This window comes from Variovorax sp. HW608, assembly GCF_900090195.1.
Lineage (GTDB): Bacteria > Pseudomonadota > Gammaproteobacteria > Burkholderiales > Burkholderiaceae_C > Variovorax.
In genome coordinates this window covers 1,446,123-1,559,698 of sequence record NZ_LT607803.1, presented here as the reverse complement: position 1 = coordinate 1,559,698, position 113,576 = coordinate 1,446,123, and the positions used below count along the sequence as shown (strand labels likewise).

Here is a 113,576-nt window from a genome sequence, read left to right as displayed (position 1 = left end):
GAGGTGTACCTGTTCGTCGCAGCGGTTTATTTCGGATTTGCGTCCGTGATTGGGTGGCTGGGACACCGCATCGAACATCGCGTGCGTATCGATCGGAGCTGAGCTTGAACATCGAACTCTTGCAGGTCTCTGCGTTCACGAAAACGGCCGGGCTCGGCAACGCCGCGGGCATCTGCGAATTCGAAATATGGCCTGACGATGACACCCTGTCTCGCCTTGCAAGGGCGGTGTCGCTGCCGGTGACTGCGTGCATCGTCCGGCGAGCAGACCAATTCGAGCTACGCTGGTTCTCACGGTCCGGGACCCCAGTGCGATCGATGTGCGGGCACGGCACGCTGGCCGCAGCGTTTGCGGTGTCATTGAGTGATCCGGGCTTAGCTGGCTTCACGTTCCAGACCCCTGGAGGTCCAGTGCCGGTGCGCAAGCGAGGCGACGTCTTCTACCTCGAGTTGCCACGGTGGGACGCCGTGCCCTTGGTGCCTTGGCCAGATCTGACCTCTGCTTTGAAGCTTACGCCGGTGGAACTGCTGGACGCGGGGCGCGATGTCATCGCAGTCTACGGCTCGGAAGAGGAGGTTCGAAGCCTGGAGCCCGATATGGCGCAACTCTTGGCGCTGGGGCACCGGGGCTTCATTGCCACCGCCCGGGGGCATCAGCACGACTGTGTCTCGCGCTTCTTCTGCCCATCCTTCGGGCTGGGCGTGGACGAGGATCCCGCCACGGGGTCGGCACATTGCGCGATCGCGCCCCTGTGGGCGCAACGCCTGGGCAAGTCGGTCCTTCGCGCTTATCAGGCCTCCGGCGCCGGCGGGGAGTTGATGTGCGAGGTGCGAGACCACAGCGTCGTGATCGGGGCCAGCGCGGCTCTGCAGGCACGACGACTGGTGTCGGTGCCATGACGACGGACTTGAAGCAAAGCATGCGCTTCTTCGATCAGAACGCGACTTGCGAGGCACTTCCGTTCAAGTCCCTGATCGAGAGCTTGCGGTCGACGTTTCGAGGCGGGTGCAGCGTGCCCGATCGGCATGTGCACAGCATCAAGGGGCTCACGGGGCAGGGCACGTCCCTCATCATGCCCGCCTGGAATGGGCAATATTTCGGCGTCAAGACGGTCAACGTGTTTCCCGGCAACGCCTCGTTGAGCAGGCCTGCATTGCATTCCACCTACCAGTTGTTCGACGCGAATACAGGCGTTCCCATTGCCCAGATGGATGGCGATGTGATCACCGCCCGTAGAACGGCGGCAGCGTCAGCGCTGGCAGCGTCCTACCTGGCCCGCGCTACCGCAAAGAGGCTGTTGGTCGTGGGCGCAGGGCGCGTCGCCAGTCTGCTTCCGGAAGCCTACCTCGAGGTGTTCGACCTGGACGAGATTGCCGTGTGGAGCCGAGACCGGTCCAAATTGGCGGCGATGGTCCAAACGCTTCGCTGCAAGGGGTTGAATGTCATCGAGGCGGGTGACTTGGCCGAGGGCGTCCGTCGCGCTGACATCGTCAGCTGCGCCACGCTCGCAACGATCCCCATCGTTCAAGGCGCGTGGCTTCGACCGGGGAGCCATTTGGATCTCATCGGCAGCTTCACGCCGGAAATGCGAGAAGCGGACGATGACGCGTTCACCTGTGCCCACGTGTTCGTGGACACGGAGGAAGCGCTGAAGAAGAGTGGCGATCTCTTGGGACCATTTGCGACTGGTGCGCTTGCAAGATCCGACATTCGCGGGACACTGCGCGAGCTGTGTCTCGGCATTCGGCCTTGGCGATCAGACGTAGGCGTTCGGACCATCTTCAAGTCTGTTGGAACGGCGCTTGAGGATCTAGCAGCTGCAATACAGGTCTACGAACATTGTGATTCGTTGCCTGATGAATAGCCCGAATTCGAAGAAGGCGCTAGCAGGCCATCCGTCGGCGAAAACCTCTGACAAAGGCTGATCTTGGAGCTCGTCCACCAGGGCGAGGCCTGGGTCGTTTCGAGCATGAATTGGGGAATTCGCGCGACAAGGAATCCGAAATTCTCACGGCGCCAGCGCCGACATATGACGAATGCGTTTGCATGCAAGAGAACTAGAGTCCGCCATGGAGCGCCAAGTTCGCTCGGTATCGAAATAAAAAACGACTAAGCTAGCGGACCTGTTCTTTTAGAAAGAAGTCCCTATGGCTCAGACTTACGCACAGATTCAGAAGCAAATCGCGACGTTGCAGCAGAAGGCCGATGTCATTCGCGCGAAGGAAGTCGGTGGTGTCATCGATCGCATCAAGGTTGCGATCGCCCATTACGAATTGTCACCTGAGCAACTGTTCGGCGGCAGGAGCTCGACGAAGAAGACCGCCAGCAGAGGCGTGGCCAAGAAAGGCGGACGAATTTCTTACAGCGATGGCAACGGAAACACCTGGGGCGGCTGGGGCAAGCGGCCGACCTGGCTGCGTGAAGCGCTCGCTGCGGGCAAACGCCTGGAAGACTTTCAGGTCGGCACGCCGGTCGCGAACAACGCAACGAAAGCTGCAAAGAATCCGTCGAAGAAGACGGGCCAAAAGCGTCGGCCATCAACCGTGCTATATCGCGACGGCGCGGGTAAGTCCTGGACCGGTCGCGGCCCTCGACCGCGATGGCTGAAGGAAGCCATCGCTGGCGGTAAGTCATTGGAAGATCTGCGGGCCTCCTGATAACACTGGAGCCCCAGTCCTACGCCGAACTTGGCGAGCGATGGAGATGGTTCAACTCCGATGCGCGCGAGGCGGTGTCACCTACAGCGAAGTCTCGGCTTCATTGGAGTAGCCAGAGACGAATGGCTTGCGCATGCTCGTCTTCGGATCGAAGACGTGCCGCGAAATTCGTCCGATATTCCCTCCATAGACATGGACGCTGATCGACACGCGATCCTCGAACTTGTTCGAAACCCGGTGGGTATCGCCGACTCGCGGTGAGAGGCTCTCGACAGTTCCTGGATTGAGGTCTTGGGTTCCGAGCGACTGCATGGGCTGCCCCGGAAGGCCGACCTCAAAAGACTCGGCGCGCTCTCCGCCTCTCAACATGCCAATGAGGGCCCAGACCGTGTGATTGTGAATCGGGGTTTTCTGGCCAGGACCCCATACAAAACTGACAACAGAAAACCGGTCGTCCGGATCGGCATGAAGCAAGTATTGCTGATAGTACTGCGGATCCGGCTGCGCGTACCGGTCTGGCAGCCAATCGTCGCGGCCGATAAGTTCAGCAAGGAGCTGGCGTCCCTTGCTCAAAACTTGGGTCTCGTCGCCGGAGGATTCGTCGACAAGCCGCGTGAAGTCACGCACGAAGTGATCAAAACGGGGGGATGGAACCTGCATTGTGTGTCTCCGAGTGGCAGATGTCGCGCCAGAGGCCCCAGTCCTCTCCAAGGGACTTGGTTACGACGTGGGCTCTCGATCAATTGTCGTTTCATGCACGTTCATAAGCAATTGAGACTACTTTCAACATATGGGGCTGTTCTGCCCGTCATCGCGCTTGACTTCCATGCCCACGCCCGAGCCGATGGGCTGACCGAGCGCGAGGCGGAACGCTGTCGCGAGAAAATCTAGCGAGATGCAGATTTGAGGCTGGCGTGGTATTTGCGCGTCTCCTGCCAGAAAGCATGGGCGACGGGCGAAAGGCGACTCTCATTCAAGCACACCAGCCCAATGCGTCTTGAAGTGCCAGGGGCAAGAGGGCGAAAGACGGTACCTTCGTATTGATCTGGGAGCGCCAGCTTTGCGAGGACGGAAATGCCTTTTCCACTCGCGACCAGTTCCAGTATCGACATCAGCTGAAGCAGTTCGTAGTTGACTCGCGGGCGCAGTCCGTGCCTGGAGAACAGTTTGGTAACCAGGGCTTGCGACCCTGCTCGGGTCAGGATGAATGGATCGGCTGTCATCTCGTTGAGTGGAACCGTATCCAGTTTGGCCAGTGGATGGCCGGACGGCAAAACAGCCACGAGTTCGTCAATGGCGAGGGTCTGCGAATCGAAGTCCGCCTTTGGGAGCGTCACGGCTGCGAGTTCCAGGCGGCGCTCGATCAGATCTCGTGACGTTTGCTCATCCGGTTTTTCAGTGACCATCACCTCAACACCCGGATAGCGTGCCCTGAACCGCTCCAGCAGCGGAGGAAGGACCCTGATCGTGGCGCTTGCACCGAACGATCCCAGGCGTAGCAACCCGGTCTTGAGTTCTGCCCCGGCCAGCGCCGTGGCCTGTACCAGCTGAAGAGACGCGAAGACATCTCGCACGTGCGGAAGAACATGTTCCCCCGTGTAGGTAAGAGCGACCCCTGGCGCGTTCCGATCGACCAACTCCGTTCCGAGTGCGGTCTCCAACGCGCGCAGCGCGTGACTGGTCGCGGAGGGCGACATGCCGAGCTTCGCGCCAGCGCCCGCAATGCCGTCGGAAGAGACGAGTGCCAGTAGAAGTTCGAGCTGCCGGAGAGTGGGTGTGGCCATGCCGCCTTCCTTGAATGTGATTTCAACTGCTTTCGTTCTTAATGAATATTACTGCCGGTTCGGCGCTGCATGCAAGTCGAGGATCGGATGGTAGGGGCGGGTACCGAGCCGGCGTGCGGAGGCCCTGATGATCTCTTTCTAGTTGAGCTGAAATTCAATTGTTTTTGAATTTGATGAAACATACGATGCAAGGGAGTTTGCGGCTTCGAGGCAAAGAATCAACTGGCTCCATACCAGGCTTCTTCGCGCCGCCATTTGATCCTCTGCAAGGAGACAGACAGATGTCTACACAGGCAATACAGGACTTCTACCCGCCAGCGTTTGCTCATTGCTACGGCTGCGGCCCGAGCAATCAGCATGGCCATCATCTGAAGAGCCATCTCGTTGGCAATGAGACGGTTGCGAGATTCACGCCCGATGCCAGGTACAGCGGTGGAGTCCCGGACCACGTCTACGGGGGGTTGATCGCGTCGCTTCTCGACTGCCACGGGGCTGCTTCCGCCGCTGCGTATGCATACCAGAAGGAAGGACGGGAAATCGGCGATGGTGCGGAGCCGATCCGCTTCGTGACGGCGTCGCTGAAGGTCGACTTCAAGCGACCCACCCCGCTCGGCGTCGAACTTCTCGTGAGGGGAAGGCTTCGCTCGCTGGAGGGAAGAAAGGCATGGATCGATCTGGTGCTCACGGCCGGCGAATTCACATGTGCAACAGGGGAAATGCTGGCCATTCGGCTGCCTGAGCGCCCCGGCGCTTGATCCAGTTCCCGGCCTGACGCCTTCATGCACGGTGACTTGCGTGGCAATGCCTGAATCCGCAGATCTCGGAAGGGATTGACGCCTTCGCTCATCGTGTGCCCCTCGCCCACTCTCAAGGCCATGGGCTACTTATCGCCAATGACACGCCAAGTGAAGGAACCCCTGTATGTTGGATCGCACTGTGATAACCGACACCAAATTCGACTTCGACACCGTGGTGGACCGCACCCGCAGCAACTCCATCAAATGGGGTGCGCCGTGCGCATCGCTCACGCCGGGGCAGGCCGCCGCCAACCCGTTGCCCATGTGGATCGCGGACATGGACTTCAAGTCGCCACCCGCGGTGATCGCCGCGCTGCACGAAGCCGTGTCCCATGGCGTGTATGGCTATCCCATTGGCGCGACCAAGGGCTATCTGGATGCAGTCACTGCATGGCAGCGTGATCGCTTCGGCTGGGACGCGTCCAACGAATGGGTCGTGCCGATCGCCAGCGTCATCGCCGCGCTCAAGACCATTGTTCAGGCGTTTTCGCGACCCGGCGATTCGGTGTTGATTCAGCCTCCGGTATATGTGCATTTTCACAACGACGTGCACATCAACGGTCGTCATGTGGTCACCGCGCCGCTGCGATTCGATGGCAGCCGCTATCGCTTCGACGCCAGGCAGTTCGAATCTGCGATTCGTGATGACACCAAGATCTTCATCCTCTGCAATCCGCACAACCCCACGGGGAATGTGTGGAGCGAGGAAGAATTGCGCACTATGGGCGAGATCTGCCTGCGTCATGGCATCCTGGTGATTGCCGACGAAATCCATTGCGACTTCGTCTTCGCCAAGGGCTGCAAGCACACGCCGTTCGCGTCCCTTGATCCGCGTCTTGCGCACAACAGCATCACCTGCACGTCGGCCAGCAAGACCTTCAACCTCGCAGGCCTTCAATGCGGCAACATGTTCATTCCCGACAAGGCCAAGCGCGCCGAGATCGTGCGTGTTCTCGATCGCAACTACAACACGCGCGTGAACCTGCTCGGCATGGTTGCCACCGAGGCCGCATTCACGAACGGCGGCCCCTGGGTGGATGCGATGGTGGACTACGTCGCGGCCAACCAGCGGCACTTCGCGCGCTGCATCAATGGACTTGGCGGTGGAGTGAAGGCCATTGAGATGGACTCGCTCTACCTTGCCTGGATGGACTGCCGTGAGCTCGGCATGACGCCTGCAGAGCTGGAGGACTTCATGCTGGTGAAGGGCCGCGTGTGGCTGGACAAGGGCCCCAAGTTCGGCCCGGAAGGACATGGATTCATGCGTGCCAACTTGGGATGCTCACGCAAGATGGTGGACCAAGCCATCGAGAGCATGACTGCAGCGCTCGCCAGGGGCTGAGCGCGATTCCGGCAGGCGAATACCTGGAACAGTCGCCTCAACCGCCACAGGAAGATTGCGTCGGCGTCGCATCGACTGAACAACGTTCGATCTTCTTTTCGTGCATCTCTATGTTGAAGAGATTCTCAATTGATGCTGAACGGTGTGGAGTTTAAATTTCATCCGACCGAACACAGGAGCAGGAAACACATGGAGTCGTCTAGTCCTTTCCGCAAATGCAGGCCACTGACACGCCTTCTCAATCGCCGAGCCGTCGGATGTTCAGGAGGTGGTGCGGCATGAGCGCCGTTCAGAAGGCGGCTCTTGCCGGAATCAAGGTTCTGGACCTTTCCCGCATCCTGGCGGGACCCACCGCGGCCCAGGTGCTGGGCGACCTGGGGGCGGATGTTGTCAAGGTCGAGAGGCCTGGCGAAGGGGACGACACGCGCAAGTGGGGACCCCCCTATGTGTTGGGAGCCTCGGGGAAGGAAACGAAGGAAAGTGCCTACTACCTCTCGGCGAATCGGAACAAGCGCTCGATCGCGATCGACATCAGTTCGCAATCGGGCCAGGACCTGGTGCACCAGTTGATCGCACAGGCCGATGTGCTCCTCGAAAACTACAAGGTCGGCGGTCTTTCCAAGTACGGATTGGCCTACGAGCAGATCAAGTCCCGCTATCCCCGGCTCATCTATTGCTCGGTGACGGGTTTCGGCCAGACCGGCCCCTACGCGAGCAGGCCTGGGTACGACTTCCTGATCCAGGGCATGGGGGGCATCATGAGCCTGACCGGCGAGCCCCAAGGCGAACCCATGAAAGTCGGGGTCGGCATCGCGGACGTCATGACCGGCATGTACGCGACTGTCGGCATTCTCGCCGCGTTGCGGCATCGCGAGAAGACCGGCGAAGGGCAGCACATCGACGTCTCCCTTCTCGACACGCAGATCTCCTGGCTCGTCAACGCGGCAACCAACTACCTGAGCGACAGGCAGCTACCGGAGCGGCTGGGTAACGGCCATCCGAACATCGTCCCCTACCAGGTGTTCTCCACCGCGGATGCGCCAATGATCCTTGCGGTGGGGAACGACTCCCAGTTTCGCCGCTTCTGCGAAGTGGCGGGCGTATCGCATCTGGCATCGGACGAGCGGTATGCGACCAATCCGATGCGAATCCGCAACCGGGTTGCGCTGTGTGAACTGGTCGACGAAGCACTCAAGAAGCGAGTTCGCTCGGAATGGCTGCGTGAGCTTGATGCCGTCGGGGTCCCCTGCGGACCGGTGAACAACTTGGAAGAAGTGTTCGCGGACCCGCATGTGAAAGCGCGTGGAGCGGAGTTGAGCATGCCCTGCGAGTGGGCGGATGGCGGCGAGATCCGCCTTCTGGCGAACCCTCTTCGGATGTCCGCGACGCCCCCGAGCTACAGACGTCCACCCCCCCGGCTTGACGAGCATGCCGCCGAAGTGCTGGCCGATTGGCTTGAAAAGCGTGAAACGACCTAGGAGAACTCAATGTACGACCTCACCCCTGAACAACTGAAGCTGCAAGCACAAGCGCGTGAGCTTGCGCAGACTGTATTTGCCCCCGCCGCTGCAAATACGGATCAAACCGAACAGTACCCCTGGGACAACGTAGCGCAGCTGCGCGATGCGGGCTTCATGGGCATGACATTGCCCAAGCGCTTGGGCGGCCGCGGCCTGTCCTATCTGGACACGGTGATCGTCATCGAGGAGATGGCCAAGGCCTGCGCCACGATGGGGCGTATCACGGTGGAAGCCAACATGGGTGCCATCGGCGCCATCGCGAAGTACGGTTCGGAGGAACAGTTGAAGCTGGCGGCCAGCCTGGTCCTTGCGGGCGACAAGCCTGCGATCTGTATCTCGGAGCCCAATGCCGGCAGCGCCGCCAGCGAGATGACGACACGTGCCGACAGGAAAGGCGACCACTACATCCTCAACGGCGAGAAGTACTGGATCACCGGTGGCGGCGTTTCGAAGCTGCACCTGATCTTCGCTCGCGTGTTCGAGGACGGCGTTGAGCAAGGCATTGGCGCCTTCATCTGCGTACGGGACGACAACGGACCAGCAGAACTCGTTGTGGGCCGGCGCTTGTATGCCATGGGGGTTCGCGGCATTCCGGAAACTCACATTGAGTTTCGCGACCTAAAGATCCACAAATCGATGATGGTCAGCCTGCCGGGGGGCCTGAAGCGCGGCTTCGCCGCACTCATGACCGCCTACAACGCGCAGCGTGTCGGTGCAGGCACCGTGGCTCTGGGCATCGCACAGGGTGCTTTCGAGGAAGGCATGGCCTACCTCAAGTCCCGGCACCAGTTCGGCCGCCCCATCGCTGAATTCCAAGGTCTGCAGTGGATGCTGGCCGACATGTCCACCCAACTCGAGGCCGCGCGGCTGTTGCTGCGTTCTGCCGCCGCCAGCGGCGCGGAGTTCCCGGACATCGACAAAGCTGCACGGGCCAAGATTTTCGCGGCGGAAACGGCCAACAAGGTCACGAACGACGCACTCCAGTTCTACGGCTCATCCGGCTACGGGCGGCACAACCCGATGGAGCGCCATGTGCGTGATGCCCGGATGTTCACCATCGCTGGCGGCACAGCGCAGATTCTTCGCACGCAGGTCGCTTCCAAGCTGCTCGAGATGAAGCTGCCTCAGACGCGCGACGGCTATCTCAAGGCTGCGCAGGGCAGCCCGGCCTGAAGCATTTCGCCCATCCCGCACCACCAACTCAAGGAAAACTCCATGCTCAACAACTGGATCGAACAACTCAAGAACCTTCGCGGCTCCGCCGGTGCGCTGGCCAAAGCGAATCCCAAGCTGATTGCCGGCTTCCAGGGATTGAATGCTGCCCAGAACGGCGCGGGCGCGCTCGATGCGAAAACTCGGGAGCTGATCGCACTTGCGGTTGCGGTCACCACCCGATGCGACGGGTGCATTGCTTCCCACGCGAACGCGGCACGCACCGCCGGCGCTACCGAAGCGGAGCTTAGCGACGCGTTGGGCACCGCGATCGCGCTGAATGCGGGGGCGGCCTACGTCTATTCGGTGCGGGCGATGGAGGCATTCGGCCAGTTCGAGGCCAAGTGACCGAACGTGTGTGCCGGTCGAGCGATGCATTCCCAGAGTGCGGATTCAGCTCGCCGCTGCCTGCGGACAGAGTCCGCCAGAAATTTCTTCACAACTATTCCCAGGAGACAAGATATGTTCAAGAACTTGGCGTTGTGCGCTGCCGCCGCAGCCGCTTTCGTTGCCTTGCCGGCCCATGCCGGCAAGACGCTGGACACGATCAAGCAGCGCGGCCAGGTCGTCTGCGGCGTGAATACCGGCCTGGTGGGGCTCTCGCAGGCGGATAGCAACGGCCGCTGGAGCGGGCTGGATGTCGATGTGTGTCGGGCCATCACCGCTGCAGTGCTGGATGACCCGAACAAGGTGAAGTGGGTGCCGCTGACCGCGCCGCAGCGCTTCACCGCGCTGCAGTCCGGCGAGGTCGACATCCTGACGCGCAACGTCACATGGACGCTGTCGCGCGACGCGTCGCTCGGCCTGCAGTTCACGGGTGCGACCTACTACGACGGCCAGGGCTTCATGGTGCCAGCGAAGGCGAATATCAAGAGCGCCAAGCAGCTCAAGGGCGCCACGGTGTGCGTCGAGTCCGGCACGACCAGCGAGAAGAACCTGACCGACTTCTCCCGCGCCCATAACCTGAACATCAAGCCGATCGTGTTCCAGGATCTGTCCGCGTCCACCGCCGCCTACTTCTCCGGACGGTGCACCGCATACACCAGCGATGCCACGGTGCTCGCTTCCGTCCGCCTGAAGGAAGCCAAGGATCCAAAGGAGCACGTGATTCTGTCGGATCTGATCTCGAAGGAGCCGCTCAGCCCGGCGGTGCGGCGCGGGGATGACGAGTGGTTCGCGATTGCGAAATGGGTCGTGTTCGGCCTGATCGAAGCGGAGGAGTACGGGATCACGCAGAAGAACGTCGACAGCATGCTTGCCACGAGCAACGACCCTGCCGTGATGCGCATCCTCGGCAAGTCCGAGGACACCGGCAAGCTGCTCGGCCTCGACAAGGACTGGATGCTCAGGGCGATCAAGGCGGTGGGCAACTACGGCGAGATCTTCGAGCGCAATCTCGGGCCGAGCACGGCGCTGAACCTGTCGCGCGGGCTCAACAACCTGTGGAGCAACGGCGGCATCCTGTACGCCCCGCCGATCCGCTGAGCCGGCGACCCCAACGAAGGACGAAGCCATGGTCGGCCGAGCCCCAGCAAGACGCCGCGACTGGTCGTGGCGCAGCCAGGCCTTTCGCGGCCTGGTCTACCAGGTCCTGACCGTGACGCTGCTCGGCGTCGGCGTCTGGTATCTCTCGCACAACACGCTGGCCAACATGGCCGCACGCGGCATCCAGAGCGGATTCGACTTTCTGCGGCAAGTCGCCGGCTTCGACATCGGCGAGTCGCTGATGCCGTATGACTCGCTTGATCCCTACTGGAAGGCGTTCGTCGTCGGCATCCTCAATACGCTGCGGGTTGCTGTGATCGGCATCGTGCTCGCCACGGTGCTCGGTACGCTGCTCGGCGTGGGCCGTTTCTCGCACAACGCAATCGTGCGTGGCTTCTGCTACGGCTACGTCGAGCTCTTTCGCAATGTGCCGGTGCTGCTGCAGTTGCTCATGTGGTATTTGCTCGTCACCGAGTGGCTGCCGTCGCCCGACGCGGCGCTCGGGCTCGGTCCGTTCCGACTGAGCAAAGAGGGGCTGTCGTTCCCGGTGCCCGTGTGGGAGGCCGGCCACGCCTTCGCCGCCGCGGGGGCGGTCGCGGGGCTTCTTGCGGCTTGGCTGTATCGCCGGTGGGCTCGCCGCGATTTCGATGCCACCGGCCGCCCGCATCGCCCGGCTCCAATGTCGCTCGCGATTGTCATCGGCGCCACTGTGCTCGGCTGGCTCGCCGGCGGCGCGCCGACCGGGTGGAGCATTCCGGCGCTGGACGGCTTCCAGCTGCAAGGCGGCGCGTCGGCCACGCCCGAGTTCCTCGGGCTGCTGGTTGGCCTGGTGCTCTACACGTCGGCCTTCATCGCGGAGGTGGTTCGCGCCGGCATCGCGTCGGTCTCGCACGGGCAGATCGAGGCCGCCGGCTGCCTCGGGCTGTCTAAGCGGCAGGCCATGCGGCTGGTGATCCTGCCTCAGGCGTTGCGCGTGATCATTCCACCGATCACCAGCCAGTACCTGAACCTCACCAAGAACTCATCGCTCGCGGTGGCGATCGGCTACCCCGACGTGGTGTCCATCGCCAACACGTCGCTCAACCAGACCGGCCGGGCCGTCGAGTGCATCGCAATCGTCATGGCGGTGTACCTGTGCACGTCGCTATCGACGTCGGGCTTCATGAACTGGTACAACCGCCGCGCGGCGGTCAAGGAGCGCTAGCGTGGCTGCCATCGTCAGTGACACCTTTCATTCGATTGGGCCACGGGAAGCGCCGGTCAAGACCGAGGGGCTGGTGCCGTGGATCCGCGTCAACCTGTTCGGCAACCTCTGGAGCTCGCTCGCCACGGTGGCCGCGCTGCTGCTGCTCGGCTACGCCGCCACCCGATTGGTCGGATGGGGCCTGGTCAACGCGGTCTTCGCACCCGATGCCGAGCTCTGCCAGGCCGCACGCGGCCAAGGCGCCTGCTGGGGCGTGGTCAGCGAAAAATTCCGCTTCATCGTCTTCGGCCGCTATCCCCATGAGGAGCATTGGCGGCCGCTGCTGGCCACCGTGCTGCTGATCGCGCTGCTGGTGACCAGTTGCATCCGCTGGTTCTGGAGGCCGTGGCTCGCCGCGCTGTGGGTGGTCGTCGTGCCATTGTTCTTCCTGCTGATGCGCGGCGATGCCTTCGCTCTGGCCTACGTGCCCACCGACTTGTGGGGCGGTCTGCCGCTCACCGTCATGCTGGCCACCTTCGGCATCGTGCTCGCGTTTCCGCTGGCCATCGTGGTGGCGCTCGGCCGGCGCTCCAACCTGCCGGCGATCCGTTCGCTGTGCATCGTCTACGTCGAGATGGTGCGCGGTGTCCCCCTGATCTCGGTGCTGTTCATGGCATCGTTCATGTTCCCGTTGTTCATGCCGGCGGGCAAGTCGCCCGACGTCCTGATCCGGGTGCTTGTGGGGATCACGCTGTTCTCGGCTGCCTACCTGGCTGAGGTGGTGCGCGGCGGGTTGCAGGCCCTGCCCAAAGGACAGATCGAGGCGGCGCAGACGCTCGGCCTGTCGTACTGGCAGACGCAGCGCAAGATCGTGCTGCCGCAGGCCCTGGCGCTCGTGGTGCCGGGCATCGTGAACAGCTTCATCGGGATCTTCAAGGACACGTCACTCGTGACCATCGTGTCGCTGTACGAGTTGACGGGCGCGATGAACCTGGCACTCAACTCGGACGCCAGCTGGCGGCCTTTCAAGATCGAGGCCTACCTGTTCATCGTCCTCATCTATTTCATCTTCTGCTTCTCCATGTCGCGATACAGCCTGTGGATCGAGAAGCAGGTCGGCCGCAGCAAGGTACGTTAATCCATGAACGAATCGATCATCAGCTTCGAAAAGGTCAACAAGTGGTACGGCAACAGCTTCCACGTGTTGCGCGACATCGACCTCCAGGTGCGCACCGGTGAGCGCATCGTCATATGCGGCCCGTCGGGGTCGGGCAAGAGCACGCTGATCCGGTGCATCAACCGCCTCGAGGAGCACCAGGAGGGCACCATCCGCGTCGATGGTCTCGAGCTGTCGGACGATATCAAGGCTATCGAGAAGGTGCGCAAGCAGGTGGGCATGGTGTTCCAGCAGTTCAACCTGTTCCCGCACCTCACCGTGCTCGAAAACCTCACGCTGTCGCCAATGTGGGTCATGAAGATGCCCAGGGCCGAGGCTGAGGAGCGCGCGATGCAGCAGCTCAAGCGCGTGCGCATCGCCGAACAGTGCGACAAGTATCCGCTTCAGCTATCGGGAGGCCAGCAGCAGCGCGTGGCGATCGCCCGCGCGCTGTGCCTGAAGCCCAGGATCCTGCTGTTCGACGAACCGACCTCCGCGCTCGACCCCGAGATGATCAAGGAAGTGCTCGACGTGATGACCGAACTGGCCAGCCAGGGCATCACGATGCTGTGCGTCACGCACGAGATGGGTTTCGCCAAGGCCGTGGCGGACCGTGTGATCTTCATGGACCAGGGCCAAATCGTCGAGCAGAACACGCCGCACGAGTTCTTCGGCAATCCGCGTAACGAGCGCAGTCGAGACTTCCTGTCGAAGATCCTCGGACACTGAGGCGCTGCAGGGCGGCGGCATCGGGGATCGTTTCCGGCTACTCGGTTGCGTGGCCTGGACGGTTTTGCGCACCCGCCGGCGGCCACGTTCAATATTGAAGAAAAACTCAATTGAACGTGATTCTGGTGAAATCTAAGCTGGGCGACTCGGGCGCTGCACAAGGCGCAGCGCCTCTAGTTCGGAGACAAGCTGCTCGAGATGAAGCCGCCTTAGACGCGCGACGCCTATCTCAGGCTGCGCAGGGCAGCCTGGCCTGAAGCAGATCCCCGAGCGCAGACCGACAAACAAAGGAAAAAAACCATGAAGCGTAGGGATGCAGTGCTCACATTGGCGGCAACCGCACTAGCGCCGTTTTCGCATGCCCAGGCAAAGTACCCAGCACAGCTGGTGAAGCTGGTCGCCCCGTTTCCCCCAGGAGGAACGGTCGACATCTTGTCCCGGGCGTTGGCCGACGCGCTCGGGCGTGAGCTGGGGCAGGCTGTGATCGTGGACAACCGCGGAGGCGCAGGGGGCACCATCGGCGCTGACTTTGTCTCCAAGGCGTCGCCAGATGGCTACACGGTGCTCTTCGGTGCCGTCCACCACGCCATCGCCCAGTCGGTCTACCCCAAGCTGGGCTATGACATTCGCAAGATGGTTCCCATCGGTTTGCTTGGACGAGTCAATCATGCCGTCATCGTCACGAACTCGCTGCCAGCAAAGAATGTGCAGGAGCTGGTGAACCTTCTGAAGGCATCCCCCGAGAAGTACAGCTATGCCACGCCTGGTCCGGGCACGATGCAGCACCTCATGACCGAGCTTTTCAAGAGCGTCACCGGCACGAGCATGACGCATATCCCGTACCGGGGCTCTGGCCCCGCGATGGTGGACTTGATCGCAGGCAACACACAGGTCATGTTCGAAACCATGCCCTCCGCCCTGCAACACATACGGGCGGGCAGCGTGCGAGCAATTGCCGTGACCGGGAGTCAACGCGCAGGCTACTTGCCAACGGTTCCGACGATTGCGGAAAGCGGTACACCCAACTATGACGCGACCAGCTGGTACGGTCTATTCGCACCCGCCGGGACGCCCGCGCCCGTCGTCGACCGCTTGAACCAAGCCATCAATGCTGCATTCGGGAACAAGAAGTTCCGTGAGCAGTGGATAGGTTTGGGCGCCGATCCGGGCGGCGGTGCGCCGGAGCAGCTGGCCAAGCTGACTGCTTCCGAAGTCGACCGCTGGGCTGCCGTGGCGAAGAAGGCAAACATCGCGGTGTAGTGCCGCTGCGGCAGCACGTCGAGTGCTCGGAAGTCCCCCCGTGTTGTGCGCGCCGGCGCCTTCCTCCACATCTCTCCGCACGCTTCACCCTGATGCCATCCGCTGTTTGGCCACGGCGTTGCGTGCCTGCATTCGCTCTGAAACACACCTTGGAGACGCAAGAATGAAAGTCACGAAGATCGAAGTACTGGAAGCCGAGCTTTCTGGTCAGAACGGCATTGCCTCTTGGTACCATGTATTCGCCAGGGTTCACACCGACGAAGGGGTGAGCGGACTAGGTGAAGTCGGGATGGCGTATGGCACCGGCGCCCAGGCCGCAGGGCCGATGGTGCTGGCATTGGGCCAGCGCTTCGTCCTGGGCCACGATCCGTTCTCCACGGAGACGATCTGGGAGCGCATGTTGCGCAAGTCCTTCTGGGCGGAAGGCGGGGGCCCTGTCGTTTTCGGAGCCATGAGCGCGATCGACGCAGCGCTTTGGGACATCAAGGGCAGAGCGCTGGGTCAACCGGTGCACCGGCTGCTTGGTGCAGACACGCCGCAGCCGCTGCGCTGCTATGCGAGCCAACTTCAGTTCGATTGGGGCAAGGAAGTGGTGAACCTCGTCGAACCAGCGCGGTATCGCGAAGCTGCCGTGCGGGCGCGAGAGGAGGGCTACGACTGCGTCAAGGTCGATCCGTTGATGGTCGCCGACGACGGCAGCCGCGCAGCAAGACTGCGTGGCATCCTGACGCCGGAACAGCGTCGCCAGGTGCGAGCTCGAATGGAAGCCGTCCGTGATGGCCTGGGGCCGGACGCCGACATCATCCTCGAGCTGCATTCCTTCACCTCTTCCGCCGGTGCGCTTCAGACTGCCGAGGTTCTGCAGGACCTGGGGATTCTCTTCATGGAAGAGCCTACCCACTACAACGGCGCGCACGCCCACAACCGTGTCGCTCGCAAGTCGCCGGTACCCATCGCCGCCGGCGAGCGAATGTACACGCGCTGGGGCTTCCTGCCTTACTTGGAAGCGGAGTCGTTGGACATGATCCAGCCGGACGTCGGTCTGGTGGGCGGCATCAGCGAAGCCTGCAAGATCGCGCACCTGGCCCACACCTTCGATGTGGGCGTTCAGGCGCACGTGTGCGGATCTCCGCTGGCCACGGCAATCGCGCTGCAGTTCGAAGCTGCGATCCCCAACTTCGAGATTCACGAGCACCACACCTATGCGCTGAAGGCCTGCAATCGTGATCTGTTCGTGGAGGACCTTCAACCGCATGGGGGGCGCTTCGATGTTCCGACAGCTCCGGGCCTGGGCATGACGTTCTCACCCGAAGCGGAGAAGCGCATGACCAAGACCTACGTCGAACTGGCCGGTTGACGGGTTCCCCGCCCGCCCACCGTTCTCATTCCGACAACTTAGGACATCATGAAATCTCTGCTCGCTACGATTCTGACGGCCTGTGCGGCAACTGCTGTCCTGGCGCAGGACGCCTATCCAACCAGGCCAGTCACCGCATTAGTGGGCTATTTGCCTGGGGGTGCGGCCGACCTCGTCATGCGCAGGCTGGCCGCCATCATGACGCCCAAGTTTCCCGCCGGCCTGATCGTCGACAACAAGCCAGGCGTCGGTGGGAGCCTGGCCGTTTCAACGCTCGCGAAGGCAAAGCCTGACGGCTATCAGTTTGCATTCGTTCCGAACTCCAATCTGGCGCTGTCACCTCAGGTCAACCAGCTGTCCTACAAGTCGCCTGACGATGTCGTTCCCGTGATCAACATCGTCAGCTTCTCCCCGGTGATGCTGGTGCCGACCGACTCGCCTTACAAGACGCTGCTGGATCTGATCCAGGTTGCACGAAAGTCACCGGAAAGCCTCAGCGTTGGTTTCCCGGGCGTGACCACCCTGAGCCACCTCAATCTGTTGGAGCTGCAGCGTGCGGCGGACGTCAAGTTCATCAACGTGGCCCAGAAGGGGTGGGGTGAAGGAGGGTCGCAGTTGCTCGGCGGCCATATCACGGCAGCGATCGCGCAGCCTATCGAAGCCGTGCCATACCTGAAGGCTGGGAAGATGCGCGCCATTGGCTCCTTCAGCGAAACCCGTCAATCCGGGCTGCCAGATGTGCCGACGATGAAAGAGCAGGGCGAGCCGGTGGATTTTGGGGTGCGGTATCTCCTTATCGTGCCCAAGGGGACGCCAGCAAGCGTGGTGAAGTACATCCACGATGCAGCAAAGGCCGCGATGGAGACCCCTGAATTCATGAAGTTCGCCGCGGACAACGCTCTGGACATTGCCTACCAGGATGGAAATTCCGCACAGGAGGCCGCCTGGGCCGACTATCGCAAGTACACACCCGTTCTCAAACAGAATGGCCTGCTGAAGTAGGCGTGGCTTCCGTGTGTGCCCTCCGGACGCGATTCTCCGATGGAGGCGATCTGGACAGATAGATCCGGATCGCGCGTCCAACACCATTCACTCAGAGCAGAAATGAAGATCCTGATCCCCGAACTCATTCACCCTCGGGCGCTGGAACGACTGCGCGCGGCACATGAGGTCGTGTTCGACCCCACGTTGTTCGCGCGGCAATCGGAGCTCCTGGCCGCGGCTCAGGATGCGCATGCTCTCATCGTCCGCAACCGCACACAGGTGAGGGATGACCTCCTTGACGCCCTCAGCAAGTGTCGTGCGGTCGGGCGACTCGGCGTCGGCTTGGACAATATCGACGTCCCGGGCTGTCGGGCCCGTGGCATTGAGATCGTTCCGGCAGTCGGCGCGAACGCACGGTCGGTCGCCGAGTACGTCGTCACATGCGCCATGCTGCTGCTGCGCTACTCCCACTACAGCGTGGGCAGCTCACTCGCCGATGGACGATGGGTTCGCCCCGCGAGACCCGAAGGGCACGAAGTCGCTGGACGGACGCTGGGCCTGATTGGTTTCGGGTCCATCGGGCAACTGACGGGGCGCCTGGCCAGCCGCCTCGATATGCGCGTCGTGGCCCATGACCCTTCGCTCCGGGCCGATGCCCCGATTGACTTCGAGTGCCAAATGCTGCCGCTGGACACGTTGCTCGCCACCAGCGATGTGATAAGTCTGCACATCCCACTGATGCCCGAGACCCGTGGGCTGATCAACGCTGAGCGGCTCGCATTGATGCAGCCTGGCGCGGTACTGATCAACGCCGCGCGCGGAGGCATCGTGGACGAGGCCGCGCTTGCGCATGCTCTATTGGAAGGGCGCCTTCGCGCAGCAGCCCTGGACGTGTTCGAAGACGAGCCGTTGCCGAGCGGCTCGGTACTCGCAGGCGTGCCCAACTTGCTGCTGACGCCGCATGTGGCGGGCGTCACTGCCGACTCGGAACTGCGCGTCGGCGAACTGGTCGCTGAACGCATTCTCACGTTGCTGAAGACGGCTGGTTGACTGGCTGCAAGTATTGAAGGACTCATGAGAGAGCATGCGACGCAAACCATGAAGAATGCAACCGACAAGACGATGCAGACGCACAGTGCCCATTGGGGCGTCTTTCAGGTCGGGACGGATCCCAGTGGCGCCCTCCATGTTCAACCCCATCCGGCCGACCCTGACCCCAACCCGCTGATCGACAATTTCCGCAACGCCTTGTCGCACCGCGCCCGCATCGCAACACCTATGGTGCGCAAAGGATGGCTGGAGAACGGGCCCGGCGCGGATGATCGCCGCGGCCGAGATGAATTCGTGGCGCTGAGTTGGGAGAAGGTGCTGGATCTCCTGGCGGGCGAACTGCGCCGTGTGAAAGAGGCTTTCGGGCCAGGCGCTGTTTTTGGCGGCTCATATGGCTGGTCCAGCGCCGGACGATTTCATCATGCACAGAGCCAAGTTCATCGGTTCCTGAACATCGCCCTGGGCGGATATGTACGCTCGGTCAACAACTACAGTGCTGGCGCGTCCATGGTCATCCTGCCGCATGTCGTTGGACAGATGGAGCAGATCGCCCGGCGGAGCGTCTCCTGGGACCAGATCGCCGAACATACAGAAGTGGTGTTGGCCTTTGGTGGCCTTGCGCTGAAGAACTCGCGCGTCGCTTCCGGCGGCGTCAGCCAGCATGTGGAGCGCGGATGCATCGCGATCGCCGCTACACGGGGTTGCCGGTTCGTCGGCATCACACCTCAGCGAAGCGACATGCCAGAGGAATCGCGCAGCGAATGGCTTTGCGTTACGCCGGGTACCGATACGGCGCTGATGTTGGCCTTGGCGCACACGCTGGTGAGTACGGGGCGACATGACCGCGCATTCGTTGAAAGATATTGCGACGGCTGGGAAAGGTTCTCAGACTATCTGCTCGGCCGCACCGACGGCATTCCGAAGTCGGCTGCTTGGGCTGCCCCCATCTGCGGTATTTCAGAGAACGCGCTCCTCGAACTGGCTCGCTCCCTGCCTGGCAAACGGGTGCTTGTCACAGTCTCCCATTCTCTGCAACGCGCCGAGCATGGGGAGCAACCGGTATGGATGGGCCTGGTGCTTGCAGCTCTCCTCGGGCAGATCGGCCTGCCCGGCGGAGGCTATGGCTATGCACTGGGAACGCTGGCGCACTACGGTCGACGCAACAACGCCGTTCCCGTCGGGTCGCTTCCCCAGGGACGCAATGGTGTGAGCGAATTCATCCCGGTTGCCCGCGTGTCCGACATGCTGCTGCACCCCGGGGAACCGTTCGACTACAACGGCCGACGGCTTACCTATCCGAACATTCGCCTGGCCTACTGGGCCGGCGGCAACCCGTTCCACCACCATCAGGATCTGGAGCGCCTGACGCAGGCGCTGCGCAGGCTGGAAACCTTCGTCGTTCACGAAGTCGTCTGGACCGCGACCGCGCGTCATGCGGACATGGTTCTTCCTTGCACCATGACGCTGGAACGCGATGACATAGGCGCAGGCCAGACCGATCCGCTCATGGTGGCGATGCGCCGAGTCTGTCCGCCTCATGGGATGGCACGTGATGACTACGACATCTTCTGCGACCTATCAAGACGGCTCGGAGCGCTCGACCTCTTCAGCGAAGGGCGAGATACGATCGGATGGCTGCGTTATCTGTATGAACCCACACGTGCGGCTCTGCTCGAGCACGGATTGCACGCGCCGTCATTTGAAGAGTTCTGGGCAGCAGGGGAACTGAAGCTTCCTCAGCTGCCCGACGATGGGGGAATGCTGCGGGCTTTTCGTGAAGATCCAGACGCATCTGCACTCCCAACGCCCAGCGGTCGCATTCAGCTCAGCAGCACGGTCATTGGAGCCTTCGGCTACGAGGACTGTCCTGCGCATCCTGCCTGGATTCCGCCGAAACATGGCCCTGCGGCGCAGCATCCTCTATGGCTCATCTCGAACCAACCCGCGGCCCGGCTGCACAGTCAACTCGACTTTGGGATGCACAGCCAGAGTACCAAACGACAAGGCCGAGAGGTCTGCACGATGCATCCAGCTGCAGCGGCGTCGCGCGGTATCGGTGAGGGCAGCTTCGTTCGGGTCTTCAATGGACGCGGGTCCTTCCTTGCTGTTGCGCGACTCTGCGCGGAGATGCACGAGGCCGTGGTTCAGGTCGCTACCGGTGCTTGGCTGGATCTGCATACGGGCCCCGATGGTCACCCGATGTGCGCGCATGGCAATCCGAACATTCTGACGTTTGACGAAGGCACTTCGCGACTGGCGCAGGGGTGCAGCGGGCAACTCTGCGCGGTCAATGTCGAGCGGTTTGTCGGCCAGCTTCCTCCGATCCGTGCATACGATCCACCCGTCGAGGATTGAGCGGATTTGCGGCGTCCTGCAAGATCCTGCGCCAGCCCGGCTGCCTTCGGGCTGCTCGGATTGGGGGAGCGTCGGCTTGGCGGCGCCTCCGCGCTAGGACGCGGCCGACCTCAACGGCGTCTTCACATCTCCCGTCCCTTTCGGTTCGGCTGTTACATCTCGACGCCGCGTTACGTGTCCCAGCACAGTGGACTGCCCGAGCGACACGCCCTTGGTGTAGGTCTTGCTCATGAAGTCGATGAAGTTGTCACGGAACTGGCGCGTGTGCGCATGCGCCAGTTCGTCGGCCTTGGCGACGTCCCGCGCTCGGATCGCCTCGAGCATCTCGTCGTGCTCGTCCGTCAACAGGTAGCCCTCGCTGGTCCGTTCGAGGAAATTGAAGTGCATGTGCATCATGCGCCGTCCCTGGTCGAGCAGGCGCTCGTAGAACCCCGCGAGATATGGGTTTTGCCCCGCATGCGCAATGGCCATGTGGAAGTCCTTGTTGGCAGCCGACATGGCCAAGTGATTGCCCGTCTTGACGGCTGTCTCGAATCGCCGCTGCTGGCGCGCAATGATCTTCAGGTCCTCTTCGGTCCGACATTCGGCAGCCAAGCGCGTATTCATGCGCTGAGCGATGTCCAGTGCGTCAACGTATTTCGGAAACGCCGAAAGCTCCAGCGGAGCAACGATCGTGCTGCGATTGGGCAGGGTCACGACCAAGTCCTCGCCGGCCAAGCGGATGAGGGCCTCGCGCACGGGCGAGCGTGACATCTCGAAGCGCTCCGCCAAGGTCGTTTCATCGAGCAGCTGACCGGGCGGCTGCTCGAGGGACAGGATTTCCGTCCTCAGCGCGTCGTAGACGCTCTTCCAGCCCGTGCCCTTGGCACGCTTGACCTCTTCTTCCAGTTCCATTTCTTGCCTCTTCGGGTTCCGAATCAAACATACCCGTGCGGGCAGTGTGTCGACATAGTGTATTCCCTATGCATCTTGCCGACATTGTGCCGACATACTTTCGTGTCGGCAGCGTGCCGACACAAGCTCGGGGCGCCAGCCGGCGCAAGCAAATTCGTTAAAGGAGATAGAGATGTCATTGAAGCTAACGAACCTCGCAGCACGGCTGTTCGCAGTCGTCGCCATTGGCGCCGCCGCCGTGGCCGCCACGGCCCAGACCCCTGCCCAGGGCTATTGGCAAGGGGTTCAGAAGGCCGGCGTGCTGCGCTGCGGTGCCGCTGTCGCGCCGCCGTACGTCATGCGGGACCCCGCAACAGGTGAGTACTCGGGATTCTTCGCGGACCTTTGCCGGCAGTTCGCGGACACCCTCAAGGTCAAGCCGCAGTTCGTGGATACGAACTGGGACAACATCGTTGCCGGCCTGCAGTCGGGAAAGTGGGACATGTCGCTCGCGTTGAACCGTACGCCGGCGCGTGCGATGGCCGTGAATTTCTCGATCCCGGCCATGCAGTACTCGATCTCGCTGGCATACAACAAGACCAACCCCAAGGTCCAGGCCAATCCGCGGAGCGTGGCTGACATCGACAAGCCCGAGATCACGCTGGCCGTCATGTCCGGAACGGCAGCGGACAAGGCTATTTCGGCAGCAATCAAGAAGGCCAAGTTGCTGCGCCTGCCCAGCGCCGACGAGACGCGCCTGGCCGTGATCTCCAAGCGCGCGGACCTGGTCGTCGACGCCGCCGACACCAACCTTCTCTTCGTCCAGTCCAACCCCGATTGGGCGGTGGCGTACAACCCGTCGCCGGCGCTGGCTTCCCAAGGGGTCGCGTTCGGCTTGCCGTTGCAAATGGCCGCCTCCGACGTCGCGGTCGTGAACATCTTCCTGGAGGAAAAGGTCGCCACGGGAGAGGTCGATGCGTTGATCCACAAGTCGGTCGATCAAGTGCTCAAGAGCGTTGCAAAGAAGTAGGGGACTGCCATGCAAGCAATAGCGCCCGACACGAGCGTCAATCGGCGTTCAGCCCTGCAAAGTCAGACCTCCGGAACTCCCGCTCGCCAGCACGGGGACTCGACCATGGTGCCCAGCGCGACTCAGCCGCTCGTGAAGGTGGCCGGCCTGCACAAGAGCTACGGGCCGCAGATCCAGGTGCTCAAGGGCCTGGACATCGAAATGAAACCCGGCGAGCGCCTGGTGGTGATCGGCCCGAGCGGAGGTGGCAAGAGCACCCTGCTTCGCGTCATGATGGGCCTCGAACAGATCGACAAGGGTTGCGTCATGTTCGACGGCAAGCCCTACATCAGCGTCAAAGAGGGCCAGCACAAGACCCTGATCGACACCGCGGTGCGCCGAGAGATTGGCATGGTGTTCCAACACTACACCTTGTTTCCGCACCTGAATGTTGTGGAGAACTTGATCCTCGCGCCCTGCAAGGTGCGCGGCGAGGGCAAGCGGCAGGCCACTGAACGTGCTGAAGGCCTGCTCGCGCGCTTTGGGCTGAGCGCCAAAACGCGCGTCTACCCGAGCCAACTGTCCGGTGGGCAAAAGCAGCGCGTGGCAATCGCTCGTGCGCTCATGCTTGAGCCGAAGCTGATGCTTTTCGACGAGGTCACTTCCGCCCTTGACCCGGAGCTGGTGGCCGAAGTGGAGCAGGTGATCATGCAGCTTGCCGGCCAAAACATGCCGATGATGATCGTGACCCACGACATGTGGTTCGCGAAGCACATTGCCTCTCGAGTCGTGTTCTGCGCCGGCGGGGTGGTCGTGGAGGATGGCCCTCCCGAACAAGTCCTGGGATCGCCGCTGTGCGCGCGGACGAAGGAGTTCATCGACCGGGTTTTTCACATCCGTCAGTGAGGCGCGCATGTCATACGCATTCGACTTCCACTCGATCACGCAAAACCTCGGGCCGCTGCTCGAAGGACTCGTCACGACCATTGAACTGACGCTCGCCGCCAACGTGGTGGGTCTCACGTTGGGGTTCTTGATCGCGATGCTCACGCTCAGCCGCTGGAAGGCGCTTCGTTTGCCGGCCACCTTGTTCGTCGAATTCTTTCGGTGCACGCCGGCAATCGTTCAGGTGATCTGGATCTTCTATTGCGTGCCGATCCTGTTTGACGTGTACTTCGACGCGGTCGCGATGGGCATACTCGCGCTGGGCCTGAACCTCGCCGCTTTCAACGCGGAGGCCTATCGCGCTGCAATCCAAGCCGTTCCGCGTGAGCAACTGGATGCGGGCGTTGCCCTTGGGCTCAATCCGCTGCAGCGCGTCTTGTACATCGTGCTTCCCAGCGCCGTGCGCACTTCGGTGCCAGTGCTCATCACAAACGGCATCGGTACCTTCCAGCAAAGCGCATTGGTTGCACTCGTCGCTGTTCAGGAACTGATGTACGTCGGCAAGTCCCTGGCGACTGAGTCGTACCGACCGATCGAGACCTTCACCGTCGTGGCGCTGGTCTATTTCGCGGTCTCCTTTCCGGTGTCGCAGCTCGTCGAGTACTTCGAGCGGCGTCGCGGTGCGGCTGGAATTTGAAGGAGTCTCGCCATGAAAACCGATTTCACCATGCTGCTGGGATTCAAGGCGGCCCTGTTCCAGGGCTTGCTGACAACGCTGAAGCTGACGCTGATCTGCATTGTCCTGGGTTGCGTACTTGGTTTCTTCGTCGGGTTGGCGCGGGGCTCAGGCAGCCGCTGGCTGCGCGGTACCACCCGACTCTATGTCGAGTTCTTCCGCGGCACCCCGGTCATCGTGCAGCTGTTCTGGATCTTCTTCTGCCTCCCCCTTGTGCTCGGCGTAGAGCTGTCGAACCTCACTTCTGCCGTGATCGCCCTTACCTTGTACATGGGCGCCATTACAAGCGAGACGTTTCGCGCGTCCCTCAGGAGCGTGGGGCGAGAGCAGCTCGATGCGTGCGTAGCCCTGGGCCTTCCGAAGCGGATTCAGGTTGCCAATGTCATCTTGCCCCAAGCACTACTGAGATCCATTCCGACGCTGCTTTCGAATTGCGTCAGCCTCTTCAAGGAGAGCGCGCTCGTCTCCGCAGTCGGAATGGCCGACCTGATGTTCGTCGGCCAGAACATTTCCAACAACACAGCCCGCCCGATCGAGGTTCTGACGGCTGTTGCGCTGATCTATTTTGCTATCGCGTTCCCTCTCACTCGCGCTGTGACGGGCGTGGAAAGGCGGCTGCTTTCGAAGCTCGCTGCCTGACCTGCTCCAACTTTCAACCATTTCGTCTAGGAGATCATCATCATGAAAATGACCGGCGTCATGCCTGCCCTCGTCACCCCGTTCGACGCGAACGGAAAGATCGACTTCAAGAGCTTCGAGAAGCTGCTGAACAAGCTGCGCGCCGATGGCGTGAAAGGCTGGGTGCCATGCGGCTCCACCGGCGAATACAACGCGCTGACCGCGGACGAGCGCGCCTCGGTCCTTAAGTTCGTCGCCGAGTTCGCCAACAAGGACGAGCTGCTGATTGCCGGCACTAACGCCGGCTCCACCTGGGAAGTCATCGAACACACCCGGTGTGCCCGCGAACTCGGCTACAAGACCGTCCTCCTGTCCGCTCCCTTCTACGCGACCCCGGCTGTCGATGAGCTCATTCGACACTATCAGTCGGTGCTCGATGCTGTGGATGTCGAGATCGTTCTCTACAACTATCCGCCCAAGGTCGGGGTCGAGGTTGGCCTGCCGGTGCTGGAAGCGTTCAAGGACAACCCCCGGGTCATCGGCATCAAGGAATCCAGCGGCAACCTCCTGCGCGCGATCGACATCCGCGCACGCTTCGGCGATCGCTACCAGGTCACGAACGGATCCGATGACCAGACGTTGGACTTCTTCCTGTGGGGCGCCACCTCCTGGATCTGCGGTCCGGCCAACTGCATGGCCAAGGCATGCGTGGACCTGGTGAACACGATCGAATCCGGCGACTGGCTTGCCGCGCGCGACAAGATGCAGGTCATCTACGGGGCCATGTCGAGCTTGGAAAGCGGAAAGTTCGTCCAGAAGGTGAAGTACGGCTGCGAACTCGCTGGCACGCCCGTGGGTCTCGCTCGTCAGCCCTTGCTCGAGCTCACGGCCGAGGAGAAGGCGGCCTTCCGTAAAGCCATGGAACCCGTGATCGGTTGATTGCCGTGGCCTCCAGCGGACTCAATTCGGTCACCGTTGTCGGCGCGGGGATTGTCGGCACGGCGGTAGCACTTGAACTCCAGCGCCGCGGAGGCCGGGTGACGCTCGTTGATCGGGACGAGCCTGGCAGGGGCGCGTCATTCGGCAACATGGCGAGTATCGCGGTGACCGAATTCATGCCTTCGTCGCGGCCTTCGATGTGGTCGCGCCTGCCGGGCTGGATCCTTGACGCCGAAGGACCGGTCCGGCTCAAGCCGTCCTACTTGCCGCAGCTAACGCCTTGGTTCCTGCGTTTCATTGCTGCGAGTACACCACGGCGTGTGAAGGAACTGGAGGCCGCAGGCGCTGTTCTGTGCAAGCGCGTCTACGAAGACCTGCTGCCAATGTTGCAGGAGGCAGGAGTTACTGAAATGCTCAGCGAGGAAGGCTGTCTCAGCCTCTACGCTGACGACGCGGAATTCAGGGCCGACCGCGAACATCTGGAGGTCATCGAGCGCTTCGGCTTCGAGACACGCATCCTCGAAGGCGAGGCAATCCAGGGTCTGGAGCCGGCGATCAGTCGCCAGATTCGCCGGGCCGTTCTGTTTCCGCAGAACCGGTCCATCAGCAGCCCCTATGACCTCGTCTGCGCGCTGCTTCGCCGGTTCAAGGAACTTGGCGGGAAGGTCGAGCAAGGAGATGTCGGCGGGTTCGAACGCGCCAGCTCCTCGCTTGCCGCGATCAGGCTCAAGGATGGCCGTCGCCTCGAGGCACGCTCGGCGGTCATCTGTGCCGGCGCGTACACCGGCAGGCTGTCCAGGATGCTCGGTGAATCGATCCCGATGGAAACCGAGCGCGGCTACCACACGCAGATCATGGCCTCCGGAGTCAGCATGCGGCACTCGATCATCTGGCCTGCAAAAGCGTTCATGGTCACACCCACCGCCGGCGGGATTCGCGTCGGAGGCACCGTGGAGATGGCCGGACTCGATGCGCCGCCCGACTACCGGCGTGCGCGCGTGCTGGTCAAGCGGGCGCAAGAGGCGTTGCCCGGCTTGCGAGTCGAGCAGCATTCCGAATGGATGGGCCATCGCCCGGCCTTGCCGGACACCGTGCCGGTGATCGGACCGTCTGCAACGACGCCAGGCGTCTTCTACGCGGCAGGTCATGGCCACTTGGGTCTGACCTATGCCGCGACGACCGCGCGGCTGATCGGCGACCTGGTCAACAAGATTGCGCCACCGATCGACATGTCGCCCTACCGGGCCGATCGCTTCTGAGGAGCAAACCATGTCTGATGCATCAGGTCCTGTTGCGACGTCCGATCAGCCCGTGGCCATCATCACCGCGGCCGGCCGGGGGATCGGCGCGGCGATTGCTCACGAGCTTCATGGGCGCGGCTATCGTCTCGCTCTCATGTCTCCATCCGGCAATGCCGAGCGCCTCGCCACGGAGCTGGGTGCGATCGGCTTGACCGGCAGCGTAGAGGACAAAAGTCACCTGGCACAACTCGTCGCGATGACATTGGACGCCTACGGCCGCATCGATGCGGTGGTCAACCACACGGGCCATCCGCCCAAGGGTGACCTGCTCGAGATTGCGGACGAGGACTGGCAGGTCGGCAACGATCTGGTGTTCCTTCCGGTGATCCGCATGGCCCGGCTCGTCACGCCTTGCATGCTGAGTCAGCGCAAGGGCGCATTCCTCAATATCACCACGTTCGCCGCCTTGGAGCCTTCGCTCAAGTTCCCGGTCTCATGTGCATACCGAGCCGCTGTGGCGAGCTTCACGAAGCTCTACGCTGATCGCTATGCGCCCGAGAACATCCGGATGAATGCGCTGCTGCCCGGATACACGGACAGTCTCAACCACGCTGCCGAGACTGCTGATTCGATTCCGATGAAGCGAATCGGGTCCGTGGTTGAAGTCGCCAAGACCGCAGCCTTCCTCCTTTCGGATGACGCGGCCTACATCACTGGACAGAACATCCGCGTCGACGGCGGAATCACTCGACATCTCTAGCCTTCAAACATCATGAGAAACGAACTCTTCATCAATGGTGAATGGACCCTGCCTGCCAAGCGCGGCACCTTCGACGTTATCAATCCCGCGACCGAGGAGGTGATTCACCATGCCCCGGCAGGCACCGCCGAGGATGTCGATGCAGCAGTACGGGCCGCGCGCGCTGCATTCGACCATGGCCCGTGGCGACGGACGACCGGCAGGGACCGCGCGGTCTTTCTCAGGAGCTTTGCGCGGATCATCCGCGAGCGACTCGATGAGCTGTCCGAGATGGAAGTACTGGACAACGGCAAGCCTCTGCCTGAAGCAAAGTGGGACATCGGGGACGCGGCTGGCTGTTTCGAGTACTACGCGGGACTGGCCGAGGAACTGGACACACAGCCGAGCGAGCCTGTCACCCTGAGCGATGACCGATTCACGTCGAAGGTTGTGCGCGAGCCCACAGGGGTGGCGGGCGCCATCATCCCTTGGAACTACCCCTTGCTGATGGCTGCCTGGAAGGTTGCGCCCGCACTGGCTGCCGGATGCACCATGGTCTTGAAGCCATCGGAGCTGACGCCGCTCACCGCTCTCGAGCTGGGTGCGATCGCCCAGGAGATCGGCCTGCCTCCGGGGGTGCTCAATATTGTCACGGGACTCGGGCCGCAGGCTGGGCAACCCTTGTGCGACCACCCTGGTGTGGACAAGCTGGCGTTCACTGGCTCCGTGCCCACGGGCGCAAAGATCATGGCTGCCGCGGCGCGCGACATCAAGAACGTGAGCCTCGAACTTGGCGGCAAGTCTCCCTTCATCGTTTTCGAAGACTCCGACATTGAGCAGGCCGTCGAATGGATCCTCTTCGGGATATTCTGGAACCAGGGGCAGGTCTGCTCGGCGACGTCCCGCGTGCTCGTCGCGCGGTCAATTTACCCGCGGCTTCTGGACCGATTGGTCGAAGAAGCGCGCAAGATCCGAATCGGTGACGGCATGAAGGAGGGCACGCTCCTTGGGCCTTTGGTCTCGAAGGGTCAGTACGAGAAGGTGCTCGCTGCGATCGCGCAGGCGGAGCGCGAAGGCGCAAGGATCGCATCCGGTGGCGCCCGCGCGCAAGACATGGAATCCGGCTACTTCGTGGAGCCAACCATTCTGGTCGATGTGCCACTCGAAAGCTCCGCCTGGAAAGAGGAGATCTTCGGACCCGTGGTGTGCGTTCGCGCTTTCACATCGGAAAGCGAGGCCGTTCAACTGGCCAATGACAGTCCATTCGGGCTGGCGGGTGCAGTGATGTCCAAGGACGAACGCCGCGCCGAAAGAGTCGCGGCGGCGCTGCGTGCCGGGATCGTATGGATCAACTGCTCCCAGCCCACTTTCACGGAGGCACCCTGGGGCGGCTACAAGCATTCCGGGATCGGGCGTGAACTGGGCCGCTGGGGTCTGGACAACTACCTGGAAACGAAGCAGATCACCCGCTACGTCACCGACAAGCCGTGGGCTTGGTACATCAAGTAGGAGCTCATGATGGAACCCCTTCGCTGGACCCATTCGCTCGAGCTCTTGCTGGTCCACTGCCAGGGCGAGATCGGCAAAGTGATCGTCAATGGCGCGCCGGAGATTCCCGGGGCCACCATGCTCGAGAAGATGAACTACATCAACGAGCGCGACGACAGCTTGCGACGATTCGTCACGTTGGAGCCTCGTGCAAGCGTGAACATGTCGGTCAACTTGCTGCTGCCTTCGACGCGCGACGACGCTGATGCCGGCTTCATCGTTCTGCAGTCCGACCGGGCTCATCCCATGTCCGGGAGCAACTGCATCTGTGTGGTGACGGCGCTGCTCGAATCGGGGCGTGTGAAGATGACGGAGCCGGAAACGACGGTTCGACTCGATACCCCTGCTGGCCTCATTACGGTGAAGGCTCGTTGTGAGAACGGTCGTTGTGAGTCGGTCAGCTTGGACAACGTGCCGGCCTTCGTGGAAGCGCTGGACAAGGCCATCAGCACGCCGAAGTGGGGCGACATTAGCATCGACGTCGCGTTCGGAGGGGTCTACTACGCCATCGTGGACGTGAAGCAACTCGGTCTGTCGATCGCTCCGGAAAATGCGAGAGCGCTTGCCGAAGCAGGCATCGAAATCAAGCAGTTGGTCGCCGACCAGGTTCGAGTCAGTCACCCCGAACTCCCAAGCGTGAATCGGATCGCCTACGTGATGTTCCGCGATCAGGATGACGACGGCAGCGTGCGTACCTGTACAACCCTGCTTCCCGGACGCGTAGACCGCTCGCCGTGTGGCACGGGAAGTTCGGCGAACCTCGCAGTGCTTCACGCCAGAGGGCTCGTCAAGCCCGGCGATAGCCGGCGCTCGCGTTCCATCATTGGCGGCGAATTCGTGGCCACCGTGGTTGGCGAAACCAAAGTCGCAGGGCGCCCCGCCATCTATCCCCGGATCACGGGCCAGGCATGGATCTATGGCGTCGAGCGTCTCCGGATGGACGCGTTGGACCCGATGGCGAAAGGCTTTGTGCTTTCGGATTCATGGGGTCCGTACGTCAACGCGCTCTGATCAGAAGCTGTCGCGGGCGCTTCAGCTGATACTAAGTTGCGTTCAAAGATATAGAAGTTATCCAATCGAAACCGGTCATCGATCGGGTTCTCTCGTGATCTGATTCGAGCGCCACCAGCCCTGTCGTGAGGGCGCGTTCGACGGCGTCGAGGTTGGCGAAGACATGGTTGGCAAAGCAGTCCTCGCGAATCGCCTCCCACAGATGCTCGGCCGGGTTGAGTTCGGGGCTGTACGGAGGCAGGTAGATCAGTCGCATGTGATCCGGGACCGCGAGTTGACCTGCCAGATGCCAGCCCGCCTGGTCCATGACCATCACGATGAATTCCTCGACATGGCGCTGGGCGACCTCGGCCAGGAATAGCGACATGGTCTCGGCGTTCACCCAGGGCAGCACGAGGCTGTCCATCACGCCGTCGTGTGGGCTGACGGCACTGAAGGCATAGATGTACTTGCGCTCCAGGCGAGCGCCGACGACAGGTCGAATGCGGTGTGGCGCCCAGCAGCGACGCGGCGTGCCCAGCAATCCGAATCGCCCCTCGTCCTGGAACATCAGCCGCACCGCGCGACCTTGTTCAGCCTGGCGCACGACCTCTTGGCGTACCTGGCGGCGGAGTTTTTTTAAAGGCGGCCTGTGCCGCGACGTCCGCCTTGGGATGCCGGGGCCGGGGCACGACCTTGCGCCAGCCGTGACGGTCGAGCAGCCGATAGATCGTCGAGGGCGCCACCGCCTTGCCGAGTTGCTTCTGGTAGGCCTGCTGGATCTCAGCTACCGTCAACATCCCGCCTGCCTGTGCGCGTTCGACGAAGGGTGCCAGCAACTCCTGCTCCTGTTCGGCGCTCAAATGCTGGTGGTGTCTGCCACCGCGGCCTCGAAGATCGAAGATGGCATCACCTTCCTTGGCCCATCGAGAGTGCATCACATGCACGGTGGTGGTTGACCAACCCAGCAACTGTGCAATCTGCGCGGCCGAGCTGCCCAGCGTGGCCCTGATCAGCACGCACTGGATGCGCTGGTACTGCGCATGGCTGTCGGCTTGCTTGAGCCGTTCTGCCAAGCGCATCACGGTCGCCTTATCCCCAACGATCAGACTCTTCATCCACGACTCCTTGAAGTACGTGGACAGACATGATATCTAATCTATTGAACGCAAATTGGTATGAGAGGAGGGCGGTTGGTCGGAGCAGACAGTCAAGTTTGCTGCATTCCGATCAAAGAACCGTGGAAGTTTCGGGTCCGATGCCCATAGAGTCCGTGAATCGTCCTTCCAAACCAACATCTTCCAGCAGGTTTGACTATGAGAGTACTTGTTCTCGGCGGCGGCGTCATCGGCATCACCACGGCCTACTACCTCGCCCGCGCAGGAGCCGAGGTTACGGTGCTCGACCGCCAAGAAGGCTTGGGGCAGGAGACCAGCTTCGGCAACGCTGGCCAGGTCTCGCCGGGCTATTCGACGCCTTGGGCCGCGCCTGGTATCCCGCTGAAGGCGCTGAAATGGATGCTACAGCCCGAGCACGCGCCACTGGCCATCCGCCCCGACGGCACACTCTTTCAACTGCGCTGGATGGCGCAGATGCTGCGCAACTGCTCGCCCGATCGCTATGCCGTGAACAAGGAACGGATGATGCGGGTTGCCGAGTACAGCCGCGATTGCCTGCGCGCGCTGCGGGCCGAGACGGGCATCCAGTACGAGCAGCGAACCGGCGGCACGCTGCAACTGTTTCGCAAGCAGCAGCAACTCGACGCCGTCGAACGCGACATCGCGGTTCTGCAGGAATGCGGCGTTCCTTACGAGTTGCTGGATCGCGATGGCCTCGCTCGCGTCGAGCCTGCCCTCGCGAAGACCGGAAAAGGAATGGTTGGTGGCCTGCGGTTGCCGAACGACGAAACGGGCGATTGCCACTTGTTCACCAACCAGTTGGGGGACCTTGCCCGCGGCATGGGCGTCGACTTCCGTTTCGGCGTGAAAGTGGAGCGGTTGTTGAAGGAGGGCGGCCGCATCGTTGGTGTCCGTGTGGACGGCAAGGTGATGACCGCGGACCGCTACGTGCTCGCGTTTGGAAGCTACTCGCGGTCCGCGTTGGCGCAGCTGGACCTGGACATTCCGGTTTATCCGGTCAAGGGCTACTCGCTCACCGTGCCATTGGTCGACCCCGGCCTGGCACCGCAGTCGACCGTGCTCGACGAAACCTACAAGATTGCGGTCACGCGCTTCGACAACCGCATTCGCGTTGGCGGCATGGCCGAGCTGGGTGGCTTTGATCTGCGACTCAACCCGCGCCGCCGTGCGACGCTCGAAAAGGTGGTTGGTGAGCTTTTTCCGGGTGGTGACATCCTTGCAGCCAGCTTCTGGACCGGCCTGCGCCCGATGACGCCGGATAGCACGCCGATCCTCGGCGCCACACCGCTGGCGAACCTTTTCCTCAATACCGGACACGGCACGCTGGGTTGGACCATGGCCTGCGGCAGCGGCAAGCTGGTATCGGACCTGGTCATGGGCCGTCGGCCCGAGATCAGCACCGACGGGCTGGCGATGGATCGCTACTCCAGCGCCGTGCGCCTGGCCGCGCGGCAACCCGGCGGTCTCCCGGCATGACCCGCCCCAGCCGGGCGCTGATCGACATTCAAGCCCTTCGGAGAAACTACCGCCTGGCTCGAGAGCTTCATGGTGGCCGGGCCCTCGCGGTCCTCAAGGCGAACGCCTATGGGCACGGTGCCGTCGCGTGCGCGCGAGCGCTGGGGTCGGCAGCGGATGGGTTCGCAGTCGCATTTCTGGACGAAGCGATCCAACTGCGCCAGGCCGGAATCGAGGGCCCTATCCTCGTCCTCGAAGGATGCTTCACGCAGGCGGAGCTTGTCGAAGCGCATGCAAACAACTGCTGGGTTGCTGTTCACCAAGAAGAGCAACTGAGAGCCTTGGAACAGGCGCCTTCGCAGATCCGCGGCATTCATGCATGGCTCAAATTCGACAGCGGCATGCGTCGGGCAGGATTCCCACTCGCTCTAGCCAATACAGCCGCCCAGCGCCTCCAAAGCTGCGAGGCCGTGTCGCGCATGACGCTCATGACTCATTTCGCCAGGGCGGACGAACGTGATTCGCAAGCCACCGCAAGGCAAATTGCAGCGTTCGATACCGCAACCGCCGGAATCTCCGCCGAACGAAGTCTTGCAAATTCAGCCGGACTTCTCGCGTGGCCCGCCGCCCGTCGTGACTGGGCTCGTCCTGGAATCCTGCTCTATGGCGCCGATCCGCTTCCGGGAAGCCCGAGCGCACTCTCGCCGGTCATGACGTTGGAGAGCGAGGTCTTCGCCGTGCGCGAACTGCAAGCCGGTGACGCACTCGGCTATGGCGCTCACTACGTTGCCGCGGTGCCGCGGAGAGTTGGCCTGGTGGCGATTGGCTACGCTGACGGTTACCCACGAACGGTGCCTCAGGGAACACCGGTGATGGTCGGGGCACACCGGACTCAGATCATCGGCCGGGTCTCGATGGATATGTTGACCATTGACCTGACGGATGTTCCGAGCGAGGGGGTGGGAAGCAAGGTCGAGCTCTGGGGAAAGAACATTCCGGTCAATGACGTGGCATCGGCGGTCGGGACGATCGGGTATGAACTGCTGTGCCACGTTCAGCGGGTGCCTCGCATCTACGAGGACGCGATCGCGGCGGCGTGACGGATTGGGCCGAAAGGCCTGTCCTCTCGCCGGCGTTGAATCGACGTGCACGAATGGAAAGACGGCGCGCCGGCTGCTCTGAGCCGGCGCGCCGCGAGCATTGCTTTGCGGTGCGGACTACTTGGCCGTGGGCATCACAAACTCAGCGCCCTTGCTGATGCTCTCGGGCCAACGCTGCATGATCGACTTCTGCTTGGTGTAGAAGCGCACGCCTTCCTCGCCGTAGGCGTGCATGTCGCCGAAGAGCGACTTCTTCCAGCCGCCGAAGCCATGCCATGCCATCGGCACCGGGATCGGGACATTGATGCCCACCATGCCGACCTGAATGTGGCGACTGAATTCGCGCGCCACGTTGCCGTCGCGGGTGAAACAGGCCACCCCGTTGCCGAACTCGTGAGCGTTGATGAGGTCGACTGCCTCCTTCAGATCATTCACGCGCACACAGCCGAGCACCGGGCCGAAGATCTCTTCCTTGTAGATGCGCATGTCGGGCGTGACGTGGTCGAACAGCGTGCCACCCAGCCAGAAGCCGCCATCGCAACCTTCGCCGGCCTGGGTGCACTTGAAGCCGCGGCCGTCCACCAAGAGCTTTGCGCCTTCTTGCTCGCCCAACTCGATGTAGCCGCTGATGCGCTGATGCGCGGCACCCGTGACGATAGGGCCCATCTCGGCTGCCAGGTTCTCGCCATCCAGCACCTTCAGCGACTTGGTGCGCTCGATGAGCTTGGGCAACAACCTGTCCGCTACGTCGCCCACCAGCACTGCGACGCTGATCGCCATGCAGCGTTCGCCGGCCGAGCCGAAGCCCGCGCCGATGAGCGCGTCCACCGCCTGGTCGATGTCCGCATCGGGCATCACCACCATGTGGTTCTTGGCCCCGCCGAGTGCCTGCACGCGCTTGCCGTGGCGCGCCCCGGTCTCGTAGATGTAGTTGGCGATGGGGGTAGAGCCGACGAAGCTGATCGCCTGGATATCCGGATGGTCCAGCAGAGCGTCAACTGCGACCTTGTCGCCTTGAACAACGTTGAAGACACCGTCGGGCAGGCCGGCCTGCTTGAGCAGCTCGGCGATGCGCAGCGAAGGGCTCGGGTCGGTCGGGCTGGGTTTGAGAATGAATGTGTTGCCCGCGGCGATCGCCACCGGGAACATCCACATCGGCACCATGACCGGGAAGTTGAACGGCGTGATGCCCGCGACCACGCCCAGCGGTTGACGCAGCGTCCAGTTGTCGATGCCGGTGGAGACCTGCTCGGTGTAGTCGCCTTTCAGGAGCTGGGGAATGCCGCAGGCGAACTCCACGATGTCGATGCCGCGCGAAACCTCGCCTTGCGCGTCCGTGAAGACCTTGCCGTGTTCGGCGGTGATCAGGTGCGCGAGCTCATCGCGGTGCTTGTTGAGCAGCTCGAGGAACTTGAACATCACGCGCGCGCGGCGGATCGGCGGTGTGTTGGACCAGGCAGGAAATGCGGCTTTCGCTGAAGCGACTGCGTCATTGACCTGGTCCACAGCAGCCAGACCCGCACGGCCCGTGACCGAGCCGGTGGCGGGGTTGAAGACGACCTGGGTTCGACCCGAGGTGTTGGCGACGACCTTGCCGTCGATGAAGTGGTCGATTGCGGCGATGCTGCTTTTCATTGGGAGTGTCTCGGTTGAAGTGAGTGGGAGAAATAGGGAGGGTCAGGGCTGCGCGTTGAGCGCTTCGGACAACGCGTCGATGAGTGCGGTGACTTGCTTGGGCTCGGAGAGGAACGGGGGTGCGAGCTGAATCGTGTCGCCGCCAAAGCGAACGTAGAAGCCCTTTTCCCAGCACCGCATCGCGATCTCGAACGGACGACGTGCGGGCTCGCCCGGCAGGGCTTCGATCGTCAGGCCGGCTGCGAGACCGAAGTTCCGGATGTCCAGGACGTGCTTCGAGCCCTTCAGGCTATGCACTGCGTCCTCAAACTTTGGCGCGAGCTCCCGAACACGGGCCGGAGCATCTTCCTTCTCAAGGACATCCAGGGTCGCCAGCGCTGCAGCGCACGCGACCGGATGTGCAGAGTACGTGTAGCCGTGCGGAAATTCGATGTTGTATTCCGCACCACCAGCATCCATGAAGGCTTGGTAGATCTCTGCCTTCGCTACGACACCGCCCATCGGGATCACGCCGTTCGTGACCTGCTTGGCGAAGTTGATGATGTCCGGAGTGACGCCGAATGCGTCCGAGCCGGTCCATGCGCCAGCGCGCCCGAAACCCGTGATCACTTCGTCGAAGATCAGCAGGATGTTGTTCTGAGTGCAGATCTCCCGCAGCCGCTGCAGGTAGCCCACCGGCGGCACGACGACGCCTGCGGAGCCAGAGAACGGCTCGACGATGACGGCTGCGATATTGGAAGCGTCATGCAGCGCGATGAGTTCAAGTAGTTCGTCGGCAAGCTCACGCCCGTTTTGCGGCATCCCGCGGCTGAAGGCGTTGCTGGCGAGCAAGGTGTGGGGCAGGTGATCTGCACTCAGGCCCTCTCCGAAGAGCTTCCGATTGCCCCCGATACCGCCAACGCTGATGCCACCGTAATTCACGCCGTGGTAGCCCTTCGCGCGGCCGATGAGCCGCGTCTTCGACGACTGGCCTTTGAGGCGCCAGTAGGCGCGGGCCATCTTCAAAGAAGTGTCGGCGGCCTCCGAGCCGGAGCCGACGAAGAACACATGGTCCAAACCTTCGGGCATCTTCGAGGCAATGCGTTCTGCGAGTTGAAACGCCAGCGGCTGACCGAACTGGAACGGAGGGGCGTAGTCGAGCTTCGCAACCTGCTCGCTAACGGCGCGGACGATCTCGGGGCGTGCGTGACCCAGTCCGCAAGTCCAGAGGCCCGACAAGCCGTCGAAGATCTGGCGTCCCCGCGAATCGCGGTAGTAGCACGCGTCTGCACTCACCAAAATGCGAGGATCCTTTTTGAACTGACGGTTGCTCGTGAAGGGCATCCAGTGCGCCTTGAGTTGGGCTTCGGTGGGAAGCGGTGACGAACGGGAGATGTCGCTGAGGTCCATGGCGCAGATGTGACGGCTGGTTGGGATGAGACGGATTCTGGAGACGGGGAAAGTTCCAGTAAACTGACTTCTTTGCCAGTTCACCTTCATAGGATTGAAACTTATGGTCAAGAAGGCGCTACTTGGCCAGGTCAGCGACACTGAGATTCGCCTGTTGAGGATCTTCAAGGCCGTCGTGGAATGCGGTGGACTGGCCGCCGCCGAACTCGAGTTGAACATCGGGCGCTCGACTGTGAGCCGTCACGTCAAGGATCTCGAAGAGCGGCTGGACCTCGTGCTATGTCGCCGCGGTCGTGCAGGATTTGCGCTCACGCCGGATGGACAGCGTGTCTACGAAGGGACCGTGCACCTGCTGGGGGCGATGGAGGCGTTTCGCTCGGGCGTCCGCGATATGCACGCTGAGCTCGTTGGCACGCTTTCCATCGGTCTTTTTGACAAGACGGTCACGAACCCAAAGGCGCACATCGGGGAAGCTGTTCGACGCTTTCGTCGCATCGCTCCCGAGGTAATGATTGATGTCGCGGTCGGCACGCTCAACGACATTGAATCGCGCGTCATCGATGGGCGACTCCATGTGGGGGTCATTCCAGATCATCGACGTTCGGAGAGCCTCGACTACGAAGAGCTCTTCGGCGAGACGATGCACCTCTATTGTGGCCGGCAACATCCACTGTTTGGAACCAGTCACCAGGAACTTTCCTGGAGCGAACTCGAAGACTACGACTACGCTGGTCTCGCATTCCACTCGCCGAATATGGAGGCCACGCATCGCTTTCGTCTGCGCCGAACCGCGACTGTGAGCGACCAGGAAGCCATTGCCTCACTGGTGCTGTCTGGGTGCTACATCGGCTTTCTGCCGGACCACTACGCGGCAACCTTTGTCGAAAGCGGGTTGATCCAGGAGGTCGCTCATCCGCAGTGCATGTACGAGGTTCAGTTTGTCGCGATCTCGCGTCGGACGCCACGTCCTGCGAGGCTCACGACGACGTTCTTGGATGCGTTGCGTCTAAGCCATCCCCGGCTTGGGGGTACGCCTGACCAAAGAAAGGTCTGAGCGACTCCACGATCTCGATTGCCTGCCCAGGCCGCGGCATCACCGCTGCAACTCAGACCGTAGCTGCACAAGCGGTCGACGCCGCCTGACCAACCTCTCAGATGGCCCTGAAATGCAAATTCGTCGGTTATGACGATGTTGCGCCTGATCGAGCCAAACCTAGCATCCGTCTCCCATACGGCCCGGCCAAGAGCCGATGCAATCAATCAGGAGACAAGATGAAAGTCCTCGATTCAACGGGCAACTTGCCCCGGATGAACACCACCATGCTTTCAGCCCTCGCGGGCGTGGCAATGCTGACGCTCGCTGCATGTGGTGGCGGCGGCAGCAGCGGCGGCGGTGCTGTGATACCCAGTTCGGCGCCAGCACCCGCTCCCGCGCCAACATCTGCGCCTGCTCCCCCTCCCACGCCAACTTCGATGCAGGTGGAGGGCGCCGCCGCTAAGTGTTCGGCGCTTTCTGGATCGAGCATTCCGGCGAGCGCGCTGGCGCTTCCTAGTCAAGGAGCAACGGTCACGTCAGCGCAGCTATCGCCGGCAGATGCGAGCGCTGGATTGCCCGAATTTTGCAAGGTGCTGGGTAGTGTGATTGCGACCGATGCGGCGGACCCGAAGATCAATTTCGAGGTCAATCTTCCGACGACTTGGAACTTCAAGGCGCTCCAATTGGGCGGCGCAGGCTTCAACGGGGTACTCATCACCGGGATCAGCGGTCCGTATGGCGGCGTTCAAAACGCCCCTAGCGACGCAAAGCTGCCGTTGGCGCAGAGCTATGTGACGTTTGGCAGTGACGGTGGCACCACCCCTGACGGCCTGTTCGGGACGAATGCCCAAGCGATGGCCAACTACTCAGGGGAAAGTGTCAAGCGCACTCACGATGCCGCCAACTACCTCATCTCGGCCTACTATGGCACGGCGCCACGCAGGATGTATCACATTGGAGGCTCCAAAGGAGGTCACGAGAGTCTTCAGGCAGCACAAAAGTACGGGGCCGACTATGACGGTATCGTTGGCTACTACCCCGCAAACCAGAATCAAGCCATGGTGTTGTCCTGGTTCCGGATGTGGAACGCAGCGTATTCGGTGCCCGGAGGTGCCCTCAACGCGGCCAAACAAGATCTGGTGAAAAGCAAGGTCTTGGAGGCGTGCGACGCTTTGGATGGGGTCGTCGACGGGATCATCGGCAATACGGAGGCATGCCGTGCTACGTTCGCCGTGAATAGCCTACGGTGCCCCGCCGGCGCGGATACCGGCGACACTTGCCTATCCGACGCGCAAATCAACACCCTGATGACTGGCGCAACGCCGCTGGAGTTCGCGTTCCCATTGTCGAATGGCGTTACCAGTATCGGGCCGTACCCAGTACTTGAGGCGGGGGATATGATGGGCATTCTGTTCGATCCCTATACGACTACCGGACAGTACTCCCTCTACTACCTTTCTGCCGACCCGGTCATCAGGACCTTCATTCAGCAAGATCCCAACAGCGTGACGTTGGGCTTCGACTACCGAAACTGGCAGAGCCGAGTCCAACAACTCTCTGCTCTTCTCGATGCGACCAACCCCAACTTGGATGCATTCAAGGACCGAGGCGGAAAATTCTTGCTTATCCAGGGTACAACCGACATGCTGGTCTCGCCCTATATGACGACGGCCTACTACAACCGCGTGGTCTCTCGGTATGGCGACTCCACTGGGACCTTCCTGCGTTACTACGTTCAGCCAGGTTTTGGACACGGTAGCGGCGCTTTCGCGCTGAAGTGGGACTCACTTGCAGCGATCGACAGTTGGGTGGAGTCGGGCCAAGCTCCGGTCGATCCGGTTGTCAAAGATGGAAATGCTGCGAATGGCGGGCGTACTCGTCCGCTGTGCGAATACCCGTTGTTCCCGAAGTACAAAGGAAGCGGTGACGTGAACAGTGCTTCCAGCTTCACCTGCGCATCTGCCTAGCCGAACTCGGTAGACGCCTGCCACGCGTGGGCGTGGCCCAGATTTGAAGGTTCAATAGGTCGTTGCAGGTGTTGAGCCGGAGAAGTTTTGAGAGACTGGAAATCGCCAAACCCCCAGTCAACTCACCAACCAAGTCCGGATGAACACCCATAAGAATGCCCGATTGACCTACCTGCGCCGCCTGGAGATGGTTCATCACGGAACGCGGTGCCAGTGCATCAGAGGCAGCCGCTTCGCATGGCGTCAGCGCTGTCACCGCCCGCAAGTGGCTGGGCCGATATTCGACCGCGGTACCTCGCTGGCGGCCCCTTGTCGCGCAGCGCGCACAAGCCTGCACCGATCGCACAGAAATCGCTCGTGCGCGCACCGTTGCAGAGCGTCTCTCGGTGTCCAGCGCGGGACGAACCGGCTGCAGTTGAGCAATGCAGTCACTGGCCATCCCAGTGCGAACTTACTACGGGCTTACTGCGGGCGAATGGGCATGGCATCTGGACCGGATCGCCATTCGCGGGTCACGGATTCAGGTACTCGGACAGTCACGCCATTGGCTGAGACGACCGGTCTGGCACCGCAGAGTCGTCAGTAGGTGGTTTGCCGCGGTGCCGCAATGCCACGAGTGCCTTAGCGTCGCCTCGTCTGGCGCCACGCTTTGCCGTAATCGTCGGTTCTGACGATAGACGTGCGGCAGGCACGTCTGGAATATGCGCCGATAGCTCGGAAGCCCAGTGCCGGGCTGCCTTGCGAGACGGGCGCCAGTGCGAGCACGAAGTCTCTCCACGACAAGTGCCGCCCGAGGTGCCGGACCCTAGTACCACCAAGTAGCGGAGATGACTATGCAACTCAGAGTCCCTTTCTCATGCGCGATCGTGTTCGGCCTTTTGACAGGAGCGGGTGCCATCACGGCATCGGCGCACGACTCGGACGGCTGGAACGATGACGGCTTTTGGCGACATGGGCGCAATGACGATAGGCTGGGGGGGCCTGCTGTGCCGAAAATCCTCGTTCTTTCAAACCGTGCAGACTTGGTCTCCGGAGGCGACGCTCTGGTTGAGATCAAGTGGCCGAATGGAAGCAACCTCAAAAATGCCAAAGTTTCACTCAATGGTCGATCGCTGACCGACTCGTTCGCTGTACGGCCCAATGGCAGATACATGGGCTTGATCAGTGGCCTGAGGGAAGGCCCCAACATCTTGACCGCACAGGTGCCGGGCCGGGCCGCTCAGATCACGATTACCAACCATCCGAGTGGTGGGCCCGTGTTCTCCGGTGCTCAGCTGCAGCCGTGGATTTGCGCGACCCAGGCCTCCATGACGGTCAATGTGACTGGGAACGCCGGCCAGCAGGGCACCGCGAACACAATCGCAAGCGGATTGAATACGAGTCCAGCTACGAACGATCCGCCAGGAGCATCGAAATGCGAGACGCCGCCCACATACACGTACTACTACAAGAGGACAACCGCGCCAGCGAACTGCAACTTCGCAGTGACCGGAGCCAATGCGTGCTTCACGGCATATACGCCGGGCAGCCCTGCCACGGTGCCAGCGGACGCCGCCAACATAACAAACGACCGCGGCGACACCGTCAAGTACCTGATCCGCGTGGAACGCGGTTCCATCAATCGCGGCATCTATGAGCTGGTCACACTGTACGACCCGCGCGACGCCAATGTCGCGTGGTTGCCGCCCAAGGGTTGGAACCAGAAGCTCTATTGGCGATTCGGCGGTGGCGGCGGAGCGTCACGATTCGAGTCGGCTCCTTCCGATTTCCTGAACGTTTTCACCCCCCCGATTGGCATCGATCCAAACGCCAACATCTTCCGGACTGCGCTCGAGCGCGGCTTCATGATCGCCATCTCCCCGCAGACCGACGGCCTGACAACGACCAACGCCACTGTTTCGGCAGAGACCATCATGATGGTCAAAGAACGGATCGTTGAGCAATATGGCGAAATCCGTTACACCATGAGCGACGGGGGCTCGGGCGGGTCTGTGATGCAGCATTCCATTGCCTCGGCATACCCTGGATTGCTACAAGGCGTTCAACCAACGCTCGCCTTTCCCGACGAGAAGTCCGTTCATATCGAGATCACCGACTGCGGCCTGCTGCAAGCTACGTCAGCGCAGTTCCCTGGAAGCCCTGGGTACTACAGCAGGCCGGGCCCCGGCGCGTCGCTGACTGAGGACCAGAAGTCTGCGATCAATGGGCACATGAACACCAAGTTCTGCAATTCGTGGATAGGCTCGTTCGGAAACTTCGACAATCCGAGGGTCAACAATTGCGGGAATGCTTTCCCCGTGGGGCAGTTTCCGACTGCGCTGACGTACAACCCAACCACGAACAAGAACGGCCTTCGTTGTGACGACGTCGAGCACGTCCAATCGCAGGTCGGGAGATTCGTTGATTCGGACGGCGTCCTCAAGACCAGAGCACCATATGACAACGTCGGCGTGCAGTACGGGCTCAAGGCGCTGACAGCCGGCGTGATCACCGCGGAGGATTTCGTGAGCCTCAACGAAGGCATTGGTGGATTTGACCTCGATCTGGTCTGGCACCCGACCCGCATGAAGTCGGATTCCTCGACCTTGAAGACCTACTACACCGGTGGACTCGTCAGCGACGGCAGGCAACTCGCCAAGGTGGCGATCGTCGAGCGGCGCGTGAACAACAACCCCGATGGCGACAATCACATGAATCATGGCTCGCTTGGAATCCGTGACCGACTTGATCGGGATCATGGCAGTCACGCGAACCACATGCTTTGGCTCGAGAACGACGTCAGCGACACCGTGCTCGAAAGCTTCAACACCCTCGACGCATGGCTGCACGCGATCGAGCTCGACGACAGCGTTTCTCCGATCGAAGCAAAAGTCGTCGCTCATAAGCCCGTCGTCGCTGGGTCCCCGGACGGCGACTTCTGTAAGCTTGATAGTGGAACACGTGTGGGCATCTTCGATGCGAATTGCCCGGTGAAGTTCTACAAATCACCGCGCATGGCAGCCGGCGGCCCGATCGCGGAGAACGTCTTCAAATGTCAATTGAAACCGTTCAACCCGAGCAGCGCGGATTACAACGGGGTGATTTTCGGTGCTGCTCAGATCGCCAGACTAAATGCCGTGTTCTCTGAAGGCGTATGCGATTGGACCAAGCCTGGTGTGGAGCAACAGCCCGTCAATCCGTGGACCACCTTTGAAGCGGGGCCAGGAGGCGTGCGGCTCCCGCGCCCACCCACATCCGAGGCGCTGGAGTACGGGCGGGACTAGACCGGCCAGCGGGCCGACCGGGCCGCTGGCCACGCTCGCACCGACTCGGCGGATTCGCCGACCAGCTCCTCGTAGTTCCGTCGCCTCTCCTCCGCCACTACTGGGCGAGTACACGGACACCATCCTCTGGAAACTCGGCTGCGGCCGTGGCGACATTGAAGTGCCGCGGCTGTACGAGTTCCGCTGATGACATGTCCGCAGGCAAGGCGTGCGGGACCAATCCGATCCAAGCCGCGAACTGGCGCGCGTTCTTGAAATTGCTTGGATCGTCGGAGCTGGCCGTGATGGAGCCAATGCCGGGGATGGTCTCGTCGGCTGACTTCGCTGCCGTGATACCACAGTTGGATCTCCTTCTCCAGCTCTTGGACTTGCTGGTCCAGCGCCTCGAGGCGCTGCAGTAGCCGGTCAATCAGGAGCCCAACCCGAGCCGGTAGTTCGTTGCTGGCGTCTTCGAACACCTCGGGCTCCCGCATAGATATTGCGGATTCCCTGGGGCACGATTTGTCCAAACTCGCCCAGCAGCCCGTGAATTTGATTGGCTTGGTCGGCATCACCGCTGCAACCTCAGACCGGAAGGTTTGCCCAAGCGGTCAACGATGCCGCCGCCGGCGACTGACCAACCCCTAGACAGCCATGAAATGCAAATTCGTCGGTTAGGACGATGTTGGGCCTGAATAAGCCAAATCTAGCATCCGACTTCCATACAGGCCGGCCGCGAGCCGAATGCAATCAACCAGGAGACAAGATGGAAGTCCTCGATTCAATAAGCACGTCGTCCCGCAAGAATGCTGCCATGCGTTCCGTTCTCGCCGGCTTGGCGACGCTGACGCTCGCTGCGTGCGGTGGCGGCAGCAACGGAGGCGTCGTGATACCAACTGCTGCACCAGCACCAGCACCAGCACCCGCTCCGGCACCATCACCCGCTCCCGCACCTGCCCCCGCGCCGACCTCCATGCAGGTGCAGGGAGCTGCAGCGAAATGCTCGGCCATTTCAGGAACGAGCATTCCGGCCAGCGCCCTTGCGCTTCCCAGCCAGGGAGCAACCATCACCTCGGCGCAGCTGACTGCAGCCGACACGAGCGCTGGATTGCCCGAGTTCTGCAAGGTGCTCGGTAGCGTCATCGCGACGAACACGGCAGACCCGAAGATCAACTTCGAGGTCAATCTTCCGACGACGTGGAACTTCAAGGCGCTCCAGATAGGCGGCGGAGGTTTTAACGGGCTGCTGATCACCGGGATAAGCGGTCCGCTCGGCGGCGTTCCAAACGCGCCCAGTGATGCCCAACTTCCATTGGCACAGAACTATGTGACGTTCGGCAGTGACGGTGGCACCACCTTTGACGGCACGTTCGGGTTGAACGCGCAAGCGATGGCGAACTATTCAGGGGAGAGTATCAAGCGCACGCACGACGCGGCAACGTACCTCATCTCGTCCTACTATGGCACCGCGCCCCGGCGCATGTACCACATTGGGCACTCCAAAGGGGGGCACGAAAGCCTTCAGGCAGCCCAGAAGTACGGGGCGGACTACGACGGTATCGTGGCCTACTACCCCGCAAACCAGAACCAGGCAATGGTGTTGTCTTGGTTCCGCATGTGGAGCGCGGCGTATTCGACACCTGGAGGGGCCCTCAACCCCGCCAAGCAAGCGTTGGTGAAAGCGAAGGTGATGGAGGCGTGCGACGCCTTGGATGGGGTCGTCGACGGGATCATTGGCAATACGGAGGCATGCCACGCGACCTTTGCCGTGAACAACCTGCGCTGCCCGGGGGGAGCGGATACCGGTGACACCTGTCTGTCCGATGTGCAGATCAACACCCTGATGACCGGGGCCACGCCGCTTGAGTTCACGTTCCCATTGTCGAATGGCGTCACCAGCATCGGCCCCTATCCTGTGTTCGATGGTGGTGATATGACAGGCATCCTGTTCGACCCCATGGGGACGGATGGAACGAAGGCCATCTACTACGGCTTCGATGAACCAGTCATCAAGTACTTCATCCAGCAAGATCCGAACAGTGTCACCACGGGCTTCGACTACCGAAACTGGCAGAGCCGGGTTCAACAGCTCTCCAATCTCCTCGATGCGACCAACCCAAACTTGGACACGTACAAGGCGCGTGGCGGAAAGCTTCTGCTGATCCAGGGTACGACCGACATGCTGGTCTCGCCCTACATGACGACGGCGTACTACAACCGCGTGGCCGCCCGATACGGTGATTCGCTCAAGAGCTTCCTGCGCTACTACGTTCAGCCAGGCTTCGGGCATGCTGGCGGCACCTTCGCTCTGCAGTGGGATTCGCTCTCGGCCATCGACACCTGGGTAGAGTCTGGCCAGGCTCCGGTTGATCCCGTCGTCAAGGATGGAAATCCTGCCACTGCTGGCCGAACCCGTCCGATGTGCGAGTACCCGTTGTTCCCCAAGTACAAGGGATCTGGAGACGTCAACAGTGCGGCCAACTTCGCCTGCGCGGCGAGCTGAGCGTCGGCGAGGTGCCTCAGCGTGTCGCGGCGACCTGTTCGGATGGGCTTCTGCCGCGCGCGTCGCCGCCGTCCCGAGCGCTCCTCCTTCACTTCAACCGATTTCATCAATTTACCAAGGAGGCTCGTGAATGAGCGCCATCCTGAATCGCCGCACCTTTTCATTGGTGCTATCCGCAGCCGCCATGGCCGCAGTTTCCCTGTCTGCCGCAGCACAAAAGCGCTATGACCCGGGGGCATCCGACGCCGAGATCAAGATCGGCAATATGGTTCCCTACTCCGGCCCGGTGTCTTCGTATGGCACCATCGGAAAGGCTGCAGGCGCCTACCTCGCAAAGGTGAACGCGGAGGGGGGTGTAAATGGTCGCAAGATCAACTTCATCTCGCTTGACGATGCCTACACGCCAGCGAAATCGGTGGAGCAGGCGCGAAAGCTGGTCGAACAGGACGAAGTCCTGGCCATCTTCCTGCCCGTAGGAACCGCCTCGAATATCGCCATTCAGAAATACTTGAACGTGAAAAAGGTTCCCCAGCTCTTCGTGGGAGCCGGCGGCGTCCGCTTCGGTGAGATCGAGAAGAATCCGTGGACCATTGGCTGGCAGCCAACCTACTACGCCGAAGCGAAGGCATACGGTCAACATATCGCGCAGACAAAGCCCAAGGCGAAGGTCGCTGTGCTGATGCAGAACGACGACTACGGCAAGGAATTTCAGAAGGGGATTCTGGACGGCCTTGGCGATATGGCGAAGAACGTCATCTTCCAAACCTACGAGACGACCGATCCGACCATCGACAGTCAGATCGTTTCGCTCAAGGGCACGGGCGCCGAGGTGCTGATCTTGGTGACCACGCCGCGTTTTGGCGCCATGGCGATCAAGAAGGCAGCTGAAATTGGGTGGACGCCGACTCGGTACCTCTCGAGCACTTCACAGTCCCTCGGTTCGGTCTTGAAGCCTGCAGGTCTGGACGCGTCGAAGGGGATCATCAGCGCAACCTATATGCGCGACCCCACCGACCCCGCGACCCAGGCAACCAAGGAGTACCAAGACTACGCGGCGGTGCTCAAGCAATATGTACCCGCAGCAGATCCGACGGATTCGCTGAACATCATTGGATACAGCGCCGCGCAGACCTTGGTGCAGACGCTCAAGCAGGCGGGCGACAACCTCAGTCGCGAGAATCTGATGAAACAGGCGCTCAATCTGAACATGACCCTGCCGATGCTGTACCCTGGCATCGACGTTCAGACCTCGGCAACTGACAGCTACCCCATCGACAAGCTGCAACTGATTCAGTTCAACGGATCTCGCTACGAGCCGTTTGGCTCATTGATTGCCGCAGGTCGTTGAGGCGATGTAGCGACCGCTGCTGGTGCGCTGGAAGCATCGCACCGCCATGGCTCCATACCCCGAGTGCTGGCATGTCAGCGGCGACGTCGCGCGATCCTATATGGCGGCGACCGGAGCGGACGTCCAGAACAGGCTCGGCCGATCGATCGCCAGCAGGACCTTGTCATGATCCTGCTGATCGCTTAGCGGATCAGGCCGCGCCGGCGCGCGATCGCCACAGCTTGGGTTCGGCTATGGCATTGCAACTTGGTGTTGATGTTCCTCAAATGCGTGCGCACTGTGCTATCGGAGACAAAGAGCTTCTCTGCCATCGCAGTATTTGAATAGCCCTCGGCGAGCAACTGCAGGATGCGGATCTCCTTTCGGGTGAGCAACTCCACCTCACCTCCGCCGCCCTCGACGCTTTCTTCGTCTGCGCCGGCCGGTCCAACCAACTCAAGAAGTCGTTCTACGTACTCTCGCAAGATCGGATCCTGACCGAGTTCTGGTGCGGATGTGTGGACCCGACGTAGCAACGAGCCCAACGCCGGTCCTTCGTCCAGCAACAGGCGCACAAATCCCTCGCGATTGGCGTCCTGAAGAACCAGTATGCCCTCCTGGGTCGCGCGGCCAACGTCGCCCGAGCGCAAGAAGGCGAGAGAAAGCAGCAGGCGAAGTTTGAGCGCCCGATGGTTCCGCTGTGCCGTTCGCGCGTGATGGATGGCCGCCTCGAGTTCGGCGATGTGTTGCGCAGGTTCGCCAAAATACAACCCGACGCGCACCTGTCCCACAAGCACATCATCAACGTCCTGGGCGGGTCGATATTGGTCCTGCGCCGCTGCCCAGACCTGAGGGTCGGCACCGCGAGCCAACTCTTCACGCGCTGCAGAGGCGTGCCCCTGCAGCACCAGCAGGCGCGAGCGCTCCAGCTTCGCGCTTGCCGTGACGCGGGGAAGGTGGCGCTCATGACCGAGGTATTCCAGTTCGGTGAGTGCTTGCAGTGCGGCATCCACATCACCGCGCTGGAACGCAATGCGTGATCGCATGCGATAACTCGAAATCATGTGGTCGGGGAGACCGACATCCCGGGCGAGCGGGAGGTAGACGTTGAGCAGACGCTCTGCCGCAGGCATGTCGTTCGCCTCGTACACGACACCCGCATAAGGGACGCCGGCCCACGCGTTGCCATGCGTATAGTTGTAGGTCGCCGCTCCCGAAGAGGATGTGATCGCCATGCGAAAACGTGCCGTCGCCTGACGCAGCCGTCCCTCGCGCAGATCGAGGAAGCCTTGTACGGTTTCCGTGTACATGCGGTTGAAGGCGCTGCTGCCTTGAGTGCGCCGCGCCTCTTCAAGGAAATGCTGCGCTTCCTGGCGCTCGCCGGCGACGGAGACGATATGGGCCATGGCATTGAGCAGGACGGTGTCCACGAATGCGTTTCCAGAGTTCAGATGCTGAACTCCGAAACGTCCTGCCGCGTGCGCCTCATCGTAGCGGTCCATCATGGCCAACAGAACGGGCAGCAGAACACGCACATGGGCCTGCACCTGTGGGTCCGGGCTCTGCCGACAACCGGACGCTTCCAGCCACGCCATGGCGGTCCACGGTCCCTGACTGAAGGTACGCGCCCAGACCGCGATGACCTGCATCAATGGTCGTTCTCGCAGCAAGGTAGACGGGATCGCTGAGAACCACCTGTCCAGAAGCCGCATCCGCCCTTGCTCGAGCAACGCGTGTGCGCATTCTTCCAGCAACAGCAACGCGTGCGGGTGGTCGCCGCCTTCGATCGCGTGGTCGATGGCGGGAACGGGTCGACTCTGTGATTCGTACCAGCCAGACGCGGCGAGGTGCAATCGTGCAAGTTCGTCCGGGCGCTCTCGCTCAAGCAGCTTGCGCAGAAAGTCGGCGAACAGGCTGTGATACCGGTAGAGGTCCGGCTCGCCTTCGACCTGTACCAGGAAGACGTTGTCCCTTTCGAGCTTCCGCAGGATGGACGCGCAATCGACCTGTGGAAGCAATGCCTGGCAGACAGGGGCGCTGAGGTGCCGCAGAATGCTGGTTCGCAAGAGGAAATCGCGCACCGGTGGATCCTGTTGGGCGAGGACTTCTTCAGTAAGGTAGTCTGCGACCTCGCGCTCTGATGATGGCAGTCTCGCCATCAAGTCACTGGGCGTCCCATGGCGCTGAAAGGCCAGAGACAGAAGCCAAAGGGCCGCGCCCCATCCCTCCGTCTTCTCGTGCGCCTTGTCCACGGTCAGCAGCGAAAGTTCCGTCCCCCGCAGCTTGAAGAATTCTGCCGTCTCTTCAGGCGTGAATCTCAGCAGTTCCGTGTCGAGTTCGAGCAATTGGCCACGAGCCCGCAAGCGTCCCAAGCCAAGATCTGGCAGCGTGCGCGAGCCGATGATGATCTGCCCGTTGCGCGGTAGGTGCTCGAGCAGTTCGCGAACCATGCCCATGACCCCGCCCTCGCGAATGATCTCGAAATCGTCAAGGAACAGGGCAAAGGGTGGCTGATCCAATGCCAACTGGGCGAGAACGTCCCGATCCTGATCATGCTCGTGGCCCAACTGCTTTATCGCCTCAGAGACCCCAGCCAGGAAGCGCGGCACGTCGTTGTCTGCGTTGTCGAGGGTGAGCCACGCGGTGGCCACGCCATGGGCCTGCAAGGCCTCGCGCAACTGAACCATGGCAGTGGTCTTGCCAAAGCCGGCGGGCGCCCGCACCAGGACGAGTTTGACTGCGCCAGCACGCGCGAGCCGATCAGCAAGGCGGTCTCGCCGGACTTCTGCCGAGCGCTGCACAAGCGGCGCCAGTTTCGCGGAGGAGATGGGGGGGGAGGGGGCGGGTTTCATGGCATCACCAGGGGAGCAGGGGGCGACGTAGCTGGCGGAATGATCTCACAGCAAGGCCCGCGGGGATTTCGTCATTTCCGACGATGGTTCCGCAAGGACCTCCTTCTTAGACTCGTCCTACCGGAGGCATGTCGCCTTCCCCGAACAAGACCGTCACTATGCAACTCGATTCATCCATTGCCGCTGTCGTCACTGGCGGTGCCTCAGGCCTGGGCGCGGCGACCGCGCGCCGGCTTGCCGCACGCGGTGTCAAGGTCGCCCTTTTTGACCTGAATTCCGAGGCGGGCGAAGCCCTGGCGCGGGACCTCGGTGGCGTTTTCTGCCAGGTCGACGTCACCTCTGAGGAGCAGGTGGAAAAGGCCTTCGCGAAGGCACGCGCGGCTCACGGCCAGGAGCGAATCCTGATCAACTGCGCAGGCACTGGCAATGCGGTCAAGACGGCCAGCCGTGACAAGAATACGGGCGAGATTCGCCACTTCCCACTCGCCAACTTCGAGAAAACCATCCAGATCAATCTGATCGGCACTTTCCGCTGCATTGCAAAATCAGCTGCCGGCATGCTGGCCTTGGATCCCACGGCAAACGGCGAGCGTGGCGTCATCGTGAATACGGCTTCGGTCGCCGCGCAAGATGGTCAAGCTGGGCAGGCTGCATACACCGCTTCGAAGGCGGGGATTGTTGGCATGACGTTGCCGATTGCGCGGGACCTCATGGACGAGGGGATTCGCGTGAACACGATCTTGCCAGGAATCTTCAACACCCCCTTGATGCAAGGCGCGCCGGACAAGGTGAAGACTTCGCTCGCAGCTTCGGTGCCGTTCCCCAAGCGCTTTGGCGAACCGGAAGAGTTCGGAGAGCTCGCCGAGTTCATGGTCACCTGCGGTTATCTGAACGGCGAGAGCGTTCGCCTGGATGGCGCAATCCGGATGGCGCCGCGTTGAGCGCCTGAATAGCAACTTTCCAAGGAAAATTCATGGCTGAAGCCTTCATCGTCGCCGCCCGCCGCACTGCCGGAGGCCGCCGCAACGGACGCCTCGCTGGCTGGCACCCCGCTGATCTTGCCGGGCGCGTTTTGGACTCTCTGGTCGAGGACACGAAGATCGATCCGTCGGCGATCGAAGATGTGATCATGGGCTGCGTTGGCCAGGTTGGCGAGCAATCGATGAACGTCGCGAGAAATGCGGTGTTGTCATCCAAACTTCCTGAGTCGGTTCCCGCCACATCCATCGACCGTCAGTGCGGGTCTTCGCAGCAGGCACTGCATTTCGCTGCGCAGGCAGTGATGTCGGGCACGATGGACTGCGTCATCGCCGCCGGCGTGGAAAGCATGACCCGTGTGCCTATGTTCACGGCGAGCGACCTGCCCCGCAAGGCCGGTCTCGGTGAGTACCTCGGCGCCCAGATGCGGGCGCGCTATCCCGACGTGCAGTTCAGCCAGTTCTCGGGCGCCGAGATGATCGCCCGCAAGTATGGCCTCTCGAAGCTGCAGTTGGACGAGTACGCGCTGGAGAGCCATCGCCGCGCGATGGTGGCGACCAAGGAGGGGCTCTTCGCACAGGAGATCCTTCCCGTGGAAGTTCGCCGCGCCGACGGAAGCGGCGGCGAGGAGCTGCACACGGTGGACGAGGGCATCCGCTTTGACGCGACCCTGGACGCAATCGCCGGCGTCAAGCTGCTTCAAGAGGGCGGCGTCATCTCCGCGGCCAATGCCAGCCAGATCTGTGATGGCGCAACGGGCGTGATGGTGGTCAGTGAGCGTGCGTTGAAGGATTTTGGTCTCAAGCCTCTGGCGCGTATTCACCACATGTCCGTACTAGGACACGACCCTGTGATCATGCTCGAGGCACCCATCCCCGCCACGGAAGCCGCGCTGCGCAAAGCCGGCTTGAGCATCAATGACATCGACGCCTACGAGGTGAACGAAGCGTTTGCCCCAGTACCGCTTGCCTGGCTGAAGGCGATTGGCGCCGACTCGGCACGGTTGAATGTCCACGGTGGCGCCATTGCGCTGGGGCACCCGCTGGGCGCCTCGGGCACCAAGCTGATGACGACTTTGATCAATGTCCTTCGTCAACGAGGCGGTCGGTACGGCCTGCAGACGATGTGCGAGGGCGGTGGAATGGCCAACGTCACGATCATCGAGCGCCTCTGATACACGGAGGCCGCGGCTGAGACGCCGGGAGACGCAATGAGTAAAGAAAATGGAGACGAGCCGCTGCTGTCGGTCAACAACGTATCGGTGCGCTTCGGTGGCATCGTTGCCCTGGACGGGGTTAGCTTTGATGTGCTGCGCGGCGAAGTGCGAGGCTTGATCGGTCCGAATGGAGCGGGCAAGAGTTCGCTGTTCAACTGCCTCTCGCGACTCTATCGCTGCGACACTGGCACGATCCACTTCGATGGCCGAGTTCTGTCCGAGCAGCCGCGGCATCGGATCGCAGCGCTGGGCGTCGGTCGCACGTTTCAGAACGTCGCGCTGTTCAGCTCGATGACGGTGCGTGAAAACGTGTTGATCGGAACGCACGCGCACCACCACGCTGGATTCTGGCGCGACGCATTGCGTTTGCCAGGGGCTGCGCGCGCCGAGCGCGCAGCCCGTGAACGCGCCGATCGCGCGATAGAACTGCTGCGGCTTCAGCCTTTTTCGGAGCGGGTTGTGGCCGATCTTCCATTCGGTACGCAGAAGCGAGTAGAGCTGGCTCGCGCCCTCGCATGCGAGCCCTCTCTGCTGTTGCTGGATGAGCCTGCCTGCGGACTCAACCACGAAGAACTGGGTGGCCTCGGTGAATTGATCCTCGAGATTCGCCGCAGCCTGAACCTGACGATCCTGTTGGTCGAACACCACATGGGATTGGTCATGAGCGTCTGCGATCGAATCGTGGCGCTGAATTTCGGCCGCAAGATTGCGGACGGAAGTCCCGCATCGGTTCGCAGCGACCCGGAAGTGATCCGAGCGTATCTCGGCGACGAGCAAGGAGCGACTGCATGAGCCGGCTTCTCGAAGTGCGCAGCCTTCATGCCGCCTACGGCGTCACCGAAGTTCTGCATGGAATCGATCTCGACGTCGAGGAGGGCCAAGTCACGGCGCTGCTCGGAGCAAATGGCGCAGGGAAGACCACGACGCTTCGCGCAATTTGCCACTACCAGGTTCGAACAAGCGGCCGAATCCTGTTCCGTGGTCACCGCATCGACGCGCGCTCCACCGAACAGATCGCAGCTCTAGGCGTGGGACATGTTCCAGACGGTCGGGGCACCTTCCTTGCCCTGAGTGCAGAGGAGAACCTCTTGTTGGGCGGTCATGCGCGGCGGGATCGTCGGGCGGTGGCAGACGACCTCGAGCGAATGTTCAGCTACTTTCCTCGGCTCAAGGAGCGCCGCCGGCAGCAGGCGGGCACGCTTTCGGGGGGCGAGCAGCAGATGCTTGCAATCGCCAGGGCACTCATGGGTCGCCCGGCCTTGCTACTGCTTGACGAACCTTCCTTCGGCTTGGCCCCTTTGATTGTGAAGGACATCTTCGAGATCATGCGGCGCATCCGAGTCGAGGAGAAGGTGGCCATTCTGCTGGTGGAGCAGAACGCGCGTATCGCCCTCGAGTTGGCAGACAACGCCTATTTGCTGGAGACGGGCCGAGTGGTGAAGAGCGGAACCAGCCAAGAGCTGCGCAACGACGACGCCATCCGGCGTGCGTACCTGGGAGACTGATGTGGAAATTTTCATCCAGCAACTCGTAGCGGGCCTCTCTACCGGTGGCATCTATGCGTGTGTCGCCCTGGCCCTCGTCATGATCTATCAGGCCACGCACCAGGTGAACTTTGCCCAGGGTGAAATGGCCGTGTTCTCGACCTTTCTGGCGTGGACCATGATCCAAGCCGGCGTCCCGTACTGGATTGCATTCTTCGGCACTGTCGTTCTTTCCTTCGCACTGGGTGCAGCTGTGGAGTTCGCGATCATTCGGCCGTTGCACAAGGCACCTGAACTCAGCGTGGTTGTGGTGTTCATCGCCCTTCTGATCATCTTCCATAGTGCGTCAGGTTGGCTCTTTGGCACGCAGATCAAGGAGTTTCCGACTCCCTTCGCGAAGGATGCCTGGTACGGCAGTTCGCTGATGTCGCCGCACCAGGTGGGAACGATATTCGTGGCGCTGTGCCTTGTCGCGGCGGTCTTTACCTTCTTTCGATTCACGACGCTGGGTTTGAGGATGAGAGCGGCTGCCCAGAACCCCGGTTCATCACGGCTCCTCGGGGTACATGTCGGGCGCATGCTGATGCTCGGTTGGGGTCTCGCGGCCGCCATTGGAGCAGTCGCCGGGATGATGGTTGCACCCGTCGTCTTCCTTGACCCAAGCATGATGATCGGGGTACTGATCTATGCCTTCGCGGGTGCCCTCATCGGGGGCATCGACAACCCGCTCGGGGCGATCGTGGGCGGCTTTCTGGTCGGCGTTCTCGAAAACCTGATCGGCACCTACATCGTGGGTACGGAACTGAAGCTTTCCGTCGCGCTCGTCTTGATCGTGGGCGTTCTCATTGTCCGTCCCGCGGGCCTGCTTGGCCGGCGGATTGTCCAACGTGTCTGAGGTTGACGGATGCTATCCATGACTTCCACCGCTTCGTCTGGCCTGCGCGTGAGTTCTTCAACGGGAGGTCGAAGCAGTACGCCCTGGGTCCTTGCGTTGCTTGTAGCGGCCGCGTCTCTTGCGTTTCTGGCCAAGGGGTATGTCCTTTTTCAAGCCACGATGGTGCTTTCCTACGCAATCGCGCTGGTCGGCTTGAACCTCCTTACCGGCTACAACGGCCAGATCTCTTTGGGGCACGGTGCCTTCTACGCGATCGGCGCGTACACCGTGGGCATCCTGATGGACAAGGGGAATGTCCCATACTGGATCTGCGTTCCGGCAGCCGGAGTAGTCTGCCTCGGGGCGGGCTACGCCTTCGGACGTCCCGCCCTCAAGCTGCAAGGCCTGTACCTGGCTCTTGCGACATTCACGCTGGGGGTGGTGACGCCTCAACTCCTCAAGTACAAGCATCTTGAGCATTGGACCGGGGGCGTGGGCGGCATCGTACTGACCAAGCCGGAGGCACCCTTCGGGCTACCGATCAGTGCTGACCAGTGGCTCTACCTGTTTTCCCTGGCCGTCACGACCGTGATGTTCCTGCTGGCTCGCAATCTGATTGACAGTGGAACCGGGCGCGCCATCCGCGCAATTCGTGACCATGCCCTGGCTGCGGAATCCATGGGCGTCGACAACAGCCACTACAAGTCCATGACGTTTGGCGTTTCAGCAGCGTTCACGGGGGTGGGAGGCGGCCTGTCGGCCCTCGCGGTCCAGTTCGTTTCGCCGGACTCGTTCACGATGTTCCTGTCGATCACTCTTTTGGTTGGGGTAGTGGTCGGCGGGGTGGGCACGCTCTGGGGGGGCCTCTTCGGCGCTGCGTTCATCATGTTCGTGCCCGCTCTGGCCGAGAAGGTTTCCAAGGACGCCGCTTGGGGAGTCTATGGCGTTGTATTGATTCTCTTCGTATTCGTTCTGCCCGGTGGCGTCATGGGCCTGATCAATCGCCTGCGCCAGCGACGCGCGTCGGCGAACGGCGGGGCGGCATGATGTCGGACTATGGTTTTGAACCCCAGGTCTTGGGGGCATGGCTGCGGGAGCGACTGCCTGAGTTGAAAGGGGAGATGCGCCTTGAACGCATCGGTGGCGGACAGTCGAATCCGACCTTTTTCGTCACCTTTGCCCAGGGACCTCAGTTGGTGTTGCGCAAGCAGCCGCCCGGTGAACTGCTCAAATCCGCCCATGCCGTGGATCGCGAGTACCGCATTCTGCGGGCGCTGAAGGACACCGATGTCCCCGTCCCGCCGGCGCTGTTCTTTTGCGATGACCGTGAAGTGATTGGCACGCCCTTCTATGTGATGGAGAGGTTGCATGGCAGGGTGATGAGCAACTACGCGTTGCCGGAGCTCGCACCACGGGAGAGAAGAGGCTACCTCTTCGAGCTGGCTCAAACCCTTGCCCGGCTGCATGCTGTAAATTGGTCCGCCGTTGGCTTGGACGATTTTGGCAAGCCTGGCAACTTCTTCGAGCGTCAAATTGCGCGTTGGACTCGCCAGTGGGAGGCATCGAAGACCGCCGAGAACGAGGACGTCGAAAGACTGATCGCGTGGCTGCCGAAGAATATCCCGGCAGGAGACGAAACGACGATTGCCCACGGTGACTATCGGCTCGGAAACGTCATGTTCCATCCGAGCGAGCCTCGCATCATCGCTGTGCTTGACTGGGAATTGTCCACATTGGGACATCCGTTGGCCGATGCGGCCTACAGCAGCCTTCCCTGGCTGACGGAGCCCGACGTATTCGAAGGATTGCGAGGGCTGGACCTGCGCGCAGAGCAGCTGCCTTCTCAGGCCGAGTACCTCGCTGCCTACCGGGATGCCAGTGGTCGCAACCAGGTCGTGCATCCGTTCCATCACGCTTTTTCATTGTTCCGCTTCGCTGTGATCCTGGAAGGCATCACGGCCCGGGCGAAGGCCGGCAATGCCGCTGGCCAGGACGCCGTCTCCGTTGGCAGGCTTTCGTCGCGCTTCGCACGCTACGGCGCGGAGCTGATCGTCAGAGAAGGATAGAGAGGAATACATGGCCGGACCACTTGCTGGACTGAAGGTATTGGAGTTCGCAGGCATCGGCCCAGCGCCGTTCTGCGCGATGGTGCTCGGCGACCTTGGGGCCGATGTGATCCGGCTCGCTCGTCCCGGGACGAGCACCGACGCTCGCGACGTCACGACGAGAAACCGACGAACTGTGACCCTGGATTTGCGATCGGAAGGCGCTGTTGAGCAGGCACTCGAGCTTGTCGCCGCGGCAGACTGCCTGATCGAGGGATTTCGGCCAGGCGTGATGGAGAAACTTGGCCTGGGGCCCAAGGAGTGCTTGGCTGCCAATCCAAGGCTGATCTACGGTCGGATGACCGGGTGGGGGCAACACGGTCCGCTTTCACACGCTGCCGGCCACGATATCAACTACATCGCCATCACCGGTGCCCTGCATGCCATCGGGCGTGCCGACGATACGCCGCCGCCGCCGCTCAACTATGTCGGGGATTTCGGTGGCGGGGGCATGTTGCTCGCGGTGGGACTGCTCGCAGCCTTGAACGAAGCCGCGCGCTCGGGTCGCGGGCAGGTCGTGGATGCGGCCATGACGGATGGCACCGCACTTCTCTCTGCCTTCATGTATGGCATGAAGGCGATGGGACAATGGAGCAACCAGCGAGGGGAGAATCTCCTTGATGGGGGAGCGCACTTCTACGATACCTACGCCTGCGCGGATGGCAAATTCGTCGCGATTGGTGCAATCGAGCCTCAGTTCTATGCGGAGTTCTGTCAGCGCTGCGGCATAGATGATCCCTTGTTCAAGGGACAGATGGATGCTTCTCGATGGCCGCTCCTGAAGATTCGGCTGGCTGACGTGTTCCGGACGCGTACCAGGGATGAATGGTGCGAGGTCCTGGAGGGAACCGACGCCTGCTTTGCGCCGGTCCTCGATTGGGATGAGGCACCCAAGCACCCGCACAATGCTGCGCGGGGGACCTACGTCACCCTTGACGGGGTGCTGCAACCGGCGCCGGCGCCCCGATTTTCTCGAACCAGCAATTCGACGCCCCATGCTGCCGCTGCAACCTCGATGGACGACGCATTGCACGCTTGGCGTGCGCCCGTCGCCGCTGGCCCTTGAAAAGTTCAGCGGCAGGTTTCCTGCCGCGCCTTCAGGTACTCACGCTCCAGGCGGAGCACGGTTTCGGCGACACCCTCAACCGTTTGGACGCCAGAAACTGAGTGTCCTGCACTCCAGATGTCTTTCCAGCGACGGGGTTCGGTGCCTCCGGCGCCAAAAAGCCGAGACGCCCCTTCCTCGCTCAATCCAGCGGGTAAGGCGAGGGGATCGAGGCCTGCAGCAACGACAGAGGGGCGAAGCATGTTGGCTGGAAGTCCGGTGAAGGCATCGCTGAGAAGCACGTCATCGAATTCGCTGTCAACAAGCATCTGCTTGTATTCCGATGGAGCTCGGCTTTCCCGCGTGGCGATGAAACGCGTGCCCATGTAGGCGAGATCGCATCCAAGGGCTCGCGCCGCCCACAGCGCATACCCGTCAGACATTCCGCCTGCGAGAACAATCGGTCCGGAGTAGAAACGCCGCATCGCGCGCGCAAAGGAAAATCCGTTGGCCCAACCGGTTTGGCCGCCCGCCCCGGCGCTAAGAAGCACCAGGCCGTCCACACCCGCGTCGATGGCTTTCTGAGCGTGCCGAAGCGAAGCCACGTCCGCGAAAACCTTGCATCCAACCGCGTGCAAAGGAGCTACCACTGCGCTTGGTGAACCGACGCTCGTGATGACAAGTTCAACCCGATGCTTGATGAGCAGGTCCAACTGCCTGCTCAGATGCTCGTGCTTGATGATGAGATTCGGGCAGAACGGCGCGTCCGAATCATGCAGAGCAGCTCCGATGGTGCCGAGCCATTCATCGAGTTCCTCGAGGTCGCGGCAATTCGCTGCGGGGAAGGCCCCGACAACGCCGGCTCGACAGGCTGCGATGACGAGCTCCGGCCCTGAAACGCGGAACATGGGCGCGGCGATAAGCGGCAAACGCAAGCGAGCAGCAAAGCTTTCCGGCAGCGCCATCTCAAGCGACCTGTCTTCCGGACTCAGACCAATGCGGAGCACGCAGCGCCTTCTTGTCGACTTTTCCAAGGGCCGTCAATGGCAGCGATTCAACCGTCTGAACCTGCTTTGGCGCGTGCTGTGCGCCTTTGCGCTCCTTCACCATCCGAATCAAGCGCTCGGCGTCGATTTGCATTCCGCCGCGGGGGACGACAACGGCCAAAACGGCCTCGCCCCATTTGGCGTCGGGTACACCGATGACCGCGGCGGCGGCGACAGCCGGATCCATCGTGAGCACGTCCTCAATCTCCCGCGGGTACACGTTAAACCCGCCACTCACGATCATGTCCTTCTTCCTGTCGACGATGAAGAGATGACCCTTGTCATCAAGGCGAGCGATGTCGCCCGTATGCAACCAGCCGTCGAGGATGGTCTCTCTGGTAAGGTCTTCGCACTGCCAGTACTCGTCCATGACGTGGGGGGCTCGCACGCAGATTTCGCCCGCTTCACCGGCGGGAACCTGAAGACCCTCCATGTCGAGCAGAGCCACCTCGGCGGAGGCTACTGGAATACCGCACGAGGCGAAAATCTCGGCTCTTCGTGGATCATGATCAGACTTCCTGAGGAGACTGATGGGATAGCACTCGGTTTGGCCATACAGTTGCGAGAAGACGGGTCCGATCCGTTCGATGGCCTCGGTCAGCCGAGTCGGCGACATAGGCGAAGCGTAGAGGACCAGTTCGAGAGAGCGCAGGTCCGACTGCGAAAGCGCGGGATGATCCAGCAAGGTGTAGACCATTGTGGGAACCAACAACGTCATGTTGATCCTGTCGCGTTCAACCGTGGCCATGAATTCTGCGGGATCGAAGCGCTGCATCAGATGCACCGTTCCGCCACGGTGGAGCACGGGGGCAATCTTCGTGCCGGCAACGTGGCTGATTGGCGCCGCGGCCAAGTAACGCGGCGTTGTTGGCAACTCGAAATCCGTCAGGATCGCGCGCCACATCGCAGCGTGCGCTCTCTGCCGGCGAACCGCGGCCTTGGACTTGCCAGTCGTGCCGCCGGTGTAGTTGAAGGTCGCGATATCGTCCGAAAGCGCGAGGTCTTGGACGGAAGCGGCGCCAACCTTCCGGCTCGCCACGATCAGGTCCTGTCCGAAGTCCGATGGACCAAGGGTCAAGATCCGCACCGAATCCAGCCGGCCCGCCAGATTTCTGCCGCGCTCCGCGAACGTGCTCGCATCGACAATCAGCAGATCCGGTCGGGCATCAGCTAGCTGCGCCAAATGGTCGTCCAGGGCGGCGAGCGGGTGCAACCAGGTGGCAGAGCCCCCAAGGGCTTGCACTGCAGCCTCGGCGCACCAGGCATCTGCGCGATTGCCACTCAAGAACGCAACACGCAAGCGCCCTGGCCTTCCTTCGGACACGACCGATTGCATCCTCCCGATCAGATCGAGCACGCCCGCATAGGTGAGCTGTCCGTCTTTCCAAGCGAACGCGATGCGGTCAGGGTACCGGCGCAGCGAACGCAGCAAAAGCGACGAAGCGGTGGGACCTTCATGGACGGAAGGTTGGGTCATGGTGTCTCCGAATGTTTCTTGTGGAGCTTGGCCGCAGGAGCAAGGGGAGGGGCCGCTGCAGGCGGAGGCGCTAGTGTGGTGCGCTCGAAATCATTGCACTTGCGTAGCTAGGCATGTTTCCTCCATTCAGGAATCGCCGACCATTCCGTTCGTCCGGACCGCGATGCGTGGAATCGCGCGCTCCATTGGGGAGGACACAGAACGGCCGGTCTTCGAGACTTGCCCAGATGCATGCACGAATGCACGCAACGACAATCCGAGAGTCCTGTGCCAAGGGCACGCTTCGCAGGGTTATCAACATGACCATTCCATAGCTGGCGTTGTGACACGGCGGGAGCAGTGCGACGCGCTCGAAGTCAGTGAGCCTGTATACACGGACATATCCCAACCTCGTAGGAGATGCCGACCACGACGCTCATCCCGAGCCTTGCGCCGGACGCAAAGCCACAGCGACGCCTCGATAAGTCCAGAACAGAGGGGCACGCTACGCTAGCGCATGAACGATTGGCTACTCATCGTTTCTTGGGACCCGATAGTACGGGGCCAGCGCACCGACGTGTTCCTTCGCTCGTGCAAGTTCGGCTCGTGCGATCGTGCGCAGGTGCACCTCGTCAGGCCCGTCGAAGAAACGCATGGCGCGGCCCCATGACCAGATCCAAGACAGCGGGGTGTCGGGTGTAAGACCCATCGCGCCGAAAACCTGGATGGCGCGATCGGCGACACGAGTCTGCAGTTGTGCCGCAACTAGCTTGATGGCGGAGACGTCCAGGTGCGCAGATTTATTTCCGTAGGTGTCCATCTTCCAAGCGGCCTGCAGCACATACAGGCGAGCTTGATCGATCTCCACGCGCGACTGGGCAATCCAGTCTTGCACGTTGGCGAAATCGGCAATGTTCTTGCCAAAAGCTCGTCTGGCGAGCGCTCGGTCGCACATCAACTCCAGTGCCAATTCGCATTGACCGATCGTGCGCATGCAGTGGTGTACGCGTCCGGGGCCAAGGCGCGCCTGCGCCAGGGCGAAGCCGGCGTTCTCCTCACCGAGCAAATTGGACACAGGAACGCGTACGTTTTTGAAGACGATCTCGCAATGACCCTCTGGGGCATGGTGGTGCATGATCGGCACGTTGCGGATGATCCGCAGTCCCGGGGTGTCCATCGGCACCAGCACCATCGAGTGACGCGCGTGCTTGGGTGCGTCGGCGGCCGCGTTGGTTACCCCCATCACGATCAAAAGCTTGCAGTTGGGGTGCATGGCGCCAGTGGTGAACCACTTGCGCCCGTTGATGACGTACTCGTCGCCGTCTCGCTGGATGCTTGTCGCAATGTTCGTCGCGTCCGATGACGCGACATCCGGTTCGGTCATTGCGAAGCAGGATCGAATGCGGCCGTCCATCAGGGGGGCCAGCCAACGCTCGCGCTGCTCGGGAGTGGCAAACAGGTGGAGCAGTTCCATGTTCCCCGTGTCTGGTGCGTTGCAGTTGAACACTTCCGCCGACCAAGGAATGCGACCCATGATCTCTGCAAGAGGTGCGTACTGCATGTTCGTCAGTCTGGTCCCGGGCTCGTCTTCGCGCAAACCGGGCAGGAAGAGGTTCCACAAGCCCGCTTCGCGGGCTTTCTTCTTCAGTGGTTCAACCACCTCCGTCGGGAATCGCCCAGATTCCGCAATCCGCTCGAACTCCTCGTTCTGAGGCAGGACCTCGTCGTCCATGAAGCGACGCAGCGTCCGCTGCATTTGCTGTACGTCTTGTGGCAGTTGGAAGTTCATGATGTCCTCTTGTCTCGTGGTCAGTAGAAGCGTTGGCCTGCGGAGGCCATTTCACGCAAACGGTCGTGGGGCACATAGGCGGGTCCGAGTCGTGCCAGCCGTTCGCATCGGGCGATAACCTCGGAGGGACCGAGCCAATCCGCGTACTTCAGTGGGCCGCCCGCGTAGGTGGGGAATCCAAGCCCAAGCTGCATGGCCAGATCGACTTCCGCAGCGCTTCCGACGACGCCTTCGTGCAAGGCCTTGGCTGCTTCCAGGACCATGGGAAGCATCATTCGATCCACGATTTCCGCGGCGCCGAACGCGCACTGCCCGTTGGGTTGAATCTTCGCCAGCAGGGCGCGTGTGTCGCCGGCGGGGCCGCGCACCGGTTTGCCGGTGCTGCTTGGCTCGTAGCGATAGAAGCCAAATCCGCTCTTCTGGCCGTAGCGGCGCCACTCGACCATCATGCGAAGCGCGTCGTTGGCCAGAGCAGGCATGCGCTCAGGATATCCCGCGGAGATCACGTTGTTCACATGGCTGCCGGTATCCATTCCGACGACGTCCTCCAGGTACGCCGGCCCCATGGGCCAACCGAACGCCTCCATGGCTTCATCGACTGCTTCGAAGTCGGCGCCATCTGCGATCAGCTGCAAAAAGGCTCTGATGTAGGCGGTGAGGACGCGATTGACCAAAAAGCCGGGGCAATCTTTCACCACGATGGCTGTCTTGCCCATTGCTGTAGCGTAGGCCACGGCGGAGGCCACCGCGGAATCGGAGGTCCTGCTACCGCGAACCACTTCAACCAGGGGCATCACCGGAACAGGATTGAAGAAGTGCATCCCGACGAGTCGTTCCGGGTGCTGCAGCGAGCTGGCGATGTCGTCGATGCGCAGGCTCGAAGTGTTCGACGCGATGATTGCTGAGGCAGCGAGGCCTGGCTCTAATTCCGAGAGCACCTTCCGCTTGACGTCGAGATTCTCCACGATCGCCTCGACCACCATATCGACCTCCTCGAAGCCCGATGAATCGAGTTGCGGAGTGATCGATTCGACCAACTCGCGGCCGCGAGTCTCGGTGAGCCGGCCCGCTTTCACCTGGCGAGCCGTTTGCTTGAGGGCTTCGTTGATGCCTTGGTCGAGGGCGTTCTGCTGGATGTCCTTGAGTCGTACGGGAACACCGGCGCGCGCACTGGCAAATGCGATACCTCCGCCCATGATGCCTGCGCCGAGAACGGCTGCCTTCTTGATCGGCATGCCACCTTTGCCAGCGTTTCGGGCAAGTTTCTTGACGGTTTGTTCGTTAAGAAAGGTTTGCACCATGGAGCGTGCCGCTTGAGTGCGCGCGATCTCGCCGAATATGGTCGCTTCCAGACGAATCGCGTCTTCACGAGCGAGGCTCGCGCCCTTGTGCATCATGTCAATCGCGGCCAAGGCTGCGGGTTGATGGGTTGGTGCAACTTTGGCTGCGCCGGCGCGTGCGGTCTCGAATGCGGCGCGCACCTCGTCCGCCGATGCAGCCACGGGGAGGCGCTTGCGTTCTTGACGATCGCGCCAATTGACTTCACCGATGATCGCCCGCCTCAGCCATTCAAGTGCCTGCTCACGCAACTCGGCCGCGGGCACGACCGCATCGACAACGCCGGCCTTCAGGGCAGCGTCCGCCTTGGACGGCTTTCCTCCAGCGACCCACTCGCTGGCAACCGCTGCACCTGCAATGCGTGCCAGTCGAACGGTGCCACCGAAGCCCGGGAACAGGCCTAGTTTCACCTCTGGCACACCTACTTGCGCGACATCCGACATCACTCGGATGGAATTCGCGAGGACAAACTCCAGGCCGCCTCCGAGAGCGTAGCCATTGACGGCGACCACCGTCGGCACTGGGAGATCCTCGAATGCGATAAACACTTCGTTGCTGCGGAGGACGTCCTGCGTGATCTCGGCGGCCGCTTTCTTGAACTTTTCCCCGAACTCGGTGATGTCTGCGCCGACGATGAAGACCTCCTTCGCGCTAGTCGCGAGGACGCCCCGAAGACCTGGCGTAGCGCGCAGCAGATCGGTGACCTGGCGGAGTTCCTCCACGGTTCGGTCATCGAACTTGTTGATGGGTTGGCCTTGACGATCGAAACAGACTTCGAAGATTCCGTCTTCGGGCAAAGCCGTCATGCGCAAGCAATTTCCTTGAAACACCATATTTCCTTCGGGGAACATCCGACCCGGCCAAGTCTAGAAATCAGCGCTCCCTTAGACCATCGTCGGAAATGACGAATGACAAGCGCATAGCCTGAGACGACACTTCGTTCCGAGGTCGTGGCTCACCGGGACCCGGGTCCCAAAGTCGACGGCGTGCCCTCCGCGCGCCGAACGTCGAGGCGCATTGCTGGACCCTCCTGCGTCCGTCCCGGAAGTAGTGCAGGGTCGCATGCCGACCGATGCAACGCTTCCGTCGGTCGAGCATTCCTAACGTTTTGAAATTGAAGGATGGCAAATAATGGAAATTGCGAACCGTGTGTTCCTGGTCACCGGTGGGGCATCTGGCCTCGGTGAAGGCGTGGTAAGGATGTTGGCCGCGAATGGCGCCAAGGTCGTCATCGCGGACCTGCAAGAAAAGGGCGAGACCGTTGCGAGCGAAGTCGGCGGTGTGTTCGTGAGATGCGATGTGAGCCAGGAAGAAGATGGGCAAGCTGCCGTCGCTGCGGCACTCAAGTTGGGCAAGCTGGTTGGTCTGATCAACTGCGCAGGCATCGCGCCGGCCGAGAAGACGGTGGGCAAGAGCGGGCCGCACGCTTTGAACGTGTTCAGCAAGACCCTCATGGTCAATTTGATCGGAACGTTCAACATGATCCGCCTAGCGGCAGATGCGATGTCCAAGAACGTGCCCGAGCCAACCGGGGAACGGGGTGTGCTGATCTCCACGGCTTCGGTGGCGGCTTACGACGGCCAGATTGGGCAGGCCGCATACAGCGCGTCGAAAGGTGGCGTTGTCGGGATGACGTTGCCCATTGCACGCGATCTGGCGCGCCTTGGGATCCGCAACATGACGATCGCGCCGGGGATCTTTGGCACGCCAATGCTTTTCGGGATGCCTCAGGAGGTGCAGGACGCATTGGCGGCCAGCGTGCCGTTCCCCTCACGGCTTGGCACGCCAGCAGATTACGCCAAGCTGGCCAAGCAAATCATCGAGAACGACATGCTCAATGGCGAGGTAATTCGCCTTGACGGGGCAATCCGCCTCGCACCGCGTTGATGTAGCCCTCGAAGGACATTCCTCCATGAACGAATCAATTGTGATCGTCGGCGCCGCCCGTACCCCGATGGGCGGCTTCCAGGGCGACTTTTCTTCCCTCGCGGCGCATGACCTCGGCGGCGTGGCGATCAAGGCCGCCATCGAGCGCGCCGGCATCAGCGGCGACAGCGTGGGCGAAGTGCTCTTCGGCAACTGCCTGATGGCCGGCCAGGGCCAGGCGCCGGCACGGCAGGCGGCCTACAAGGGCGGCCTGCCCGACAGCGCCGGCGCGGTCACGCTCAGCAAGATGTGCGGCTCGGCGATGAAGGCGGCCATGATGGCGCACGACATGCTGCTCGCGGGCACGCACGAGGTGATGGTGGCCGGCGGCATGGAAAGCATGACCAATGCGCCCTACCTCATGCTCAAGGGCCGTGGCGGCTACCGCATGGGCCACGACCGCATCTTCGACCACATGATGCTCGACGGCCTGGAAGACGCCTACCAGCCGGGCCGCTCGATGGGCACCTTCGGCGAGGACTGCGCGGCCAAGTACAAGTTCACGCGCGAGCAGCAGGATGCGTTCGCGATCGCCAGCGTCGAGCGCGCCAAGGCCGCGACCACCTCGGGCGCCTTCAAGGCCGAGATCGCGGCGGTGACCGTCAAGGGCCGCGGCGGCGAGACGGTGATCGAGATCGACGAAGGCCCGGGCAAGGTCAAGGTCGACAAGATCCCGACGCTCAAGCCCGCGTTCAAGAAGGACGGTGGCACCATCACCGCCGCATCGAGCTCGTCGATCAACGACGGCGCCGCCGCGCTCGTGATGATGACCGAGAGCACCGCGAAGAAGTACGGCGCCAAGCCGATCGCGCGCCTCGTCGGCCACGCCACGCACGCGCAGCAGCCCGAGTGGTTCTCCACCGCGCCGGTGGGCGCGGTCGCCAAGCTGTTCAAGAAGACCGGCTGGGGCGTGAAGGACGTCGACCTGTGGGAAGTCAACGAGGCCTTCGCGGTGGTGCCGATGGCGCTCGCGCACGAGCTTTCGGTTGCGCACGAGATCGTCAACGTGAACGGCGGCGCCTGCGCGCTGGGCCACCCGATCGGCGCCAGCGGTGCGCGCATCATGGTGACGCTGATCCATGCGCTGCAGCAGCGCGGCAAGAAGCGCGGCGTCGCGACGCTGTGCATCGGCGGTGGCGAAGGCACTGCGGTCGCCCTTGAGCTGATCTGAGGAGAACTGATGCTGCTTAGTTCAGACCAGGAAGCGATCCGCGATGCCGTGCGCGCCTTCGCGCAGGCCGAACTCTGGCCCCACGCGCCGCAATGGGACCGCGACCACAGCTTTCCCAAGGCGGCCCACGAGGGCCTGGCGGCGCTGGGCGCCTACGGCATCTGCGTGCCGGAGGACGACGGCGGCGCAGGGCTCGACTACCTGACGCTCGCGCTGGTGCTCGAGGAGATCGCCGCCGGCGACGGCGGCACCAGCACCGCGATCAGCGTGACCAACTGCCCGGTCAACGCGATCCTCATGCGCTACGGCAACGCGGCGCAGAAGAAGCAATGGCTGCAGCCGCTGGCGCAGGGAAAGATGCTGGGCGCCTTCTGCCTCACCGAGCCGCAGGCGGGCAGCGATGCCTCGTCGCTGCGCACCACCGCGCGCAAGGACGGGGACGGCTATTTGATCGACGGCGTGAAGCAGTTCATCACCAGCGGCAAGAACGGGCAGGTCGCGATCGTGATCGCGGTCACCGACAAGGGTGCGGGCAAGCGCGGCATGAGCGCCTTCATCGTGCCGACCGATGCGCCCGGCTACCAGGTCGCGCGCCTCGAAGACAAGCTGGGCCAGCATTCGAGCGACACCGCGCAGATCAACTTCGACGGCTGCCGCATCCCGGCCGAGAACCTGATCGGCCAGGAAGGCGAGGGCTACAAGATCGCGCTCGGCGCACTCGAGGGCGGGCGCATCGGCATTGCCGCGCAGAGCGTGGGCATGGCGCGCAGCGCCTTCGAGTTCGCGGTCAACTACGCCAAGGAGCGCCAGGCCTTCGGCGGTTCGATCTTCGAGCAGCAGGCGGTGGGCTTCCGGCTCGCGGAATGCGCGACGCAGATCGAGGCGGCGCGCCAGTTGATCTGGCATGCCGCGAGCCTGCGCGATGCGGGCCTGCCTTGCCTCAAGGAAGCGGCGATGGCCAAGCTCTTCGCGAGCGAGATGGCCGAGCGCGTGTGCAGTGCCGCGATCCAGACGCTGGGCGGCTACGGCTACGTCAACGACTTCCCGCTGGAGCGCATCTACCGCGACGTGCGCGTGTGCCAGATCTACGAAGGCACGTCGGACATCCAGAAGCTGCTGATCCAGCGGGCGCTTGCATAGTTCAATCGACGCTCGGCGACCGTGTCGGACCTAGAAGTCGGCGCGTCGTCGAGCGCTGCAAGGGTAGCGCGACGGGATTGTTGTCGTTGAGACCGGGTCCGGACTCGGCAGCGCCCTGATATATCGCTTCGATGCGGCGTTTCGAGCCGATGTCAAGCAATCGCCTCCTGGCCAGGAGCAAGGTAGCCAGGAGCGGGGCGCAACGGAGCTACTTCTTGGGCCAATAGCGGGAGCGCAGGTCACCCTTCACGAGCTTGCCTGTGGCAGTGCGCGGTAGAGCGTCTACGAAGTCAACGCTGCGTGGGGCCTTGAACGATGCGATGCGGCTCTTCAGGAATTCGATGATTTCCTGTTCCAATTCTGGCCCAGGGTTCGCTTCAGACGACGGCACAACCACGGCCTTGACCTGTTCCCCCATCTCGGGATCCGGCACGCCAATCACGGCAACATCGAATATCGCCGGATGAAGCGCGAGGACGTTCTCGACTTCCTGGGGGTAGATGTTCACGCCACCCGAGATGATCATGAATGCCTTGCGATCAGTGAGGAACAGGTAGCCATCCCGGTCGACGTGACCAATATCGCCCACAGCTGTCCAAGTTGGATGTTCCGGATGCATAGTGGAACGCGTCTTTTCGGGATCCAGGTGATACTCGAAAGGTTGCTCATCGCGCTCAAAGTAGATAAGGCCATCCTGGCCCGCCGGCAGGTCATCCCCCTGTTCGTCGCAGATGTGGATCTTGCCGAGAATGGGACGTCCGACCGAGCCGCGCTTGCGCGGCCACTCTTGTGGACTTATCACGGTAATGCCGTTGACCTCGGTGCTCGAGTAGTACTCATACACGATGGGTCCCCACCAGGCGATCATTTGCTCCTTGACCTCTGGAGGACATGGGGCCGCCGAATGGATGGCGACTTCCATCGAACTGATCTTGTATCGGGCACGTGTCGCTGGATCGAGCTTGAGCATGCGCACGAACATGGTCGGCACCCATTGGCTCGCGGTGATCTGGTACTTCTCGATGTTGGCTAGCGCCCCCTCTGCGTCGAACTTGTCCATGATGACGGCCGTGCCTCCGAGCGCCTGCACCGTGGCGCATGTCCGAAGCGGCGCGGCATGGTAGAGCGGGGCAGGCGAAAGGTAGACCGTCTCCGAGGAGAATCCGAAGCTGCCGCCGAACATCGCGACCATTGCGTCTCCGGGTTCGGAGACTTCACGCCGGGGCAGGGGAGCGCGAACACCTTTGGGGCGCCCGGTTGTGCCGGAGGAGTACAGCATGTCACCGCCGCGCGGTTCATGGGGCGGCCGGCTTGCCGAAGCGGAGGCAAGAATGTCAGCAAGCGGCGTGTAGCCAGGAAGCCGGTCATCGAAAGTGATGCGGTGCAGCAATGTCGAAATTTCGGTCCAGGGGCGGGCCGACTTCGCGCCTGCGCCACCGACGAAAATCGCCTTGGCTTCGGAATTCTCCAGGATGTACTGGACCTCTTCGGGCTTCAGCCGATAGTTGATTGCGGTGAGATACAACCCCGATCGTTGGGCGGCCCAATAGACGTCGAACATGCGAGGGTCGTTGTCCGAGAGAAGTGCCACCGTGTCGCCCCGCTGAAACCCCACGCCGCGCAGCCAGTTGGCAATGCGCAAAGAACGCTCTTCGAGTTCGGCATACGTAACGACTTGTCCGGTCGCGGCCATGACGATGGCTGCTTTTTCTGGTGTGGAGGCTGCGTGCTTTCCTGGGTACATGGCAAAGCTGGAAGACGATGTGAAAGGCTACGATTGTTCCCTGCCAGCAGCGCGTGACCATCGTCATAAACGACGTTTTTCTGTGCTTTGTCGTCTGTTCGACCTGGCGCTAGCGGATCAGCCCGCTCCTGCGACCAATTGCGACTGCCTGTATGCGGTTGTGGCAGTCCAGCTTTGTGTAGATGTTGCGCAGATGCGTGCGGACCGTGCTGTTCGAGACGAGAAGTATTTCGGTCATTGCCGTATTTGAGTAGCCCTCGGCCAGAAGCTCAAGCACACGTATTTCGGATCGCGAAAGGTGTTCTGTTGCGAACTTCCCATCCGTGAGGGGGCGTTCGTCCTCTGTGGGGGTGAGACCCAGATGCTCCAGGAGGCGCTCGAGGTATTCTCGAAATATCGGGTCCCGTATTGCTTGGGATGATGACTCCAGAACCCGACGAATGAGCGCACCCAGCAGTGGTCCTTCATCGAGAATCAATCGGAAGAATCCCTCGCGGCTGGAGTCGAGCAAGACGGATATTGCTTCTTCAACAGCTCGCTCTACGTCCCCTGCGCGCAGAAGCGAAAGAGCCAGGAGCAGCCGCAGCTTCAGAATGCGCTGATGCCGCTTCAGCAGCGAAGCGCTTCGCATCTCCGCTTCTAGTCGTGGCACCTGCGACGCCGCATTTCCGAGGTACAACTCCACTCGGACTCGACTGATCAGAAGGTCGTCCACCTCCTGGGCGGGCCTTGCCTGACGATCGGCGCTGGTAGTCCAAGCTGTGCGATCGTCTGCGCGCATGAGTTCTTCGCGCGCTGCCGATGCATGCCCCTGCAGAAGCAGGATGCGGGAGCGCTCCAGCTTGGCACTCGAAGTTACGCGGGGAAGTTTGCGCCGATGACCAAGATATTCCAGATCGGTGATCGTCTGAAGCGCAGTGTCTACGTCACCGTGGTGAAATGAGATGCGAGCACGCAACCGATAGCTTGTGATCATGTGATCGGGTAAACCGACATCGCGAGCCAGCGGCAAGTAGACGTTCAACAGGCGTTCGGCGCCCACCAGGTCGTTTGCCTCATAGAGGACGGCTGCGTACGGGACGCCGGCCCAAGCGTTGCCGTGCGCATAGTTGTATGTCGCCGCCGTCGAAGAGGACGTGATGGCCAGGCGGAAGCGGGCGGTAGCTTGGCGCAGGCGACCTTCGCGCAAATCGAGCATGCCTCCGACCGTCTCGGTATACATCCTATTGAATGCGCTGGGGCCCTGCGCGCGCCTCGCATCCTCCAGAAAGAGGTGTGCTTCCTTGCTGTCTCCTGCGACGGAGACAATATGCGCCATTGCATTCGGAAGGACGCTATCAATGAAGCAGTTGCCAGACGGTGGGTGCCCGAGGGCAGCTCGGCCCGCGTCATGCGCCTCTTCGTAGCGGTCCATCATTGCGAGCAGAACCGGAAGAAGCGCTCTAATGTGCGCGCTGACCTGCTCGTCGCGGCTTGACATGCAATTCGATGCTTGAAGACACTCCATTGCAATCCAGGGTCCCTGGCTGAAGCAACGCGCCCAGACAGCAATCACTTGCATCAATGGCATTCGCCGAAGAAGCTCGGCCGGCATTGCCGAATACCACCGGTCCAGCAGTCGCATGCGGCCCTGCTCAAGAAGGATGTGCGCGTTTTTCTCCAAGAGATGGAGCGCGTGCGGGAAATCGCCGCCTTCGATGGCGTGATCGATGGCCGGAACCGGTCGATCTTGTGATTCGTACGCTCCGGATGCAGCGAGGTTGAGCCGAGCAACTTCCTCGGGCCGCTCCCTGACGAGCAGCTTGCGCAGGAAGTCGGCAAACAGTGCGTGATACCGAAATTGAAGCGGCGCACTTTCGATCGGAATCAAGAATGCGTTGTCGTGCGCCAGTCTGCACAACATCGCGGCGCAATCCACATTGGGAAGCAGAGCTTGGCAGGTGGGAACGCTCAGCTGCCGAAGTACGCTTGTGCGAAGAAGAAAGTTCCTTACTACTGGCGCTTGCCGGGACATCACCTCTTCCGTGAGGTAGTCTGCGACGTCGCGGTCCGAGTCCGAGAGACGCATGAGCACATCGCCCGTTGCGCTGTTTCGGTGAAGCGCGATCGACAGTAGCCAGAGTGCGGCGGCCCAGCCCTCCGTCTTTTCGTGAGCACGATCCGTGGCTTCAAGGAATAGCCCGGCGCCCCGAAGCCTGAAGAAATCGGCTGTTTCCTCCGCCGTGAAGCGCAGGAGCTCGGAGTCAAGTTCCAACAAATGATTACGTGCGCGCAGGCGGCCTAGGCCGAGATCAGGCAGGTTTCTTGAAGCAACTACGAGCAGCCCGTTGCGCGGTAGACGTTCCAGCAACTCCTTCAGGATGTCCGCAACGCCACTGCTGCGAATCACCTCAACATCGTCAAGGAACAGCGCGAAGGGCGCCTGTTCCGCGGCGAGCAGCGAGAAGACATCAGGGCTTCCGCCTGCCGGGCATTCCAATCCCAGTTGAGTCGCGGCAGCGCTGAGAGACGCGAGGAACCGAGGAACGTCGTTGTCGGCGCGATCCAGGGTGAGCCAAGCCGTGGCGACGCCCCGTTCCTGTAGTGATTCACGAAGTTGGACCATCGCGGTGGTCTTACCGAATCCGGCGGGCGCGCGTACAAGTACCAGCTTCACGAGCCCCGCGAGATCAAGGCAGTCGGTCAAACGCCTTCTCTTCACCTCAGCGGTGCGCTGGACAAGCGGGGAGAGCTTGGCTTGCGAAATGGTTGCTGCAGCGACGCGAGGGGCGGCCGAGGGCTGGCCCCTATCGAGTTTGTCCGTGCGCTGCGTTAGATCTGCGCTCGAAGGCAATGCCAAACGCATTCTGGACCCTTGCGATTGTGACTTCGTGCTCACGAAGCAAACATTCTTCGATCTCAACCAACTCGCCCAACCGGGCTGCGTCAGGATTGAACCGCCGCTTGAAAAGCGGCGGTGCCTAGCCGTTCGTATCCCAATCCAGGACAACGCGGCCTACTGTCGCCGGATCTTGTGCTTGCTCAATTGCCTTGGACCAGTCTTGAGAGGCATACACCTTGGCGATGCGCGGTCGAAGGCCTCCAGACGCGAACATGGCAACGGTTTCTGCCAAATTGGCGCGTGCACGCTCGGGCTCAAGTTCGCGAAACTGGCGAATATCAACTCCGACCAGTGAAGCTCCCTTTAGCAGCGGAAGATTGGAGCGGATCGCAGGGATCTCGCCGCCTGCAAACCCGATGACCAGGTGCCGCCCACCCCAGCGCAAGGTTCGAAGCGCCGTCTCGGTGTAAACGTCGCCAATGGGATCGACGACGACGTCGATGCCGCCCGGCGCCACCGCCTTTACCGCGGAGCGCCACTCCGGCTGCCCAATATCAACGGCGTGATCGGCGCCTTCCTCCTTGGCTAGCCTCATCTTTCCCGCACCTGCAACACCGGCGATGACCGTGGCTCCCATCGCCTTTGCAACCTGTATTGAGGCCAGGCCGACTCCACCTGCGGCGCCTAGTACCAAGACGGTCTCTCCCGCCCGCAAGGCCCCGCGCTTCTTGAGGGCATACAGGGCCGTCGCATAGGTCACGGCAAGTGCCGATGCCGCGCGGGCGTCGACGTGTTCCGGTAGCGCCTCAATGGTCGTGGCGGGCACGCAGGTGAGTTCAGCCCAGGCACCACCCACCGTCATGCCTGTAACGCGTTGCCCGACCTTGACGCTGTCCACTCCTTTGCCCAGCGCCGTGATCACACCGCTGAACTCCGTGCCAGGCACAACTGGCAGGGCAGGCTTGACCTGGTAGCCACCGCGGGCGAACAGAAGGTCCACGTAGGAGATCGCATTCGCCAAGATGCGCACCTGGACCTCACCGTCGGCGGGTGAAGGATCCGGCGCATTCTCCAGCGCCCATTGATGAAGACCATCGAAACCGTGGATACGCAGTGCCAGCATTACCGAACCCCAGTTGCCAAGTTTGAAGCACGAGCGATGGCGGCGCGACAGTCGGCCACCATTCGCTCCAGAAGTTCTGCGCAGGTGGGGACGTCTTGCACCATGCCCACCGTCTGGCCTGCCCAGACCAAACCGGAATTCACCTCCCCGGATTGCAGCGCGGCTCGGCCCCGCTGTCCCGAGACCAAGGGCTGAATATCTTTGAACTCGCAACCACCAGGTCTGCGTTCCGTTGCGACGACTTCATCCGAGACCTCATTCCGAAGAACCCGGCCGGTGTTGTGCAGTGTTCGAAATATCAGATTCGTCTCGCGCTCGCTGGCGCGAACGAGGGCGTTCTTGATTTCGGGGTGAATCGGTGCCTCGACGGTGGCGCAGAAGCGGGTTCCCATGTTCACGCCTTCGGCGCCGAGAGCCAGCGCGGCAGCCATGCCGCGCCCGTCCGCGATACCGCCGGAAGCGATCACAGGAATCCTCAACGCCTGCGCTGCCAAGGGGATCAAGACCAGCCCGCCCACGTCATCTTCGCCTGGGTGGCCAGCGCACTCGAAACCATCGATGCTCACCACGTCGACTCCGTTGCGCTCAGCGGATAGCGCGTGCCGCACGCTGGTGCACTTGTGGATGAGCCGAACGCCCGAAGACTTCATCTTTGCGATGAAGTCTTTCGGGCTGTTGCCTGCCGTCTCGACGATTCGAACACCTCGGTCGATCAGCGCCTCGATGTACTCGGCATACGGAGGCGGCTTGACCGTGGGCAAGATGGTGAGGTTCACCCCGAAAGGGCTGTCTGTCATCTCGCGGCAGCGATCGATCTCCTTCGCGAGCGCATCGGGCGTGGGCTGCGTCAGCGCGGTGAGGATGCCAAGGCCTCCCGCATTCGAAACTGCGGAGGCCATTTCCGCAGTGCCAACCCATTGCATGCCCCCTTGCACGATCGGGTAGCGGATGCCGAGCATCTCAGTGATTCGAGTTTTCATGTCAACGACCTTGGAATGATGGACGGCGCCTTTCGAGAAACGCCGCCGTGCCCTCGGAAAAGTCTTGCGTGGAGGCGCATTGCTGGAAGCACGTTGCTTCGGCCTCGAGCTGTTCTCGGAAGCTGGCGTTGTGGGATTCCCGAATCAGGCGGCGAAGCCGGCCATACGCGAGGGTTGGGCCTGCCGCGAGCCGATCCACGATGCGACGAGTCTCCGACTCCAGGTCGACGGGAGCCACTACTCGGTTGCAGAGGCCTAGTCGCAGTGCTTCAGTGGCGTCGATGTTGTCGGCCAGCAATGCGAGTTCGAGCGCCCGGTGCAGGCCGACAATCCGAGGTAGAGACCAGGACGTCGAACAGTCGCAGCTCGCACCAATCAACGGGTAGGCCACACCGAAGCGCGTGCCCTCCGCAGCGACGATCAGGTCGGCGCCGCCGAGCAGGAGTCCTAGGCCCCCGCCAGCGACCGCGCCTTGCACGCTGGCGACGACCGGAGCATTCAGTTCGGCGAGAAGGCGAAGACCTCCGTGCATTCCGGCGATCAACTGCTCGGCAACACCTGCGGGATTCGATCCCATCGCGGCAATGTCACCGCCGGCCATGAAGGCGCGACCTTCGCCTGAGATCCAGACCACCTGCACCTTGGGATCGATGGCGATTTGCTCGCAAGCACTCAAGAAAGCGCTTGCCATGGCAACGTCAATGGCGTTCAGCGCTTGTGGCCGATTGAAGCGAAGATGGGCGACTGCACCGTCCCGCCAGCACAGAACAGGACCTTCTTCGGGTTTCTCAGGGTATCTCATCATTTCACTCGGTAGTAGGCGCGAAATGCGCGGGGTTGACTGCTTGGCTTCTGGGCTGCACCGGCTTCGCCACTGTGATCGCGCGCTATCTGCCGCACGGCGGTGGGGACTCTGGGCCCTGCCCGTCAAAGTGCGCGCGAGATCACCTCCTTCATGATCTCGCTGGTGCCGCCGTAGATGCGCTGAACGCGAGCATCCGTGTACATGCGAGCGATGAGGTACTCATTCATGTAGCCATAGCCACCGAACATCTGGACGCATGCATCCACGACACGCCCCTGCGTCTCCGATCCCCACAACTTCGCCATCGAGGCCGTCGCCGTGTCGAGACGGCCAGCCACCAGGTCTTCGACGCATCGATCGACGAACGCCCGGCCAACCTGAATTTCTGTCGCGATCTCAGCGAGCTTGAAGCGCGTGTTCTGGAGATTGGCAATGGGCTCGCCAAAGGCACGGCGTTCGCGTACGTAGGCCAGCGTCTCCTCGTAGGCACCTTCCATCGCCGCCAAAGCCATGACTCCGATGATCAGACGTTCGTATGGGAGGTCCGACATCAGCTGCCGCATGCCTTGCCCCGGCCGTCCTCCGAGCAGTTGATCGTCACCGACCTGTACATCGTCGAAGAAGAGTTCGGCGGTATCTTGAGCTTTCAGGCCCACCTTATCGAGCAGGCGGCCCACACGAAATCCAGGACAGTCGAGGGTCTCTACGAGGAAGATCGACTTGCCACGCGTGCCATCGCCGCCGGTCGTCGCTGCGACGACCAAAACCAGTCCAGCCAAATAGCCATTGGAAATGAACGTCTTGGCTCCCTGGAGCGACCAACCGTCCCGGCGGCGCTCGGCCTTCGTTCTGATCCCCTTCAGATCCGAACCCGTACCGGGTTCGGTCATTGCAATTGCGCCTACCAGCTCACCGCTTATAAGTCGGGGCAGGAATTTGCGCTTTTGATCTTCGGTTCCGTGGTTCAAGACGTAGTGCGCCACGATGTTGTGCACGGAGTTGTTCATGCCGGTCAGGCTGCGCCGCGCCATTTCCTCGTAGAACACCGCTTCGTGCCGGAAGTCACCGCCGGCGCCGCCGTACTCCTCCGGAATGTCTGCGCACAAGAGGCCGAGATCGCCTGCTTGGCGCCATAGCGTATGGCCCACGTGGCCCCGCTTGCGGGCCTCTTCATCTTCGGGTGCCACCTGCTCTTCGATGAAGCGAACGACGGTGCTGCGGTATTGCTCGAGGTCGGGGTCGCTCCACGAGCGTCGGAACTGAATTGACATGCAGGCAGTCTCCGCACAACAGGCCATCTGGTCCATCGGCGGAAGCGACGAAAGTTTGCGCCGATCGCGAAATCGTCACTTCTGCCGATTGGATGGCTGCCCGGCTTGCATAACATGCCCCCACGTGGAGCACGCCAAGCGCGCTTGGGCCCAATCTGAAACCGGCAAGCCTGCTTGGCCTCACGGCTTTCATTCACGAAAACTCGCCGGCAATCCGGTATTTGGAGACCTCATGACCAGTTCCCACACCCGTAGAAGGATCGCTTTCCAGCTCGTCGGCCTCGCCTTGGTCGCGTCTCTCGGCAGCGTCGCGCACGCCCAAAAGCGCTATGACACGGGCGCCTCGGATACGGAGATCAAGATCGGCAATATCCTCCCGTACTCTGGTCCTGTCTCTGCCTACAGCACGATCGGAAAGTCCGCGGCCGCTTACATCGCGAAGGTCAACGCAGAAGGCGGTGTAAACGGCCGCAAGATCCAGTTCATCTCCGTCGACGATGCCTACACGCCCTCAAAGACTGTCGAGCAGGCGCGCAAGCTGGTCGAACAGGACGAGGTGTTCGCGATCTTCCTGCCAATCGGAACCGCTCACAATTTGGCCATCCAGAAGTACATGGCGGCCAAGAAGGTGCCTCAGCTCTTTGTAGGTTCGGGAGCCACGCGGTTCGGCGATATCAAGCAAAACCCGTGGACGATCGGGTGGCAACCCACGAACCACGCCGAGGCCGTAGCCTACGCGCAGCATATCCTGCAAACGCATGCCAATGCGAAGGTGGCAATCCTGATGCAGAACGACGACTTCGGGAAGGACTACCTCCAGGGTGTGATGGACGGTCTGGGCGCGAATGCCAAGGGCATGATCGTCTCAAACCAAACCTATGAGACGACGGATCCGACCGTGGATAGCCAGATCGTATCGATGAAGGGCTCCGGTGCCGATACCCTGATCCTCTTGACCACGCCCAAGTTCTCCGCCATGGCGATCAAGAAGGCAGCGGAAATCGGTTGGCAACCCACCAGGTACGTGGTGAGTTCGGCGAGTTCGGTGGGGTCGGTGTTGAAGCCAGCAGGGTTCGATGCATCCAAGGGGGTGATCAGCGCGACCTACCTGCGTGATCCGACCGATCCGGCCACCCAAGCGACCAAGGAATATCAGGACTATGCAGCTTTCATGAAGCAGTACTACCCGGCCGGTGACGTGTCCGACACCTTGAATGTGCTGGGCTACTCGGCCGCTCAGACCCTGGTTCAGACCCTGAAGCAGGCAGGTGACAACCTGACGCGCGAGAACGTGATGAAGCAAGCGTTGAACCTGAACATGACGTTGCCCATGCTGCAACCGGGTATCGACGTCAAGACTTCCCCGACGGATGCGTATCCGATCAAGAAGCTGCAATTGATTCAGTTCAACGGAACGCGCTACGAGCCGACCGGCGGCGTGTTCGGAAGCGCGAAGTAGAAGGCGTGCGGCTGATGCAGGGGGCATAGCTTGGATTTCAGCATCGAGCGAATCGAGGGTGGAGCAGTCTTTACGATTACTCGCCCCGACAGGTTGAATGCCCTCAACCGAGTGGTTTGGGACGGGCTGGAGGGCTGTCTCGATCAACTGGAGCGGCAGAATTCGCGCTTTCTCCTCATCTCTGCGGAGGGGAAGCGTGCGTTCAGTGCGGGTAGCGATCTGAAGGATAACGCCCTCGCGACCTGGGACCAGCAGGCTGCTAAGAACGATCGCGTTCGCAATCTGCTGCTCCGGCTCTCACAGTCGCAACTCTTCACGCTGGCTGCCGTCAACGGTGTCGCCTATGGAGGAGGCCTGGAGCTCGCTCTCGCCTGCACAGTTCGAACCGCCGTCAGCGATGCCACGTTCGCGATGCCGGAGGTTCGGCTTGGGGTGATGCCCGCATACGGCGGCACCCAGTTTCTCCCCGCGGTGATTGGCCGGTCGCGGGCAGCGGAGCTGATGCTCACAGGTCGAACCTTGAGGGCAAGCGAGGCGCTCGAGTGGGGACTCGTCAGCTTCGTGAAGGAAAGCCGCTCGGCAATGCTTGAGCATGCGCTGGCACTGGGCGCTGAAGTGGCAGGCTTCAGCGTCGTAGCGTATCGGAGCATCCTGCGCTGCCTTGCGGCGGCCCATGGTCTTCCGAATCAAGCGGCCATGGATGTGGAAGGCGAAGAGATGAGGAGCGTGCTGGCTTCCGATGATGCAAAGGAAGGCGTGACTGCCTTCGTCGAAGGACGAAGACCAGTCTTCAAGGGTCGGTGAGTGGACATGAACCGCCGTGTCCAAGTCCTCTTCGGAATGGGCCCGGCGGACCTGCTACTGTTGGGTGGAAGCACGTGAGACGTGCGGACCCTTCCGAAGCTAGGAGATCGCCAAATGAACGATGCCACGTCCTACACGCCACCCAGGGTCTGGTCCTGGAACAAGGCCAGCGGCGGCCGTTTCGCGAACATCAACCGTCCGATCGCCGGCCCGACCCACGATCGTGATCTGCCGGTGGGCCGCCACCCGCTGCAGCTCTATTCGCTGGCGACGCCCAACGGAGTGAAGGTCACGGTGATGCTCGAGGAACTGCTCGAACTCGGTCATCGCGGCGCGGAGTACGACGCCTGGCTGATTCGCATCAACGAGGGCGAGCAGTTCGGCAGCGGGTTCGTCGCAGTCAATCCGAACTCCAAGATCCCGGCGCTGATGGATCGCAGCGGGCCGCAGCCTGTACGGGTGTTCGAGTCCGGCGCGATCCTCTTGTACCTCGCCCAGAAGTTCGGTGACGCCTTCCTGCCGGCGGACGCGGCACAGCGCGCCGAATGCCTCTCGTGGCTCTTCTGGCAGATGGGCAGCGCGCCCTTCCTGGGTGGCGGGTTCGGGCACTTCTATGCCTACGCGCCGGAGAAGATCGAGTACGCCATCGACCGCTATGCGATGGAGGTCAAGCGTCAGCTCGACGTGCTGGACCAGCGCCTCGCGGAGAGCGCCTACCTGGCAGGGGACGACTACTCTATCGCCGACATGGCGGTCTGGCCCTGGTACGGCGCACTCGCCAAGGGCCAGCTCTACGAAGCGGGCGAGTTCCTGCAGGTGCAGGAATACACCCATGTCCTGCGCTGGACGAACGAGATTGCCGCGCGGCCGGCCGCGCAGCGCGGCCGCATGGTCAATCGCACCTGGGGCCAGCCCGCCAGCCAGTTGCACGAACGCCATGATGCGGCGGACTTCCAGACACGAACGGAGGACAAGCGGTGATCACCCTCTACGACTGCGCCACGGCTCCGAGCCCCCGCCGCGCGCGGATCCTCCTTGCCGAGAAGGGCATCGCGCATGAAACGGTGGAGGTGGACCTGCGCGCTGGCGAGCAGCTCGGCGAGGCATTCCGCCAAGTTAACCCGCAGTGCACCGTGCCCGTCCTCCAGACGCAGGAGGGCTTGCGATTGACCGACAACGCGGCCATCGCGGCCTACCTGGAGGCACGCTACCCCGAGCCACCTTTGATGGGAAGCACGCCCGAGCAAAAAGCCGAGATCGCGAGCTGGAACTGGCGCGTCGAGTTCGAGGGCCTGCTGGCGATCGCCGAAACGCTGCGCAATAGCTCCCCGGCCCTGGTCAACCGCGCATTGCCCGGCCCGGTGGACTACCCGCAGATTCCCGAGCTGGCCGAACGCGGCCTCGCGCGCATCCAGCGCTTCTTCGACACGCTAGACGCTCGTCTGGCCGAGCATGAATTCATCGCGGTCGACTGCTTCAGCATTGCCGACATCACCGCGGTCGTCGTGGTCGACTTCGCACGGGTGGTGAAGGTGCGCCTCGGAGAGACCCATCCGCACCTGCAGCGCTGGCGCCTGGCGATGGCGCAGCGCCCATCGATGGCTCTCTGAGGCGCCGCGCGCTGGCTTTGAGAACCGCCGAGTCCGTCCATTTCGGTCGGGCTAGATAGGCCTTTGCGCGCACCGGCCTTCAAAGCATGCTGAGGTTGGAGTGGAAATCGTCAGTTAGGACGATGGGAGCGCCTTGCGTGTGTCCATAACATGCTGCGTAGGATTTTGGACTCGGCCAAGCTCAGGTACGCGCCAGGGCGATAGTGAATATGACGAACACAACTCTTTCCGACAGTCTACGCACCATTCTCGACATGCGATTCAGCTGTCGAGGGTACCTCGCAAGGGAGGTTCCATCCGAGACAATCGAAGCGATCGTTGCAATCGCTCAGCGCACGCCGTCCTGGTGCAATTCGCAGCCATGGCAGGTCATCGTCACGGCCCCTGCGGCGACAGACCGCCTACGAGCGGCCCTGCAGACAGCTCCGCTGCTCGCAGACGATGAATGGGAAATCGCACCTCCGAAAGAATATGTTGGCGTCTATCGCGATCGCCGGCGTATCTGCGGCTGGCAACTGTACGAAAGCGTTGGCGTCACGCCTGGGGATCGGGAGGCGTCAGCCCGACAAGCGGCAGAGAACTTCAGGCTGTTTGGAGCGCCGCACGTCGCGGTGATTACGACGGAGCCGCGTCTGGGTACATATGGGGTGCTCGATTGCGGCGCGTACGTCAACAATTTTATGTTGGCTGCGGCGAGCCTTGGAGTTGCAGCGATAGCGCAGGCGGCACTCGCCTCCAAGGCTCAGGTCTTGCGTGAGGCTTTGCCAATTCCTTCTGATCGGCAGGTCGTCTGCGGAATCTCCTTCGGATATGCCGATCCATCGCACCGTGCGAATGCGTTCCGAACTGAGCGTGCTCAGATCAGCGATGTCCTCACCCTTGTGGGGCAGTAAGGGGTGTGGCGGCGTCGTCACATCCTCCTCCGCGCGGCGCTCCTAACTGCACCCCCGCTTCGACTTCCATGACCATATCCAGCGGGTCGACCTCGCGGACCTTGTTGAGTCGGGCCAGCGAAAGCACGAGTTGCCCTCAGACCTCGGAGGGCGTCGCGCCGCCCAGCATTCGGGTGTTCCCGCCCTGCGGGACGATGGCAATGCCGTGTTCATGGCATGCACCGACGCTCGCGCTGACCTCCGCAGTGTTTGCGGGTCTCAGGATCGCCGCGCTTCGGCCCCGGTAGAGGCCGCGCCAGTCCTGGCAGTAAGCCGCGCAGTCGGCCGGATCGGTCAGGTAGCCGCGGTCGCCGAGGATCGATCGAAGCGCCGCACCCAGTGCTGCGGGAAAGGGTCCCGGTTCCGTCTCGTGTGTTGATTGCATCGCTCGATGATGTCGGCGGCGATGGTTGTTGCGAACCTGGCAACGACATGGAGTTTCAACTGATGAAACTTCTCGAATCGCCCGGTGTCGCGTGGAAAGCACCTGCGGCTATCGTCGCCCTGCCGACATTGCAGCGAGAGCAACACCACAGGATGAACACGAGCCCTGAACAGTCCCTGCCGCGCGGAGCGTGCGATTGCCATACGCATGTGTTCCTGGACGAGCGCGAGTTCCCGTACTGGACGCCACGGCGCTACACGCCGCCGCCGGCCTCGATCGAGGCGCTAGTCGCCTTTCATGACGCGCTGGGCGTCGAGCGCGTGGTCATCGTCCAGCCGAGTGTCTACGGACCGGACAACTCGGCGACCTTGAAGGCGTTGCGCGTGCTCGGGCTTGAGCGCGCAAGAGGCGTGGCGGTGATCGACGATGCCACCTCCGACGCGACGCTGCGCGAGCTGTCGGACGCCGGCGTCCGCGGCGTGCGGGTCAATCTGGAAGTCGACGGAGAACGCGATCCCGATCGCGCCTCGGCCTGGCTGCGCAGCGTCGTCGAACGAGTGGGGCCGCTCGGATGGCACATTCAGCTCTTCGCGAGCCTGCCGTTGCTCGGCGCCTGCAGTCCCTTACTCGGGGCCTTGTCCGTCCCGCTCGTGTTCGATCACTACGCGGGCGCGCATGCGCGGCTCGGTGCCCAACAGCAAGGGCTCCCTGAAGTCCTTGCACTGGTGGAATGCGGCAAGGCGTACGTGAAGCTGTCCGCGCCGTATCGCTGCTCGGACGCGCCGGGATACACGGACCTGGATGCGCTGACCCGGCTCTTCGTCGAGCGCAATCCGCAGCGGCTGCTCTGGGGCAGCGACTGGCCGCATCCGCAACCGGGCGTGAGGGCGACGCCCGAGGAGGTTTGCCCGCCGTTCGACGTCGACACGCAAAGCGTGCTTCGCAACTTCACGGGCTGGGTCGGCGACGCGGCGACGCTTCGGATGATCCTCGTCGACAACCCGGCCCGGCTCTACGGATTCGATGCGTAGCGCGATCCTACGCACGCGCACCGCGTCTGATCCCCCGAAGAGGAAACGGAGGCCCGCGCCCATGGACATCGTCGAACTTCTCGAACAGCCGCCGGACGCCAGCGGTGAGCGTCCCGGCACGCGGAGCCTGGGGCGGCTCATCAAGCTGATGCGCATGGTCGCGGCCCGGCCGCAGTTCGGATGGAGGCTGTCGGATCTTGCGGCGGCCTCCGATCTTGACCGGGGAACGGTGCATCGCATGCTGGCGTTCCTGGTGGAAGAGCGGTTGGTCGAACAACGCGCGAGCGATCGTCACTATCTGCCTGGGCCGCTGATGTTCGAACTGGGACTGGCGTTGCCGGATCACATGAAGTTCCAGCGCCGTGCGGAAACCCTGGTCCATGCGTTCGCCGGCCGCATGGGCGGCGTGGGTGTGTTGCTTTTGCGCAGCGGCAATGAGTATGTGTGCAGCGTGCGCGCGGGAACGCTCCCGCTCTCCGGATCGGTGCTGTACCCGGGCACGCGGCGTCCGCTCTTTACCGCGGCCGGGGGCGTGGCGATCCTGCAGACCCTGCCGCCGGACGAAGCGAAGGAAGTGTTGCTCGACAACGTGGCGCAGGAGATCGCGCGTTGTGGGAAGGGGCGGCTCGCGGCGCTGCGGAAGATGCGCGAGCGATCCGACCGACACGGATTCGGCGTCAATCTCGGCGATGTGGTGCCTGGCGTCCACGCGTTCGGTGTGCCGGTACTCGATCGGAACGGTGACGCCTTTGCCTCGATCGGCCTGCTCGGTACGCCTGAGATCTACGACCGGGATAGTGTTCCCGCGTTACGAGACGAACTGCATGAAACGGCCGACGTGATCGCTTCCGAAGCCCGAAAACTCAACCTCTGATCTCGCCCGGGCGTCATGACGGCGGGACCCACCGAACCAAGAAGGAGTAGCAAATGACGAGAGTGTGTTTCGTAGGCGCAGGCGCCGTCGGCGGCTATCTGGGCGCGCACATGTCGAAGGCGGATGTCGACGTGACGTTGGTGGATGCATGGCCGGAACACGTCGATGCCATGCGCAGGAAGGGACTGACGGTTCGAGGGATGAACGGCGCCGGGTCCATTGAGACCCCTGTCCGGGCGCTGCATGTGAGCGATGTCCCGCAACTGGTGCGCGAAAAGCCCTTCGATGTTGCGTTCATCGCGGTCAAGTCCTATGACACCGAATGGGCGACGCAGCTCGTCCTGCCGTATCTCTCGCCGACAGGGTGCGTGGTGTCGTTGCAGAACGGCATCAACGAGGAAACCATCGCGTCGATCGCCGGATGGTCCCGCACGCTTGGCTGTTCGGTCAGTGCCTTGGCTGCCGAACTCGTCGAGCCCGGCCTGATCGTCCGCAACTCGCCGTTGGGTGACGAGAAGAAGGCCGGACTGCGCGTGGGAGAGCTGCACGGCCAGGACACGCCGCGCGCACGTTTGATCTCCGGACTGCTTGCACATGGCGACACTTGCAAGGTGACGTCCAATCTATGGGGCGAGCGCTGGTCGAAACTCACGATCAATGCGATGCGAAACGGCGTCTGCGCACTGACGGGAATGACCGGCAAGCAGCGCGATACCAACGAGGTGTCGCGCGAACTGACGGTCCGGCTGGGGAGCTCCTGCATACGCGTCGGGCGCGCGCTCGGTCTTGCGCTGGAGCCGGTGGGCGGTCTGGACCTGGAGCTGCTGGCGCGCGCGGATGAGGATGCTGCTGCGCACGAGACCATCACGCGCATGATCATGGAGGTCGCGAATTCGCGCAGCGACGCCCAACGTCCGTCGATGGGGCAGGACATCCTCAAGGGGCGGCGCACCGAGACCGAATACATCAACGGATTGGTGGCGCGGCGAGGCGAGGAGGTCGGTGTCGACGTCCGGATCCACCGCCGGGTCAATGAGGTGATCAAGCGCATCGAAAAGGGCGAGCTGTCGCCGAGCCCCGCACTGCTCGCCGAGATCGTCGACTGACGGGCCGCATGTCGCAAAGCGGCTCCGGGCGAAAGTTCAACATGTGGAACTGCGCCCGTTACGCATCTTTCGCGAGCGAAGTGGCACGACTAACGTTGACCCGACCTCGGAGCCATCGCTCCGGGGCGCGGAACAACACGGAGACAGTCATGCAAATTCTCAAGCGCCTGAAGGCGTACTCCCGCGCATCGACGCTGATCGCAGCCGCCGCATTCATCTCGGTGTCTGCGGTTGCGGCGGAGACTTGGCGCGCGTATACCTACAACGCCGTCGCGACGGTGACGGCGGTCAAGGGCCTCAACGCCATGCTCGAGGCGATCAAGAAGGAGACCGACGGCCAGCTCAGCGTGCGCCTCAACCTCGGCGGGACGCTGCCCATTTCCGCAACCAACATCACGCAGGCAGTAAGCGACAACGTGGTCCAGATGGGCGATGACGCGTTCTTCGTGGGCAGCGTGCCGATCGGCGGCGTCGTGCGCCTGCCGATGTTGCTGCGCAGCCGCGCCGAATTCGACAAGGCGTGGGATGTCGAGGCGCCTTTCCTGCGCGCCGAGTACGACAAGCGCAACGTGGTGCTGCTGGGGCGCTACATCTTTCCCGAGAACGTGATGTGGTCCAAGAAGAAGCTCACTTCGCTGGCGGACGTGGCGGGGCAGAAGATCCGCGTCGTCTCGCCGGAGCAGGCCGAGTTCATCAAGCTGCTCGGCGGGATTCCCGTCACGCTCGGGACGTCGGAAGTCGCTGCGGCGATCGATCGCGGCGTCATCGATGGCGTGCTGACCGCGACCTCCGGCTACGGCTACGTCTGGCGCGACCTGCTCAAGTACAGCTGGCGACTTAACGTGAGCTACGTCGACTCGCTCATCCTCGTGAACAAAGGCGCTTGGGAGAAGCTGCCGCAAGACACGCGCGCCAAGGTGCAGGCCATCGTCGACGAGCACACGCGGCAGACGACCGCCGCCATGGCCGCGGAGGACCAGGAGCTGACCCGCAAGCTCGCGGCGGACGGCATGGTCATCACCGAACCGTCGGCCGCGGACCTCTCGGAAGCCGAGAAGCGAATCACCCCGTATTGGAAGGAGTGGGGCAGCAAGAAGCCGGAGGCGGACGAAGCGCTGAAGAAGGTCCGCGCCGCCACCGGCCGCTGATCGAGCGGGGAGAGTTCGATTGGATGCGAAATTCAACCCTGCCGTGAAGACCGAGGTGCTGGCCGAGGTGCTGGAGCTGCACAGCCCCGATGCCGACGAGTTCTGTCCGCACGAAGACCTGCCCGCACGCCTCGCGCGCTGGTGCGTGCAGGCGATCGTCGTCGCGCTGATCGCCATGATGGGCATCGAGATGCTGGTGCGCTCGGCCTTCGGCTGGTCGATCCAGGTGAGCAACGAGATCGGCGGCTATGCGCTGATCGCGATCACCTTCCTGTCGCCCGCCTCGGGACTCCTGCTGCACGCTTTCCATCGTGTGCATTTCCTCGACCAGCGCGTCGGCCGTGTGGCACAGGCGCGTTTGCGCCTGGTCTTCAACTTCGCCGCGGCTGTGGTGACGACGGTCCTGCTGGTCGAGATGGTCCGCTTCGAATGGCTGACCTGGAATTCCGGCGATGTCGCCGCAACCACGCTGATGACGCCGCTGTGGATTCCGCGACTGGCAATGCCCGTGGGGACGGCGCTCCTGCTGTGGGCGCTCCTGAGGACGCTCGCCGGGGACTGGCGCCGCCTGCGCGCGGCCTCGGCGGCGCGCGCCTGACGCTTCAACAACCCGAACACAAAGGAGTTCGCCATGGGCGGCGACTATCAGATCGTCTTCATCTTCATCCTGTTCATCGGGTTGCTCGGGGTGGGCATGTCCGTGCCCTTCGCCATCCTGCTGCCGGGCGTGCTCTACCTCTACCTGCAGGGCGGAGTGGGAGCGCTGCATGGGCTCGGGCTGGCGAGCTGGGGCAGCATGGACAGCTACACGCTGACCGCGATTCCGCTCTTCGTGCTGATGGCCGAGATGCTGCAGACCAGCGGCCTCGGCCGACGCGTCTATGGCGGGCTCTCGTGCCTGGTGCGCCGGGTGCCGGGCGGTCTGCTGCAGACCAACATCGCCGGCTGCGCGATGTTCGCGGCCATGAGCGGCTCGAGCATCGCCACGGCGGCATCGATTGGGCAGGTGGCGTTGCCGCAGCTTCGCTCGCGCAACTACGACCCACGGATGGCCAGTGGGACGCTCGCGGCGGGCGGCACGCTCGGCGTGCTGCTGCCGCCCTCGATCGCGATGATCGTCTACGCCACCTTCACGGAAACCTCGGTGGTCAAGCTCTTCATCGCCGGGGTCGCGCCGGGACTCCTGCTCACGCTCATGTTCATGGTCTATATTGCGATCGCAGCGCTCATGCGCCCGGAGATCGCCCCGCCTGATCGCGGCGAGCTCACGCTTCATATGGCGATGCGCGCCGTGGGAGACATCCTCCCTTTCATGGCGCTGATCGTGGCCGTGCTCGGCGCGATCTACGCCGGCATCGCGACGCCGACGGAGGCCGCCGCGGCGGGCTGCATCTTCGCGGTGGTCCTCGCCAGGCTCTTCGGGAAGCTGACGTGGCGCGACTTCGTGGGCTGCCTGAAGCGCTCCACGCTCGTGGTGAGCAACATCCTCTTCATCACCTATGCCGCATTCATATTCGCCTACGCGATGAGCTTCGCGGGCGTGGGCGAGGAGATCACGAAGTTCATCATCGGGCTGAACCTGAGCAAGCTCGAGTTCTTCATCGCGCTGCTGGTCCTTTTCACCGCGCTGGGCGCGGTGGTCGAGAGCCTCGGGATGGTCGTCATCACCGTTCCCTTGCTGTACCCGATGCTGGCGAGCTATGGCATCGATCCGGTGTGGTTCGGGATCATCGTGGTGCTCTTCATCGAGATGGGCCAGATCACGCCGCCGATCGGCATCAACCTGTTCGTGATCCAGAGCATCTCGCGCGGGAAGCTCTCGGACGTGGTCCTGGGCACCGTGCCCTTCCACCTGTTGATGTTCCTGCTCCTGCTGCTGCTCGTGATCTGGCCCGAGCTCGCCCTCTGGCTCCCCGGGCAGATCACTGGAAAGTGACCCCTTCAGTTCATCGCCTCACAAATCAGGACATGACCATGTTTGCACCTCCCGAGAGACTGAAGGCCGAGGTCTTCGCGCGCATCCCCGAGAAGTTCCACGCGCATGGAAAGAGCGAATGGGTGCGAACTCAGCTCCACGGCGCGCCGGCACCGGTCTTCATTGAAGGGCCCTCTTTCGATCGCGACGGCAACCTCTGGATCGTCGACATTCCGTGGGGGCGGATCTTCCGCATCGACCCGCGCGGCGGTGTCGAGCTCGTCGTGCAGTACGACGGCGAGCCCAACGGACTCAAGTTCCACCCTGACGGACGCGCCTTCATCGCCGACTACCGGCGGGGCATCATGGTGCTGGACCCGCGAACAGGGCGCTTCGAGCCGCATCTGGAGCGCGCGCGCCTGGAAGGCTTCAAGGGATGCAACGACCTGTTCTTTGCATCCAACGGCGATCTCTACTTCACGGACCAGGGACAGACAGGGCTCCACGACCCCACCGGCCGGCTGTTCCGGCTCAGGCCGTCGGGCCAGCTCGACCTGGTGCTTGCCGGCATCCCGAGTCCGAACGGACTCGTGATGAATCTCGATGAGACGGCGGTGTACCTCGCCGTGACGCGTGACAACGCGATCTGGCGCGTGCCGCTCATGCATGACGGCACGGCGACCAAGGTGGGTGCGTACATCCGCATGAGCGGCGGGGGCGGTCCGGACGGCATCGCGCTCGACGAAGCCGGCGGGCTGGCGGTGTGCCATGTCGGCTTCGGCGCCGTATGGCTCTTCAGCCCGAAGGGCGAGCCGCTCTTGCGCATCGATGCACCCGACGGCGGCCTCTATACGACGAACTGCGCCTATGGCGGGCCCGACGGCCGGACGCTGCACATGCTCGAATCGCGCAGCGGCACCGTGTTCACTGCGAGGGTGCCGGTTGCGGGACGCCCCATGTACTCGCATGCGAAAGTCTGAGCTCCCCGCACCACCGCGCGTGTGTCTTTCCTGGTGAGATGGCCGTCCCGCCCTCCGAACGATGGGGGCGGGGATTCACCATAGGCGGACAGGAAGGGAATGCTGACAATTCCGCCATGAGTCAAGATTCCCCAACGCTGCAACGCCCGGCGCGCACCGGCGGCTCTGACCGCGCAGGAACCCAGAGCCTGGGGCGTGGCATCAAGCTCATGCGAATGATCGCCACCCGCCCCGGCTTCGGGTGGCGCCTGTCGGATCTGTCCGCGGCTTGCCAGCAGGACAAGGCCACGGTGCATCGCATGCTCGCGTGCCTGGTGGAGGAGCGCCTCGTCGAACAGCGCACTTCGGACAAGCACTATGTCCCCGGCCCGCTCATGTACGAACTGGGCTTCGCGCTGCCCGAGCGCGTGCAGTACCAGCATTGCGTCGAGTCCGTCGTGCAGGGACTCGCCCGGCAAATGGGCGGCATCGGCGTGATGCTGCTGCGAAGCGGCAATGAATACGTTTGCACGATCCGCGCCGGAACGCTCCCGCTCACGGGAATGATGGTGTATGCGGGCACCCGCCGTCCGCTCTTCACGTCGGTGGGTGGCGTTGCGATTCTTCAGACGCTTCCGCCCGAAGAGGTTCGCGAGGTGCTGCTGGACAACGTCGCGCAGGAGATCGCGCGCCGGGGCACCGCGCGCCTCGAAGCGCTTCAGAAGATGCGGGAGCGGTCCGACCGGCATGGCTTCGGCGTCAACCTGGGCGATGTCGTGCCGGGTGTCCATGCCTTCGCGGCGCCGGTGCGCGACGGCAAGGGTGATGCGTTCGCAGCGGTTTGCCTGATGGGGACCGGCGATCTCTATGGCGAAGAGCGGGCGGGCGAGATTCGCGGCGTGTTGTTCGCTGCGGCGGATGCGCTGGCCGCCGACGCTCACAAGTTCAATATGTGAAACATGCTGAAGGCCGGGCCTTCGCCTGACCGAAGGCGAGGCTTAAGGTTGTGGCGGTCCTCGATTCGCCACACCATGAACATTCAATCCGCTGTGAACCTGGAAGACTTGCGACGCCTCGCGCGCCGAAAGCTTCCGCGCATTGCCTTCGACTTCATCGACGGCGGCTCCGACGACGAACTCTGCCTGCACCGCAATCGTGAGGCCTTCGAACGTCATCGCCTGGTGCCGCGCTATCTGCGCGACGTGACACGGCGCGACCAGTCGGTCGCGCTCTTCGGGCGAACCTACGCGAGCCCGATCGGCATCTCGCCCACGGGCCTCGCGGGACTGTTCCGCCCGGACGCGGACCTGATGCTTGCCGAGGCGGCGCGCGAGGCGAACGTGCCCTTCCTGTTGTCGAGCGCGGCCAACGCTGCGCTCGAAGACGCTATCCGCGTCGCGCCGGAGCATGTGTGGTTCCAGATGTACTGCACGAGCGACGAGCGCATCAACGCGGATCTGGTGGAGCGTGCGCGCAAGGCGAAGATCGGCGTGCTCGTGGTGTCGGTGGACGTTCCGGTCAACTCGAACCGCGAGCGCAACCGCCGCAACGGCTTCTCGCGTCCCTTCCGGATGACGACCGGCGTCGCCCTTGAAGCGCTGGGGCATCCGGCGTGGGTGTTGCGCTATCTGCGCACGGGCGGGATTCCGATGATGCGCAACTGGAAGCCCTATGCGCGCGAGGGCGCCACGGCAGGCGAAGTCGCCGACATGTACGGCACGCTGACGCCGGCGCCGATGGTGACCTGGGCGCACCTGAAGCGTATCCGCAGCGCCTGGTCCGGACCGCTTGTTGTCAAGGGGCTGCTTCATCCGGACGATGCGCGAGAGGCGGCGCAACTCGGCGCGGACGGCATCGTGATCTCCAACCACGGCGGACGCCAGCTCGACGCCGCGCCCGCACCGCTCGAAATGCTGCCCGAGATCCGCGCCGCCGTCGGCAAGGACGTGCAGCTCATCCTCGACAGCGGCGTGCGCCGTGGATCGGATGTCGTGATCGCCCGCTGCCTCGGAGCGCAGTCGGCGATCTTCGGCAGGCCCACGCTGTTCGGGGTCGCCGCGGGCGGACGGGCCGGCGCAAGCCGCGCGCTGCAGATCATGCGCAACGAGATCGACATGGTCATGGCGCAGATCGGTTGCGCATCGCTCTCCGATCTCGGGCCGGGGTATCTCATGTCGCAGCAGCCCGGTCCTGCGATCGGAAGTTCAACGGATGAAACAACGCTGCCGCGGAAGTCGCAACCGGCGACGGTCTGAGGCTAAGGTCGCTATCGAAGAAAAGGAGACAGCACCATGACGTCCATCTTCCGCCGTCGCATGCTTGCCTTGCTGGCGGCCTTTGCCCTTGCGCCCCGGGTCGCGCCGCCCGCGCACGCCGAGGGAGCCGCGGCTTGGCCAAGCCGGCCGGTCAAGATCATCGTGGCCTACCCGGCGGGGCAGAGCACCGACATCGCGACGCGCTACTTCGCAGAGAAGCTGACGCACGCCTTCGGCCAGACCTTCTTCGTCGAGAACCGGGTCGGTGCCTCCGGCAATATCGGCACCGCCTTCGCGGCGCGCGCGACGCCCGACGGTTACACGCTGCTGATGGGCGCCTCGGGCACGCACGCGATGAATCCGGCGCTCTACGCCAACCCGGGCTTCGATGCCGAGAAGGACTTCGACCCCATTGCACTGACCGCGTTGATTCCGTTCGCGATCTCCACATCGTCGAACGCTTCGGTCAGTTCGATGAGCGAGTTGATCGCCATGGCGAAAAGCAAACCGGACAAGGTGGACGCCGCGCTTCCGAGCGTGACGGCCCAGCTCGTGTTCGAGATGCTGCGCCAGCGCGACGTGCCGTTGTATGCCATCAACTTCAAGGGCTCGGGTGAGGCGATGGCCGCTGTCCTGGGAGGGCACGTGCAAGTGCTGATCGATACCGTGGCAGCCACACGCACCCAGATGCCTCGAATCAGGCCACTGGCGGTGACCACCGCGACGCCGGTGGTGTCGATGCCGGGGGTGAAGACGACCGCCGAGCAGGGCCTGCCCAACTTCACCATCGCCGCCTGGAACGTCCTGATGGTTCCGCGCGGCGTGCCTGCCGAGATCCAGAGCCGGCTGGCGGCCGAGATGCGCAAGATCCTCGATCTGCCGGAGACCCAGAAGGCGCTCGCGGACCTGGGCTTCGAACGTGCGCCGAGCCTTGCGGGGAATGAACTCGCGAGCTGGCTGCGCGAAGAGCGCCGCAACTATGCCTCGGTCATCCAGGCAGCGCACATGCGCGCCGAATAGCAGGGCTTTCGCGCGTCCCGATTCTTGTCACGAAGGCCCATTCCAAGGGCAGAGGAACTCACATGAGCATTCAGACTACGCCACTGCATTCAGACTATGCCGTCGAGGTGCATGCCTCGATCATGGACATCGTCGACGACCTGGACGCGATCGCGGAGATCAAGGCGATCTGGCATCGATCGCCGGTCATGATCTTCCGGCGGCAGTCGCTGGACGAGGCCGAACTTGTGCGCTTCACCGAGCGCTTCGGCCTGTGCGAGACCAGCGGCCGCAAGGACATTCAGTCGCCGTATCACGAGCAGATCATCTACTTCAGCACGCTCAAGTACTCGGATGGCCGCTTCGTCGGCGGGTTCGCCGGCGGGGAGGACGTCGACTGGCACTCGGACCAGACTTTCCAGGTACGGCCGGCGACCGGCGCACTGCTCTACGGCACGGAAGTGCCGCGCGACGGTGGTGACATCTACTGGTCCAATCAGTACGGCGCGTGGGACCTGCTGCCCGAGGACGTCCGCCGTCTGATCGACGGCCGTGTCGGCGTCTACCGCTATGCCAAGCGCTACGCGATGCTCAATGCGACCGAACTTCGCGACAAGGCGAAGGCCAATGCGATGCTGAGCCTGCCCGATGCCCGTCACCCCGTGGTCCTGACACATCCGCGCACCGGTCGCAAGGCGCTCTATGCCGACCAGACGACGCTGATCGAGATCGAGGGCCTGTCGAAGGAGGAGAACGAACGCGTTCTGCCGATCCTGTTCGCGACCGGTGGAGATCCCTCGCTGGTCTATCGGCACAAGGTCCACAACGGCGACGTGATGATTTGGGACAACGGATGCACGCTCCACCGGCGCGATGTGATGAGCATCGACCAGCCGCGCCTGATGAAGCGGACCACCTTCCGTCTCTCGCCCAGCGAGCATTGCGTTCCGCACGCGTGAACCCTTTTGAAAGACAAGCAAGCATGAGTTCAAAGGTCTATCTGAAGGTGCGCCGTGTCGCGCAGGACTTGGTCGAGCGCGCGCGTGAAGTCTCCGTCGCCGACATCCACGAGGCGATGGGGCCTCAGGGGCGAAGCGCCCTCATGGGTGCGCGCATGCGGCCTATCCGCGAAGGCCAGCCCAAGATCGCGGGCCCTGCCGTGACCGCGCAATGCTGGCCCGGGGACAACCTCATGATGCATCGCGCCCTCTATCTGGCCCAGCCGGGCGATGTGCTCGTGGTCGTCTGCCAGGCGGAACTCTCGGGCGCGCAGTGGGGTGACATGGCCGGGCGCTACGCAAAGCAGAAGGGACTTGCGGGCGTGGTCGTGCAAGGTTGCGTGCGCGATGTGGACCAGTTGCGGGAGATCGGCCTGCCGGTGTGGTCCACGCACATCTGGCCCATCCATCCCGACAAGTCGGGTCACGGTCTCGTGAATGCGCCGGTGGTGTGCGAAGGCGCGTTGGTCCGGCCGGGCGACCTGATCGTGGCCGACAGCGATGCAGTGGTCTGCGTGCCGCGCGACGGCGCAGCGGGCGTGCTCGACGCCGCGCAGGCGCGCATGCACAAGGAAGACGCAGGCGCGGAAAGGGTTCGCGCGGGCACGTCGGTGTGGGAGCTCAGCGGTGCGGCCGAGAGCTATGCCCGTCTCGCCGGCGTAGAGGAGATCGATGCCGCCTTTGACGATGGTGCCCTCGCTGCGCGCTAGTCCGGGCGATGCGGCACCGCCGCATCGTTCGATGGATCGCGTTCAACTGAGGGCAGTCAAGCGCGCACGCCGAAAAGCGGTGCGCGTCCAGGATTGCGAAGCGCTCGCCGCTTGCGCGATCTCCCTACTGGAGCGGTCGATCGCATGCGGTCACCGGCGCCTCGCCGTACTTCGCCTGCACGATGCCGCGGAGAAGGGCGCCGCCCTGACGACCCAGCACGTGGCTTACTGCGAGCAGGTAGCCAAGTCGGCGGACGAACCGGAACTGAAAGCGTTGGTCCGGCGCTCGCGCCAGTTGCTGAAGGTCAGGACCGCATCCACTGGCGCTCGATGAAGCTCGTCGTGGCGAGCAGCAGCTGGGCGCACTCCAGCACGCTGCTTTCCATGCGGTGGCGCGGCCCTGCAATGGCAATGGCGAGCGTCTCGGCGTTGAGCGTCAGCGACGACGCCACAGCCCACACGTCGACCACGTTCTCGCCGCGCGTGACGAAATAGCCTCGACGGCGACCGTCGAGAACGTCATTCGCCAGATCATCGGGCGTGGTCAGCGTGCTCCCGGTGATGGCCGGCAGCTGCAGGCCCGCCACCTGTTGGCGCAACTCCGCCTCCTTCAGGCTGCCGAGCAATGCCTTGCCGATCGAGCTCGAATGCAGCGGCTTGAATTCGCCCGGCTTCGCCGTGTAGCGGATGGCATGCGGACCTTCGATGACCTGCAGGTAGATCACCGCGTTGCCCTGGCGCTTGCCAAGGATGATGGTCTCGCGCGATGCATCGCGCAGGCGCTCCAGCAGCGGGACGACGCGATCCATGAACGGGTCGTGCTCATGGATCTCGCGCGTCACATCGAAGAAGCGCCGCGTCGGATAGAGCGCGCGCGGGCGCGTGAGCGAGTAGAGATAGCCGCGCGCCGTCAGCGTGCCGACGATCGCGTGGCAACTGCTCTTGGGAATGCCGGCGGCCTCGGCAAGGTCGGTCAGCGACAGCGGCTTCTGGTGCCGGTGGAAAACCTCCAGGATGTCGAGCACGCGCTCCACGGCGGTGACTGCCGCTGCCGACCCGCCTGCTCGCGCCTGCACGGTTTCAGTTTGTTCGGTATTTCGAACATCGTGCTCCAAGCTTGCCTCTTGTGGTTCCATTCGTGGTGGTTTGTTCAGCGGGTCGAACTTGTGTTCTTCCTCGGGAAGGATGGCAAATCTAGCATCGCCGCATGACGACGACAACCATGGAGAAACCCCGCGTCGCAAGCACTCTGCGCGTGGAAGAACAGGCACCCGGCGTGGTTCGCGTGACCATCGACCGGGCCGAAAAACACAACGCGCTTGCGCGACCCGTGTTGGCCGAGCTGGGTGATGCGATCCGGTCGGCCGGCGAACGGAGCGACCTCAGATTCATCCTTCTGACCGGCGCTGGTGAACGCTACTTCGCGGCCGGCGGCGACCTGAAGGATCTCGCGAGCGTTCGCGATGTCCAGGCCACCGAGGCGATGATGGACGAGGCCGGTGCTGCACTCGATGCGATCCGCCGCTGTCCGGTGCCCGTCATCGCCCACCTCAACGGTGACGCGATCGGCGGTGGCGCCGAGCTGGCGCTGGCCTGCGACATGCGGCTGCAGGCCTCGCATGCGCGCATCGGCTTCATCCAGGCCAAGCTGGCGATCACCTCTGCATGGGGCGGTGGCCCGGACCTCTTCCGCCTCGTCGGGCCCGCGCGCGCGCTTCGCATGATGGCGCGATGCGAGCTGGTTGATGCGGTGCTTGCGCTGTCGTGGGGCTTGGCCGATGCAGTCATCGACCAGGGCCTGGACGGCTCTGACATGGCCGACTTCCTTCGGCCACTCTTGACGTGTCCGCCGCAGGTTCTCCGCGGCATCAAGGCCCAGGCCATCGCGGCGCGTGCGGGCGATGGATGGAACGCCCAGCGCCTCGTCGAAAGGGACCATCTCGTGCGCACCTGGCTGCACGAGGACCACTGGACCGCTTCCGAAAAACTGCTGTCGAAGAGCACACGATGAACATGCGAGACAACGCGTTCCAGGCCCTCCCCGCGGAGCCCGATCTGGGGCCGCTCAGCCGCACGGGAATTCCCGTTCCAACCAGCGTCGACGCGAGCGCCGTTCGCCCCGAGAAGATCGGGCGGCCGGGCGAGTATCCGTTCACGCGGGGAATCTTTCCCGATGGTTTCCAGGGGCGGCTATGGACCATCCGCCAGTACTCCGGCTTCGGCACAGCCGAGGAATCCAACGAGCGCTACAAATTCCTTCTCGAGCAGGGACAGACAGGCTTGTCGGTCGCGCTGGACCTTCCGACGCAGTGCGGCTACGACCCCACGCATCCGATGGCGCGTCCCGAGATCGGCAAGGTCGGCGTGTCGCTGTCGAACCTGAGCGAAGCCGAGATCCTCTTCAATGGACTGGACCTCTCTCGCATCTCCACGTCGTTCACCATCAACGGCACGGCGGCGATCGTCTATGCGATGTACCTCGCTGTGGCCGACAAGCAGGGCGTGCCGCGCGCGAAGCTGACGGGCACGATCCAGAACGACATCCTGAAGGAATACGTCGCGCGCGGAACGTGGATCTTCCCGGTGCGTCCGTCGATGCGCCTGATTGCGGACTCGATCCTCTATTCCAATGACACGACACCGCGCTTCAACCCCATCAGCATTGCCGGCGCGCATGTGCGTGATGCCGGTGCGACCGCGGCGGAGGAGATGGCCTACACGCTGGCCAACGGCCTCGCCTACGTAGAGGAGCTTCGGCGCCGCGGCGGCGACGTCGAGAAGTTCGCCAAGCGCCTCTCGTTCTTCTTCTACGTGCACATGGACTTCTTCGACGAGATCGCGAAGTTCCGTGCAGGCCGGCGCCTTTGGGCGCGCTTCTTGAAGGAACGCTACGGCGTCAAGGATCCGAAGGCGCAGCACTTCCGCTTTGGCGTGGTGTGCGGCGGCTCTTCGCTGGTGGCGCCCCAGCCCTACAACAACGTGGTGCGCGTGGCGGTGGAAACGATGGCAGCGGTGTTCGGCGGCGCGCAATCGATCTTCACCTGCGCGTTCGACGAAGCATTCCAGATCCCGACGGAGTTTTCCGCGGAACTCGCGGTGCGAACGCAACAGATGATCGCCTACGAGTCCGGCATCGCGCGCAGCGTCGATCCGCTCGGCGGCAGCTACTTCCTGGAGCAGCACACCGATCGCATGGAGGAGATGATCCTTGGGATCATGGGAGAGATCGACGCCTATGGCGGTGTGATCCCAGCAATCGAAGACGGATGGATCCAGCTTCGCCTCGCCGAGCGCGGACTCGAGCGCAAGCTCGATACCGATGCAGGCCGCCACGCCATCATCGGCCAGAACTTCTTCCGCAAGCAGGACGAGCAGATCGGCGTCGGCGATGTCTTCACGCTCGACTCCACTGTCGCGCAGCGCGCGCTCGAGAAGTTCCAGCGTGTGATGGATACGCGCAGCCAGACGGCCGTCGATGCGGCCCTGGCGAAGCTTGCGGTCGCAGCCGCCAAGGACGACGAGAACGTCATGCCCTACCTCGTCGACTGCTGCCATGCCTACGCCACCGTCGGGGAGATGGTCGCCTGCCTCAAGAAGGAATGGGGCGAATTCAAGGAGCCCGTGAAGCTATGAACCATGTGAAGGAAGTCCGGCCGCTGGCCGGAAGGCGCATCCTCATCGGAAAGCCGGGCCTGGACGGCCATGACATCGGCGCGAAGATCGTCGCCCTGACGCTTCGCGATGCCGGCGCCGAAGTCATCTACACCGGCCTGCGGCGAAGCCCGGGCCAGATTGCGCAGGTCGCGGTGGACGAGGGCGTCGATGCGGTGGGGCTCAGCATCCTGTCGGGCAGCCACAAGGAGCTTGTTGCCGACGTCATTGCCGAGCTGCGGAATCTGGATGCGGAAAGCATCAAGGTGTTCGTCGGCGGGACCATTCCCGGCGAAGATCACTCCGCCTTGCACGAACTCGGCGTGCTCGCGGTATTTACGGCGGACATGACCCTCGACTCGGTGGTCTCGCTCATGGTCGAGAGGCTTGCAGCATGAGCGGACCGCTGGCCGGTATTCGCGTGATCGAGGTGGGGCATATGCTGGCCGGGCCCTTCTGCGGGCTGCTGCTGGCGGACATGGGTGCCGAGGTCATCAAGATCGAACCGCCAGAAGGGGACATCGGGCGCCGGGTGAGTCCGCATTCCATCGGTCCGCACAACGCGTATTTCGCGAGCCTCAATCGCAACAAGAAAAGCATCGTGCTCGACCTGGCGGGTGCGGAAGGGCGCGCACAGCTCGAATCCATTGCCGCCGACGCGCATGCGCTGGTTACCAATTTGCGTCCCTCGGCGATCAAGAAACTGCGGCTGACCTACGAGGGCCTTCGGGACTGCAATCCGAAGCTCGTCTGCGTCGCGCTCACAGGCTACGGGCTGGACGGCCCCTATGCCGAGAGCCCAGCCTACGACTACGTGATCCAGGCCGTGACAGGCGTCATGTCGCTGACCGGCGAACCCGATGCGCCGCCGACTAAGGCCGGCTACTCGGCAGTGGACAACTCCGCCGGCATGGCCGCCGCGATGGCGCTGCTCGCGAAGATCGTCGAGGGCCGTGGCGGACAGGTGGATGTGGCGATGTACGACGTGATGATGTCGCAGCTCAACTACCTCGCGGGCGCGACGCTCAATGCGGGAGAAGTGGCGCAGCGGTTCGCGAACTCCTCGCATCCGTACATGGTGCCGGCGCAGATCTTTCCGACGCGGGACGGCTGGCTCACGCTCTTCATCACCCATGACAAGTTCTGGCAGAAGTTCTGCCGCGAGGTCGGCAGGCCTGAATGGGAGCATGACTCCAGCTTCGCGACCATGGACAGCAGACGCCGCAACCGCGCCGAAGTCCTGGCCGCCATTGGCGAAGTGTTGCTTGCTGAAACTGCTGCCGCGTGGGTGCGCCGCCTCGCGCCGCTGGGCCTGGTGGTTTCCGAAGTGGGCACGCTCGCCGAGGCCCTGGAGAGCGACCTCGCGCGATCGCGGGGCCTGATCGTGCCGCTTGGCGGAAGCGATAGCGGGCTGCGCGCGGTCGCCAGTCCTGTGCGTTTCAGCGGGTACGTCCCGAAGTACGGACTGCCGCCCCTGCTCGACGAGCACCACGACCAGATCGCCTCTGGAGCGCCCGCATGACCGAGCGCCGGCCGCTGGATCGGCAGGGTCTCGGGCGCGCATTGACCGCACTGGCGAATGCGAGCGCGGGCGCGGCGATGGATACGTCTGACGACACCGGCGGCTGGCACGCGCGTCGCATCGGCATCACGGGCGCGCCCGGCGCGGGGAAGAGCACCCTCTGCGGGAACCTTGCGCTGCACCGGCTGCCGCGAGGACGCGTGGGCGTGCTCGCCGTCGATCCGAGCAGTCCGAAGTCCGGCGGCGCGATCCTTGGCGATCGCGTCCGGATGGATGAGCTGCCCGGAAGCGCGGAGCTGTTCATTCGCTCCATCGCCTCACGGTCCACCACCGACGGCCTGTCGGACAACCTTCCGGAGATGCTCGATCTGATGGACCGATACCGGTTCGACGAAGTGCTTCTCGAAACCGTTGGCGTGGGGCAGGCGGAATACGCGGTGCGGCAACAGGTCGACACGCTGGTGCTGGTGCTGCTGCCCGAGAGCGGCGACGTGGTGCAGGCGATGAAGGCGGGCATCATGGAAATGGCCGACATCTTCGTCGTCAACAAGTCCGACCTTCAGGGCGCGCAGAAGATGGCGACCGACATCAAGCGGATCGCCGCGATCACCCCGCGCCCCGCGACTGCCTGGCGGCCACCCGTGCTGCTGGTTTCGTCATCGAAGGCGGAATCCGTGGCCGTGCTCTCCGCGGAAATCGATCGCCACCAGCAATGGCTGGCAAGCACGGATGCGGCCGCGGGCCTGCGGCGCAATCGGGCGCGCTATCGCCTGCGGCGCCTGCTGGAGCGACGCATCGCAGAGGTGGTCGCGAAACTGGATGCCGACCAACTCGATGCGCCGATGGATGTTCTGCTGCGGCATTCGATCGAGAGTCTCTGCGCAGAGGCGTTCCACCCGACGGGTCCTAGCAAGGCTTCGTCCCCGCGAGCGTGATCCGCTGCATGACGCGACGGAAGCCGTGGTAGTCGTTCACCGGGTTGTGCATCGTCGCGCGGTTGTCCCAGAAGGCAATGGATTCCGGCTGCCAGATGAAACGGCAGGTGAAATCCGGTTTGACCTGATGCTCGAACAGGAAGCGCAAGAGAGGGGCGCTTTCGTCCTCGGTCAGGCCTTCGATTCCCACCGTGTGGGCGACGTTGACGTACAACGCCTTCTCGCCCGTTTCCGGGTGTGTACGCACGATGGGGTGGCTCGCCGTGTAGTCTTTGGAGGAAGCGCCCTGGCCGTCGGTCCTGATGCGGTCCTCCCGCGTCTTGGACACGTCCGCCTTGGCCGAACTGGAGATGCCCTTCAGACCTTCCAGCAGGCGCTTCATCGTGTCCGAGAGGCCCCGATAGGCCGCCGCCTGGTTGGCGAACATCGTGTCGCCGCCATACGGTGGGATCTCCTTGGACATGAGCAGCGTGCCCATGGGCGGCTCTTCGAGATAGGTGGTGTCGGAGTGCCACACGCCGCCGAAATTGATTCGTTCATGTTCGAGCTTCTTCACTTCGATGATCTCGCGAAACCCGTCGATGCCTTTCACGAACGGATATTCGATCGGGTTGCCGAACGCGCGTGCAAACTGCAGGAACTGCGCCGGGTCGAGAGCCTGGCGATGGAAGAAGATGACCTTGTGCGTCAGGAGCGCTTCGCGCACCAGCGCGGCGGTCGATTCGGTGAGTGGCTGCCGCAGGTCGATGCCTGAGATTTCAGCGCCCAGAGCACCTGCGACGCGTTTGACGTTCATGCGGATTCCTTGATGGGTTGTTCTGACAGAGAGGCGGTCACGCGAACCTCTCTCCCGGGCCAGGCGAGATGCTAGGCTTGCGGCTCCTGCACAACAAATCAAATAATCTGAACGATTATTCAAATCCGGAGATGAAGATCAACTTCAAGGTGCTGTCCACCTTTCTTGCAGTCGCGGAGAACGCGAGCTTCAGTAAGGCAGCCGAGCAGACGCATCTGTCGCTCCCGGCGGTGAGCATGCAGGTCAAGCAGCTCGAGGAGCGACTGGGTGTCGCCTTGTTTCAACGGACGACCCGCAAGGTGGAACTCACGCGCGAAGGCGAAGCGTTGATGATCAGCACCCGCAAGGCGATCGCCGAGTTGGACTCGTCGCTCGCGCGCATTCAGATGGCGGCGAAGGCGCAGCAGGGCCATCTGTCCTTCGCCTGCGTGCCGACCGTCGCCGGCAGCGCCTGCCCGGATTGCTGGTGGAATTCGCGCGGTGCTATCCCGGCATCTCGGTTCGGGTGCGTGAACTCGCGCAACCTGAATTGCTGGAGGCGGTGCGACGACGTGACGTTGACTTCGGAATCGGCCCCGTGCCTGATCGACTCGGCGAGCTGGAAGCTCAACCGCTTTTCGATGATCCCTATGTCGCGTTGGTGCCGGGTGACCATCCGGCAGCCGGCAGGTCGGGCATCTCCCTGCGCGCGCTGGCCAAATTGCCGCTGCTGACCTTGGGTCCGTCGCAGTTCCACCGTCATCTCATGATGGCCATGCAGCAACAGAGCCTCGCTCCCCAGCTCAGCTATGAATTCACGAGCGTGAACACCATGGTGGCCATGGCGGAGGCGGGGCTGGGAATCGCGGTGCTGCCGAGTGTCGCGGTGCCGCGTGGAACTGTGCTGACGCAGCTTCGCGTCATTCGTCCGGCAATGCTGCGCACGATCGCGGTCGTCACGATCCGTGGACACACCGCGTCTCCCTCCGCGGCGCGCTTCATCTCCATGTGCGACTTGCTGACGCCGAGGACAGCCCGTTGAGTACCTGAGTGCCACCATGAGGGTTTCCCGCAGCCGGATGTTCCGCATTTCGAACATCCGCCGGCGGCTTTTGCGAAGGACGCAAATTGCGTTCTCCTTGTTCAGAGGATCGAACGAAGACCGTTCCTTCCAGCGGCGAGCGAACCTAGCATCGCGCCAGCAAGAACAAAGGAGACATCGGACATGTGGATCACCATCAAGAGACTGCTCGGCTTCGCATTGATCTTCTCGTTCGCGATCGTGGGAATGGCCCAGAGCTTTCCGGATCGGCCGGTCAAGATCCTGGTGCCGCAGGCGCCGGGTGGCGCGTCGGATGCGCTCGCGCGAATCATGGCGCAGAAGCTGTCGGATAAGTGGGGCCGGCCCGTCGTGGTCGACAACCGTGCCGGCGCGGGCGGCAACGTGGGCATGGAAGTCGTGGCGACCTCTCCCCCTGACGGCTACACGTTGTTGATGAGCTATGTGGGCACGCATGCGATCAACGGTGCGCTTTACAAGAAGCTGCCCTTCGATCCGGAACGTGACTTCGCGCCGGTCGCGACGTTGGCGACCTTGCCCTTCGTGATCGTCGTTCGTCCCGATGCGCCGTTCAAGACGGTTCCAGAATTGGTGGCGGCCGCGAAAAATGGCCGCTTGACATACGGGTCCGGCGGCAACGGATCTGTCAATCATCTCCTCGGCGAGATGTTCAATTCGGCAGCGAACGTGAAGCTGATTCATGTGCCGTATCGGGGTGCCGCCCCCGCGATGCAGGACCTGCTCGGCGGGCAGATCGATCTTGTCTTCACCAGCCTGCCCTCGGTGGCCGGCGCGATCAAGCAGGGGGCGCTGCGGCCGATCGCGGTGACCAGTGCGAAGCGCGCGCGTGCGTTCCCCGACGTCCCGACGATCGCCGAGGCCGGCTTGTCCGAATTTGATGTCAATCCGTGGTTCGGTCTGTTCGCTCCAGGCAAGACGCCCGCACCTGTGATCCGGAAGATCAATGCGGATGTCAATGCGCTGCTCAAGGACCCGGACGTGATCGGCAAGTTCGAAGCGCAGGGCGCGGAGGCCCTCGCCACCGACCCTGGGCAATTCCGGAAGCTGCTCGCGTCAGACATCGTGAAGTGGGGGCGGGTGGTCGAGGCTTCCGGGGCGAGGGTGGACTAGGCGGCACCTACTCGGGCGAGCGCGGCGACCGGGAGCGGCGACACCTTCCGTGCCTCCAGGTCTTTCGCCAGGGTCGCCCATCGGACACGCGCCGCCACGAGGTTTTCCTCCTTTACATGGCCGAAACCGCTGATTTGTTCGGGCAGCTTCGCCAGTGCGAGCGCGGTGTTGAAGTCGACTTCGCCAAGCGCCGCGACGATGGAATCGATCTGTGCGACATAGTCGACGATGAGCTGCCGCTCCCTGCGCCGCTCTGCGGTGCGTCCGAACGGGTCCAGGGCCGTGCCGCGCAGGCGACGCAGGGGCACCAGCAGCCGCAGCGCCTTGAGCATCCACGGGCCGAATTCTGACTTCAACGGCCTGCCCTCGGCATCGCGTCGGCCGAGGATCGGCGGTGCCATCTGGAAGTGCACCGTGGGCCGGCCCTCGAAGGCCTGGCCCAGCCGTTCGAGGAAGCGCCCGTCGGTGTAGAGGCGGGCCACTTCGTACTCGTCTTTGTAGGCCATGAGCTTGTAGAGATTCGTGGCCACGGCCCTTGCGAGCTGCTGGCCGCCGCGCACGCGCTGCTCGGCCTCGCGCACGCGCCCGACCACGTCGGCGTAGCGCTTGGCATAGGCTGCGTCCTGGTAGGCGGTGAGTTGCGTCACCCGATCCGCCACCAGCGCATCGAGGCTCCCGCGGGTCGCGGGCTTGTGCAGCATCACGGGCTGCGCCGGCATGGATTGGCGTTGCACACCGGGCAGATCCAGGGCCGCCTTCCGTCCCCAAAGGAAGGCCGTCTGATTGGCCTCGACCCCGACGCCGTTCAGCGCGATGGCTCGGTTCAGCGCGCCGGCCGACACCGGCACCTGGCCCTTCTGATAGGCGAATCCAAGCAGGAAGAGATTGGCCGCGATCGCATCGCCCATCAATCGCGTGGCCAGCGTCGTCGCATCGAGGAACTCGGCATGGCCGCCCACGGACTCGGCGATCAGCGCGCGCACCGTGTCGGCCGGATACTGCCAGTCGGGCTGCTGTGCAAAGTGCCCCGTGGGTTGCTCGAAGGTGTTGACCAGCGCGAAGGTCCGACCGGGCTGCATGCGCGCGATCGCGTCGGGTGCACCCGCCGTCAGCATGTCGCAGCCGAGGATCAGGTCGGCCTCGCCCGTCGGAATCCGCTGCGCCTTCAGGAGCGACGCTTCGCGAGCCACGCGCACATGCGAGGTGACCGAGCCGTTCTTTTGGGACATGCCGGTCATGTCGAGCACGCTGACGCCTTTGCCTTCCAGATGCGCGGCCATGCCGATCAGCGCGCCGATGGTGATCACGCCGGTGCCGCCGATGCCGGTGATGAGGATGTTGTGCATCGTGTCGAGCGTCGGCATCGCAGGCTCGGGCAGTGTCTCCTGCGCGATCGCAGCCTTCACCGGCACGAGGCGGCGCGGCTTCACGCCCTCGACGGTCACGAAGCTTGGGCAGAAGCCCTTCAGGCAGGACTCGTCCGCGTTGCAGGCACTCTGGTCGACCTTGCGCTTGAGCCCGTACTCGGTCGGCTGCGGCAGCAGCGCCGTGCAGTTGGACTGCTCACCGCAATCGCCGCAGCCTTCGCAGACCTCCTCGTTGATGAAGACGCGGCGTGCTGCCTGCGGAAACTCGCCCTTCTTGCGCCGGCGGCGCTTCTCGGCCGCGCAGACCTGGTCGTAGATCAGGACCGATACGCCCTCGAAGCCGCGCAGATCCCGCTGCACGGCGTCCATCTCGTCACGATGGTGCACGGTCAGCCGGAAGCCTTCGTGGTCCGGTGGAAGGCCAGCGCGTGCGCGCCAGCGGGTGGGGTCGTCGGCGACCAGCGCGATGCGGCGCACGCCTTCGGCCGCGAGTTGATGGGCGATGCGCGGAACGGTCAACGGCCCATCGACCGGCTGGCCGCCGGTCATCGCGACCGCGTCGTTGTAGAGGATCTTGTAGGTGATGTTGACCCCGGCCGCGACGGCCGCGCGGATCGCCATCGAGCCCGAGTGGTAGTAGGTGCCGTCACCCAGGTTGGCAAAGACGTGCTTGCGTTTCGAGAACCACGCCTGCCCGAGCCATGGCGCGCCTTCGCCGCCCATGTGCGTGGTCGTGCGGTTGTGCTGGGGATAGATCGCGGTCGCCATCACATGGCAGCCGATCCCCGCGAGCGCGAGGCTGCCATCGGGAACCTTGGTGGATGTGTTGTGCGGACAGCCGGAGCAATACCACGCAGGCCGGGACGGGGTCGCCTGCGCCTTGGCCAGCACGGCATCCTTCGCGTCCAGGATCGCGAGGCGCGTGCGAATGCGATCGCTCGTGTGGAAGCGCGCGATGCGCCCGGCGATGACGCGTGCGATCTGCGCGACCGAGAAGTCGGCCGTCGCCGGCAGCAGCCAGCGGCCGCGCGGATGCGCCCCCCATTCGCCTTCCTCGTCGAACTTGCCGATCACGCGCGGGCGCACATCCTCGCGCCAGTTGTAGAGCTGCTCCTTGAGCTGGTACTCGACGATCTGGCGCTTTTCCTCGACGACGAGGATCTCCTCCAGCCCGTCTGCGAAATCGCGGACGGAGTCGGGCTCCAGCGGCCAGGGCATCGACACCTTGAAGAGGCGCAATCCGATGCGCGCGGCTTCGTCTTCATCGATGCCCAGTTCCTCCAGCGCTTCGAGCACATCGCGGTATGACTTGCCCGAAGCAACAATGCCGAGACGCGCTCGGGGCGCGTCGATAGTGATGCGGTTCAGTTTGTTGGCACGCACGTAGGCGATCGCGGCGTAGATCTTCGCGTCCTGCATGAGCGCCTCCTGCTTGCGCGCCTGCACGCCGAGCGTGTCGGTCGACAGGCGCGCATGCACGCCGCCGGGTGGTAGCTGGAAATCGTCCGGCGGTACGCAGCGCACCGCGAGCGCGTCGGCGGCGATGGAACTGGACGATTCGACTGTGTCCGCCAGTGCCTTGAACCCGACCGGCAGGCCCGCGTAGCGCGACATCGCAAAGCCATGCAGACCAAGCTCGATGTATTCCTCCACGCTCTGCGGATAGAGCATCGGGATCATCGAAGCCGCGAACAGGTGGTCGCTCTGGTTGGGCAGCGTAGATGAATAGGCGCCATGGTCGTCGCCCGCGACCAGCAGGATGCCACCGTGGGGCGACGTGCCCGCGTGGCTCATGTGCTTAAACACGTCGCCGCAGCGATCCACGCCCGGCGCCTTGCCGTACCACATGGCAAAGACGCCATCGACGCTGGACTCGCCGGTGAGCTGAACCTGCTGGGTGCCCCATACGGCAGTGGCGGCCAGCTCCTCGTTCACGCCGGGAAGGAACTTGACCGCGTTGGCGTCGAGTTCCGGCTGCGCCTTCCAGAGCGCCTCATCGAGTCCGCCCAGCGGCGAGCCGCGATAGCCGGAGACGAAACCCGCGGTGTTCAGCCCGGCAGCCTGGTCGCGCCATCGCTGCACGAGCATCAGGCGCACCAGCGCCTGCACGCCGCTGAGGTAGATACGGCCGGACGTAGCCCGGTACTTGTCGTCCAGCGAGACGCTGGCCAGATCGTGGGATGGCATGAGCATGGTCTCCGGGTAGGAACCTTCAAGGTCCGCGTGGCCGCGGGTAAGTGGCTTGGCGGGGTAGGGGCGCCGCGCACGGGTGAGCGCGTGGCACCCAAGGGATTGGGGAGGCAAAGAGAGAAATGGTGCGACGGTCGGTCCTACGCCTCCTTTTCTTCATGCCGGCGGTCCTCGGCCGGCATCACCTCGTGATGTCTGGCCCGCGCGGGGGCTTCTTCATGGCCGGGCGAAGCCGGCTTTCTCGTGGCGATTTCCATGCCACGATTCTTCTGGGATTGCAGCAGAATGTGCTTCGGAAATTCGGCAAAAAAGGAGAGTTCCTTGAAGATTCAAAGGAAGAATCAAAAAGCTGACGAAGAATTTTTCGACAAGATCGACCTGGCCATCCTGCGCATCCTGCTGCAGGACTCGCGGCGCTCGCTGCAGGACATCGGCGCCGAGGTCGGTCTCTCGGCCACCAGTTGCTGGAGCCGCATCAAGCGCCTGGAAAGCGAGGGCGTGATCCGGCGCTACACGATCGACGTCGACCCCGCGAGCATCGGCTACCGGGATTCGGTGATCGTGCAACTCACGCTCGAGAGCCACACCGACGAGACGCTCTACGAATTCGGGCGCGTGCTGGCCACCATCCCCGAGATCCTGGAGGCCTACCTGGTGTCGGGCGACTACGACTACTACATCCGCATCGCGGTGCGCGACACGCGCGACTACGAGCGCCTGCTGCGCGAGAAGCTCTACAAGATCCCGGGCATCCGCCACAGCAAGTCGCACTTCGTCCTGCGGGTGCTGAAGGAGGCCAGCGTGCCGATCGAGTGAGGAGCGATCGAAAGTTCAGCCTGTGAAACTCTGCTGACTGGAGTTCTGTGCAGTGGGTTGCGTGGTCGCTATTCTCGATTGCGAAGCCCAGCACTACACACACAAACTCCTGGAGACGACATGTATTGGTTTCTGCTTCGCAAGGCCGCCGCACGAATCTGCGTGGGCGCGATGACCTTGCTTTCCCTGTCGGGTGCAGCGCTTGCGCAAGGATTTTCGAGCCGGCCCATCACGATCGTGGTTCCGTTCGTGGCGGGCAGTCCGACGGATGTTGTCGCACGCGTCTTTGCGACCGACTTCGGGCTTGTGTTGGACACACCGGTCATCGTGGACAACCGACCTGGCGCCAATCAGACGGTGGCAGGTTCGTTCGTTTCACGGGCTGCGGCCGACGGCAACACGCTTTTCTTTGCGAACCTGCCTGCCGTCGCGCCGCCATCGATTCAGAACAAGCTCCCTTACAAGGGCCTCCGTGACTTCGCACCGGTTTCGGACATCCTGACCATCGGCTTCATGCTCGTCGCCTCGCCGAGCGTACAAGCCAACTCGCTGAAGGAGTTCATGGCGATGCTGAAGGCCGATCCTTCGAAGTACTCTTATGGTTCATCCGGGATCTCAACGCCGATCCACCTGATGGCGGAAATGTTCAACAAGGACATTGGCGTCAAGACGCTACATGTGCCCTACAAGGGCGGCAATCAGGTGCAGCTCGATCTCATGAGCGATCGGGTCACTTATGCGTTCCTTCCCACGGGCTCAATGGATTTCGTGCGATCCGGAAAGCTCAAAGGCTTCGGTCTGGCGGCGGAAAAGCGCGATCCTGCTTATCCCGAACTTCCCACAATGGAAGAGGCGGGTCTTCCTGGCTTCAAGGCCACTGTGAGATTCGTCCTTCTCGCGCCAAGGCAAACACCCGCTGAAGTCGTTGCGAAACTCAACGCGGCTGCGAACAAGGTTATCTCGAACGAGGCCTTCTATTCAAAGGTGAAGTCCGTTGGAGGTATCGAAGTGTCGAAGCCGGCGACACCGGCGCAGGTCGGAGCGCAGATCGCGCGCGAGGAAGAGATGTGGGAAGCTGTTGTGAGAAAGGCAGAGATTCAGCTCGAGTAGCAATCACTGCCATTGGTTACCTAGTGGTCCTTGGCATCCGCATCCTTGACGGTAATCCGGGGCTCTGCTGTCGTCGCCGCGGCGGGGTGAGGTGCGAGCCAATGCCGTTCGCCATCGAGTCTGGGCATAGCCGATGCTGCGACAAGCCGAGGAGCAGATCGTGGCTCGTCAGCCACTACTAGGGTCATCTTCGCAGTTCGTGTTCTCGTCAGACCGACGTCACATGTTTTCTGCAAGTTTGCGGCGGATCAAGAGGCTAGGGCAGCAGGCACAGCCGGTGGCGCCTGACGCGTCGTTCTCAGTCTCGAACGATGAGGTTCGATGACACCATCTTGCGAATTTCGCGCCGGGCATGATCGATGAATGGCTTGAGGATCAGCGTGGACGACATGCGTGGAGAGATCAAGATCGAGTAGTCGGCAACAATGTGCGGCTCCACTGGGATGAATTTGAGCAAACCGCCGGTATAGGCACAGGCGGTAAGCGGCTCGATGATGGCCAAACCCGCCCCGGCCTCCACCAGCTTGATGACGGCCGATGAAAGCTGGGTCTCGACATTGATGCGCCGATGGACGCCGTGCGCGGTCATCAGTGAGTCAATGCGCGTTCGGGCCTCCACCCACGGTGATAGCGACACAAAGCCCTCACCCTCGAAATCCTCGGGTCGCAAGACCTTCCGGGTCGCGAAGCGGTGCTGCGCCGGCAGCGCTGCAACCATCTTTGCCGATACCAACACCTCAGTCTTGGCGTAGCCCATCTTCCGCACGGGCAGCATCGCGAAACCCAGGTCACACCGACCGCTTTGCACCATGTCCAGCACCGTACTGCTGCTGTGGGTCTGCAGGGCCACGAGGGTCTCCGGATGCTCGCGAGTGAAGCTTGCAATGGTCCTGGGCAGGAACGACAGGGCCATCGCGGGCGCGGCAGCGATCTCGAGTCGCGACAGTTTCAGGGAGTTGAGGTTCGACGCAGCGTTGGCGATGCGCTCGATGCCCATCAATGACTGGTGCACATCTTGAAAAAGCAACGTCGCCTCCGGTGTTGGCACCAGGCGGCCTTTGATGCGCTTGAACAGCGGAATGGCGATGCGTTCTTCCAGGTCGGCGATGAGGCGTGTTACCACTGGCTGCGTCACTTCGAGCATCTGCGCCGCGCCAGTGACGGTGCGCCTCATCATGATGGCGCGAAAGGCTTCCAAGTGACGAAGGGTGATCTTCTTGTCCATAGTATTTAGACATTGATTGATGCTTGACCACTATTGTATTTGGGGGAGAGTGGCAAAAAATCCTTTTAAATCAACGTCAAACATCCAGTTGTCGCAATGATTGCATTTGAGCATGCCTAGTGGTTCATACGCTCGCCAGAGGGCTCATAGCAAATTAGCATACGTGCTACTCAGTGTGTTCGAACGTGTACCGCGCAACCGTGTTTTCCGCTTCCACTTGCTCATAGAGACCCTCAAAGACGATGAAGACTCTTGCTCTATCCGCCCGTTTGGGCGCAGCAACCGCACTGCTGCTGTGCGCCGTTTCAACGGTGTTTGCCCAGGCTGACGCGCGTCCCGTGCTGACGATCAGCTCCGGCTTCGCTGACGTGACGACGATGGATCCCCACCGCGCCACGGCCATTGGCGACAAAGGCGTGGTCTCTTCGCTGTTCGATGGCCTTGTGCGCTTTCCCCCGGGCAGCGCCGACCCGAAGACGCTGCAACCCGATCTCGCGGAAAAGTGGGAGGTTTCTTCTGACAACCGGGTATGGACCTTCAGGCTGCGGAAGGGTGTGCAGTTCCACGGCGGCTATGGCGAGTTGAAGGCCGCCGACGTCGTGTTTTCGCTGCGGCGCGCAGCCGATCCGAAACGCTCCAGCTTCGCAGCAAACTTCGCGATCGTCGATAAGATCGAGGCGCTGGATGAGTACACCGTCCGTATCACGCTGAGGTATCCGGACGCTGCCTTTCTCGGGCGGGTGTCCAACTACCACGGGGGCAACATCGTTAGCAAGGCTGCTGCGGAAAAGCTCGGCGACCAGTTCGGGCAGACGCCGATTGGAACCGGCCCCTTCGCATTCGGCGAGCACGTTACGCAGCAGGTAGTCAAGCTGGTCGCTAACGACGCGTACTTCCGAGGCAAGCCCAAGCTGGCTGGAATCAGCTACAGGATGATCCCCGCGGACAGCGCTCGAGATCTGGCGTTTGCCTCCAATGAGCTCGACATGGCGATCGGCAAGCGCGAGCAGCGCTGGGTGGAGCGGACCAGCAAGCGGGGTGTGAAGGTCGATGTCTTTGAGCCCGCCGAATTCCGCACGCTCTTTCTCAACCGAACCATCAAGCCGCTGGACAACCTGAAGGTGCGTCAGGCCATCGCCGCCGCGATCAACGTGGACGACATCGTCAGGTACGCGGGCAAGGATGTGGCTGACAAGGGTTGCTCGGTCGTACCGAATGGCTATCTTGGCGGTGACTGCAGCACGGGCGCCTATGTTTACGACATTGCGCGTGCCAAGAGTCTGCTCGCAGAAGCCGGCTATCCGAACGGCATCACGCTGAAGTCGGTGGTGTCGAACGCTGCGGCGCAACAGCCGATCATGGAAATAGTGCAGGCCCAACTGGCGAAGGTTGGCGTGAAGCTGGAGATGGAAGTCGTCGACCACGCGACCTACCAGGCCAAGAGCCGCCAGGACGTCAGTGCCATTGTGTTCTATGGCGCTGCCCGGTTTCCCAACGCGGACTACTGGCTGACAGAGTTCTATGACTCTGCTGCGGCCATCGGCGCTCCGGGGGCGATGTCGAACTTTGCCCATTGTGCGGTTGCCGACGACGCGATCCGCAAGGCGCGGATCGAGCCGGATGCGCAGAAGCAGCTTGCGTTGTGGAAGCGGGCCCAGGTCCAGATCCATGAAGACGTCTGCGCCATACCGTTGTTCGGCCTGAAGCAGGTGTGGGCGCGCAGTGATCGCGTCGACTATGGCTACGAACTGAAGGGCGCGCTGAATCTGCAGCCGCCCATCACCGAACGGACGACCGTCACGCGGAGCGCACGCTGAATGTCAACAGACTACGACGTAATCGTTGTCGGCGGCGGAATGGTCGGCGCAGCGGTGGCCTACGGGTTGACGGGCCTGAAGCGCCGAGTGCTCCTGCTGGACGGCGCGGACACCGACTATCGGGCGGCCAAAGCCAATTTCGGGCTGGTATGGGCCCATGGCAAGGGATTCGAGCAGCCCGCCTACCAGCGCCTATCCATCGAGGCGGCACAGGCATGGCCAGATTTCGCACGGCGGCTGGAGGAGGAGAGCGGGATCTCACTCGCCTATGAGCGTAACGGTGGATTGCACTTCTGTCTGAGCGAGCAGGAACTGGCGTCGCGCGTCAAGCGCATCGATGCCTGGCATGCGCAAACACCGGATATCTCACCCACGGCCCGGGTTCTGGACCGCAACGAGCTTGAGCGGCGTTTTCCAACGTTGCGCCTCGGCCGCGAGGTAGCGGGTGCGAGCCTGGGGGATATAGACGGTCACGTCAACCCGCTGCGGTTGCTCGCGGCACTTCAGACCGCGTTCGTTCGGCGAGGCGGGCGCCTCGAGTGCAACCGTGCTGTGATGGCGATCCGCGCGCTCGCGGGTGGAGGATTCGAGGTATCGGCGAGTGGCTACAGCGTGCGGGGTGGACGTGTCCTCATTGCTGCAGGCTTAGGCTCCACCGCCCTGAGCGCCATGGTCGGGCTCGACGTCCCTCTGCGGCCCCAGCGAGGCCAGTTGCTGGTGACCGAGCGTCTGGCGCCGCTGCTGCCGGTACCGGCCAGCGGTTTGCGCCAGACAGGTGAAGGCACCGTGATGATCGGCGTCACGCAGGAGGAGGTCGGTTACGACCTCGCCACCACCGCCGAAGGCGCCGTGCAGATGGTCCGAAAGGCCCTGCGCATCCTTCCCGACCTTGCCCGGGCGAAGCTGGTGCGCCAGTGGGCCTGCCTGCGGGTCATGACGCCGGATGGCATGCCGGTGTACGCCGATTCCAAGAGCCATCCCGGTGCATCCATCGCCACCTGTCACTCCGGCGTGTCGCTGGCGTCATTCCATGCCGGGCCTTATGCCAAGGCGTTCGTCGGAGAAGCCTCGACTGCCGTTCTAGACGATTTCCATCATGACCGATTCAATGTTCAGAAAGCTGCCTGACCCGTCCGCTTCCTCCGTGACGGTCTACGTTGACGGAGAGCCTGTCGAGGCGCAGCAAGGCGAGACTGTCGCAGCGGTACTTCTGCGTCAGCGCGAGTTGGCAAGCCGGACGACGCCGGTCCAGGAGACCCCCCGCGCCCCGTTCTGCATGATGGGCGTGTGTTTCGATTGCCTGGCCATCGTCGACGGTGCGCCGTCGACGCAGTCTTGTCTGGTCTCAGTGCGCGAGGGCATGCGCGTGGACCGTCAGTTCGGCCGCCAAGGGGTGACGCCATGACGCGCGGGTTCGATGTGGTAGTGATCGGCTCCGGGCCTGCCGGCATGAGCGCGGCGATCGGCTTGCGCGAGCTCGGGCTCTCCGTGCTGGTCGTGGACGAGCAGCCCGCGCCTGGCGGGCAAATCTGGCGGGCGGTGGAGACCGTCGCGGCCACGCCGGTGGGTGCCCTGCTGGGCGATGAATACCGTGCGGGCGCTGCCCTGGCCGCGCGCTTTCGCGCCTGTGGTGCGGCCTACGAACCCATGACACAGGTATGGCAGATTGAGCCGGGGTGGCGCGTCCTGTTGAGACATGATGGCCGGACCGAAGCGGTGCGCTCGCAACAGGTGGTCCTGGCCACGGGCGCGCAAGAGCGGCCTGCACCCTTTCCAGGGTGGACCCTGCCCGGCGTACTCACAGTCGGTGCCGCGCAGATCCTGCTGAAGACTTCACGGCAGGTTCCTGCCGAACCTGTCTGGATAGCTGGCAGCGGGCCACTGCCCATCCTCTACATGGCACAGCTCCTGCGCGCTGGCGGCAGGATTGCCGGCTGGCTCGACACATCGCCCCCGGGCGAGTGGCGCCGTGCCTTGCCTTATGCAGCAGTCGTATGGGCCGATTGGGGGGAAATCGCCAAGGGCCGTTCGTGGCTGCGTGAGATACGCCGCGCAGGCGTGCGCAGGATACGGGATGTGACGTCGATCCGGGCGCTCGGCCAAACGCGTCTACGTGAACTGGAATACACGCGTTCAAATGGCACGGTGACGCGCGTGCAGGCGAGTGTGCTGCTCGCGCATGAAGGCGTCGTGCCCTCCATCCACATGACCCACGCGTTGGGTTGCGCGCACAGCTGGAATGCGCAGCAAGCCTGCTTTGTACCCGATCTTGACGCGTGGGGGCAGACCAGCGCGACAGGTATCTATGTCGCCGGCGATGGCGCAGGCATTGGAGGCGCGAAGGCCGCGTGCGTGAGGGGCGAGCTGGTCGCCGTAGGCGTCGGAC

The 113,576-nt window shown here is 62.7% G+C and carries 99 protein-coding genes and 3 pseudogenes (2 of these 102 cut by a window edge); 78 read left to right on the top strand and 24 right to left on the bottom strand.

All coding sequences use genetic code 11. The features are described from left to right. The 4 genes from VAR608DRAFT_RS07205 to VAR608DRAFT_RS37870 all read left to right on the top strand — a co-directional run. Positions 1–102: the final stretch of an amino acid ABC transporter permease gene (locus tag VAR608DRAFT_RS07205; RefSeq protein WP_157730703.1), read on the top strand. It extends 840 nt beyond the left edge of the window; only the last 102 of its 942 coding nucleotides appear in the window; its start codon lies beyond the left edge, outside the window; its stop codon occupies positions 100–102. Positions 103–104: 2 nt separating this feature from the next. Continuing rightward, positions 105–899, top strand: coding sequence for a PhzF family phenazine biosynthesis protein (locus VAR608DRAFT_RS07200; protein WP_157730701.1), 795 nt, complete (start codon positions 105–107; stop codon positions 897–899). Positions 900–919: 20 nt separating this feature from the next. Then, positions 920–1,864 (top strand): ornithine cyclodeaminase family protein, encoded by a 945-nt coding sequence (locus VAR608DRAFT_RS07195; RefSeq protein WP_088958661.1) that lies wholly within the window; start codon positions 920–922, stop codon positions 1,862–1,864. Between the two features lie 283 nt (positions 1,865–2,147). Then, positions 2,148–2,657 (top strand): H-NS histone family protein, encoded by a 510-nt coding sequence (locus tag VAR608DRAFT_RS37870; RefSeq protein WP_231973315.1) that lies wholly within the window; start codon positions 2,148–2,150, stop codon positions 2,655–2,657. 81 nt (positions 2,658–2,738) lie between these two features. On the opposite strand, the gene VAR608DRAFT_RS07185 is transcribed toward VAR608DRAFT_RS37870, so the two are convergent. Next, positions 2,739–3,317 (bottom strand): cysteine dioxygenase, encoded by a 579-nt coding sequence (locus VAR608DRAFT_RS07185; protein WP_088953434.1) that lies wholly within the window; start codon positions 3,315–3,317, stop codon positions 2,739–2,741. Between the two features lie 227 nt (positions 3,318–3,544). Beyond that, positions 3,545–4,441 (bottom strand): LysR family transcriptional regulator, encoded by an 897-nt coding sequence (locus VAR608DRAFT_RS07180; protein ID WP_088953433.1) that lies wholly within the window; start codon positions 4,439–4,441, stop codon positions 3,545–3,547. A 281-nt stretch (positions 4,442–4,722) separates the two neighbouring features. Here VAR608DRAFT_RS07180 and VAR608DRAFT_RS07175 point away from each other — a divergent pair, with 281 nt between their 5' ends. The 14 genes from VAR608DRAFT_RS07175 (at position 4,723) to VAR608DRAFT_RS07115 (ending at position 20,871) form a co-directional block, all read left to right on the top strand. After that, entirely contained in the window at positions 4,723–5,196 is a 474-nt protein-coding gene (locus VAR608DRAFT_RS07175) for a PaaI family thioesterase (RefSeq protein ID WP_088953432.1), read from the top strand. Between the two features lie 166 nt (positions 5,197–5,362). Then, on the top strand, positions 5,363–6,580 hold the full coding sequence (locus tag VAR608DRAFT_RS07170; protein WP_088953431.1) for a MalY/PatB family protein: 1,218 nt from the start codon (positions 5,363–5,365) through the stop codon (positions 6,578–6,580). A gap of 278 nt (positions 6,581–6,858) precedes the next feature. Continuing rightward, on the top strand, positions 6,859–8,058 hold the full coding sequence (locus VAR608DRAFT_RS07165) for a CaiB/BaiF CoA transferase family protein (protein WP_088953430.1): 1,200 nt from the start codon (positions 6,859–6,861) through the stop codon (positions 8,056–8,058). Between the two features lie 9 nt (positions 8,059–8,067). Next, the gene (acdA, locus tag VAR608DRAFT_RS07160; RefSeq protein ID WP_088953429.1) at positions 8,068–9,273 is read left to right on the top strand and encodes a 3-sulfinopropanoyl-CoA desulfinase; all 1,206 of its coding nucleotides are present in this window, start codon (positions 8,068–8,070) and stop codon (positions 9,271–9,273) included. Between the two features lie 42 nt (positions 9,274–9,315). Further along, positions 9,316–9,660, top strand: coding sequence for a carboxymuconolactone decarboxylase family protein (locus VAR608DRAFT_RS07155; protein WP_088953428.1), 345 nt, complete (start codon positions 9,316–9,318; stop codon positions 9,658–9,660). A gap of 114 nt (positions 9,661–9,774) precedes the next feature. Next, the gene (locus tag VAR608DRAFT_RS07150) at positions 9,775–10,797 is read left to right on the top strand and encodes an amino acid ABC transporter substrate-binding protein (RefSeq protein WP_088953427.1); all 1,023 of its coding nucleotides are present in this window, start codon (positions 9,775–9,777) and stop codon (positions 10,795–10,797) included. Between the two features lie 28 nt (positions 10,798–10,825). Beyond that, entirely contained in the window at positions 10,826–12,001 is a 1,176-nt protein-coding gene (locus VAR608DRAFT_RS07145; protein WP_088953426.1) for an amino acid ABC transporter permease, read from the top strand. 10 nt (positions 12,002–12,011) lie between these two features. Next, positions 12,012–13,118, top strand: coding sequence for an amino acid ABC transporter permease (locus tag VAR608DRAFT_RS37400; protein ID WP_172843963.1), 1,107 nt, complete (start codon positions 12,012–12,014; stop codon positions 13,116–13,118). A 3-nt stretch (positions 13,119–13,121) separates the two neighbouring features. After that, entirely contained in the window at positions 13,122–13,865 is a 744-nt protein-coding gene (locus tag VAR608DRAFT_RS37395) for an amino acid ABC transporter ATP-binding protein (protein ID WP_172843813.1), read from the top strand. A 300-nt stretch (positions 13,866–14,165) separates the two neighbouring features. After that, positions 14,166–15,125 carry a Bug family tripartite tricarboxylate transporter substrate binding protein gene (locus VAR608DRAFT_RS07135; RefSeq protein WP_088953425.1) on the top strand — a complete coding sequence of 320 codons (960 nt, stop codon included), beginning with the start codon at positions 14,166–14,168 and terminating at the stop codon, positions 15,123–15,125. 163 nt (positions 15,126–15,288) lie between these two features. Next, complete coding sequence (locus VAR608DRAFT_RS07130) at positions 15,289–16,482, top strand: mandelate racemase/muconate lactonizing enzyme family protein (protein ID WP_088953424.1); 1,194 nt, start codon at positions 15,289–15,291, stop codon at positions 16,480–16,482. A gap of 48 nt (positions 16,483–16,530) precedes the next feature. Continuing rightward, on the top strand, positions 16,531–17,484 hold the full coding sequence (locus VAR608DRAFT_RS07125; RefSeq protein WP_231973314.1) for a Bug family tripartite tricarboxylate transporter substrate binding protein: 954 nt from the start codon (positions 16,531–16,533) through the stop codon (positions 17,482–17,484). Positions 17,485–17,586: 102 nt separating this feature from the next. After that, positions 17,587–18,516 (top strand): hydroxyacid dehydrogenase, encoded by a 930-nt coding sequence (locus VAR608DRAFT_RS07120; RefSeq protein WP_088953423.1) that lies wholly within the window; start codon positions 17,587–17,589, stop codon positions 18,514–18,516. Positions 18,517–18,540: 24 nt separating this feature from the next. After that, positions 18,541–20,871 (top strand): molybdopterin-dependent oxidoreductase, encoded by a 2,331-nt coding sequence (locus VAR608DRAFT_RS07115; RefSeq protein WP_443082921.1) that lies wholly within the window; start codon positions 18,541–18,543, stop codon positions 20,869–20,871. A gap of 93 nt (positions 20,872–20,964) precedes the next feature. Here the strand turns inward: VAR608DRAFT_RS07115 and VAR608DRAFT_RS07110 are convergent, their stop codons facing one another. Beyond that, the gene (locus VAR608DRAFT_RS07110; RefSeq protein ID WP_088953422.1) at positions 20,965–21,765 is read right to left on the bottom strand and encodes a GntR family transcriptional regulator; all 801 of its coding nucleotides are present in this window, start codon (positions 21,763–21,765) and stop codon (positions 20,965–20,967) included. Positions 21,766–21,937: 172 nt separating this feature from the next. On the opposite strand from VAR608DRAFT_RS07110, the gene VAR608DRAFT_RS07105 reads away from it, so the two are divergent. From VAR608DRAFT_RS07105 to VAR608DRAFT_RS07065, 9 genes are all read left to right on the top strand, one after another. Beyond that, on the top strand, positions 21,938–22,774 hold the full coding sequence (locus tag VAR608DRAFT_RS07105; RefSeq protein WP_088953421.1) for a transporter substrate-binding domain-containing protein: 837 nt from the start codon (positions 21,938–21,940) through the stop codon (positions 22,772–22,774). 105 nt (positions 22,775–22,879) lie between these two features. Next, a complete protein-coding gene (locus VAR608DRAFT_RS07100) occupies positions 22,880–23,659 on the top strand; it encodes an amino acid ABC transporter ATP-binding protein (protein ID WP_088953420.1) in 780 nt (259 codons plus the stop codon). Further along, the gene (locus VAR608DRAFT_RS07095; protein WP_231973313.1) at positions 23,574–24,335 is read left to right on the top strand and encodes an amino acid ABC transporter permease; all 762 of its coding nucleotides are present in this window, start codon (positions 23,574–23,576) and stop codon (positions 24,333–24,335) included. The genes VAR608DRAFT_RS07100 and VAR608DRAFT_RS07095 overlap by 86 nt, the downstream gene beginning before the upstream one ends. 12 nt (positions 24,336–24,347) lie before the next feature. After that, positions 24,348–25,013 carry an amino acid ABC transporter permease gene (locus VAR608DRAFT_RS07090; protein ID WP_088953418.1) on the top strand — a complete coding sequence of 222 codons (666 nt, stop codon included), beginning with the start codon at positions 24,348–24,350 and terminating at the stop codon, positions 25,011–25,013. Between the two features lie 42 nt (positions 25,014–25,055). Then, positions 25,056–25,931, top strand: a complete 876-nt coding sequence (locus VAR608DRAFT_RS07085; protein WP_088953417.1) for a dihydrodipicolinate synthase family protein — start codon at positions 25,056–25,058, stop codon at positions 25,929–25,931. Positions 25,932–25,936: 5 nt separating this feature from the next. Then, complete coding sequence (locus VAR608DRAFT_RS07080) at positions 25,937–27,190, top strand: NAD(P)/FAD-dependent oxidoreductase (protein ID WP_088958658.1); 1,254 nt, start codon at positions 25,937–25,939, stop codon at positions 27,188–27,190. 10 nt (positions 27,191–27,200) lie between these two features. Further along, positions 27,201–27,932: an SDR family oxidoreductase gene (locus VAR608DRAFT_RS07075; RefSeq protein ID WP_088953416.1), complete on the top strand. Its 732-nt coding sequence runs from the start codon at positions 27,201–27,203 to the stop codon at positions 27,930–27,932. A gap of 12 nt (positions 27,933–27,944) precedes the next feature. Next, on the top strand, positions 27,945–29,420 hold the full coding sequence (locus VAR608DRAFT_RS07070; RefSeq protein WP_088953415.1) for an aldehyde dehydrogenase family protein: 1,476 nt from the start codon (positions 27,945–27,947) through the stop codon (positions 29,418–29,420). Between the two features lie 9 nt (positions 29,421–29,429). Further along, a complete protein-coding gene (locus VAR608DRAFT_RS07065; protein ID WP_088953414.1) occupies positions 29,430–30,470 on the top strand; it encodes a proline racemase family protein in 1,041 nt (346 codons plus the stop codon). Between the two features lie 31 nt (positions 30,471–30,501). Here VAR608DRAFT_RS07065 and VAR608DRAFT_RS37865 read toward each other — a convergent pair whose 3' ends face one another. Continuing rightward, positions 30,502–31,125, bottom strand: coding sequence for an IS630 family transposase (locus tag VAR608DRAFT_RS37865; protein WP_231973569.1), 624 nt, complete (start codon positions 31,123–31,125; stop codon positions 30,502–30,504). Beyond that, entirely contained in the window at positions 31,043–31,567 is a 525-nt protein-coding gene (locus VAR608DRAFT_RS07055) for a winged helix-turn-helix domain-containing protein (protein ID WP_088953016.1), read from the bottom strand. The genes VAR608DRAFT_RS37865 and VAR608DRAFT_RS07055 overlap by 83 nt, the downstream gene beginning before the upstream one ends. 198 nt (positions 31,568–31,765) lie before the next feature. Between VAR608DRAFT_RS07055 and VAR608DRAFT_RS07050 the strand changes: the two genes are divergently transcribed. Both VAR608DRAFT_RS07050 and alr read left to right on the top strand, forming a co-directional pair. Next, entirely contained in the window at positions 31,766–33,064 is a 1,299-nt protein-coding gene (locus VAR608DRAFT_RS07050; RefSeq protein WP_088953413.1) for a D-amino acid dehydrogenase, read from the top strand. Next, on the top strand, positions 33,061–34,143 hold the full coding sequence (gene alr / locus VAR608DRAFT_RS07045) for an alanine racemase (protein WP_088953412.1): 1,083 nt from the start codon (positions 33,061–33,063) through the stop codon (positions 34,141–34,143). Before VAR608DRAFT_RS07050 ends, alr begins: the two co-directional genes overlap by 4 nt. Positions 34,144–34,260: 117 nt before the next feature. Here the strand turns inward: alr and VAR608DRAFT_RS07040 are convergent, their stop codons facing one another. Together VAR608DRAFT_RS07040 and VAR608DRAFT_RS07035 are read right to left on the bottom strand one after the other, a co-directional pair. Beyond that, positions 34,261–35,778 (bottom strand): CoA-acylating methylmalonate-semialdehyde dehydrogenase, encoded by a 1,518-nt coding sequence (locus tag VAR608DRAFT_RS07040; RefSeq protein ID WP_088953411.1) that lies wholly within the window; start codon positions 35,776–35,778, stop codon positions 34,261–34,263. Between the two features lie 42 nt (positions 35,779–35,820). Then, positions 35,821–37,167, bottom strand: a complete 1,347-nt coding sequence (locus VAR608DRAFT_RS07035) for an aspartate aminotransferase family protein (RefSeq protein ID WP_088953410.1) — start codon at positions 37,165–37,167, stop codon at positions 35,821–35,823. Positions 37,168–37,270: 103 nt separating this feature from the next. Here VAR608DRAFT_RS07035 and VAR608DRAFT_RS07030 point away from each other — a divergent pair, with 103 nt between their 5' ends. From VAR608DRAFT_RS07030 to VAR608DRAFT_RS07020, 4 genes and pseudogenes are all read left to right on the top strand, one after another. Then, positions 37,271–38,221, top strand: coding sequence for a LysR family transcriptional regulator (locus VAR608DRAFT_RS07030; protein ID WP_088953409.1), 951 nt, complete (start codon positions 37,271–37,273; stop codon positions 38,219–38,221). Between the two features lie 218 nt (positions 38,222–38,439). After that, positions 38,440–40,170 carry a tannase/feruloyl esterase family alpha/beta hydrolase gene (locus VAR608DRAFT_RS07025; protein WP_157730699.1) on the top strand — a complete coding sequence of 577 codons (1,731 nt, stop codon included), beginning with the start codon at positions 38,440–38,442 and terminating at the stop codon, positions 40,168–40,170. A gap of 139 nt (positions 40,171–40,309) precedes the next feature. Beyond that, positions 40,310–40,451: pseudogene (locus tag VAR608DRAFT_RS36820) on the top strand (helix-turn-helix domain-containing protein); the annotation flags it as partial. 552 nt (positions 40,452–41,003) lie between these two features. Next, positions 41,004–43,433 carry a DUF6351 family protein gene (locus tag VAR608DRAFT_RS07020; protein ID WP_157730697.1) on the top strand — a complete coding sequence of 810 codons (2,430 nt, stop codon included), beginning with the start codon at positions 41,004–41,006 and terminating at the stop codon, positions 43,431–43,433. 208 nt (positions 43,434–43,641) lie between these two features. On the opposite strand, the pseudogene VAR608DRAFT_RS37855 reads toward VAR608DRAFT_RS07020, so the two are convergent. Then, positions 43,642–43,743: pseudogene (locus tag VAR608DRAFT_RS37855) on the bottom strand (transposase); the annotation flags it as partial. Between the two features lie 435 nt (positions 43,744–44,178). Here VAR608DRAFT_RS37855 and VAR608DRAFT_RS07010 point away from each other — a divergent pair. Both VAR608DRAFT_RS07010 and VAR608DRAFT_RS07005 read left to right on the top strand, forming a co-directional pair. Continuing rightward, on the top strand, positions 44,179–45,915 hold the full coding sequence (locus tag VAR608DRAFT_RS07010; protein ID WP_172843812.1) for a tannase/feruloyl esterase family alpha/beta hydrolase: 1,737 nt from the start codon (positions 44,179–44,181) through the stop codon (positions 45,913–45,915). 130 nt (positions 45,916–46,045) lie between these two features. Next, complete coding sequence (locus tag VAR608DRAFT_RS07005; protein WP_088953404.1) at positions 46,046–47,263, top strand: ABC transporter substrate-binding protein; 1,218 nt, start codon at positions 46,046–46,048, stop codon at positions 47,261–47,263. Between the two features lie 182 nt (positions 47,264–47,445). Here VAR608DRAFT_RS07005 and VAR608DRAFT_RS07000 read toward each other — a convergent pair whose 3' ends face one another. Beyond that, complete coding sequence (locus VAR608DRAFT_RS07000; RefSeq protein WP_088953403.1) at positions 47,446–50,094, bottom strand: LuxR C-terminal-related transcriptional regulator; 2,649 nt, start codon at positions 50,092–50,094, stop codon at positions 47,446–47,448. A gap of 158 nt (positions 50,095–50,252) precedes the next feature. Here VAR608DRAFT_RS07000 and VAR608DRAFT_RS06995 point away from each other — a divergent pair, with 158 nt between their 5' ends. Genes VAR608DRAFT_RS06995 through VAR608DRAFT_RS06960 form a run of 8 tightly spaced genes read left to right on the top strand, consistent with a single transcriptional unit; the run spans position 50,253 to position 57,817 of the window. Continuing rightward, positions 50,253–51,035 carry an SDR family NAD(P)-dependent oxidoreductase gene (locus tag VAR608DRAFT_RS06995; protein WP_088953402.1) on the top strand — a complete coding sequence of 261 codons (783 nt, stop codon included), beginning with the start codon at positions 50,253–50,255 and terminating at the stop codon, positions 51,033–51,035. Between the two features lie 32 nt (positions 51,036–51,067). Beyond that, complete coding sequence (locus tag VAR608DRAFT_RS06990; protein WP_088953401.1) at positions 51,068–52,246, top strand: acetyl-CoA C-acetyltransferase; 1,179 nt, start codon at positions 51,068–51,070, stop codon at positions 52,244–52,246. Positions 52,247–52,282: 36 nt separating this feature from the next. Next, entirely contained in the window at positions 52,283–53,080 is a 798-nt protein-coding gene (locus VAR608DRAFT_RS06985) for an ABC transporter ATP-binding protein (RefSeq protein ID WP_088953400.1), read from the top strand. Continuing rightward, positions 53,077–53,793 (top strand): ABC transporter ATP-binding protein, encoded by a 717-nt coding sequence (locus tag VAR608DRAFT_RS06980; protein WP_088953399.1) that lies wholly within the window; start codon positions 53,077–53,079, stop codon positions 53,791–53,793. Before VAR608DRAFT_RS06985 ends, VAR608DRAFT_RS06980 begins: the two co-directional genes overlap by 4 nt. Position 53,794: 1 nt before the next feature. Then, the gene (locus tag VAR608DRAFT_RS06975; RefSeq protein ID WP_088953398.1) at positions 53,795–54,667 is read left to right on the top strand and encodes a branched-chain amino acid ABC transporter permease; all 873 of its coding nucleotides are present in this window, start codon (positions 53,795–53,797) and stop codon (positions 54,665–54,667) included. An 18-nt stretch (positions 54,668–54,685) separates the two neighbouring features. After that, positions 54,686–55,693 (top strand): branched-chain amino acid ABC transporter permease, encoded by a 1,008-nt coding sequence (locus tag VAR608DRAFT_RS06970; protein ID WP_197700486.1) that lies wholly within the window; start codon positions 54,686–54,688, stop codon positions 55,691–55,693. Next, entirely contained in the window at positions 55,690–56,712 is a 1,023-nt protein-coding gene (locus VAR608DRAFT_RS06965) for a phosphotransferase family protein (RefSeq protein WP_088953396.1), read from the top strand. The genes VAR608DRAFT_RS06970 and VAR608DRAFT_RS06965 overlap by 4 nt, the downstream gene beginning before the upstream one ends. A 10-nt stretch (positions 56,713–56,722) precedes the next feature. Next, a complete protein-coding gene (locus VAR608DRAFT_RS06960; protein WP_088953395.1) occupies positions 56,723–57,817 on the top strand; it encodes a CaiB/BaiF CoA transferase family protein in 1,095 nt (364 codons plus the stop codon). A gap of 5 nt (positions 57,818–57,822) precedes the next feature. Here the strand turns inward: VAR608DRAFT_RS06960 and VAR608DRAFT_RS06955 are convergent, their stop codons facing one another. The 4 genes from VAR608DRAFT_RS06955 to fadB form a co-directional block, all read right to left on the bottom strand. After that, positions 57,823–58,761 carry an NAD(P)H-dependent flavin oxidoreductase gene (locus VAR608DRAFT_RS06955; protein WP_088953394.1) on the bottom strand — a complete coding sequence of 313 codons (939 nt, stop codon included), beginning with the start codon at positions 58,759–58,761 and terminating at the stop codon, positions 57,823–57,825. Position 58,762: 1 nt separating this feature from the next. Further along, positions 58,763–60,319 (bottom strand): AMP-binding protein, encoded by a 1,557-nt coding sequence (locus VAR608DRAFT_RS06950; RefSeq protein WP_088953393.1) that lies wholly within the window; start codon positions 60,317–60,319, stop codon positions 58,763–58,765. Positions 60,320–60,827: 508 nt separating this feature from the next. Further along, on the bottom strand, positions 60,828–62,087 hold the full coding sequence (locus VAR608DRAFT_RS06945; protein WP_088953392.1) for an acyl-CoA dehydrogenase family protein: 1,260 nt from the start codon (positions 62,085–62,087) through the stop codon (positions 60,828–60,830). A gap of 20 nt (positions 62,088–62,107) precedes the next feature. After that, on the bottom strand, positions 62,108–64,258 hold the full coding sequence (fadB, locus tag VAR608DRAFT_RS06940; RefSeq protein WP_088953391.1) for a fatty acid oxidation complex subunit alpha FadB: 2,151 nt from the start codon (positions 64,256–64,258) through the stop codon (positions 62,108–62,110). Positions 64,259–64,556: 298 nt separating this feature from the next. Between fadB and VAR608DRAFT_RS06935 the strand changes: the two genes are divergently transcribed. From VAR608DRAFT_RS06935 to VAR608DRAFT_RS06925, 3 genes are read left to right on the top strand one after another with little or no spacing between them, the layout of a single operon-like run. Continuing rightward, the gene (locus VAR608DRAFT_RS06935; protein ID WP_088953390.1) at positions 64,557–65,312 is read left to right on the top strand and encodes a 3-hydroxyacyl-CoA dehydrogenase; all 756 of its coding nucleotides are present in this window, start codon (positions 64,557–64,559) and stop codon (positions 65,310–65,312) included. A 25-nt stretch (positions 65,313–65,337) separates the two neighbouring features. Next, positions 65,338–66,522: an acetyl-CoA C-acyltransferase gene (locus tag VAR608DRAFT_RS06930; protein WP_088953389.1), complete on the top strand. Its 1,185-nt coding sequence runs from the start codon at positions 65,338–65,340 to the stop codon at positions 66,520–66,522. A gap of 9 nt (positions 66,523–66,531) precedes the next feature. Beyond that, positions 66,532–67,662 (top strand): acyl-CoA dehydrogenase family protein, encoded by a 1,131-nt coding sequence (locus VAR608DRAFT_RS06925; protein ID WP_088953388.1) that lies wholly within the window; start codon positions 66,532–66,534, stop codon positions 67,660–67,662. 208 nt (positions 67,663–67,870) lie between these two features. On the opposite strand, the gene VAR608DRAFT_RS06920 is transcribed toward VAR608DRAFT_RS06925, so the two are convergent. The 6 genes from VAR608DRAFT_RS06920 to VAR608DRAFT_RS06895 form a co-directional block, all read right to left on the bottom strand. Next, positions 67,871–69,406: an acyl-CoA synthetase gene (locus VAR608DRAFT_RS06920; protein WP_088953387.1), complete on the bottom strand. Its 1,536-nt coding sequence runs from the start codon at positions 69,404–69,406 to the stop codon at positions 67,871–67,873. Positions 69,407–69,515: 109 nt separating this feature from the next. Further along, positions 69,516–72,092, bottom strand: coding sequence for a LuxR C-terminal-related transcriptional regulator (locus VAR608DRAFT_RS06915; RefSeq protein ID WP_231973307.1), 2,577 nt, complete (start codon positions 72,090–72,092; stop codon positions 69,516–69,518). Positions 72,093–72,366: 274 nt separating this feature from the next. Next, a complete protein-coding gene (locus VAR608DRAFT_RS06910) occupies positions 72,367–73,350 on the bottom strand; it encodes an NADPH:quinone oxidoreductase family protein (RefSeq protein WP_088953385.1) in 984 nt (327 codons plus the stop codon). After that, positions 73,350–74,330 (bottom strand): NAD(P)H-dependent flavin oxidoreductase, encoded by a 981-nt coding sequence (locus tag VAR608DRAFT_RS06905; RefSeq protein ID WP_088953384.1) that lies wholly within the window; start codon positions 74,328–74,330, stop codon positions 73,350–73,352. Before VAR608DRAFT_RS06905 ends, VAR608DRAFT_RS06910 begins: the two co-directional genes overlap by 1 nt. Before the next feature lies 1 nt (position 74,331). Beyond that, on the bottom strand, positions 74,332–75,132 hold the full coding sequence (locus VAR608DRAFT_RS06900) for an enoyl-CoA hydratase/isomerase family protein (RefSeq protein ID WP_088958657.1): 801 nt from the start codon (positions 75,130–75,132) through the stop codon (positions 74,332–74,334). 125 nt (positions 75,133–75,257) lie between these two features. Beyond that, a complete protein-coding gene (locus VAR608DRAFT_RS06895) occupies positions 75,258–76,406 on the bottom strand; it encodes an acyl-CoA dehydrogenase family protein (protein ID WP_088958656.1) in 1,149 nt (382 codons plus the stop codon). 232 nt (positions 76,407–76,638) lie between these two features. Here VAR608DRAFT_RS06895 and VAR608DRAFT_RS06890 point away from each other — a divergent pair, with 232 nt between their 5' ends. The 5 genes from VAR608DRAFT_RS06890 (at position 76,639) to VAR608DRAFT_RS06870 (ending at position 81,172) form a co-directional block, all read left to right on the top strand. Further along, positions 76,639–77,865 carry an ABC transporter substrate-binding protein gene (locus VAR608DRAFT_RS06890; RefSeq protein WP_088953383.1) on the top strand — a complete coding sequence of 409 codons (1,227 nt, stop codon included), beginning with the start codon at positions 76,639–76,641 and terminating at the stop codon, positions 77,863–77,865. 30 nt (positions 77,866–77,895) lie between these two features. Beyond that, entirely contained in the window at positions 77,896–78,669 is a 774-nt protein-coding gene (locus VAR608DRAFT_RS06885; RefSeq protein ID WP_088953382.1) for an enoyl-CoA hydratase/isomerase family protein, read from the top strand. Between the two features lie 114 nt (positions 78,670–78,783). Further along, complete coding sequence (gene yghU / locus VAR608DRAFT_RS06880) at positions 78,784–79,650, top strand: glutathione-dependent disulfide-bond oxidoreductase (protein ID WP_088953381.1); 867 nt, start codon at positions 78,784–78,786, stop codon at positions 79,648–79,650. Beyond that, a complete protein-coding gene (locus tag VAR608DRAFT_RS06875) occupies positions 79,647–80,279 on the top strand; it encodes a glutathione S-transferase family protein (RefSeq protein WP_088953380.1) in 633 nt (210 codons plus the stop codon). Before yghU ends, VAR608DRAFT_RS06875 begins: the two co-directional genes overlap by 4 nt. 209 nt (positions 80,280–80,488) lie before the next feature. Beyond that, positions 80,489–81,172 (top strand): nitroreductase, encoded by a 684-nt coding sequence (locus tag VAR608DRAFT_RS06870; RefSeq protein WP_088953379.1) that lies wholly within the window; start codon positions 80,489–80,491, stop codon positions 81,170–81,172. Positions 81,173–81,308: 136 nt separating this feature from the next. Here VAR608DRAFT_RS06870 and VAR608DRAFT_RS06865 read toward each other — a convergent pair whose 3' ends face one another. After that, positions 81,309–81,596 (bottom strand): FAD-binding oxidoreductase, encoded by a 288-nt coding sequence (locus VAR608DRAFT_RS06865; protein WP_088953378.1) that lies wholly within the window; start codon positions 81,594–81,596, stop codon positions 81,309–81,311. A 62-nt stretch (positions 81,597–81,658) separates the two neighbouring features. Between VAR608DRAFT_RS06865 and VAR608DRAFT_RS06860 the strand changes: the two genes are divergently transcribed. From VAR608DRAFT_RS06860 to VAR608DRAFT_RS06800, 13 genes are all read left to right on the top strand, one after another. Then, a complete protein-coding gene (locus VAR608DRAFT_RS06860; RefSeq protein ID WP_157730691.1) occupies positions 81,659–82,627 on the top strand; it encodes an amidohydrolase family protein in 969 nt (322 codons plus the stop codon). A gap of 61 nt (positions 82,628–82,688) precedes the next feature. Beyond that, entirely contained in the window at positions 82,689–83,501 is an 813-nt protein-coding gene (locus VAR608DRAFT_RS06855) for an IclR family transcriptional regulator (protein WP_088953376.1), read from the top strand. Positions 83,502–83,554: 53 nt separating this feature from the next. Beyond that, positions 83,555–84,607, top strand: coding sequence for a ketopantoate reductase family protein (locus tag VAR608DRAFT_RS06850; protein WP_088953375.1), 1,053 nt, complete (start codon positions 83,555–83,557; stop codon positions 84,605–84,607). A 149-nt stretch (positions 84,608–84,756) separates the two neighbouring features. After that, complete coding sequence (dctP, locus tag VAR608DRAFT_RS06845; RefSeq protein WP_197700485.1) at positions 84,757–85,755, top strand: TRAP transporter substrate-binding protein DctP; 999 nt, start codon at positions 84,757–84,759, stop codon at positions 85,753–85,755. Positions 85,756–85,774: 19 nt separating this feature from the next. Continuing rightward, positions 85,775–86,353: a TRAP transporter small permease gene (locus VAR608DRAFT_RS06840; protein ID WP_088953374.1), complete on the top strand. Its 579-nt coding sequence runs from the start codon at positions 85,775–85,777 to the stop codon at positions 86,351–86,353. A 33-nt stretch (positions 86,354–86,386) separates the two neighbouring features. Continuing rightward, positions 86,387–87,691 (top strand): TRAP transporter large permease, encoded by a 1,305-nt coding sequence (locus tag VAR608DRAFT_RS06835; RefSeq protein ID WP_088953373.1) that lies wholly within the window; start codon positions 86,387–86,389, stop codon positions 87,689–87,691. Positions 87,692–87,729: 38 nt separating this feature from the next. Next, a complete protein-coding gene (locus VAR608DRAFT_RS06830; protein ID WP_088953372.1) occupies positions 87,730–88,650 on the top strand; it encodes an SMP-30/gluconolactonase/LRE family protein in 921 nt (306 codons plus the stop codon). A gap of 116 nt (positions 88,651–88,766) precedes the next feature. Then, on the top strand, positions 88,767–89,585 hold the full coding sequence (locus VAR608DRAFT_RS06825; protein WP_088953371.1) for an IclR family transcriptional regulator: 819 nt from the start codon (positions 88,767–88,769) through the stop codon (positions 89,583–89,585). Positions 89,586–89,588: 3 nt separating this feature from the next. After that, entirely contained in the window at positions 89,589–90,884 is a 1,296-nt protein-coding gene (locus VAR608DRAFT_RS06820) for an alpha-hydroxy acid oxidase (protein WP_231973301.1), read from the top strand. A gap of 36 nt (positions 90,885–90,920) precedes the next feature. Next, positions 90,921–91,904, top strand: coding sequence for a Bug family tripartite tricarboxylate transporter substrate binding protein (locus VAR608DRAFT_RS06815; protein WP_088953369.1), 984 nt, complete (start codon positions 90,921–90,923; stop codon positions 91,902–91,904). A 62-nt stretch (positions 91,905–91,966) separates the two neighbouring features. Next, the gene (locus tag VAR608DRAFT_RS06810; RefSeq protein ID WP_088953368.1) at positions 91,967–92,842 is read left to right on the top strand and encodes a TauD/TfdA dioxygenase family protein; all 876 of its coding nucleotides are present in this window, start codon (positions 91,967–91,969) and stop codon (positions 92,840–92,842) included. 23 nt (positions 92,843–92,865) lie between these two features. Further along, positions 92,866–93,591, top strand: coding sequence for a 4-carboxy-4-hydroxy-2-oxoadipate aldolase/oxaloacetate decarboxylase (locus VAR608DRAFT_RS06805; RefSeq protein ID WP_157730689.1), 726 nt, complete (start codon positions 92,866–92,868; stop codon positions 93,589–93,591). A 31-nt stretch (positions 93,592–93,622) separates the two neighbouring features. Continuing rightward, the gene (locus tag VAR608DRAFT_RS06800; protein ID WP_157730687.1) at positions 93,623–93,925 is read left to right on the top strand and encodes a hypothetical protein; all 303 of its coding nucleotides are present in this window, start codon (positions 93,623–93,625) and stop codon (positions 93,923–93,925) included. Here the strand turns inward: VAR608DRAFT_RS06800 and VAR608DRAFT_RS06795 are convergent. After that, complete coding sequence (locus VAR608DRAFT_RS06795) at positions 93,897–94,667, bottom strand: IclR family transcriptional regulator (protein WP_231973299.1); 771 nt, start codon at positions 94,665–94,667, stop codon at positions 93,897–93,899. The two genes, VAR608DRAFT_RS06800 and VAR608DRAFT_RS06795, sit on opposite strands and share 29 nt — an antisense overlap. 131 nt (positions 94,668–94,798) lie before the next feature. On the opposite strand from VAR608DRAFT_RS06795, the gene VAR608DRAFT_RS06790 reads away from it, so the two are divergent. Genes VAR608DRAFT_RS06790 through VAR608DRAFT_RS06770 form a run of 5 tightly spaced genes read left to right on the top strand, consistent with a single transcriptional unit; the run spans position 94,799 to position 99,699 of the window. Continuing rightward, a complete protein-coding gene (locus VAR608DRAFT_RS06790) occupies positions 94,799–95,602 on the top strand; it encodes an enoyl-CoA hydratase/isomerase family protein (protein ID WP_231973297.1) in 804 nt (267 codons plus the stop codon). Beyond that, entirely contained in the window at positions 95,599–97,224 is a 1,626-nt protein-coding gene (locus VAR608DRAFT_RS06785) for an acyl-CoA mutase large subunit family protein (RefSeq protein WP_088953363.1), read from the top strand. The genes VAR608DRAFT_RS06790 and VAR608DRAFT_RS06785 overlap by 4 nt, the downstream gene beginning before the upstream one ends. Further along, positions 97,221–97,640, top strand: a complete 420-nt coding sequence (locus tag VAR608DRAFT_RS06780) for a cobalamin B12-binding domain-containing protein (RefSeq protein WP_172843811.1) — start codon at positions 97,221–97,223, stop codon at positions 97,638–97,640. The genes VAR608DRAFT_RS06785 and VAR608DRAFT_RS06780 overlap by 4 nt, the downstream gene beginning before the upstream one ends. Then, positions 97,637–98,764, top strand: coding sequence for a CaiB/BaiF CoA transferase family protein (locus VAR608DRAFT_RS06775; protein ID WP_088953361.1), 1,128 nt, complete (start codon positions 97,637–97,639; stop codon positions 98,762–98,764). The genes VAR608DRAFT_RS06780 and VAR608DRAFT_RS06775 overlap by 4 nt, the downstream gene beginning before the upstream one ends. Then, a complete protein-coding gene (locus VAR608DRAFT_RS06770) occupies positions 98,761–99,699 on the top strand; it encodes an ArgK/MeaB family GTPase (RefSeq protein WP_088953360.1) in 939 nt (312 codons plus the stop codon). Before VAR608DRAFT_RS06775 ends, VAR608DRAFT_RS06770 begins: the two co-directional genes overlap by 4 nt. Here the strand turns inward: VAR608DRAFT_RS06770 and VAR608DRAFT_RS06765 are convergent. Then, positions 99,671–100,495: a TauD/TfdA dioxygenase family protein gene (locus tag VAR608DRAFT_RS06765; protein WP_088953359.1), complete on the bottom strand. Its 825-nt coding sequence runs from the start codon at positions 100,493–100,495 to the stop codon at positions 99,671–99,673. The two genes, VAR608DRAFT_RS06770 and VAR608DRAFT_RS06765, sit on opposite strands and share 29 nt — an antisense overlap. Positions 100,496–100,563: 68 nt before the next feature. Here VAR608DRAFT_RS06765 and VAR608DRAFT_RS37850 point away from each other — a divergent pair. The 3 genes and pseudogenes from VAR608DRAFT_RS37850 to VAR608DRAFT_RS06750 all read left to right on the top strand — a co-directional run. After that, positions 100,564–100,806: pseudogene (locus VAR608DRAFT_RS37850) on the top strand (LysR family transcriptional regulator); the annotation flags it as partial. A gap of 155 nt (positions 100,807–100,961) precedes the next feature. After that, entirely contained in the window at positions 100,962–101,516 is a 555-nt protein-coding gene (locus VAR608DRAFT_RS37845) for a LysR substrate-binding domain-containing protein (protein ID WP_157730686.1), read from the top strand. Positions 101,517–101,762: 246 nt separating this feature from the next. Further along, a complete protein-coding gene (locus VAR608DRAFT_RS06750; protein ID WP_231973295.1) occupies positions 101,763–102,665 on the top strand; it encodes a tripartite tricarboxylate transporter substrate binding protein in 903 nt (300 codons plus the stop codon). On the opposite strand, the gene VAR608DRAFT_RS06745 is transcribed toward VAR608DRAFT_RS06750, so the two are convergent. After that, the gene (locus VAR608DRAFT_RS06745) at positions 102,662–106,219 is read right to left on the bottom strand and encodes an indolepyruvate ferredoxin oxidoreductase family protein (protein ID WP_088958654.1); all 3,558 of its coding nucleotides are present in this window, start codon (positions 106,217–106,219) and stop codon (positions 102,662–102,664) included. The two genes, VAR608DRAFT_RS06750 and VAR608DRAFT_RS06745, sit on opposite strands and share 4 nt — an antisense overlap. Before the next feature lie 324 nt (positions 106,220–106,543). Here VAR608DRAFT_RS06745 and VAR608DRAFT_RS06740 point away from each other — a divergent pair, with 324 nt between their 5' ends. Further along, positions 106,544–107,038 (top strand): Lrp/AsnC family transcriptional regulator, encoded by a 495-nt coding sequence (locus VAR608DRAFT_RS06740; protein ID WP_231973293.1) that lies wholly within the window; start codon positions 106,544–106,546, stop codon positions 107,036–107,038. Between the two features lie 120 nt (positions 107,039–107,158). Continuing rightward, positions 107,159–108,148 (top strand): Bug family tripartite tricarboxylate transporter substrate binding protein, encoded by a 990-nt coding sequence (locus VAR608DRAFT_RS06735; protein ID WP_088953355.1) that lies wholly within the window; start codon positions 107,159–107,161, stop codon positions 108,146–108,148. 298 nt (positions 108,149–108,446) lie between these two features. Here VAR608DRAFT_RS06735 and VAR608DRAFT_RS06730 read toward each other — a convergent pair whose 3' ends face one another. Further along, complete coding sequence (locus VAR608DRAFT_RS06730; protein ID WP_088953354.1) at positions 108,447–109,373, bottom strand: LysR substrate-binding domain-containing protein; 927 nt, start codon at positions 109,371–109,373, stop codon at positions 108,447–108,449. Positions 109,374–109,615: 242 nt separating this feature from the next. Between VAR608DRAFT_RS06730 and VAR608DRAFT_RS06725 the strand changes: the two genes are divergently transcribed. The 4 genes in view from VAR608DRAFT_RS06725 to VAR608DRAFT_RS06710 are tightly spaced (each overlapping or abutting the next) and all read left to right on the top strand, a layout consistent with a single transcriptional unit that may run on beyond the window. Then, positions 109,616–111,190: an ABC transporter substrate-binding protein gene (locus VAR608DRAFT_RS06725; RefSeq protein ID WP_088953353.1), complete on the top strand. Its 1,575-nt coding sequence runs from the start codon at positions 109,616–109,618 to the stop codon at positions 111,188–111,190. Continuing rightward, on the top strand, positions 111,191–112,318 hold the full coding sequence (locus tag VAR608DRAFT_RS06720; protein WP_088953352.1) for an NAD(P)/FAD-dependent oxidoreductase: 1,128 nt from the start codon (positions 111,191–111,193) through the stop codon (positions 112,316–112,318). Next, a complete protein-coding gene (locus tag VAR608DRAFT_RS06715) occupies positions 112,287–112,595 on the top strand; it encodes a (2Fe-2S)-binding protein (RefSeq protein WP_231973291.1) in 309 nt (102 codons plus the stop codon). Before VAR608DRAFT_RS06720 ends, VAR608DRAFT_RS06715 begins: the two co-directional genes overlap by 32 nt. Next, a protein-coding gene (locus VAR608DRAFT_RS06710; RefSeq protein ID WP_088953350.1) for an NAD(P)/FAD-dependent oxidoreductase crosses the window boundary here: on the top strand, positions 112,592–113,576 show its 5' portion. It continues 416 nt past the right edge of the window; 985 of the gene's 1,401 nt are visible here — the first part of the coding sequence; the start codon lies at positions 112,592–112,594; the stop codon falls past the right edge of the window. The genes VAR608DRAFT_RS06715 and VAR608DRAFT_RS06710 overlap by 4 nt, the downstream gene beginning before the upstream one ends.

Coding starts and splice junctions, on each gene's coding strand:
- VAR608DRAFT_RS07110 (WP_088953422.1), bottom strand. CDS start 21,765: ATGGAACTGGAAGAAGAGGTCAAGCGTGCCAAGGGCACGGGCTGGAAG.
- VAR608DRAFT_RS06830 (WP_088953372.1), top strand. CDS start 87,730: ATGTTTGCACCTCCCGAGAGACTGAAGGCCGAGGTCTTCGCGCGCATC.
- VAR608DRAFT_RS07035 (WP_088953410.1), bottom strand. CDS start 37,167: ATGGACCTCAGCGACATCTCCCGTTCGTCACCGCTTCCCACCGAAGCC.
- VAR608DRAFT_RS06910 (WP_088953385.1), bottom strand. CDS start 73,350: ATGCTGGCACTGCGTATCCACGGTTTCGATGGTCTTCATCAATGGGCG.
- VAR608DRAFT_RS07020 (WP_157730697.1), top strand. CDS start 41,004: ATGCAACTCAGAGTCCCTTTCTCATGCGCGATCGTGTTCGGCCTTTTG.
- VAR608DRAFT_RS06920 (WP_088953387.1), bottom strand. CDS start 69,406: ATGTACCCAGGAAAGCACGCAGCCTCCACACCAGAAAAAGCAGCCATC.
- VAR608DRAFT_RS06715 (WP_231973291.1), top strand. CDS start 112,287: ATGACCGATTCAATGTTCAGAAAGCTGCCTGACCCGTCCGCTTCCTCC.
- VAR608DRAFT_RS06805 (WP_157730689.1), top strand. CDS start 92,866: ATGAGTTCAAAGGTCTATCTGAAGGTGCGCCGTGTCGCGCAGGACTTG.
- VAR608DRAFT_RS06785 (WP_088953363.1), top strand. CDS start 95,599: ATGAACATGCGAGACAACGCGTTCCAGGCCCTCCCCGCGGAGCCCGAT.
- VAR608DRAFT_RS06775 (WP_088953361.1), top strand. CDS start 97,637: ATGAGCGGACCGCTGGCCGGTATTCGCGTGATCGAGGTGGGGCATATG.
- VAR608DRAFT_RS06945 (WP_088953392.1), bottom strand. CDS start 62,087: ATGAACTTCCAACTGCCACAAGACGTACAGCAAATGCAGCGGACGCTG.
- VAR608DRAFT_RS07125 (WP_231973314.1), top strand. CDS start 16,531: ATGAAATCTCTGCTCGCTACGATTCTGACGGCCTGTGCGGCAACTGCT.
- VAR608DRAFT_RS06980 (WP_088953399.1), top strand. CDS start 53,077: ATGAGCCGGCTTCTCGAAGTGCGCAGCCTTCATGCCGCCTACGGCGTC.
- VAR608DRAFT_RS07155 (WP_088953428.1), top strand. CDS start 9,316: ATGCTCAACAACTGGATCGAACAACTCAAGAACCTTCGCGGCTCCGCC.
- VAR608DRAFT_RS06865 (WP_088953378.1), bottom strand. CDS start 81,596: ATGCAATCAACACACGAGACGGAACCGGGACCCTTTCCCGCAGCACTG.
- VAR608DRAFT_RS07010 (WP_172843812.1), top strand. CDS start 44,179: ATGGAAGTCCTCGATTCAATAAGCACGTCGTCCCGCAAGAATGCTGCC.
- VAR608DRAFT_RS07150 (WP_088953427.1), top strand. CDS start 9,775: ATGTTCAAGAACTTGGCGTTGTGCGCTGCCGCCGCAGCCGCTTTCGTT.
- VAR608DRAFT_RS07120 (WP_088953423.1), top strand. CDS start 17,587: ATGAAGATCCTGATCCCCGAACTCATTCACCCTCGGGCGCTGGAACGA.
- VAR608DRAFT_RS06750 (WP_231973295.1), top strand. CDS start 101,763: ATGGCCCAGAGCTTTCCGGATCGGCCGGTCAAGATCCTGGTGCCGCAG.
- VAR608DRAFT_RS06770 (WP_088953360.1), top strand. CDS start 98,761: ATGACCGAGCGCCGGCCGCTGGATCGGCAGGGTCTCGGGCGCGCATTG.
- VAR608DRAFT_RS06960 (WP_088953395.1), top strand. CDS start 56,723: ATGGCCGGACCACTTGCTGGACTGAAGGTATTGGAGTTCGCAGGCATC.
- VAR608DRAFT_RS06720 (WP_088953352.1), top strand. CDS start 111,191: ATGTCAACAGACTACGACGTAATCGTTGTCGGCGGCGGAATGGTCGGC.
- fadB (WP_088953391.1), bottom strand. CDS start 64,258: ATGGTGTTTCAAGGAAATTGCTTGCGCATGACGGCTTTGCCCGAAGAC.
- VAR608DRAFT_RS06765 (WP_088953359.1), bottom strand. CDS start 100,495: ATGAACGTCAAACGCGTCGCAGGTGCTCTGGGCGCTGAAATCTCAGGC.
- VAR608DRAFT_RS06820 (WP_231973301.1), top strand. CDS start 89,589: ATGCTGAAGGCCGGGCCTTCGCCTGACCGAAGGCGAGGCTTAAGGTTG.
- VAR608DRAFT_RS06925 (WP_088953388.1), top strand. CDS start 66,532: ATGCTGCTTAGTTCAGACCAGGAAGCGATCCGCGATGCCGTGCGCGCC.
- VAR608DRAFT_RS06990 (WP_088953401.1), top strand. CDS start 51,068: ATGGCTGAAGCCTTCATCGTCGCCGCCCGCCGCACTGCCGGAGGCCGC.
- VAR608DRAFT_RS06985 (WP_088953400.1), top strand. CDS start 52,283: ATGAGTAAAGAAAATGGAGACGAGCCGCTGCTGTCGGTCAACAACGTA.
- VAR608DRAFT_RS07055 (WP_088953016.1), bottom strand. CDS start 31,567: ATGAAGAGTCTGATCGTTGGGGATAAGGCGACCGTGATGCGCTTGGCA.
- VAR608DRAFT_RS06810 (WP_088953368.1), top strand. CDS start 91,967: ATGAGCATTCAGACTACGCCACTGCATTCAGACTATGCCGTCGAGGTG.
- VAR608DRAFT_RS06725 (WP_088953353.1), top strand. CDS start 109,616: ATGAAGACTCTTGCTCTATCCGCCCGTTTGGGCGCAGCAACCGCACTG.
- VAR608DRAFT_RS06870 (WP_088953379.1), top strand. CDS start 80,489: ATGACGAACACAACTCTTTCCGACAGTCTACGCACCATTCTCGACATG.
- VAR608DRAFT_RS07105 (WP_088953421.1), top strand. CDS start 21,938: ATGTCATTGAAGCTAACGAACCTCGCAGCACGGCTGTTCGCAGTCGTC.
- VAR608DRAFT_RS37395 (WP_172843813.1), top strand. CDS start 13,122: ATGAACGAATCGATCATCAGCTTCGAAAAGGTCAACAAGTGGTACGGC.
- acdA (WP_088953429.1), top strand. CDS start 8,068: ATGTACGACCTCACCCCTGAACAACTGAAGCTGCAAGCACAAGCGCGT.
- VAR608DRAFT_RS06745 (WP_088958654.1), bottom strand. CDS start 106,219: ATGCCATCCCACGATCTGGCCAGCGTCTCGCTGGACGACAAGTACCGG.
- VAR608DRAFT_RS07070 (WP_088953415.1), top strand. CDS start 27,945: ATGAGAAACGAACTCTTCATCAATGGTGAATGGACCCTGCCTGCCAAG.
- VAR608DRAFT_RS06970 (WP_197700486.1), top strand. CDS start 54,686: ATGACTTCCACCGCTTCGTCTGGCCTGCGCGTGAGTTCTTCAACGGGA.
- VAR608DRAFT_RS06855 (WP_088953376.1), top strand. CDS start 82,689: ATGGACATCGTCGAACTTCTCGAACAGCCGCCGGACGCCAGCGGTGAG.
- VAR608DRAFT_RS06930 (WP_088953389.1), top strand. CDS start 65,338: ATGAACGAATCAATTGTGATCGTCGGCGCCGCCCGTACCCCGATGGGC.
- VAR608DRAFT_RS06850 (WP_088953375.1), top strand. CDS start 83,555: ATGACGAGAGTGTGTTTCGTAGGCGCAGGCGCCGTCGGCGGCTATCTG.
- VAR608DRAFT_RS06905 (WP_088953384.1), bottom strand. CDS start 74,330: ATGAAAACTCGAATCACTGAGATGCTCGGCATCCGCTACCCGATCGTG.
- alr (WP_088953412.1), top strand. CDS start 33,061: ATGACCCGCCCCAGCCGGGCGCTGATCGACATTCAAGCCCTTCGGAGA.
- VAR608DRAFT_RS06790 (WP_231973297.1), top strand. CDS start 94,799: ATGACGACGACAACCATGGAGAAACCCCGCGTCGCAAGCACTCTGCGC.
- dctP (WP_197700485.1), top strand. CDS start 84,757: ATGCAAATTCTCAAGCGCCTGAAGGCGTACTCCCGCGCATCGACGCTG.
- VAR608DRAFT_RS06955 (WP_088953394.1), bottom strand. CDS start 58,761: ATGGCGCTGCCGGAAAGCTTTGCTGCTCGCTTGCGTTTGCCGCTTATC.
- VAR608DRAFT_RS07180 (WP_088953433.1), bottom strand. CDS start 4,441: ATGGCCACACCCACTCTCCGGCAGCTCGAACTTCTACTGGCACTCGTC.
- VAR608DRAFT_RS06895 (WP_088958656.1), bottom strand. CDS start 76,406: ATGTCAATTCAGTTCCGACGCTCGTGGAGCGACCCCGACCTCGAGCAA.
- VAR608DRAFT_RS07040 (WP_088953411.1), bottom strand. CDS start 35,778: ATGAAAAGCAGCATCGCCGCAATCGACCACTTCATCGACGGCAAGGTC.
- VAR608DRAFT_RS07065 (WP_088953414.1), top strand. CDS start 29,430: ATGGAACCCCTTCGCTGGACCCATTCGCTCGAGCTCTTGCTGGTCCAC.
- VAR608DRAFT_RS06890 (WP_088953383.1), top strand. CDS start 76,639: ATGACCAGTTCCCACACCCGTAGAAGGATCGCTTTCCAGCTCGTCGGC.
- VAR608DRAFT_RS37870 (WP_231973315.1), top strand. CDS start 2,148: ATGGCTCAGACTTACGCACAGATTCAGAAGCAAATCGCGACGTTGCAG.
- VAR608DRAFT_RS07025 (WP_157730699.1), top strand. CDS start 38,440: ATGAAAGTCCTCGATTCAACGGGCAACTTGCCCCGGATGAACACCACC.
- VAR608DRAFT_RS07085 (WP_088953417.1), top strand. CDS start 25,056: ATGAAAATGACCGGCGTCATGCCTGCCCTCGTCACCCCGTTCGACGCG.
- VAR608DRAFT_RS06825 (WP_088953371.1), top strand. CDS start 88,767: ATGAGTCAAGATTCCCCAACGCTGCAACGCCCGGCGCGCACCGGCGGC.
- VAR608DRAFT_RS07185 (WP_088953434.1), bottom strand. CDS start 3,317: ATGCAGGTTCCATCCCCCCGTTTTGATCACTTCGTGCGTGACTTCACG.
- VAR608DRAFT_RS06950 (WP_088953393.1), bottom strand. CDS start 60,319: ATGACCCAACCTTCCGTCCATGAAGGTCCCACCGCTTCGTCGCTTTTG.
- VAR608DRAFT_RS07195 (WP_088958661.1), top strand. CDS start 920: ATGCGCTTCTTCGATCAGAACGCGACTTGCGAGGCACTTCCGTTCAAG.
- VAR608DRAFT_RS07175 (WP_088953432.1), top strand. CDS start 4,723: ATGTCTACACAGGCAATACAGGACTTCTACCCGCCAGCGTTTGCTCAT.
- VAR608DRAFT_RS06780 (WP_172843811.1), top strand. CDS start 97,221: ATGAACCATGTGAAGGAAGTCCGGCCGCTGGCCGGAAGGCGCATCCTC.
- VAR608DRAFT_RS07030 (WP_088953409.1), top strand. CDS start 37,271: ATGGTCAAGAAGGCGCTACTTGGCCAGGTCAGCGACACTGAGATTCGC.
- VAR608DRAFT_RS06860 (WP_157730691.1), top strand. CDS start 81,659: ATGAAACTTCTCGAATCGCCCGGTGTCGCGTGGAAAGCACCTGCGGCT.
- VAR608DRAFT_RS06995 (WP_088953402.1), top strand. CDS start 50,253: ATGCAACTCGATTCATCCATTGCCGCTGTCGTCACTGGCGGTGCCTCA.
- VAR608DRAFT_RS06730 (WP_088953354.1), bottom strand. CDS start 109,373: ATGGACAAGAAGATCACCCTTCGTCACTTGGAAGCCTTTCGCGCCATC.
- VAR608DRAFT_RS06965 (WP_088953396.1), top strand. CDS start 55,690: ATGATGTCGGACTATGGTTTTGAACCCCAGGTCTTGGGGGCATGGCTG.
- VAR608DRAFT_RS07075 (WP_088953416.1), top strand. CDS start 27,201: ATGTCTGATGCATCAGGTCCTGTTGCGACGTCCGATCAGCCCGTGGCC.
- VAR608DRAFT_RS07135 (WP_088953425.1), top strand. CDS start 14,166: ATGAAGCGTAGGGATGCAGTGCTCACATTGGCGGCAACCGCACTAGCG.
- VAR608DRAFT_RS07170 (WP_088953431.1), top strand. CDS start 5,363: ATGTTGGATCGCACTGTGATAACCGACACCAAATTCGACTTCGACACC.
- VAR608DRAFT_RS07130 (WP_088953424.1), top strand. CDS start 15,289: ATGAAAGTCACGAAGATCGAAGTACTGGAAGCCGAGCTTTCTGGTCAG.
- VAR608DRAFT_RS07100 (WP_088953420.1), top strand. CDS start 22,880: ATGGTGCCCAGCGCGACTCAGCCGCTCGTGAAGGTGGCCGGCCTGCAC.
- VAR608DRAFT_RS06935 (WP_088953390.1), top strand. CDS start 64,557: ATGGAAATTGCGAACCGTGTGTTCCTGGTCACCGGTGGGGCATCTGGC.
- VAR608DRAFT_RS07005 (WP_088953404.1), top strand. CDS start 46,046: ATGAGCGCCATCCTGAATCGCCGCACCTTTTCATTGGTGCTATCCGCA.
- VAR608DRAFT_RS06800 (WP_157730687.1), top strand. CDS start 93,623: ATGGATCGCGTTCAACTGAGGGCAGTCAAGCGCGCACGCCGAAAAGCG.
- VAR608DRAFT_RS07145 (WP_088953426.1), top strand. CDS start 10,826: ATGGTCGGCCGAGCCCCAGCAAGACGCCGCGACTGGTCGTGGCGCAGC.
- VAR608DRAFT_RS07095 (WP_231973313.1), top strand. CDS start 23,574: ATGGCCCTCCCGAACAAGTCCTGGGATCGCCGCTGTGCGCGCGGACGA.
- VAR608DRAFT_RS07115 (WP_443082921.1), top strand. CDS start 18,541: ATGAGAGAGCATGCGACGCAAACCATGAAGAATGCAACCGACAAGACG.
- VAR608DRAFT_RS06900 (WP_088958657.1), bottom strand. CDS start 75,132: ATGAGATACCCTGAGAAACCCGAAGAAGGTCCTGTTCTGTGCTGGCGG.
- VAR608DRAFT_RS07000 (WP_088953403.1), bottom strand. CDS start 50,094: ATGAAACCCGCCCCCTCCCCCCCCATCTCCTCCGCGAAACTGGCGCCG.
- VAR608DRAFT_RS07165 (WP_088953430.1), top strand. CDS start 6,859: ATGAGCGCCGTTCAGAAGGCGGCTCTTGCCGGAATCAAGGTTCTGGAC.
- yghU (WP_088953381.1), top strand. CDS start 78,784: ATGAACGATGCCACGTCCTACACGCCACCCAGGGTCTGGTCCTGGAAC.
- VAR608DRAFT_RS06815 (WP_088953369.1), top strand. CDS start 90,921: ATGACGTCCATCTTCCGCCGTCGCATGCTTGCCTTGCTGGCGGCCTTT.
- VAR608DRAFT_RS06835 (WP_088953373.1), top strand. CDS start 86,387: ATGGGCGGCGACTATCAGATCGTCTTCATCTTCATCCTGTTCATCGGG.
- VAR608DRAFT_RS06735 (WP_088953355.1), top strand. CDS start 107,159: ATGTATTGGTTTCTGCTTCGCAAGGCCGCCGCACGAATCTGCGTGGGC.
- VAR608DRAFT_RS07090 (WP_088953418.1), top strand. CDS start 24,348: ATGAAAACCGATTTCACCATGCTGCTGGGATTCAAGGCGGCCCTGTTC.
- VAR608DRAFT_RS07050 (WP_088953413.1), top strand. CDS start 31,766: ATGAGAGTACTTGTTCTCGGCGGCGGCGTCATCGGCATCACCACGGCC.